The sequence below is a fragment of the Pseudomonas shirazica genome, from assembly GCF_015168335.1.
Classification (GTDB): Bacteria; Pseudomonadota; Gammaproteobacteria; order Pseudomonadales; family Pseudomonadaceae; genus Aquipseudomonas; species Aquipseudomonas asiatica.
In genome coordinates, this window is sequence record NZ_CP063456.1 from 2,043,133 (window position 1) to 2,157,387 (window position 114,255).

At 64.7% G+C, this 114,255-nt stretch carries 101 protein-coding genes and 2 pseudogenes (2 of these 103 cut by a window edge); 58 read left to right on the plus strand and 45 right to left on the minus strand.

Annotated elements, in window-relative coordinates; translation table 11 throughout:
• The 5 genes from IMX18_RS09400 to IMX18_RS09420 form a co-directional block, all read left to right on the plus strand.
• Window positions 1-360: the 3' end of a sensor histidine kinase gene (locus tag IMX18_RS09400; protein WP_217190128.1), read on the plus strand. It extends 1,047 nt beyond the left edge of the window; 360 of the gene's 1,407 nt are visible here — the last part of the coding sequence; its start codon lies beyond the left edge, outside the window; its stop codon occupies window positions 358-360.
• Window positions 361-366: 6 nt separating this feature from the next.
• Window positions 367-1,002 (plus strand): response regulator transcription factor, encoded by a 636-nt coding sequence (locus tag IMX18_RS09405; protein WP_054573537.1) that lies wholly within the window; start codon window positions 367-369, stop codon window positions 1,000-1,002.
• A gap of 244 nt (window positions 1,003-1,246) precedes the next feature.
• Window positions 1,247-1,720, plus strand: coding sequence for a MarR family winged helix-turn-helix transcriptional regulator (locus IMX18_RS09410; protein ID WP_054573536.1), 474 nt, complete (start codon window positions 1,247-1,249; stop codon window positions 1,718-1,720).
• A 30-nt stretch (window positions 1,721-1,750) separates the two neighbouring features.
• Window positions 1,751-2,944 carry an HlyD/EmrA/EmrK family protein gene (locus IMX18_RS09415; RefSeq protein WP_039614211.1) on the plus strand — a complete coding sequence of 398 codons (1,194 nt, stop codon included), beginning with the start codon at window positions 1,751-1,753 and terminating at the stop codon, window positions 2,942-2,944.
• Window positions 2,941-4,476 (plus strand): DHA2 family efflux MFS transporter permease subunit, encoded by a 1,536-nt coding sequence (locus IMX18_RS09420; RefSeq protein WP_013972942.1) that lies wholly within the window; start codon window positions 2,941-2,943, stop codon window positions 4,474-4,476. Before IMX18_RS09415 ends, IMX18_RS09420 begins: the two co-directional genes overlap by 4 nt.
• Before the next feature lie 42 nt (window positions 4,477-4,518).
• Here IMX18_RS09420 and IMX18_RS09425 read toward each other — a convergent pair whose 3' ends face one another.
• Both IMX18_RS09425 and rsxC read right to left on the minus strand, forming a co-directional pair.
• Window positions 4,519-5,469, minus strand: coding sequence for an RnfABCDGE type electron transport complex subunit D (locus IMX18_RS09425; protein WP_015270657.1), 951 nt, complete (start codon window positions 5,467-5,469; stop codon window positions 4,519-4,521).
• Window positions 5,466-6,866 (minus strand): electron transport complex subunit RsxC, encoded by a 1,401-nt coding sequence (gene rsxC, locus IMX18_RS09430; RefSeq protein ID WP_015270656.1) that lies wholly within the window; start codon window positions 6,864-6,866, stop codon window positions 5,466-5,468. Before rsxC ends, IMX18_RS09425 begins: the two co-directional genes overlap by 4 nt.
• A gap of 250 nt (window positions 6,867-7,116) precedes the next feature.
• On the opposite strand from rsxC, the gene IMX18_RS09435 reads away from it, so the two are divergent.
• Window positions 7,117-8,133, plus strand: a complete 1,017-nt coding sequence (locus IMX18_RS09435; protein ID WP_043935679.1) for an FAD:protein FMN transferase — start codon at window positions 7,117-7,119, stop codon at window positions 8,131-8,133.
• Window positions 8,134-8,209: 76 nt separating this feature from the next.
• Window positions 8,210-8,956 carry an SDR family oxidoreductase gene (locus IMX18_RS09440; RefSeq protein ID WP_024087260.1) on the plus strand — a complete coding sequence of 249 codons (747 nt, stop codon included), beginning with the start codon at window positions 8,210-8,212 and terminating at the stop codon, window positions 8,954-8,956.
• A gap of 9 nt (window positions 8,957-8,965) precedes the next feature.
• Here IMX18_RS09440 and IMX18_RS09445 read toward each other — a convergent pair whose 3' ends face one another.
• The 5 genes from IMX18_RS09445 to IMX18_RS09465 form a co-directional block, all read right to left on the minus strand.
• Window positions 8,966-10,660 carry a response regulator gene (locus tag IMX18_RS09445; protein WP_085720670.1) on the minus strand — a complete coding sequence of 565 codons (1,695 nt, stop codon included), beginning with the start codon at window positions 10,658-10,660 and terminating at the stop codon, window positions 8,966-8,968.
• Window positions 10,661-10,723: 63 nt separating this feature from the next.
• Window positions 10,724-12,379, minus strand: coding sequence for a PAS domain-containing sensor histidine kinase (locus IMX18_RS09450; protein WP_031324575.1), 1,656 nt, complete (start codon window positions 12,377-12,379; stop codon window positions 10,724-10,726).
• 57 nt (window positions 12,380-12,436) lie between these two features.
• A complete protein-coding gene (gene mapR, locus IMX18_RS09455; RefSeq protein ID WP_013972935.1) occupies window positions 12,437-13,846 on the minus strand; it encodes a GntR family transcriptional regulator MpaR in 1,410 nt (469 codons plus the stop codon).
• Between the two features lie 50 nt (window positions 13,847-13,896).
• Entirely contained in the window at window positions 13,897-15,300 is a 1,404-nt protein-coding gene (gene ccoG / locus IMX18_RS09460; protein ID WP_100413548.1) for a cytochrome c oxidase accessory protein CcoG, read from the minus strand.
• 121 nt (window positions 15,301-15,421) lie between these two features.
• A complete protein-coding gene (locus IMX18_RS09465; protein WP_013972933.1) occupies window positions 15,422-15,661 on the minus strand; it encodes a DUF3203 family protein in 240 nt (79 codons plus the stop codon).
• Window positions 15,662-15,897: 236 nt separating this feature from the next.
• Here IMX18_RS09465 and IMX18_RS09470 point away from each other — a divergent pair, with 236 nt between their 5' ends.
• Window positions 15,898-16,416 (plus strand): MgtC/SapB family protein, encoded by a 519-nt coding sequence (locus IMX18_RS09470; protein WP_015270650.1) that lies wholly within the window; start codon window positions 15,898-15,900, stop codon window positions 16,414-16,416.
• 532 nt (window positions 16,417-16,948) lie between these two features.
• Here the strand turns inward: IMX18_RS09470 and IMX18_RS09475 are convergent.
• The 3 genes from IMX18_RS09475 to IMX18_RS09485 form a co-directional block, all read right to left on the minus strand.
• Window positions 16,949-17,848, minus strand: a complete 900-nt coding sequence (locus IMX18_RS09475) for a hydroxymethylglutaryl-CoA lyase (RefSeq protein WP_191472582.1) — start codon at window positions 17,846-17,848, stop codon at window positions 16,949-16,951.
• 19 nt (window positions 17,849-17,867) lie between these two features.
• Window positions 17,868-18,266, minus strand: coding sequence for a MerR family transcriptional regulator (locus IMX18_RS09480; protein ID WP_013972930.1), 399 nt, complete (start codon window positions 18,264-18,266; stop codon window positions 17,868-17,870).
• A 199-nt stretch (window positions 18,267-18,465) separates the two neighbouring features.
• Window positions 18,466-19,344, minus strand: coding sequence for a helix-turn-helix domain-containing protein (locus tag IMX18_RS09485; protein ID WP_191472583.1), 879 nt, complete (start codon window positions 19,342-19,344; stop codon window positions 18,466-18,468).
• Window positions 19,345-19,516: 172 nt separating this feature from the next.
• On the opposite strand from IMX18_RS09485, the gene pobA reads away from it, so the two are divergent.
• On the plus strand, window positions 19,517-20,704 hold the full coding sequence (gene pobA, locus IMX18_RS09490) for a 4-hydroxybenzoate 3-monooxygenase (protein WP_054573531.1): 1,188 nt from the start codon (window positions 19,517-19,519) through the stop codon (window positions 20,702-20,704).
• A gap of 139 nt (window positions 20,705-20,843) precedes the next feature.
• On the opposite strand, the gene IMX18_RS09495 is transcribed toward pobA, so the two are convergent.
• Complete coding sequence (locus IMX18_RS09495; RefSeq protein ID WP_137137549.1) at window positions 20,844-21,494, minus strand: ankyrin repeat domain-containing protein; 651 nt, start codon at window positions 21,492-21,494, stop codon at window positions 20,844-20,846.
• 117 nt (window positions 21,495-21,611) lie between these two features.
• Here IMX18_RS09495 and ggt point away from each other — a divergent pair, with 117 nt between their 5' ends.
• Both ggt and IMX18_RS09505 read left to right on the plus strand, forming a co-directional pair.
• The gene (ggt, locus tag IMX18_RS09500; protein ID WP_217190127.1) at window positions 21,612-23,402 is read left to right on the plus strand and encodes a gamma-glutamyltransferase; all 1,791 of its coding nucleotides are present in this window, start codon (window positions 21,612-21,614) and stop codon (window positions 23,400-23,402) included.
• Window positions 23,403-23,472: 70 nt separating this feature from the next.
• A complete protein-coding gene (locus IMX18_RS09505; RefSeq protein ID WP_015270644.1) occupies window positions 23,473-24,354 on the plus strand; it encodes a LysR substrate-binding domain-containing protein in 882 nt (293 codons plus the stop codon).
• A 188-nt stretch (window positions 24,355-24,542) separates the two neighbouring features.
• Here the strand turns inward: IMX18_RS09505 and IMX18_RS09510 are convergent, their stop codons facing one another.
• The 4 genes from IMX18_RS09510 to IMX18_RS09525 form a co-directional block, all read right to left on the minus strand.
• Window positions 24,543-25,142 (minus strand): START domain-containing protein, encoded by a 600-nt coding sequence (locus IMX18_RS09510; RefSeq protein ID WP_054573529.1) that lies wholly within the window; start codon window positions 25,140-25,142, stop codon window positions 24,543-24,545.
• 160 nt (window positions 25,143-25,302) lie between these two features.
• A complete protein-coding gene (locus IMX18_RS09515) occupies window positions 25,303-26,139 on the minus strand; it encodes a bifunctional allantoicase/(S)-ureidoglycine aminohydrolase (protein ID WP_013972924.1) in 837 nt (278 codons plus the stop codon).
• A gap of 106 nt (window positions 26,140-26,245) precedes the next feature.
• Window positions 26,246-27,637 (minus strand): LLM class flavin-dependent oxidoreductase, encoded by a 1,392-nt coding sequence (locus IMX18_RS09520; RefSeq protein ID WP_015270642.1) that lies wholly within the window; start codon window positions 27,635-27,637, stop codon window positions 26,246-26,248.
• Between the two features lie 16 nt (window positions 27,638-27,653).
• Window positions 27,654-28,634, minus strand: coding sequence for an aliphatic sulfonate ABC transporter substrate-binding protein (locus tag IMX18_RS09525; protein ID WP_039614223.1), 981 nt, complete (start codon window positions 28,632-28,634; stop codon window positions 27,654-27,656).
• A gap of 370 nt (window positions 28,635-29,004) precedes the next feature.
• On the opposite strand from IMX18_RS09525, the gene IMX18_RS09530 reads away from it, so the two are divergent.
• Window positions 29,005-29,688 carry a TetR/AcrR family transcriptional regulator gene (locus IMX18_RS09530; protein WP_015270640.1) on the plus strand — a complete coding sequence of 228 codons (684 nt, stop codon included), beginning with the start codon at window positions 29,005-29,007 and terminating at the stop codon, window positions 29,686-29,688.
• Between the two features lie 99 nt (window positions 29,689-29,787).
• Here the strand turns inward: IMX18_RS09530 and xthA are convergent, their stop codons facing one another.
• Window positions 29,788-30,600 (minus strand): exodeoxyribonuclease III, encoded by an 813-nt coding sequence (gene xthA, locus IMX18_RS09535; protein WP_013972920.1) that lies wholly within the window; start codon window positions 30,598-30,600, stop codon window positions 29,788-29,790.
• A 133-nt stretch (window positions 30,601-30,733) separates the two neighbouring features.
• On the opposite strand from xthA, the gene IMX18_RS09540 reads away from it, so the two are divergent.
• From IMX18_RS09540 to IMX18_RS09550, 3 genes are read left to right on the plus strand one after another with little or no spacing between them, the layout of a single operon-like run.
• Window positions 30,734-31,384 carry a GNAT family N-acetyltransferase gene (locus IMX18_RS09540; protein ID WP_013972919.1) on the plus strand — a complete coding sequence of 217 codons (651 nt, stop codon included), beginning with the start codon at window positions 30,734-30,736 and terminating at the stop codon, window positions 31,382-31,384.
• Window positions 31,385-31,436: 52 nt separating this feature from the next.
• Window positions 31,437-33,179, plus strand: coding sequence for an autotransporter assembly complex protein TamA (locus IMX18_RS09545; protein ID WP_217190126.1), 1,743 nt, complete (start codon window positions 31,437-31,439; stop codon window positions 33,177-33,179).
• Window positions 33,176-36,850, plus strand: coding sequence for a translocation/assembly module TamB domain-containing protein (locus IMX18_RS09550; protein ID WP_054573527.1), 3,675 nt, complete (start codon window positions 33,176-33,178; stop codon window positions 36,848-36,850). The genes IMX18_RS09545 and IMX18_RS09550 overlap by 4 nt, the downstream gene beginning before the upstream one ends.
• Window positions 36,851-36,868: 18 nt before the next feature.
• Here the strand turns inward: IMX18_RS09550 and IMX18_RS09555 are convergent, their stop codons facing one another.
• The 4 genes from IMX18_RS09555 to IMX18_RS09570 all read right to left on the minus strand — a co-directional run bounded on the left by IMX18_RS09555 (window position 36,869) and on the right by IMX18_RS09570 (window position 39,314).
• A complete protein-coding gene (locus IMX18_RS09555; RefSeq protein WP_054573526.1) occupies window positions 36,869-37,423 on the minus strand; it encodes a DUF2589 domain-containing protein in 555 nt (184 codons plus the stop codon).
• A gap of 75 nt (window positions 37,424-37,498) precedes the next feature.
• Window positions 37,499-38,158, minus strand: coding sequence for a DUF2589 domain-containing protein (locus IMX18_RS09560; RefSeq protein ID WP_015270636.1), 660 nt, complete (start codon window positions 38,156-38,158; stop codon window positions 37,499-37,501).
• A gap of 65 nt (window positions 38,159-38,223) precedes the next feature.
• Complete coding sequence (locus tag IMX18_RS09565; RefSeq protein ID WP_015270635.1) at window positions 38,224-38,604, minus strand: Mor transcription activator family protein; 381 nt, start codon at window positions 38,602-38,604, stop codon at window positions 38,224-38,226.
• 251 nt (window positions 38,605-38,855) lie between these two features.
• On the minus strand, window positions 38,856-39,314 hold the full coding sequence (locus tag IMX18_RS09570; protein WP_015270634.1) for a hypothetical protein: 459 nt from the start codon (window positions 39,312-39,314) through the stop codon (window positions 38,856-38,858).
• A 151-nt stretch (window positions 39,315-39,465) separates the two neighbouring features.
• On the opposite strand from IMX18_RS09570, the gene IMX18_RS09575 reads away from it, so the two are divergent.
• Window positions 39,466-39,654, plus strand: a complete 189-nt coding sequence (locus IMX18_RS09575; protein ID WP_003248064.1) for a hypothetical protein — start codon at window positions 39,466-39,468, stop codon at window positions 39,652-39,654.
• A 36-nt stretch (window positions 39,655-39,690) separates the two neighbouring features.
• Here IMX18_RS09575 and IMX18_RS09580 read toward each other — a convergent pair whose 3' ends face one another.
• A complete protein-coding gene (locus IMX18_RS09580) occupies window positions 39,691-40,065 on the minus strand; it encodes a fe2+ zn2+ uptake regulation protein (protein ID WP_023661040.1) in 375 nt (124 codons plus the stop codon).
• Between the two features lie 194 nt (window positions 40,066-40,259).
• Here IMX18_RS09580 and pvdQ point away from each other — a divergent pair, with 194 nt between their 5' ends.
• Complete coding sequence (gene pvdQ, locus IMX18_RS09585) at window positions 40,260-42,572, plus strand: bifunctional acylase PvdQ (RefSeq protein ID WP_217190125.1); 2,313 nt, start codon at window positions 40,260-40,262, stop codon at window positions 42,570-42,572.
• A gap of 113 nt (window positions 42,573-42,685) precedes the next feature.
• Here the strand turns inward: pvdQ and IMX18_RS09590 are convergent, their stop codons facing one another.
• A complete protein-coding gene (locus IMX18_RS09590; protein ID WP_217190124.1) occupies window positions 42,686-43,408 on the minus strand; it encodes a UDP-2,3-diacylglucosamine diphosphatase in 723 nt (240 codons plus the stop codon).
• Window positions 43,405-43,905: a peptidylprolyl isomerase gene (locus IMX18_RS09595; protein ID WP_003259195.1), complete on the minus strand. Its 501-nt coding sequence runs from the start codon at window positions 43,903-43,905 to the stop codon at window positions 43,405-43,407. Before IMX18_RS09595 ends, IMX18_RS09590 begins: the two co-directional genes overlap by 4 nt.
• Window positions 43,906-44,152: 247 nt before the next feature.
• On the opposite strand from IMX18_RS09595, the gene IMX18_RS09600 reads away from it, so the two are divergent.
• Together IMX18_RS09600 and cysS are read left to right on the plus strand one after the other, a co-directional pair.
• Window positions 44,153-45,856, plus strand: coding sequence for a glutamine--tRNA ligase/YqeY domain fusion protein (locus IMX18_RS09600; protein ID WP_013972908.1), 1,704 nt, complete (start codon window positions 44,153-44,155; stop codon window positions 45,854-45,856).
• Between the two features lie 9 nt (window positions 45,857-45,865).
• Window positions 45,866-47,248 carry a cysteine--tRNA ligase gene (gene cysS / locus IMX18_RS09605; protein ID WP_039614231.1) on the plus strand — a complete coding sequence of 461 codons (1,383 nt, stop codon included), beginning with the start codon at window positions 45,866-45,868 and terminating at the stop codon, window positions 47,246-47,248.
• 134 nt (window positions 47,249-47,382) lie between these two features.
• On the opposite strand, the gene IMX18_RS09610 is transcribed toward cysS, so the two are convergent.
• The 3 genes from IMX18_RS09610 to csiR form a co-directional block, all read right to left on the minus strand.
• The gene (locus tag IMX18_RS09610; protein WP_217190123.1) at window positions 47,383-48,774 is read right to left on the minus strand and encodes a sensor histidine kinase; all 1,392 of its coding nucleotides are present in this window, start codon (window positions 48,772-48,774) and stop codon (window positions 47,383-47,385) included.
• Window positions 48,752-49,432 carry a response regulator transcription factor gene (locus tag IMX18_RS09615; RefSeq protein WP_013972905.1) on the minus strand — a complete coding sequence of 227 codons (681 nt, stop codon included), beginning with the start codon at window positions 49,430-49,432 and terminating at the stop codon, window positions 48,752-48,754. Before IMX18_RS09615 ends, IMX18_RS09610 begins: the two co-directional genes overlap by 23 nt.
• A gap of 211 nt (window positions 49,433-49,643) precedes the next feature.
• The gene (csiR, locus tag IMX18_RS09620) at window positions 49,644-50,339 is read right to left on the minus strand and encodes a DNA-binding transcriptional regulator CsiR (RefSeq protein WP_015270630.1); all 696 of its coding nucleotides are present in this window, start codon (window positions 50,337-50,339) and stop codon (window positions 49,644-49,646) included.
• A gap of 195 nt (window positions 50,340-50,534) precedes the next feature.
• Between csiR and glaH the strand changes: the two genes are divergently transcribed.
• The 6 genes from glaH (at window position 50,535) to proP (ending at window position 58,330) form a co-directional block, all read left to right on the plus strand.
• On the plus strand, window positions 50,535-51,512 hold the full coding sequence (gene glaH / locus IMX18_RS09625) for a glutarate dioxygenase GlaH (protein ID WP_015270629.1): 978 nt from the start codon (window positions 50,535-50,537) through the stop codon (window positions 51,510-51,512).
• 114 nt (window positions 51,513-51,626) lie between these two features.
• Complete coding sequence (gene lhgO / locus IMX18_RS09630; RefSeq protein WP_003260140.1) at window positions 51,627-52,889, plus strand: L-2-hydroxyglutarate oxidase; 1,263 nt, start codon at window positions 51,627-51,629, stop codon at window positions 52,887-52,889.
• A 151-nt stretch (window positions 52,890-53,040) separates the two neighbouring features.
• A complete protein-coding gene (gene gabP / locus IMX18_RS09635; RefSeq protein WP_023661037.1) occupies window positions 53,041-54,432 on the plus strand; it encodes a GABA permease in 1,392 nt (463 codons plus the stop codon).
• A gap of 87 nt (window positions 54,433-54,519) precedes the next feature.
• Window positions 54,520-55,413: a PA4780 family RIO1-like protein kinase gene (locus IMX18_RS09640; protein ID WP_015270627.1), complete on the plus strand. Its 894-nt coding sequence runs from the start codon at window positions 54,520-54,522 to the stop codon at window positions 55,411-55,413.
• Window positions 55,414-55,693: 280 nt separating this feature from the next.
• The gene (gene hemB, locus IMX18_RS09645) at window positions 55,694-56,668 is read left to right on the plus strand and encodes a porphobilinogen synthase (protein WP_013972900.1); all 975 of its coding nucleotides are present in this window, start codon (window positions 55,694-55,696) and stop codon (window positions 56,666-56,668) included.
• 159 nt (window positions 56,669-56,827) lie between these two features.
• Window positions 56,828-58,330 carry a glycine betaine/L-proline transporter ProP gene (gene proP, locus IMX18_RS09650; protein ID WP_217190122.1) on the plus strand — a complete coding sequence of 501 codons (1,503 nt, stop codon included), beginning with the start codon at window positions 56,828-56,830 and terminating at the stop codon, window positions 58,328-58,330.
• On the opposite strand, the gene IMX18_RS09655 is transcribed toward proP, so the two are convergent.
• The 5 genes from IMX18_RS09655 to IMX18_RS09675 all read right to left on the minus strand — a co-directional run bounded on the left by IMX18_RS09655 (window position 58,331) and on the right by IMX18_RS09675 (window position 64,087).
• Window positions 58,331-59,032, minus strand: coding sequence for a YoaK family protein (locus IMX18_RS09655; RefSeq protein WP_013972898.1), 702 nt, complete (start codon window positions 59,030-59,032; stop codon window positions 58,331-58,333).
• Window positions 59,033-59,042: 10 nt separating this feature from the next.
• Entirely contained in the window at window positions 59,043-59,669 is a 627-nt protein-coding gene (locus tag IMX18_RS09660) for a riboflavin synthase (protein ID WP_015270625.1), read from the minus strand.
• 156 nt (window positions 59,670-59,825) lie between these two features.
• Window positions 59,826-61,892 (minus strand): maltose alpha-D-glucosyltransferase, encoded by a 2,067-nt coding sequence (gene treS, locus IMX18_RS09665; protein WP_015270624.1) that lies wholly within the window; start codon window positions 61,890-61,892, stop codon window positions 59,826-59,828.
• Window positions 61,893-62,033: 141 nt separating this feature from the next.
• Entirely contained in the window at window positions 62,034-62,876 is an 843-nt protein-coding gene (locus IMX18_RS09670; RefSeq protein WP_013972895.1) for a TIGR03915 family putative DNA repair protein, read from the minus strand.
• A complete protein-coding gene (locus tag IMX18_RS09675; RefSeq protein WP_013972894.1) occupies window positions 62,867-64,087 on the minus strand; it encodes a putative DNA modification/repair radical SAM protein in 1,221 nt (406 codons plus the stop codon). Before IMX18_RS09675 ends, IMX18_RS09670 begins: the two co-directional genes overlap by 10 nt.
• A 144-nt stretch (window positions 64,088-64,231) precedes the next feature.
• Between IMX18_RS09675 and mqo the strand changes: the two genes are divergently transcribed.
• On the plus strand, window positions 64,232-65,809 hold the full coding sequence (mqo, locus tag IMX18_RS09680; RefSeq protein ID WP_023660582.1) for a malate dehydrogenase (quinone): 1,578 nt from the start codon (window positions 64,232-64,234) through the stop codon (window positions 65,807-65,809).
• A gap of 16 nt (window positions 65,810-65,825) precedes the next feature.
• Here mqo and IMX18_RS09685 read toward each other — a convergent pair.
• From IMX18_RS09685 to IMX18_RS09695, 3 genes and pseudogenes are all read right to left on the minus strand, one after another.
• Window positions 65,826-65,909 (minus strand): annotated as a pseudogene (locus tag IMX18_RS09685) (NAD-dependent epimerase/dehydratase family protein); the annotation flags it as partial.
• A complete protein-coding gene (locus IMX18_RS09690; protein ID WP_100413557.1) occupies window positions 65,897-67,234 on the minus strand; it encodes a UDP-glucose dehydrogenase family protein in 1,338 nt (445 codons plus the stop codon). The gene IMX18_RS09690 and the pseudogene IMX18_RS09685, both read right to left, overlap by 13 nt.
• A 48-nt stretch (window positions 67,235-67,282) precedes the next feature.
• On the minus strand, window positions 67,283-68,218 hold the full coding sequence (locus IMX18_RS09695; RefSeq protein WP_217190121.1) for a LysR family transcriptional regulator: 936 nt from the start codon (window positions 68,216-68,218) through the stop codon (window positions 67,283-67,285).
• Between the two features lie 119 nt (window positions 68,219-68,337).
• Here IMX18_RS09695 and IMX18_RS09700 point away from each other — a divergent pair, with 119 nt between their 5' ends.
• Window positions 68,338-69,201 (plus strand): type 1 glutamine amidotransferase domain-containing protein, encoded by an 864-nt coding sequence (locus IMX18_RS09700; protein ID WP_061304585.1) that lies wholly within the window; start codon window positions 68,338-68,340, stop codon window positions 69,199-69,201.
• 62 nt (window positions 69,202-69,263) lie between these two features.
• Here the strand turns inward: IMX18_RS09700 and IMX18_RS09705 are convergent, their stop codons facing one another.
• From IMX18_RS09705 to IMX18_RS09735, 7 genes are all read right to left on the minus strand, one after another.
• A complete protein-coding gene (locus IMX18_RS09705; RefSeq protein WP_003248123.1) occupies window positions 69,264-70,508 on the minus strand; it encodes a saccharopine dehydrogenase family protein in 1,245 nt (414 codons plus the stop codon).
• A 31-nt stretch (window positions 70,509-70,539) separates the two neighbouring features.
• On the minus strand, window positions 70,540-71,637 hold the full coding sequence (gene nspC, locus IMX18_RS09710) for a carboxynorspermidine decarboxylase (RefSeq protein WP_013972889.1): 1,098 nt from the start codon (window positions 71,635-71,637) through the stop codon (window positions 70,540-70,542).
• 333 nt (window positions 71,638-71,970) lie between these two features.
• Complete coding sequence (locus tag IMX18_RS09715) at window positions 71,971-72,888, minus strand: pyridoxal-phosphate dependent enzyme (RefSeq protein ID WP_217190120.1); 918 nt, start codon at window positions 72,886-72,888, stop codon at window positions 71,971-71,973.
• Window positions 72,885-73,559 carry a helix-turn-helix transcriptional regulator gene (locus IMX18_RS09720; protein WP_015270616.1) on the minus strand — a complete coding sequence of 225 codons (675 nt, stop codon included), beginning with the start codon at window positions 73,557-73,559 and terminating at the stop codon, window positions 72,885-72,887. Before IMX18_RS09720 ends, IMX18_RS09715 begins: the two co-directional genes overlap by 4 nt.
• 245 nt (window positions 73,560-73,804) lie before the next feature.
• Window positions 73,805-75,508: an amidase gene (locus tag IMX18_RS09725; RefSeq protein WP_217190119.1), complete on the minus strand. Its 1,704-nt coding sequence runs from the start codon at window positions 75,506-75,508 to the stop codon at window positions 73,805-73,807.
• 196 nt (window positions 75,509-75,704) lie between these two features.
• Window positions 75,705-77,705 (minus strand): peptidase U32 family protein, encoded by a 2,001-nt coding sequence (locus IMX18_RS09730; RefSeq protein ID WP_015270614.1) that lies wholly within the window; start codon window positions 77,703-77,705, stop codon window positions 75,705-75,707.
• Between the two features lie 215 nt (window positions 77,706-77,920).
• A complete protein-coding gene (locus IMX18_RS09735; RefSeq protein ID WP_015270613.1) occupies window positions 77,921-78,301 on the minus strand; it encodes a RidA family protein in 381 nt (126 codons plus the stop codon).
• A 136-nt stretch (window positions 78,302-78,437) separates the two neighbouring features.
• Between IMX18_RS09735 and IMX18_RS09740 the strand changes: the two genes are divergently transcribed.
• Window positions 78,438-79,130, plus strand: a complete 693-nt coding sequence (locus IMX18_RS09740; protein WP_015270612.1) for a tRNA (adenine(22)-N(1))-methyltransferase — start codon at window positions 78,438-78,440, stop codon at window positions 79,128-79,130.
• Window position 79,131: 1 nt separating this feature from the next.
• On the opposite strand, the gene IMX18_RS09745 is transcribed toward IMX18_RS09740, so the two are convergent.
• The gene (locus IMX18_RS09745; RefSeq protein ID WP_217190118.1) at window positions 79,132-79,395 is read right to left on the minus strand and encodes a DUF2790 domain-containing protein; all 264 of its coding nucleotides are present in this window, start codon (window positions 79,393-79,395) and stop codon (window positions 79,132-79,134) included.
• A gap of 123 nt (window positions 79,396-79,518) precedes the next feature.
• Between IMX18_RS09745 and IMX18_RS09750 the strand changes: the two genes are divergently transcribed.
• Window positions 79,519-80,451: a LysR family transcriptional regulator gene (locus IMX18_RS09750; protein ID WP_217190117.1), complete on the plus strand. Its 933-nt coding sequence runs from the start codon at window positions 79,519-79,521 to the stop codon at window positions 80,449-80,451.
• Window positions 80,452-80,613: 162 nt separating this feature from the next.
• Here the strand turns inward: IMX18_RS09750 and IMX18_RS09755 are convergent, their stop codons facing one another.
• Together IMX18_RS09755 and IMX18_RS09760 are read right to left on the minus strand one after the other, a co-directional pair.
• Entirely contained in the window at window positions 80,614-81,765 is a 1,152-nt protein-coding gene (locus tag IMX18_RS09755) for an acyl-CoA dehydrogenase family protein (protein WP_003258582.1), read from the minus strand.
• A gap of 16 nt (window positions 81,766-81,781) precedes the next feature.
• Window positions 81,782-82,852 (minus strand): enoyl-CoA hydratase/isomerase family protein, encoded by a 1,071-nt coding sequence (locus tag IMX18_RS09760; RefSeq protein WP_139657767.1) that lies wholly within the window; start codon window positions 82,850-82,852, stop codon window positions 81,782-81,784.
• Window positions 82,853-83,246: 394 nt separating this feature from the next.
• Here IMX18_RS09760 and mdcA point away from each other — a divergent pair, with 394 nt between their 5' ends.
• From mdcA to madM, 9 genes are all read left to right on the plus strand, one after another.
• Window positions 83,247-84,908, plus strand: coding sequence for a malonate decarboxylase subunit alpha (mdcA, locus tag IMX18_RS09765; protein ID WP_015270609.1), 1,662 nt, complete (start codon window positions 83,247-83,249; stop codon window positions 84,906-84,908).
• Entirely contained in the window at window positions 84,908-85,852 is a 945-nt protein-coding gene (locus IMX18_RS09770; RefSeq protein ID WP_043935669.1) for a triphosphoribosyl-dephospho-CoA synthase, read from the plus strand. Before mdcA ends, IMX18_RS09770 begins: the two co-directional genes overlap by 1 nt.
• Window position 85,853: 1 nt before the next feature.
• Window positions 85,854-86,153: a malonate decarboxylase subunit delta gene (locus IMX18_RS09775; protein ID WP_015270607.1), complete on the plus strand. Its 300-nt coding sequence runs from the start codon at window positions 85,854-85,856 to the stop codon at window positions 86,151-86,153.
• Window positions 86,146-86,994, plus strand: a complete 849-nt coding sequence (locus IMX18_RS09780) for a biotin-independent malonate decarboxylase subunit beta (RefSeq protein WP_061305338.1) — start codon at window positions 86,146-86,148, stop codon at window positions 86,992-86,994. Before IMX18_RS09775 ends, IMX18_RS09780 begins: the two co-directional genes overlap by 8 nt.
• Window positions 86,991-87,782, plus strand: coding sequence for a biotin-independent malonate decarboxylase subunit gamma (gene mdcE / locus IMX18_RS09785; protein WP_137137538.1), 792 nt, complete (start codon window positions 86,991-86,993; stop codon window positions 87,780-87,782). The genes IMX18_RS09780 and mdcE overlap by 4 nt, the downstream gene beginning before the upstream one ends.
• Window position 87,783: 1 nt before the next feature.
• Window positions 87,784-88,398: a malonate decarboxylase holo-ACP synthase gene (locus IMX18_RS09790; RefSeq protein WP_015270604.1), complete on the plus strand. Its 615-nt coding sequence runs from the start codon at window positions 87,784-87,786 to the stop codon at window positions 88,396-88,398.
• Window positions 88,395-89,315, plus strand: a complete 921-nt coding sequence (gene mdcH / locus IMX18_RS09795; RefSeq protein ID WP_015270603.1) for a malonate decarboxylase subunit epsilon — start codon at window positions 88,395-88,397, stop codon at window positions 89,313-89,315. The genes IMX18_RS09790 and mdcH overlap by 4 nt, the downstream gene beginning before the upstream one ends.
• 192 nt (window positions 89,316-89,507) lie before the next feature.
• On the plus strand, window positions 89,508-89,930 hold the full coding sequence (gene madL, locus IMX18_RS09800; RefSeq protein WP_003258591.1) for a malonate transporter subunit MadL: 423 nt from the start codon (window positions 89,508-89,510) through the stop codon (window positions 89,928-89,930).
• Between the two features lie 2 nt (window positions 89,931-89,932).
• On the plus strand, window positions 89,933-90,697 hold the full coding sequence (madM, locus tag IMX18_RS09805; RefSeq protein WP_015270602.1) for a malonate transporter subunit MadM: 765 nt from the start codon (window positions 89,933-89,935) through the stop codon (window positions 90,695-90,697).
• A 226-nt stretch (window positions 90,698-90,923) separates the two neighbouring features.
• On the opposite strand, the gene IMX18_RS09810 is transcribed toward madM, so the two are convergent.
• Window positions 90,924-91,196, minus strand: coding sequence for a DUF3077 domain-containing protein (locus IMX18_RS09810; protein WP_015270601.1), 273 nt, complete (start codon window positions 91,194-91,196; stop codon window positions 90,924-90,926).
• Window positions 91,197-92,014: 818 nt separating this feature from the next.
• On the opposite strand from IMX18_RS09810, the gene mnxG reads away from it, so the two are divergent.
• The 20 genes and pseudogenes from mnxG to IMX18_RS28270 form a co-directional block, all read left to right on the plus strand.
• A complete protein-coding gene (gene mnxG, locus IMX18_RS09815) occupies window positions 92,015-97,864 on the plus strand; it encodes a manganese-oxidizing multicopper oxidase MnxG (RefSeq protein ID WP_100413564.1) in 5,850 nt (1,949 codons plus the stop codon).
• A gap of 20 nt (window positions 97,865-97,884) precedes the next feature.
• Window positions 97,885-99,861 (plus strand): YncE family protein, encoded by a 1,977-nt coding sequence (locus IMX18_RS09820; protein ID WP_015270599.1) that lies wholly within the window; start codon window positions 97,885-97,887, stop codon window positions 99,859-99,861.
• A complete protein-coding gene (locus IMX18_RS09825; RefSeq protein WP_015270598.1) occupies window positions 99,858-100,514 on the plus strand; it encodes an SCO family protein in 657 nt (218 codons plus the stop codon). Before IMX18_RS09820 ends, IMX18_RS09825 begins: the two co-directional genes overlap by 4 nt.
• Complete coding sequence (locus tag IMX18_RS09830; protein ID WP_015270597.1) at window positions 100,511-101,176, plus strand: SCO family protein; 666 nt, start codon at window positions 100,511-100,513, stop codon at window positions 101,174-101,176. The genes IMX18_RS09825 and IMX18_RS09830 overlap by 4 nt, the downstream gene beginning before the upstream one ends.
• A gap of 257 nt (window positions 101,177-101,433) precedes the next feature.
• The gene (locus IMX18_RS09835) at window positions 101,434-102,918 is read left to right on the plus strand and encodes a cytochrome c/ABC transporter substrate-binding protein (RefSeq protein ID WP_224765912.1); all 1,485 of its coding nucleotides are present in this window, start codon (window positions 101,434-101,436) and stop codon (window positions 102,916-102,918) included.
• Between the two features lie 12 nt (window positions 102,919-102,930).
• Window positions 102,931-103,572, plus strand: a complete 642-nt coding sequence (locus IMX18_RS09840) for a SurA N-terminal domain-containing protein (RefSeq protein WP_013972866.1) — start codon at window positions 102,931-102,933, stop codon at window positions 103,570-103,572.
• A gap of 249 nt (window positions 103,573-103,821) precedes the next feature.
• Window positions 103,822-104,355, plus strand: coding sequence for a response regulator (locus IMX18_RS09845; protein ID WP_031325917.1), 534 nt, complete (start codon window positions 103,822-103,824; stop codon window positions 104,353-104,355).
• Between the two features lie 165 nt (window positions 104,356-104,520).
• Window positions 104,521-106,194 (plus strand): GspE/PulE family protein, encoded by a 1,674-nt coding sequence (locus tag IMX18_RS09850; RefSeq protein WP_015270595.1) that lies wholly within the window; start codon window positions 104,521-104,523, stop codon window positions 106,192-106,194.
• Window positions 106,148-106,969: a hypothetical protein gene (locus IMX18_RS09855; protein WP_233467751.1), complete on the plus strand. Its 822-nt coding sequence runs from the start codon at window positions 106,148-106,150 to the stop codon at window positions 106,967-106,969. The genes IMX18_RS09850 and IMX18_RS09855 overlap by 47 nt, the downstream gene beginning before the upstream one ends.
• Window position 106,970: 1 nt before the next feature.
• Entirely contained in the window at window positions 106,971-107,513 is a 543-nt protein-coding gene (locus IMX18_RS09860; RefSeq protein WP_054572753.1) for a PilN domain-containing protein, read from the plus strand.
• Window positions 107,500-108,063 (plus strand): GspMb/PilO family protein, encoded by a 564-nt coding sequence (locus IMX18_RS09865; RefSeq protein ID WP_054572752.1) that lies wholly within the window; start codon window positions 107,500-107,502, stop codon window positions 108,061-108,063. The genes IMX18_RS09860 and IMX18_RS09865 overlap by 14 nt, the downstream gene beginning before the upstream one ends.
• Window positions 108,063-108,572 carry a hypothetical protein gene (locus tag IMX18_RS09870; protein ID WP_043936184.1) on the plus strand — a complete coding sequence of 170 codons (510 nt, stop codon included), beginning with the start codon at window positions 108,063-108,065 and terminating at the stop codon, window positions 108,570-108,572. The genes IMX18_RS09865 and IMX18_RS09870 overlap by 1 nt, the downstream gene beginning before the upstream one ends.
• A complete protein-coding gene (locus tag IMX18_RS09875; protein WP_015270590.1) occupies window positions 108,569-110,434 on the plus strand; it encodes a secretin N-terminal domain-containing protein in 1,866 nt (621 codons plus the stop codon). The genes IMX18_RS09870 and IMX18_RS09875 overlap by 4 nt, the downstream gene beginning before the upstream one ends.
• Window positions 110,431-110,910 carry a type II secretion system protein gene (locus IMX18_RS09880; protein WP_217190116.1) on the plus strand — a complete coding sequence of 160 codons (480 nt, stop codon included), beginning with the start codon at window positions 110,431-110,433 and terminating at the stop codon, window positions 110,908-110,910. Before IMX18_RS09875 ends, IMX18_RS09880 begins: the two co-directional genes overlap by 4 nt.
• 5 nt (window positions 110,911-110,915) lie before the next feature.
• Complete coding sequence (locus IMX18_RS09885; RefSeq protein WP_015270588.1) at window positions 110,916-111,290, plus strand: type II secretion system protein; 375 nt, start codon at window positions 110,916-110,918, stop codon at window positions 111,288-111,290.
• Entirely contained in the window at window positions 111,265-111,792 is a 528-nt protein-coding gene (locus tag IMX18_RS09890) for a type II secretion system protein (protein ID WP_013972856.1), read from the plus strand. The genes IMX18_RS09885 and IMX18_RS09890 overlap by 26 nt, the downstream gene beginning before the upstream one ends.
• Window positions 111,789-112,190, plus strand: a complete 402-nt coding sequence (csgE, locus tag IMX18_RS09895; protein WP_013972855.1) for a curli production assembly/transport protein CsgE — start codon at window positions 111,789-111,791, stop codon at window positions 112,188-112,190. Before IMX18_RS09890 ends, csgE begins: the two co-directional genes overlap by 4 nt.
• The gene (locus IMX18_RS09900) at window positions 112,187-112,600 is read left to right on the plus strand and encodes a curli assembly protein CsgF (protein WP_013972854.1); all 414 of its coding nucleotides are present in this window, start codon (window positions 112,187-112,189) and stop codon (window positions 112,598-112,600) included. The genes csgE and IMX18_RS09900 overlap by 4 nt, the downstream gene beginning before the upstream one ends.
• A 34-nt stretch (window positions 112,601-112,634) precedes the next feature.
• Entirely contained in the window at window positions 112,635-113,483 is an 849-nt protein-coding gene (locus IMX18_RS09905) for a CsgG/HfaB family protein (protein ID WP_015270587.1), read from the plus strand.
• Window positions 113,484-114,077: 594 nt separating this feature from the next.
• Window positions 114,078-114,255: pseudogene (locus IMX18_RS28270) on the plus strand (hypothetical protein); it runs 60 nt beyond the window's last position.

Consider the following 114,255-nt stretch of genomic DNA (forward strand, 5'->3'; position numbering starts at 1 on the left):
CAGCTGCCCTTGGTGTATGCCGACCGGGTACTGCTGGAGCAGGTGCTGTTGAACCTGTTGCGCAACGCCATCGATGCCAACCGCGAGCAGCATGGCGAGCGGCCGTCACGTATCCTGCTGGGCGCTGCGCGCGATGGTGATGGCGTGCTGGTCGAGGTGGCGGACCAGGGCCCGGGCGTGGCGCCCGAGCGCCTGGATGAAATCTTCACGCCGTTCACCACCAGCAAGGCCGACGGCCTGGGCCTTGGCCTGAGCATGAGCCGTAGCCTGATCGAAGGTTTTGGCGGCAGCCTGTGGGCGCGAGCCGGTGACAATGGCGGTCTGGTACTGTGCTGCCGCCTGGCGGTCAGCAGGGGGTAAGGGGAGATGGCGGTGCAAGCGAAGGTGTATGTGGTCGATGACGACCAGGGTATGCGCGACTCGACGGTGTGGTTGTTGCAGTCGGTGGGTTTGCAGGCCTTGCCGTTCGCCGGCGGGCAGGCGTTTCTCGACGCCTGCGTCGACGATGGGCCGGCCTGTGTGCTGCTGGATGTGCGCATGCCGGGGCTGGGCGGGTTGGCGGTGCAGCAGGCGATGCGCGAGCGTGGCCTGGGTTTGCCGGTGATATTCGTCAGCGGGCATGCCGATGTGCCGATCGTGGTGCGGGCATTCAAGGCCGGCGCCTGCGACTTCATCGAGAAACCCTACAACGACCAGTTGCTGCTCGACAGCGTGCAGGCCGCGTTGGAAAGCGCCGGGCGGGCACGCCAGGACGACCAGGCGCTGGCCCGGGTGCAGGCGCGCATCGATGGCCTGACCCCGCGCGAGCGCGACGTGTTCGTGCCGTTGGCCCAAGGGTTGAACAACCGCGAGATTGCCGAACGGCTGGGCGTCAGCGTGAAGACGGTGGACCTGTACCGGGGGCGGGTGATGAAGCGGTTGCAGGCCGATAGCCTGGCGGAGTTGGTGGGCATGGCCATTGCCTGCGGGGCGGTGGAGGCACTGGGCCTGCGAACACCGTAGCAGGCCTTGACGCATGGCCCTGTAGGAGCGGCCTTGTGTCGCGATGGGGCGCGAAGCGGCCCCAGGTTTTGTGCCCCAACAGAAATTGCGGGGCCGCTTTGCGGCCCATCGCGACACAAGGCCGCTCCTACAGGGGGGGCGCAAGGGGCAGAAATCATGAAATTTTCCATAGTAACCTAATCAAAGCTTTGACATTCACTGCCTAGGCAGTAATATTTCCACACAATTACCCGAGCAGTCTCCGATGGCCCATTTCTCTCCCGAAAACTTCCAGACCTGCGCCATCGGCATGCTGCTTGGCCGGGCGGCGATCCTGAAGGACCGCATTCTCGACTGGCACCTCGAATCCGAAGGCGTCACCGCCGCGCAGTTCAAGGTGCTGATCATCGTCACCCAGTACCAGGTGGACACCCCGGCCGAGCTGTGCCGGTACCTGGGCCTGGACAGCGGATCGATGACCCGCATGCTCGACCGCCTCGAGCAGAAGGAACTGATCGTGCGCAACCGTTGCGCCGACGACCGTCGCCAGGTGCGCCTGGCGCTTACCGCCGATGGCCAGCGCCTGGCTGACCGCCTGCCGGAAATCGGCGCGGCGGCCATGAACGAGCTGTGCGGCGCGCTGGCACCCGAAGAGCTCGAGACCCTGGAAGGCCTGCTGGCCAAGGTCCTGCTCGCTGCCGGCGACCCGTTGACGATCCGCCGCTTCGGCGATCGTTGATCCCTGTCACGAATTATCCAAGGTATTGCCATGGCCACTCCCGCAGACACCCCGACTCCCTCCGCCGCGCCCGAACCGTCGCGCAAGCGCAAGGCCTGGCTGCTTGGCCTGGTGTTGCTGCTGATTCTTGCCGGCGTCGGAGCCTGGGCCTGGTACAGCCTGGTCGGGCGCTGGCACGAAAGCACCGACGATGCCTACGTCAACGGCAACGTGGTAGAGATCACCCCGCTGGTCACCGGCACTGTCACCAGCATCGGTGCCGATGACGGCGACCTGGTCCACGCCGGCCAGGTATTGCTGCAATTCGACCCGGCCGACAGCCAGGTGGCCTTGCAGGCCGCCGAAGCCAGGCTGGCGCGCAGCGTGCGCCAGGTGCGCGGGTTGTACAGCAACGTCGACGCGCTCAAGGCCCAGCTGGAAACCCGCCAGGCCGAGCTGCGCAAGGCCCGCCAGGACTTCAACCGGCGCAAGGTACTGGCCGACAGCGGCGCGATAGCTGCGGAAGAATTGTCCCATGCCCGCGACGACCTGAGCGTGGCCGAGGCCGCCGTCAACAGTGCACGCCAGCAGCTCAGCACCAGCAGCGCACTGGTCGACGACACCGTGGTGTCCTCGCACCCCGAGGTGATGGCCGCCGCCGCCGACCTGCGCCAGGCCTACCTCGACCATGCCCGCACCACCCTGGTGGCACCGGTAACCGGCTACGTTGCCAAGCGTACCGTGCAGCTGGGCCAGCGCCTGCAACCGGGTACCGCGACCATGGCGGTGATCCCGCTGGACCAGGTGTGGATCGATGCCAACTTCAAGGAAACCCAGCTGCGCGACATGCGTATCGGCCAGCCGGTGCAGATCAGCGCCGACCTGTACGGCAGCGAGGTCAGGTACAGCGGCACGGTCGACAGCCTTGGCGCTGGCACCGGCAGCGCCTTCGCCCTGTTGCCGGCGCAGAATGCCACCGGTAACTGGATCAAGATCGTCCAGCGCGTGCCGGTACGCATCCACCTCAGCCCCGACCAGCTCAAGGACCACCCGCTGCGTATCGGGCTGTCCACCGTGGTCGAGGTCGACCTGCACGACCAGAGCGGCCCGACCTTGGCCCAGCAGCCACCGCAGCAGGCCAGCTATACCACCCAGGTGTATGACCGCCAGCTGGTCGAAGCTGACAACCTGATCGCCCGGCTGATCCACGAAAACAGCGCAACCGGCAAGACGGCCCAGCGATGAGCAACAACGCTGCTGCCCAGTTCACGCCGCCGAGCCTGCTGCTGACCACCATCGGCCTGTCGCTGGCGACGTTCATGCAGGTGCTCGACACCACCATCGCCAACGTGGCCTTGCCGACCATTTCCGGCAACCTGGGGGTGAGCTACGAGCAGGGCACCTGGGTCATCACCTCGTTCGCGGTGAGCAACGCCATTGCCTTGCCGCTCACCGGCTGGCTCAGCCGACGGTTTGGCGAGGTGAAGCTGTTCATCTGGGCCACGCTGCTGTTCGTGCTGGCCTCGTTCCTGTGCGGTATTGCCCAGTCGATGCCGGAGCTGGTCGGTTTTCGCGTGTTGCAGGGTGTGGTGGCCGGGCCGTTGTACCCGATGACCCAGACTTTGCTGATCGCCGTCTATCCCCCGGCCAAGCGCGGCATGGCCCTGGCGCTGCTGGCGATGGTCACGGTGGTGGCGCCGATTGCCGGACCGATTCTCGGCGGCTGGATAACCGACAGCTACAGCTGGCCGTGGATCTTCTTCATCAACGTGCCCATCGGCCTGTTCGCCGCCGCCGTGGTCCGCCAGCAGATGCGCACCCGGCCGGTGGTCACCAGTCGCCAGCCGATGGACTACATCGGCCTGCTGACGCTGATCATCGGCGTTGGCGCCTTGCAGGTGGTGCTGGACAAAGGCAACGATCTGGACTGGTTCGAATCGTCGTTCATCATTGCCGGAAGCCTGGTCTCGCTGGTGTTCCTGGCGGTGTTCGTGATCTGGGAACTGACCGACCGTCACCCGGTGGTCAACCTGCGCCTGTTCGCGCACCGCAACTTCCGCGTGGGCACCATCGTGCTGGTAGGGGGCTATGCCGGGTTCTTCGGCATCAACCTGATCCTGCCGCAGTGGCTACAGACGCAGATGGGCTATACCGCTACCTGGGCCGGCCTGGCGGTGGCGCCGATCGGCCTGTTGCCGGTGCTGATGTCGCCGTTCGTGGGCAAGTACGCGCACCGCTTCGACCTGCGTGTGCTGGCCGGGCTGGCGTTCCTGGCGATCGGCAGCAGCTGCTACATGCGTGCCGGGTTCACCAGCGAGGTGGACTTCCAGCATGTGGCGCTGGTGCAGTTGTTCATGGGTATTGGCGTTGCGCTGTTCTTCATGCCGACCTTGAGCATCCTGCTGTCCGACCTGCCACCGCAGCAGATCGCCGATGGCTCGGGCCTGGCGACCTTCCTGCGTACCTTGGGCGGCAGTTTCGCGGCGTCGCTGACCACCTGGATCTGGATTCGCCGGGCGGACCAGCACCATGCCTACCTGAGCGAGCACATCAGCCAGTTCGACCCGGCCACGCGGCATACCCTGGAGCAGCTGGGCGGGGCCAGCCCGCAGAGCTATGCGCAGCTGGAGCAGATACTCAACGGGCAGGCGTACATGATGTCGACGGTGGACTACTTCACCCTGATGACCTGGGTGTTTGCCGGGTTGATCCTGCTGGTGTGGTTCGCCAAACCGCCCTTTACCGCCAAGGCGGGGCCGGCGTCGGCAGGGCACTGAGCCGGGCCAGAACAAGGCCCAGGCTCTTTGCCAAATGCCATGTCAGGCACTCGCTGCTGCGTACCAGGGCCGCTGCATGCGCAGCACCAACCGGTCGATTTGCGGCACCAGCAGGTTGCCGGCCAGCACGGCGAAGCAGAGGCCATCGGCGTAAAGGCCGAACTCGCGAATCAGCTCGGTCAGCGTGCCGACGGTCACGCCGAAGAGGATGCGACCGGCGCGGGTATCGGGGCTGGTGACCGGATCGGTGGCGATGAAGAAGGCGGTGAAGAGATAGCCGCCGAGGCTGAGGTTGTAAACGGCTTCCTGCAGGCTGTGGCCGGCAGCCATGCACAGCAATACTGTGCTCGCGATCATCGCCAGCGGAATCTCGATACGGATCACCCGCAGCGAAGCCAGCAGCAAACCGCCGGCAATGTAGCCGAACCCCGAAAGATTGTGGGTGATATGGGTGAACTCGTTCTGCGCCAGTTGAGTGGCGCCGGCGAACGCATCGAGCTCCAGGCGTGGCACCAACTGTAGCTGTTGCAGCAGAACCGCCTTGGCGTCCAGGGTTGCGGTCCAGGGGGCATGGTTCGATGGCGCGGGGTACAACTGCTGATAGAAGCAGATGGCAACCACCCCCAGGCCAACCATGGCAGGGTTGAGACGGTTGCGACCAAGGCCTCCACTGGCGTGCTTGCACAGTGCCAGAGCAGCAAAACTGGCCAGGGCGATCATCCACAACGGCACCATCAGCGGCAATGCCCGAGCCAGTATCAGGCCCAGCACCAGCCAGCTGAGGTCGCTCAAACCCTTGCGTACGTCATGCCCGCGCAGGCGCAGCAGGGCGGCTTCGAAGCCCAGGGCGAACAGCACGCACCAGAACACCTGCAACCAGACCACGACGCCGAATTGCCAGGCATACAGGGCGGTGCCCGGCAGCAGGCACAGGACGACCAGCAGCATCACCGTGCGCAGCCGTTGCGGGATGGGGTGGCGTATCAGGCTCATGCGCGGACCTCCGTCTTGCTTTGGCGGAAGCGTTCGCGCAGCGGGATATTGCTTGGGCAGATGCTGCTGCAGCTGCCGCATTCGATGCAGGCGTCCAGGCGCAGTTCCTGCAGGCTGGCCTTGTCCAGGCGCTCGGCGGCAGCGTAGAGGTCCAGCGGCCGCAGCGACATCGGGCAGACATCCACACAGCGCGTGCAGCGAATGCAACTGCTGGCGGGGCGAGCAGCCGGCAGGTAGCGCTCGGCGCCGAAAATCAGGCAACTGCTGGTCTTGCTGACGAAGGCGTTGGCGTCCGGTAGCGGCTGCCCCATCATCGGGCCTCCGACCTGGGTCAACTGCCCTGTGGGGGACGCGCCAGCAATCGCGCGCAGTTCGCTGACCGGGTAACCCACCGGCACCCGCACATTGCCGGGGCGCTCGCAGTCACCGGTCAGTGTCAGCACGCGGCTGGTCAGTGGTTCGTCCTGGAAGACGGCCCGGCCCAGCGCGTAGAGCGTTGCGACATTCAGGGCGAGGACGCCGATATCGGCGGGGCGGCTCCCCGGGGCCAGGTTGCGGCCACTGAGGCTCTTGATCATCAACGGCTGCCCACCTGCTGGGTAACGCTCCGGAAGTGGACAAATCTCGACCCGGGTGCGCGCCTGGCGTGCGGCGGCACGTAACGTGGCCATCGCCTCCGGTTTGTTGGTTTCGATGCCGAAACGGGTTGCCGTTATTCCCAGCAGCGCGGCGACATAGTCGGCGGCCTCGATCAACGCTTCGGCATTTTCACGCATGAGGCGGTCATCGCAGGTAAGGAAGGGCTCGCATTCGGCACCGTTGATCAGCAGCAGGTCGGGCTGCTGTGCGCCGGCCAGCTTGAGGGCCGTGGGGAAACCCGCACCACCAAGGCCGACTATGCCCATCTGCAATGCGTGCTCGACCAGCGCCTCTGGCGTTTGCGGCAGGCCCGGTGCCGGGCGTTCGAGCCACTCGTCCAGGCCATCTGCGTTCAGGATGACGGCCATGACTGGTTCGGCCGAGTCGGCCGCGAAGACGTGATCGATCCGGTCCACGATGCCGGAGGTACTGGCATGCACCCAAGCGGTGGTGTTGTCGCCAATACCGATCACTTCGCCCTTGCGCACATGCTGCCCCGGCTGCACGCAAGGCTGGACAAACCGCCGACCCCGCCCGAGCGGAATCGCCAGCTGGATTTTACCGACCACGACCGGGGCAACCGTCGTGGCGTTGGATAGTTCCTTGTATCCCCTGAGCTCGATCCCTCCGTGCCAACTACGCTGAGAGGATGAGGCGATGGCCAGCAGACGGCGCCAGAAAGGTTTCTGTTGCGGCTGACGCTGGGCGCGGATGCGGCTCTGCAGGCGTTCGACGCTCTGCAACGAATGGCTAGACATGTAATGTCCTCCAATTTTTGGGCAAAGAACGCCCCTGTGCGCTTATGCACATGGTTGTTTTATTGCTTCCGGGACGTTAAGCGGAAAGGGAGGGGGATGAATGATCACCCGCGCAGATCAGAGTGTTCGAAGAGGAGTTTGTTCGGTTTTTGACCAGGTTTGCTGATGAACGGTAGGCCAATTGCCATCTCGCAACTCTGGTGAAATAGCCTGCGCCGCGAACGGGCGGCCAGAGTCTGCGAGGTGTCCAATGATGCGCGCAAGCCTGCTGGTGATGCTGGTGACGTTGCTGTATGGCTGCGGCGACAGGATTGAACGCTTTGGCGGGCCGACCATGGGGAGTACGTATTCGATCCAGTACGTACCCACTGCACAGACGCCCGATTCGCGGCAGGTAAAGGCCGAAGTCGAGCTTGTTCTCCAGGCCCTCGACAAGCAGTTCTCCAACTGGCGCGGCGATTCCGTGGTTTCCCGCTTCAACAACCTGCCGGCCGGCGCCTGTCAGGCAGTGCCGCAAGAGATGCAGCAATTGCTGGCGTACGGTGTTTCTCTGTTCCGCCAGAGTGGCGGGGCTTTCGACCTGACGGTTTTGCCCTTGATGAACCTCTGGGGCTTCGGCCCACAGTCACGCGGCAGACAGGTGCCGGATGCCAGCACGCTGGCGCGGGAGCAGGCACGGGTAGGCCTGCAGCACTTGCACCTGGATGGAGAAAAGCTGTGCAAGGATGTGGCGGCGCAGCTGGATTTCGACAGCATGCTCGCCGGTTATGCAGTGGATCGGGTGGGTGACAGGCTTGCGGCCCTGGGTATCCAGGCCTATCTGGTCGAGATCACCGGCGAACTGAAGGGGGTTGGCCGCAAACCGGATGGCTCGCCCTGGCGCATCGCCCTCGAGGTACCGAGTGGTGGGGGCGAACAGCAAGTGGAGCGCGCCATCGCCCTGGATGGCTACGGCGTTGCCACCGCCGGCGATTACCGCAACTATTTCGAGGAAGGTGGCCAGCGTTATTCGCACACCTTCGATCCCCGTGTCGGCAGGCCGGTCAAGCACGCGCTGGCGGCAGTGTCGGTGGTCGACCCTTCGGTGTTGCGTGCCGATGCCCTGGACACACTGTTGATGGTGCTGGGCCCGGAGGAAGGCTATGCCTTCGCCGAGCGGAATGAAATCGCTGCCTACTTCATCATGCACCAGGGGCTGGGGTTCGTTGCGCGGGCGACGCCGCGGTTCGAGACGTTGTTTCCCGGGCAAGGCAAACCCACGCAGTAGCAGAAGGAAAGGTCATTCCCACGCGCTGCCTTTTCCCCTATTGTCGATGCTCCCTTTCCAAACGATTGGCAGACCCATGGAGCAAGTCATAGTCATCACCGGTGCCAGCCGCGGCATCGGCGCCGCCACGGCGCTGCTGGCCGCCCGTCAGGGCTACCGCATCTGCATCAACTACCACGCCGACGACCAGGCCGCCGAGGACATCCTCGGCCAGGTCCGAGCCCTGGGCGCCAAGGCCATCACCGTGCGCGCCGACGCCAGTGTCGAGGATGAGGTCATCCAGCTGTTCCAGCGCGTTGACGAAGAACTCGGCCCGGTCACCGCGCTGGTCAACAACGCAGGCACCATTGGCCAGCAAAGCCGGGTCGAGGACATGTCCGAGTTCCGCCTGCTCAAGGTCATGAAGACCAACGTCGTCGGCCCCATGCTCTGCGCCAAGCACGCACTGAAGCGCATGGCACGCCGGCACGGCGGGCCGGGCGGGGCCATCGTCAACGTGTCGTCGGTGGCCGCCCGCCTGGGCTCGCCCAACGAATACGTGGACTATGCCGCTTCCAAGGGCGCCCTCGACACCTTCACCATTGGCCTGGCAAAGGAAGTGGCAGGCGAGGGCGTGCGGGTAAATGGTGTGCGGCCAGGCTACATCCATACCGGGTTCCACGCGCTGTCGGGCGACCCCGACCGGGTCAGCAAGCTCGAGCCCGGCTTGCCCATGGGCCGCGGCGGGCGCCCGGAGGAAGTGGCCGAGGCCATCCTCTGGCTGCTCTCGGACAAAGCCTCGTACTCCACCGGCAGCTTCATCGACCTGGGCGGCGGGCGCTGAACGCGCCGGTCAATCCTCCAACAGCGTGCGTACCCGTTCGGCCAGCACTGCCAGCTCGAACGGCTTGGTCAGCACCTCAGTGCCTTGCAACAACTGGCCGTCACTGAGCGCCGCGCTTTCGTCGTAGCCGGTGATGAACAGTACCTTGAGGTCGGGGTGGCGCTCGCGGCAACGTTCAGCCAACTGGCGGCCATTCAGGCCGCCGGGCAGGCCGATATCGCTCAACAGCAGGTCTGGCCGCTCGCCAGCTTGCAGGTGGGCGAGGGCGGCTGGGCCGTTCTCGAATGCATCGACCCGATAACCCAGTTCTTCCAGCACCTCGCAGACGACCACGCGCAAGGCGGCCTGGTCTTCAACCAGCAGGATACGCTGCGTGGCGCTGCTGCTTTTTTCCAGCAGTGTGCGCGGTGGCCTGGGTGCCGGGGCTTCGGGGTGCTGGTGGTGGCGGGGAAGCAGCAGCTCGATGCGGGTGCCTTCGCCCAGTGTCGACAACACCCGTAGCTGCCCGCCCGACTGGCGCACGAAACCATAGGTCATCGACAAGCCCAGCCCAGTGCCCTGGCCCATGGGCTTGGTGGTGAAGAACGGGTCGACGGCGCGCTCGGCCACCTCCGCCGACATGCCCTTGCCGTTGTCGCTGATGCTCAGCCGTACGTATTCGCCAGCTGGCAGTTCCAGTGCACGGGCTTGCTGGTCGTCGAGCAGGAGGTTGTCACCGAGGATATCGATCACGCCGCCGGCAGGCATGGCATCGCGGGCATTGATGCACACGTTGAGCAGGGCGCTTTCCAGTTGCGGCGGGTCGATGAAGGTCGGCCACAGCTGGCAGGGGAATTGGCTGGTCAGGGTGATGGAGGGGCCGATGGTGCGGCGCAGCAGCTCTTCCATGCCGCCCACCAGCGTGGCTACCTGCGTGGAGCAGGGCTGCAGGGTCTGCTGACGGGAAAATGCCAGCAGCCGGTGTACCAGCGAAGAGGCCCGCTGCGCCGAGCCGTTGGACAGCTTCAGCAATGGCTCCAGGGCGTCGAAACGGGATTGCTCCAGGCGCTGGCGCATCAGCTCCTGGGCACTGAGGATGCCGCCCAGCAGGTTGTTGAAGTCGTGGGCGATGCCGCCACTGAGCTGGCCGACCGCTTCCATCTTCTGTGCCTGGCGCAGGGCTTCCTCGGCCTTGGCCTGTTCTGCCAGTGCCGCATTCACCCGTTGTTCCAGTTCCTCGTTCAGGCGCTGCAGGGCCTGCTCTGCCCGTCGGCGTGCAGTGACGTCCTTGAACAGTACCGCCACCTGGCGCTTTTCGGCAGGCTCTACGCGGAAGGTGGTCACCGACAACACATGGCCGGTGGCGACCAGTTCCTGCTCGAAATGCAGCGGCTCGCCCGTGCGCAGCACCGCGCCATAACGGGCGACCCAATCGTCGGCCTCATCGGGCACCATCTCGCGCAGTTTCTGCCCGACCACGTTGGGGATGCCGGCATGCTTGGCATAGGCCGCATTGGCCAGCACATGCACATAGTCGCTCAGTGGGCCGTGCGGGCCGTCGAAGAACTCGATGATGCAGAAGCCTTCGTCCATGGTGTCGAAGAGCGAGCGGTAGAAGTCCTGATCGTGTTGCTGATGGCTTGCCAGGCGGGCTTCCAGCAGCGCGTTCTGTTGCTGCAGGGCTTCGACTTGTTGGCGCAGTGAAAGCAGGTCGCGGGAGGGCATGCCGACGTCCGACAGTGGATGAAGCCCAGACTTTAGCGTGTTCGGCAACAGGCGAATAGCCAGTCAACGCGGGTGTGACGCAATGCCCAACAGGCGCTCGATCCGTTCGCCGAGGGTGTTCAGGTCGAGGGGTTTGTGCAGCAGTTCGGTGCGCCTGCCGGGCCGGGCACAGTGCACCGTTTCGGCAGTTTCGTAGCCGGTAATCAGCAATACCGGGGCATCCGCCACAAGGTCCTGGCAGGCCTCTGCAAGCTGGTAACCGTCGAGTCGCCCAGGCAGGCCGACATCGGTGATCAGCAGGTCCGGTGGCGGCCCTTTCTGCAACGATTCCAGAGCCCGGTGGCCACTCTCGAAAGCCTGCACCTGATAGCCCAGTTCCGTCAGCACTTCGACCAGTACCAGGCGCAGGGCCGGTTGGTCCGCCACCAGCATGATCCGGTGCATCCGCGGCTGCAACGTCGCGGTGGCGGATGTGGCTGGCTCGCCGTGGCCGGTTGCGCAAGCGCTCTGGTCACGGGGCAGGTACAGGTGAACGCAAGTGCCTTGCCCGGTGACGCTGTCGATCAGCAACTGCCCCCCGGACTGGCGAACAAAACCATAGGCCATGGACAATCCCAAGCCAGTGCCCTGGCCCAGCGGCTTGGTGGTGAAGAAGGGCTCGAAAGCGTGTTGCAGCACCTCACTGGGCATGCCCACGCCGGTGTCCTCGACACGAATGTGCAGATAGTGCCCCGTCGGCAGGTCCAGGCGCTTGGCCTCGGCCGCTGCGAGATCGGCGTTTTCACAACCGATGCGCAAGGTGCCGCCCAGCGGCATGGCGTCACGGGCATTGATGCACAGGTTGAGCAGAGCGTTCTCCAGCTGCTGCGGATCGATGCGGATCGACCATTGCGCGGCCAGCGTGCGGTCCTGGAAGTCAATGTGCGGGCCGGTCGAGCTGCGGATCAGGTCATGCATGTCGGCGACCAGGCGGTGCACATCCACCGCTTGTGGCATCAGCGTCTGTTGGCGCGAAAAGGCCAGCAACCGCTGCACCAGGGCTGCGGCGCGCATTGCGTTGCTGCGGCCGAGCCCGAGCATGCGGGCGGTGTCGGCAAGGCGTTGCTCGCCCAGGCGCTGCTCTGCAAGCTCCAGCGCGCCAAGCAGGCTACCCAGCAAGTTGTTGAAGTCGTGGGCGATGCCGCCGGTCAACTGGCCGACCGCCTCCATTTTCTGCGACTGGCGCAGGGCCTCTTCGGCCTGGCGCAGGCGTTCCTGCTCGGCCATGCGCTCGGTGATGTCATAGGCGAACAGGTACCCGCCCTGGACTTGCTGTTGTGCATCGAGCAATGGGTGATAGCGGATTTCGTAATGGCGGGGGGCATCGGAGGGGCCGAGTGAGATAGTGTCGATGAAGGCTTCGCCGGCCAGCACGCGTGGCCACACCGGTGCCAGGCGGCCCATGATGTCAGGGTGGTTGAGCAGAATTTGTGGCACGTAATCGCCGATCTGCGGCACGAAGCCCCGGTAATGCTCGAAGGTTTCCCGGGCCGTGCGGTTGATCGCGACCAGGCGCATCTCGCTGTCGGCGGCAAACACGTTGGCCCGGCTGTTGTCGAGCAGTTCGCCCAGTAGCTGGATGTGGGCCTGTGCAGTGTCGTCGCGCTCTGCCAGGCGAGCTTCCAGTTCTGCGACACGCGCTTGCAGTTGTGCCAATGACGGGAGCGAGTCTGCTTGCATGGCGAGGGCCCGGTGAGCGGATCAAGCAACTATAGCCGCCTGCCGGGGCGCCAGTCATCAGAACGAGCGGATGATCCGCCCCAGGGTTTCCATGGCCCGTTCGGCATCCTCATGCCAGGGGCTGCCGTAGTTCAGGCGGATGCAGTTGCCGAAGCGCCGGGTGGGCGAGAAGATCGGCCCGGGGGCGATGCTGATGCCTTGGGCCAAGGCCATGTGGAACAGCTTGAGGGCGTCCATCTGTTCGGGCAGCTCCAGCCACAGGAAGTAGCCGCCGGATGGTTGGCTGACCCGCGTCTGCGCCGGAAAGTGCCGGGCGATGGCCGCCAGCATGTTGGCCTGCTGGCCTTCCAGGGCATAGCGCAGCTTGCGCAGGTGGCGGTCGTAGCCGCCGTGCTGCAGGTAGTCGGCGATGGCCGCCTGGGCCGGCATCGAGGCGCACAGCGAGGTCATCAGCTTGAGCCGCTCGATCTTTTGTGCAAAGCGCCCGGCTGCCACCCAGCCAATGCGGTAGCCAGGTGCCAGGCTCTTGGCGAACGAGCCGCAGTGCATCACCAGCCCCTGGGTGTCGAACGCCTTGGCCGGTTTGGGTGCCTGTTGCGCGTAGTACAGTTCGGCGTACACGTCGTCTTCGATCAATGGCACCTGATGACGCGCCAGCAGCTCCACCAGTGCCTGCTTTTTCGCCTCCGGCATGCTGGCGCCCACCGGGTTCTGGAAGTTGGTCATGCACCACACGGCCTTGACCGGGTGTTTCTCCAGCGTTTGCGCCAGCACGCCCAGGTCCATGCCTTCGCGCGGGTGCACAGGAATTTCCACGGCCTTTAGCTTGAGACGCTCCAGTACCTGCAGGCAGGCATAGAACGCGGGGGCTTCGATGGCCACCAGGTCACCGGGCTGGGTGACGGCCTGCAGGCACAGGTTCAGGGCTTCCAGCGCGCCGTTGGTGATCAGCAGCTCCTCCATCGGCAGCATCAGCCCGCCAACCATGTAGCGCAGGGCAATCTGCCGGCGCAGCTGCGGGTTGCCGGGTGACAGGTCGGTCACCACCATGCGCGGGTCCATGCTGCGGCTGGCGCTGGCCAGCGAGCGCGACAGGCGTTGCAGCGGAAACAGCTCGGGGCTGGGGAAGGCCGAGCCGAACGGCACGGTGTTGGGGTCCTTGATCGAGTCGAGGATCGAGAACACCAGCGCGCTGACGTCTACGTCGGTGGATTCGCTTACCGGCTGCAATGCCTGCGGCTCGCTGAACTGGCGCGGGGCGTGGGCGTTGACGAAATAGCCCGAGCGCGGCCGGGCACGGATCAGCCCGCGCCGCTCCAGCAGGTAGTAGGCCTGGAACACGGTGGACGGGCTGACCCCGTGGGTCTGGCTGGCATAGCGCACCGAGGGTACGCGCTGGCCGGGGCCCAGCACCCCGGAGCGGATCAGTTCGGCGATGTCGTCGGCAAAGCGTTCGTAGCGTTTCATTCTGGCCTTCTGTCGAAGCCTGGCAGGCAAGGTGGACTCAGTGTAAGGGATCAGCGGTTCATCGGCGCGACGAAGCGGCTGTGGGCCACGCTGCGGATGGCGGGGTCGTCGCGCTCGCTGATTTCGAAGCTCAGCGTCTGCGAGCTGCTGGCCGGGCGCTCGGCGAGCATCGCCACCGACACCGGCAGTTCACTCATTTCACCGGCCGGGATCACGAAGGAGGTCTTGCCCTGCAAGCTGAAGCCGTCGGCGTCCAGCAGGCGCAGCTCATAGTGCCGGGTGCTTTCGGTCTTGTTGATGACCTTGAGCAGGTAGATGTTCTCGATCTGGCCCTGGGCATTCTCGCGGAACAGGCCGCGGTCCTTGATCACGTCCAGCGACACCATCGGGCGCAGCTGCAAGGCCACCACCAGTGCCGCGATCATCACCCCAAGCGCGGCGGCGTAGCCCAGCAGGCGCGGTCGCAGCCAATGGGTGGTGCCACCTTGCAGGCTGCGTTCGGACTTGTAGCCGATCAGGCCACGGGCGTAGCCCATCTTGTCCATTACCCCGTCACAGGCATCGATGCACGCCGCACAACCGATGCACGCCATTTGCAGGCCGTCGCGGATATCGATGCCGGTGGGGCACACCTGCACGCACAAGGTGCAGTCGATGCAGTCGCCCAGGCCCTGGGCGCGGAGGTCACTGCCTTTCTTGCGCGGGCCACGGGCTTCGCCGCGACGCGGGTCATAGGCGACCGCCAGGGTGTCCTTGTCGAACATCACGCTCTGGAAGCGTGCATAGGGGCACATGTGCAGGCACACCGCTTCGCGCAGCAGGCCGGCATTGATGTAGGTGGCGGCGGTAAAGAACAGCACCCAGAACAGCGCCACGCCGCCCAGTTGCAAGGTGAACAGTTCCGCGGCCAGTGGGCGGATCGGGGTGAAGTAGCCGACGAAGGTCAGCCCGGTGAGCACGCCAATGGCCAGCCACAGGCTGTGCTTCAGCATGCGCCGGGCCAGTTTGTTCAGGCTCCAGGGCGCGGCGGCCAGCTTGATGCGCTGGTTGCGGTCGCCCTCGGTGACCTTTTCGCACCACATGAACAGCCAGGTCCAGGTGCTTTGCGGGCAGCTGTAGCCGCACCACACGCGGCCGGCATACACGGTGATGGCGAACAGGCCGAAGGCGCAGATGATCAGCAGCGCCGACAGCAGGATGAAGTCCTGCGGCCAGAAGGTGGCGCCGAAGATGTGGAATTTGCTGTTGCTCAGGTCCCACAGCACGGCCTGGCGGCCGTTCCAGTTCAGCCAGGCGGTGCCGAAGAACAGCACGAACAGGGCGCCGGCGAAGCCGATGCGCAGGTTGCGGTACAGCCCGGTGAAGCTGCGGGTATGGATGCCATTGTCGGCGCGGCGTGGCTGGGGGCTGGCTGGGGCGGTGGCGATCTCTGTGAAAGGGATTCTATCGTTCATGGCTCGGTGCTCATCAGGCCTCGATCAGGCATGAGCACTATGGCCCTGAGACTGTTATCAGCACAGGCTCAGATTTTGCGATAAAAACCGTATCAGATTTCCCGGCAGGCCCCGCCAGGCCTCAGATTACCGAGCCTGGCGTGCTGGCCTTCAGATGCCTGCGGCTATCCACCGCACCCGCCACGGTCAGTGCATCGGCCTCGGCTTCGGTGATGGGCACACGCTGGCCGGCGAGCAGGGCCACGGACATGCGCAGCTGTTCGTCGGTGACGATTTCGATGGACGGGCCATCACCCTCGATGCGCAGGTCTTCGGCGATCAGGGTGCAGCGGCGGGTGGTTTCGTCGATTTCAATGGGCATGGAGTAGTCCTCCTGGGGGTGGTTACAGGGTGGACCGTGCTGAGGGGAAGGTTGCTGCATCAGCAGGCTGAACGGCACTTTGTCATTTGTTCGGGGGTCAACCCTTGCAGATGGCAGGCCTGGCCTCTTCGCGGGCACGCCCGCTCCCACAGGTGTTTCTCAGATCCCTGTGGGAGCGGGCGTGCCCGCGAACGGGCCGGGCCTGACAACACAATGCTCCACATGGGAAGAAAGCAATGGACCTCATCTGGCAAGCAATCCAGGCCGAATTCGCCGATATCACCGACGAGCGCGAGGTCACGCAAATCCTCGTACGCCTGCTGATGGCAGCCCTGCTTGGCGCTGTGCTGGGCTTCGAGCGCGAGCACAAGGGCAAGGCCGCCGGGGTGCGTACGCATATGCTGGTTTCGCTGGGCGCCGCGCTGTTCGTGCTGACACCGAGCATGGCCGGGGCCGACGAGCAAGCGCTGAGCCGGGTGATCCAGGGCATTGTCGCCGGTATCGGTTTTCTGGGTGCGGGCACCATTCTCAAGGGCAACGGCCAGGACGCCAGCCATGTGAAGGGCCTGACCACTGCTGCCGGGTTGTGGATGACCGCCGCCATCGGTACGGCAGCCGGCATGGGCCGCGAAGCCACGGCGTTGATCAGCACGATACTGGCCCTGCTGGTGCTGGGCACGATGCCGTTGCTGGTGGACAAGCTCGAAGGGCAGGATGAGGGAAAGCAGGAGGAGGAAGAGGGCAGGAAGCACTGAGGGGAGCCGAAGCTCCCCTCAAAGCGTTGTTGCCTGCTCTTTTTTTATTATTGGGACCGGCCTGTTTTTGTTTTTGTCAGCCTGTCCTGGTGTTGCGGGCGACCCCCATGCGGGGTCAAGAGCAAACGTATTTTTTTGAGCGCTGACCTGCTTTCATCATTGCTGATCCGAACCTGGCTGCCGCTACCTGGAGGTAGTTTTATTGTTCTGTGCCAGACCGCGGGGCGTACCCCTGAAAAGCGTGTCGACTCCAAAAAAATCTGCTTGCTACGCCTCTGCCGTGTTGTTCTTGTTATGTCAGAGCCGTTACCTGTTGTTTTTATTGGGTGTCACATTTTTTTTGTTGTTGTACCAGAGATATAGCAGGGTGCGTGCCAACTTTTGCAAACCCTTTAAAATCAAGCGCTTGGCGATTTCAGTCGAAATCGACTGGCCTGAAATTCTGCCGATTTGTTTCCCTGTTACCCGATTTTTTGCTGCAAAACGTGGGGGCGGTAACACTTCACCCACACCAATGTGACACCCGTATGACTTATTGCGCGCTGCGCGCCCGTGCTACCCGCGACCCGTTGTCGCGGCCCAGCACGCTGCTGATGCGGCGGCCGGCGGCGATCAGTCGGTCCAGGTCGATGCCGGTTTCAATGCCCAGCCCCTGCAGCAGGTACACCACGTCTTCACTGGCGATATTGCCGGTAGCGCCTTTGGCATAGGGGCAGCCGCCCAGCCCGGCCACCGAGCTGTCGAACACGCTGATGCCTTCGAGCAGGCTGGCATACACGTTGGCCAGGGCCTGGCCATAGGTATCGTGGAAGTGCCCGGCCAGTTGCTCGCGCGGTACCTGTGCCGCGATCACCTCGAACAGGCGCCGGGTTTCGCCGGCGGTACCGGTGCCGATGGTGTCACCCAGCGATACCTCGTAGCAGCCCATGTCGTGCAGGGCACGGGCCACCGGGGCGACCTGCTCGGCGCTGACCTTGCCTTCATAGGGGCAGCCGAGCACGCACGACACATAGCCGCGCACGCGCACACCGTGGTTGCGCGCGGCTTCCATGATCGGCTCGAAGCGCTTGAGGCTGTCGCTGATCGAGCAATTGATGTTGCGTTGCGAGAAGGCTTCGGAGGCGGCGGCGAACACCGCCACTTCCCTCACGCCGGCGGCCAGGGCGTCCTCGAAACCGCGCAGGTTGGGGGCAAGCGCCGCATAGGTGACACCCGGGCGCTGGTGGATGCCGGCGAACACTTCGGCGGAGCCCGCCATTTGCGGCACCCACTTGGGCGAGACGAAACTGCCCACTTCGATATAGGCCAGGCCCGCTTCGGTGAGGTCGTCCACCAGGCGCACCTTGTCGGCGACGCTGATGGGCTGGGCTTCGTTCTGCAGGCCGTCGCGGGGGCCTACTTCGACCAGGCGGACGTGTTTGGGCAAGGACATGGCGGGTTTCCTGTGGCGTTCAGCGGTTGTCTTTGTTGTTCAGGGTGGCGGCCAGGGCTTGTTCGCAGCGCTCCTGGGCGGTGTCCAGCTCCAGCTGCATCTGGTGGATGTCGAGCATCTGCTGTTCCAGCTGGGCGCGGCGCTCGGCGATTTTCGCCAGCATGCTGTTGAGCTGCTTTAGGTTGCCGCTGGAGGGGTCGTACAGTTCGATCAGCTCGCGGCATTCGGCCAGCGAAAAGCCGATGCGCTTGCCGCGCAGGATGAGTTTCAAACTGACTTTGTCACGCGCCGAATAGATACGCTCCAGGCCACGGCGCTCGGGGCTCAGCAGGCCCTGTTCCTCATAGAAGCGGATGGCGCGGGTGGTGATGTCCAGTTCGCGGGACAGGTCGGAAATGCTGTAGGTCTGGGTGCTCATGCTGGGGCTCGGCGTGGGGTATGCGGGTATCCTGAGGGCAGGTTGACGTATACGTCAAGCAGGGGCGCGGAATGTGTGTTGCCTGTACCGGCCTCTTCGCGGGCTTGCCCGCTCCCACAGGGACAGCGGTGCCCTCTAGGTCAATGCAATACCTGTGGGAGCGGGCAAGCCCGCGAAGAGGCCAGCACAGGCGAAAAAATTACTCAGACAACCCCGACCTGCGATACCCATTCGGTGTCTGCCCACTCAACCGCTTGAACCACCGGGCAAAATACGTCGGGTCGGTAAACCCCAGGCTATCCGACAACTGCCCGATGCTCATCCGCGTATAGATCAGGTTGCGCCGAGCCTCCAGCAGCAACCGCTGGTGCACCACCTGCAGCGCGGTCTGCCCACTCAGTGCCCGGCACAGCTGGTTCAACTGCAGACTCGGAATATTCAACCGCGCGGCAAAATCCTCCACCGACAGGTGCTCACGGTAATGCGCCTCGACCAGGCGCAGGTACTGCCCCAGCAAGTGGCGGTCACGTTCATCGCGGTTGCGCGGTGCCTGCACCAGCTGCTGGCGGCGGCTGATCCACACCATCAGCGCCGTCACCAGTGCTTCGAGCAAGGCCGCCCGCGCCGGGGCGTTGCCCTGGTACTCCTGCTGCAGGGTGTCGATCAGGCTGCGCAGATGCACCCGGTCCCGGCCCAGCGGGTAACACGCCGCCTTCGCCAGTACCGCCAGCGGCGCGCCCAGGCGCTGCTCCAGGTTGGCCACCAGTGCCGTGCCAAAGGTCAGCACATGCCCCTGGATATCGGCGCTGAAGCGAAACCCGTGCACGGTCATCGGCGGTACCACCTGGATTGCCGCTTCGCTGATGGCGCTGCGCACCCCCTCGATCTCCACTTCGGCCCGGCCGCGTTGCACATACAGCAACTGGAACAGCTCGGCGTGCTGGTGCGGTTTGATTTCCCAGTGATGCAAACGGCTACGTGCCGGGATCGACTCGCAGTGCAGCAGGTCGGTGCCGGGCCAGGCCTGGTTTTCGCCGTACAACTTGAACAAGGGGACACCAGGGAGGGTGGATTTCATGCGTGCAGGCCTGTCCGTTAATCGAACGTTTTTTGTAAAAGTGCAGGTTATGCATGGGATATCACACTTCAATGGCTGTTTTTGCCAGTAAAAATGCAAGGGCAAACCCTAACAGCAGATGCCGCCCCACTGCCAGTCCAGGGCCGGCATCGTCCGCACAGAGACAACAACAATGAAAACTCAGGTCGCAATTATTGGTGCAGGTCCGTCTGGCCTGCTGCTGGGCCAACTGCTGCACAAGGCCGGTATCGATACCGTCATCGTCGAACGCCAGACGCCCGAATACGTGCTTGGCCGCATCCGTGCCGGGGTGCTGGAGCAAGGCACGGTCGACCTGCTGCGTGAAGCCGGTGTGGCCGAGCGCATGGACCGTGAAGGCCTGGTACACGAGGGTGTCGAACTGCTGGTCGGCGGGCGCCGCCAACGCCTGGACCTCAAGGCCCTGACCGGTGGCAAGACGGTGATGGTATACGGCCAGACCGAAGTCACCCGTGACCTGATGCAGGCACGTGAAGCCAGCGGTGCGCCGATCATCTATTCGGCAGGCAATGTCCAGCCGCACGAACTCAAGGGCGAACGGCCCTACCTGACCTACGAAAAAGACGGCCAGATGCACCGCGTGGACTGCGACTACATTGCCGGCTGTGACGGCTTCCACGGTGTCTCGCGTCAGAGCATCCCCGAGGGCATCCTCAAGCAGTACGAGCGGGTCTACCCGTTTGGCTGGCTGGGCATGCTGTCAGACACGCCACCGGTCAACCACGAACTGATCTACGCCCACCACGAACGCGGTTTCGTGCTGTGCAGCCAGCGTTCGCACACCCGTAGCCGCTACTACCTGCAGGTGCCGCTGGACGAGCAGGTGGAGGCGTGGCCCGACGAGCGCTTCTGGGAGGAGCTGAAGGCACGCTTGCCCGAAGATGTGGCTGCGCGCCTTGTCACCGGCCCGGCCCTGGAGAAGAGCATCGCGCCGCTGCGCAGCCTGGTGGTCGAGCCGATGCAGTATGGCCACCTGTTCCTGGTCGGGGATGCTGCGCATATCGTCCCGCCGACCGGCGCCAAGGGCCTGAACCTGGCGGCATCGGATGTCAACTACCTGTACCGGATCCTGGTCAAGGTGTACCGCGAAGGGCGCACCGACCTGTTGCAGCAGTATTCTCCGCTGGCCCTGCGCCGGGTGTGGAAAGGCGAGCGCTTCAGCTGGTTCATGACCCAGCTCCTGCATGACTTCGGCAGCCACAAGGACGCCTGGGACCAGAAGATGCAGGAAGCCGACCGCGAGTACTTCCTGACCTCGCCGGCGGGGCTGGTGAACATTGCCGAGAACTATGTAGGGCTGCCGTTCGAAGAAGTAGCCTGAGGTCCTGTGCTGCTTGTCCTGGCCTCATCGCCGGCAAGCCAGCTCCCACAGGGACCGCGTATGGCTTGGAGTCGATGCGGTCCTGGTGGGAGCTGGCTTGCCGGCGATCACGGGCGAAGCCCGTGCCATGCAACCTTGCCTAGCGGGCCAGTAACGCCTCCATCTCCCGATACCCCCGCTGCCGCGCATGCTCCAGCGCGGTCACCCCATCTTTGTCGGCAATCTGCCGATCCGCCCCGGCCGCCAGTAGCCGGCGCACGATCTCCACATGCCGCGGCCCGCCGTCACCGAGGATCACCGCCTCCAGCAGCGCAGTCCAGTGCAGGCGGTTGAGATGGTTCACGTCCACCCCGGCATCGATCAGCAACTGCACGGTCTCGACATGCCCGCGTTCGGCGGCGGGTATCAGCGCAGTGCCTCCATACCGGTTGGTGCTCTTGAGGTCGGCACCGTGGCTCAAGGTCAGCCTCAGGATGTCGTTCAGGCCACGAGCCCCGGCATACAGGTACGGGCTGTCGTCGATGTTGTCCTTGGCATTCACATTGGCACCGGCCTCGATCAGCGCTTTCGCGGCCGCAATGTGGTTGCCGTGGGTGGCCACCAGCAGGGCAGTGCGCCCTTGCTCGTCACGGCTCTCCAGCTGCGCACCTTGTGCCAGCAGTTGGTGCAGGGTGCCCACATCATCGTGACGGGCAGCGTTGTGCAGGCGGTTGTCCATGGCAGTGCTCTCGGCGTGGGCGGCAAGGCTGGTGCACAGGGCGAACAGCATCGCAGCAAGTAGTGAACGCATGGGGCAGGCTCCTCGATGACCTGCCCGCATCCTAGAAAAAACACGCCAGGGCTTGAAGTTAAGTTTGCGCATGAAAGACAGTGCCGTGCTGAATAGGTAATGGCAGGAAGCACAACGATGAAATTCTCCACCCCTCTGATGGGCGCCTTGTGCCTGGTAGCTGCCAGTGGCTGGGCCTGTGCCGACCAGGTGCTGCCCGCGCCACCGGAACTGGCCTCTGGCTACCGCACTGGCCTGCAGCCGGTGCATGCCAGCCGGCACATGGCCGCAGCTGCCAACCCGCTGGCCAGCGAAGCGGGGCGGGCGATGCTGCGTGCCGGTGGCAGCGCCATCGACGCGGCCATCGCCATGCAGATGGTGCTGACCCTGGTCGAACCGCAATCCAGTGGCATTGGCGGCGGGGCGTTCATCCTCTACTGGGACGGCCAGCGCGTGCAGGCCTTCGATGGCCGCGAGGCAGCCCCGGCGACGGTAACGGAAAACCTGTTCCTGCAAGCCGATGGTTCACCGATGCCATTCAGGGCAGCGCAGATAGGCGGGCGTTCGGTGGGCGTACCAGGGGTTCTGCGTGCCCTGAAGCTGGCCCATGAGCAGCACGGCAAGCTGCCCTGGCGCGACCTGTTTGCCCCTGCCATCGCGCTGGCACGCAACGGTTTCGCGGTTTCCGAACGCCTTCACACCCTGGTGGCGGGCGACCCGTTCATTGCCCGTTCACCCGCCATGGCCCGCTACTTCCTGGATGAACAGGGCAAGCCACTGGCGGTGGGGACTACCTTGCGCAACCCCGAGCTTGCGCAAACCTTCGAGCAGATTGCCGAGCAGGGCCCCGAGTTGTTCTACAGCGGCGAGATCGCCGAAGCCATCGTCGCGCAGGTGCGCAGCCATGCCAATGCCGGCTACCTGTCGCTGCAGGATATGCAGCAGTACCGAGCCAAAGTGCGCGAGCCGCTGTGTGGCCCTTACAAGGCCTGGCGCATCTGTGGCATGCCACCGCCATCGTCGGGCGGGGTGACGGTGCTGCAGACCCTGGGCATCTTGGAGGCACTGCAGCGGGCTTCGCCACAGCGCGACCTTGCCGCCATGCGGCCGCTGCGCACTTCGACCGTTGCCGGGCTGGAAGCCCCGCCGCTGGCCGTGCACCTGGTTGCCGAGGCCGAGCGCCTGGCTTATGCCGACCGCGCCCAGTACCTGGCCGACAGCGATTACGTGCCGGTGCCGCTCAAGGCCCTGACCGACTCCACATACCTGGCCAGCCGCGCCGCGCAGGTCGGCGAGTACAGCATGAAACGCGCCCGCCCGGGCCAGCCGCAGGGGGCCGATCTGGCCCTGGCGCCTGACCGCTCGCCGCTGCGCATTTCCACCTCGCACCTCAGCGCGGTGGATGACCGCGGCCAGGCCCTGGCCATGACCACTTCGGTGGAAGCAGCGTTCGGCTCGCACCTGATGGTCAAGGGCTTCTTGCTCAACAACCACCTGACCGACTTCTCGTTCATCCCCCGGGAACAAGGCAAGCCCGTGGCCAACCGGGTGCAACCGGGCAAGCGGCCGCTGTCGGCCATGGCGCCGACCCTGGTGTTCTCGCAAGCTTCCGGCGAGCTGGTGGCCAGCCTGGGCTCGCCCGGCGGCTCGCAGATCATCGGCTACGTGAACAAGGCGCTGATCGGCCTGCTGGATTGGCAGCTCGACCCGCAGCAGGCCGCCGGCCTGCCCAACTTCGGCAGCCGCAATGCCGGCACCGAAGTAGAGGCGGGTTTGGCCAGCCCGGCACTGATCCGGCAGTTGGCAGCCTGGGGGCATGAGGTGACGCCGATGATCATGACCAGTGGCATGCAGATCATCCAGCGCAGTGGCGAGGGTTGGTCGGGTGGTGCCGACCCTCGGCGCGAAGGCGTGGCAGTCGGCGACTAGCGGTGCGCGTTGCGGTGCAGCAGGTGGCGTGATAGAAGTCAGTCTTGCCATTCAAAAGTTGAATACCAAGATGTCCATCAGCGTGAAATCGAATAGGGCCCTGTTCGACCTCGACCTGTTGCGTGCCATTGTCGTGGTGGCCGATTGCGGCAGCTTCACCACGGCTGCTGCGCGCCTGCACTCCACCCAATCGACCATCAGCCAGAAGGTGCGCCGCCTGGAGGATATGGTTGGCCACCGTCTGCTGGTGCGTGGCAATCGCGACGTGCTGCCGACCGACGCCGGGCAGACCCTGCTCGGCTATGCCCGGCACATGCTGGCCCTCAACGACCAGATGCTCGAAGCCTTGGCCGGGGCGATGGTTGGCATGACCGTGCGCCTTGGCGTGCCCGAGGACTTCGTGGGCGGGCGTACCACCAATGCGCTGTCGGCGTTCAGCCGGCTGCACCCGCAGGTGAAGCTGGAAGTGACCAGCGGCCTGTGCCGCGACCTCAGCCAGGCCTACGACAACGGTGAGCTCGACCTGGTGTTGCTCAAGCAGCGGCGCAACAGCCGCGAAGGCGTGGCCTGCTGGCCCGAGCGCCTGCAGTGGATCGACAGCGCGCGCACGCCCGCCTTCGAACTGGACCCGATCCCGCTGGTGACCTTCCCGCCCCGCGGCCTGTACCGCGACGACATGATTACCGCCATCGAAGGCATGGGCCGGCGTTGGCGCATCAGCTTCACCAGTTCCAGCCTCAGCGGCATCCAGGCAGCGGTCGCCGATGGCATGGGCATCAGCCTGCTGCCGCCACGGGCGGCGACCGGCGAGCATCGGGTGCTCGGTGCGGAGCAGGGGCTACCTGAGGTCGACAGCTATGAAATCGTCATCGTCCACCGGCCGACGGCGGATGTGATGGTCAAGGCGCTGGCCGAGGTGATGACGCAATTGCTTGCGGGTGGCGGGATCTGACAGGGTTGGGGCCGCTTTGCGGCCCATCGCCGGCAAGCCAGCTCCCACAGGGTTTGCGTATGGCTTGAGGCCAATGCGGTCGAGGTGGGAGCCAGCTCCCACAGGGTTTGCGTATGGCTTGAGGCCAATGCGGTCGAGGTGGGAGCTGGCTTGCCGGCGATGAGGCCGGTGCAGGTTTTCAATACCCTCTAGGGCTGGCGCTCGGCCACCGCTCGCAGGGTCCGCAACGTCACCACTGGCGCATCCACCACAAACCGGTTGGCCAGCCACCCCGGCACATCCCCGGCAGGGTCGGCCTGCAGTTGGTAGGTCACCTCGGTCCTGCGCTCACCCAGCGGTTTCATCCGCCACTCGCCGTTGAGCTGCTGCACACGGATCAGCCCATCTACCTTGGGGATCCTGTCTGGCTCGGCGCTCAGGTGGCGCAGCAACGTGCCGTCGTCCAGGCGTTCGGTGGTGACCTTCAGCACGATGTCCCGCGGCATCGTCGGCCACGGCAGGTTGGTGGTCAGGTACACCCAGGTGTTTTCGCCTTGCACATCCAGCAAGCGCATCTCGGCGCAGGCGTACAGCCACTTGCAGGCCACCCGCAGGTTCTCCTGCAGGTCGGTGAGCGTGCGAACGCTGGCTTTCATGGTGCTGACACCACGGAATTGCTGGTAGGGCGAGTCGGGGGCGGCGTTCAGGTAAACGCGGATGCCTTCGCGGTCGTAGGCCAGGTTCCAGTCGTCGGCGGCTGGGGCGGGGGTGCAGAACAGCAGGGCGGTGAGCAGCAGGCAGCGGTTCATGGCTGGTACCGCGCGGGGGCAGGATTTTCAGTATGCGGCTACTGGGGCTGCCTTGCAGCCCTTTCGCGACACAAGGCCGCTCCCACAGGGTTCGGGGTACACCGTACTTTTGTGGGAGCGGCCTTGTGTCGCGAAAGGGGCGCAGAGCGCCCCCAATGCATCAACGCTTAGGGTTGAGCGTCAGGTGCACGTGACGGTTCACGTCCTTGTACAGCAGGTAGCTGAACTTGCCTGGGCCACCGGCGTAGCAGGCTTGCGGGCAGAAGGCGCGCAGCCACATGAAGTCGCCGGCTTCCACTTCGACCCAGTCCTGGTTCAGGCGGTACACCGCCTTGCCTTCCAGCACGTACAGGCCGTGTTCCATTACGTGGGTCTCGGCGAACGGGATCACGCCGCCCGGCTGGAAGGTGACGATGTTCACGTGCATGTCGTGGCGCATGTCGGCCATGTCGACGAAGCGGGTGGTGACCCAGCGGCCTTCGGTGCCCGGCATCTCGATGACGGTGGCGTTGTCACGGTGGGTGACGAACGACTCGGGAACGTCCAGGCCTTCGACCTTCTGGTAGTGCTTGCGCAGCCAGTGGAAGGTCACGTTGGACTTGCTGTTGTTGCGCAGGCTCCACTCGGCGCCCGGGGCCAGGAAGGCGTAGCCGCCCGGTACCAGGGTGTGGTGCTTGCCTTCGACGGTGATGTCCAGTTCGCCTTCGACGATGAACACCACGGCTTCGGCGTTCGGGTCCAGCTCAGGGCGTTCGCTGCCGCCTTCCGGGGCCACTTCGACGATGTACTGGGAGAAGGTTTCGGCAAAACCGGTCAGCGGGCGGGCGATGACCCACATGCGCATCTTGTCCCAGAACGGCAGGTGGCTGGTGACGATGTCACGCATCACGCCCTTGGGGATGACGGCATAGGCTTCGGTGAACATGGCACGGTCAGTCAGCAGCTCGGTCTGAGCCGGGTGCCCACCGTGGGGGGCGAAGTACGAATGGTTCGACATGGACGATCTCGACTTGTTGTTCTCTCCCCATGCCGTGAACCGCACCGGCCGGTGCGGCGCAGGGGATGTGGCGACAGAATAGGGTCGAGTGCGTGCCATCCACAAATTAAATGTTGGAATACCCGGTATTTGCCGGCTGAATGCGAACCTGCCGGCCAGCGTGCCCTTCCGGCAAGCGGTCGCCCTGGCCGAACAGCTTGTGGCGCAAGGTGCCTTCGGCATAACTCAGCGGGTAGCGGCCACGGCGTTGCAACTCCGGCACCAGCAGCTCGACCACATTTGCAAGGTCGTCTGGTTGCACTGCGTAGGTCAGGTTGAAGCCATCGATGCCGGTCTGGTCCAGCCAGCTTTCCAGCTGGTCGGCCACCTCGCTGGCAGCCCCCACCAGCACCGGGCCACGGCCGCCCAGGCCGACGAACTCGGCAGCCTCGCGCACGGTCCAGCGGCGGTTCGGGTCGGCGGCGGTGAAGGCGGCCAGGGCTGCGCGGCCGGCATCGTTCTCGACGTATTCGATGGGCGCATCGGGGTCGAGGCCGGCAAAGTCGATGCCGGTCCAGCCCGACAGCAGTGCCAGGGCGGCGTCCAGGTCGACATAACGGCGGTATTCGGCGAAGCGCGCTTCGGCCTCCTCCCGCGTGGGGGCGACGATCAACAGCGCCTGGGCGTAGATCAGCACCTCGTCCCGGCCACGCCCGGCCACCTCGCTGGCCTGGCGGATGCCGTCGGCGTAGCGGCGCAGTACCGTGGGCGTCGGCCCGCTGATGAACACGCATTCGGCGTGCCGCGCCGCGAACTGCTGGCCGCGTGCCGAAGCACCGGCCTGGAACAGCACCGGCGTGCGTTGCGGCGAAGGTTGGCACAGGTGCATGCCCGGCACCTGGAAGTGCTCGCCCACATGGTTGATGGGGTGCACCCGGGCGGGTTCGATATAGCGCCCGCTGTCACGCTCCAGCAGCACCGCATCGTCGTCCCAGCTTTTCTCCCATAGCTTGTACAGCACCTGCAGGTATTCCTCGGCCAGGTCGTAGCGCTGGTCGTGGCCCAACTGGCGCGCCAGGCCCAGGTTACGCGCGGCGCTGTCGAGGTAGCCGGTGACGATGTTCCAGCCGACCCGGCCATTGCTCAGGTGGTCGAGCGTCGACATGCGCCGGGCGAACGGGTAGGGGTGTTCGTAGGTGAGCGAGAAGGTGACGCCGAAGCCCAGGTGCTCGGTAACCCCGGCCATGGCCGGCACCAGCAGCAGCGGGTCGTTGACCGGCACCTGCACGCCACCGCGCAGGGCGGCTTCGGGGCCGCCCTGGTAGACGTCGTAGATGCCCAGCACATCGGCGATGAACAGGGCATCGAACAAGCCGCGTTCGAGCAGGCGGGCCAGGTCGGTCCAGTAGCCCAGGCAATTGAAGGCCACGCTGGTGTTGCGCGGGTGGCGCCACAGGCCGGGGGACTGGTGGCTGGCGGCATTCATGCTGAAGGCGTTGAAGCGAATCGGGCGGGGCATGGTGGGCGCGCTCCGCTCAAGGCAACACGGAAGCCGGGTAGACCGCGTCGGCCACCTGCAGCTTGCGTGGAATCAGGCCCAGGCCCTGGAATGTGTCGGCCAGCTTTTGTTGCTCGGCAACGATCTCTGGGGTGATGGCCACGGCATTGTAGTTGCGCCGCTCGCTGGCCGCTTGCAGCACGTTGGCGTTGATCCCGAGTTGTGGGGCCAGCAGTGCGGCGACTTCCGCAGGCTTGGCGTTGGCCCATTGGCTGACCTTGGCCAGCTCGGCGAAGAAGGTCTTCAGCAATGCGCGATGCTGGTCGGCGAAGCTGGCGGTGGACAGGTAGAAGGTGCGGTTGTTGGACAGGCCGCTGCCGTCGCGCAGGTTCTTCAGGCCCGGCTGGCTTTCTGCCGCGGCGAGGAACGGGTCCCACAGGGTCACGGCCTGGACACTGCCCGATTGCAGGGCAGCCACGGCATCGGCGGCGTTGTTGACGTAGGCCGGGGTGATGTCCTGGTAGCTGAGGCCGGCCTGTTCCAGGGCAACGGCCAGCAGATACTGGGCGTTCCAGCCGCGGCCGGTGGCCACGCGCTTGCCCTTGAGGTCTTGCACGCTGGCCAGGTGGTCCTGCTCACGTACCACCAGGCCGATGCCACGTGGGTAGGGCTGCTCGGCGGCCAGGTACACCACCGGCTTGCCTGCGGCCTGGGCGAACACCGAGGGGGCGTCGGCGGCATGGCCGAGGTCGATGGCGCCGGTGCTCAAGGCTTCGAGCAACTGCGGGCCGGCGGCGAACTCGTGCCAGCTGACTTTCACGCCTTGCGGCGCCAGGGCCTTCTCCAGGGCACCGCTGCCCTTGAGGATGTTGATGCTGTTGAACTTCTGGTAACCGATACGCAGGGTCCTGGCCTCGTCGGCCAGGGCTTGGGACCAGGGCAACAGGGTACTGGCGACACTGGCCAGCAAGCCGCCGATCAACAGGCGGCGCAGGGGGGAAAAGGCACGGGCGGGCATGGGCATTGCTCCTTGAACGGGGAGGGAAGCGATGCGCCCAGACTAGGGAGGTGGCGTTTGGCATTCAATTTTTATATCTCTTTTTGTTAGATTGTTTTGTTATTTTTATATCCTTTTGTTTTGTGACGTCTGGTCCATTTCACATTCACTTGCCAGGCTCCCGGCAGGCCATTCGATGACGAGAGCGTGCAGGGCCTTCGCACTCCGAGGTGCCTGCTCTGCGACCAGCGTGGCCCTTGGCCAGTGCAGGCAGCGTTTGCGGGTAGGCAGCAGCCGTGGGGTGGTGGCTACCCGACCAACAGCGCGCTTCCCTGCATGGCCGCGCTCGCGGATAATCCCCCTCATTCCAATAAACAGCCTGTGAGTGGGTATGAGTGATTCCGTAGTCAGCCTCGGCCAGCCTGAAACCGAAGGGGGGCGCAAGACGCGCAAGAACAACCCCGAGAAAACCCGCGAGGACATCCTCCAGGCCGCCATCAACGAGTTCGTCCAGCAAGGGCTGGCTGGTGCCCGCGTCGACGCCATCGCCGAGCGCACCGCCACCTCCAAGCGCATGATCTACTACTACTTCGGCAGCAAGGAGCAGCTGTACTGCGAGTGCCTGATCAAGCTGTACGGCGACATCCGCAAGACCGAACAAAGCCTGGACCTTGAGTCGCTGCCGGCCGAGCAGGCGATCCGCCGGCTGGTGGAGTTCACCTTCGATCACCACGACCGCAACGTCGATTTCGTGCGGATCATCTGCACCGAAAACATCCACTATGGCGAGTACGTCAAGCAGTCGCCGGCGATTCGCGAAATGAGCAGCCTGGTGCTCGAGGCTCTGGGCAATACCTTGCGCCGTGGGGTGCAGGAAGGTGTGTTCCGCACCGGCATCGAGGTCATCGACCTGCACATGCTGATGAGCTCGTTCTGCTTCTACCGGGTTTCGAACCGCCACACCTTTGGCGAGATCTTCCAGATCGACCTGTCCGATGAGCAGGTCAAGCTGCGTCACAAGGCCATGATCTGTGATGCTGTGTTGCGGTATATCCAGACCGAGCACCGCCCCTGAAAATTCTCCAGTGGCTGGGCCGGCTCCTTTGCCGGCAAGCCAGCCCACGGGTGCAAGAACTGGCTTGCCGGCGATGGACTGCGTAGCAGCCCCCGGCGATCAGCTCAATTCCAGCCAGATCGGCGCATGGTCCGACGGCTTTTCCATCCCGCGCAGTTCGTAGTCCACACCTGCATCCTTGATCCGCGGCACCAGGTGCTGGGAGGCCATGATCAGGTCGATGCGCAGGCCGCGTTTGGGCTCGTCCTCGAAACCGCGGCTGCGGTAGTCGAACCAGCTGAAGCGGTCGGCCACTTCCGGGTAAAGGTGGCGGAAACTGTCCACCAGGCCCCAGCCCTTCAAGCGCTCCATCCACTCGCGCTCTTCCGGCAGGAAACTGCACTTGCCAGTCTTGAGCCAGCGCTTGGCATTGTCCGGGCCGATGCCGATGTCGCAGTCCTGCGGCGAGATATTCATGTCGCCCATCACCAGCAGTGGCTGGTCGTTGCGGAACTGGCCCTCCAGCAGCGCCTGCAGGTCGCTGTAGAAGCGCTGCTTGGCCGGGAACTTGGTGGGGTGGTCGCGGCTTTCACCCTGAGGGAAATAGCCGTTCATGATGGTGATCGGGTTGCCATCGGCATCGGCGAAGGTGCCCCAGATGAAGCGGCGCTGAGCGTCTTCCTCATCGCTGGCAAAACCCTTGTGAAGGCTCAGCGGTGCCTGGCGGGACAGCAGGGCCACGCCATAGTGGCCTTTCTGGCCGTGGTAATGCACGTGGTAGCCCAGCGCCTGCACGTCGGCCAGCGGGAACTGATCGTCGCTGACCTTGGTTTCCTGCAGGCCGATCACGTCCGGCTGGTGCTTTTCGATCAGCGCCGCCAGCTGGTGCGGGCGGGCCCGCAGGCCGTTGATGTTGAAACAGACGATCTTCATGGAAAGATGATCCCGGTAAAAGGCGCGATGCTAGCCGACATCGCTTGCCATCACCAGCATGGCGGCTTCGGCAGCCTGCTGCTAACGTCCTTTCCAAGGCACCCATGAGCCCATTCCAGGAGGACTGCCCGCAATGCCCGAAACCACTGCCGCTCCGGCCCGTGTCTGCCTGCTCGATGACGGCTACAGTCGTGAGGCGCGTTCGCTTCTGTATAACGCCTACCGTCACGAACCTACCTTCGCCTATATCTTCGAGGCCCAGCGCCCAGGCTACGAGCGGCGTCTGCGGGTGATGGTGCGCGAGTGGGTACGCCAGCACTTCTACCTGCAACTGCCCGCCATCGGCCTGCTGGTGGAAGACCGCCTGATCGCCATGGCCCTGATCGTGCCGCCGATGCGCCGGCTGGGCGTAGCCGACAGCTGGGCCTGGCGCCTGCGCATGATAATGGGCACCGGCCTGCGCTGTACGCGCCGCTACATGGACTACCAGGCCGCCCTGGCCACCTGCCTGCCCACCGACGAGGTGCATGTGCTGCCGCTGCTGGGCGTGCACCCGCAGTTCCAGGGCAAGCACTACGGCGAGCAATTGTTACAAGCTGTGCATGACTGGTGTGCAGACGACCCTGGTACGCAGGGAGTGGTGCTGGACACCGGCAACGAGCACTACCTGGCCTTTTACCAGCGCCAGGGCTATGAGGAAATTGGCGAGGTGGCTGTAGGACCAATCCGTGAGAGGGTGTTCTTCCATCCCAACCCGGTCTCTTCCAATTCTGCTTTTGCCTGAGCGAACCGCGCGACGGCTCCCTTGAGCGCCCGGCTCTGGTAGCATGCGCCGCATGACGTATTCAGGAAGATTGACCTGGGGCCTGGTTATCTGGGTCGCCAGTTTCGCAGCATGGGGCCAGAGTGAGTTGCTGGTGAAGGTCAAACCGGCCAACAAGGCGCTCAAGGCCAATGTCGAAGGCTATATCGGTAACCTTGGCGACCGCGATGAAGAAGCGCTGCTGCGCTTCAGTCGCGGCGCCCAGGAGCAGGCGCGCAAAGCCGCGCAGGCACTTGGCTACTACCAGGCGCAGATCGACACAGAGGTCAAGCCCGCCAGCGAGGCTGACCGTTCCCCGCAACTGATCATCACCATCGACCCTGGCGAGCCGATTCGCCTGCGCAACGTGACCATACGCATCGAAGGCCCCGCCAGTGAGATGAAGGCTTTCCGCGTGCCCGACAGCAAGGCCCTGCGCACGGGTGAACAACTCAACCACGGCCATTACGAAGATGCCAAGCGGCTGATCCAGAACCAGGCATCGCGCTACGGCTTCTTCAGTGGGTGCTTCAGCCGCCAGCGCCTGGCGGTAGACCCCCAGGCCGGTGTGGCCGATATCGAACTGGTCTACCAGAGCGGCCCGCGCTATCACCTGGGCGCGGTCACCTTCGGTGGCGACACACCGCTGGACGACGACCTGCTGCAGCGTATGGTCTCGTTCAAGCCGGGTACACCTTACGACTCGGAACTGATCGCCGAGCTGAACAATGACCTGCAATCGAGCGGCTACTTCGAAGGCGTGCGCGTGGATGCGGCGCCCACCGCCGCCGTGGGCGAAGAAATCCCCGTGGATGTCCGCCTGCAAACCCGCAAACCGCGCACCTTGGGCCTGGGCCTGGGCTTCTCGACCGACGTCGGGCCCCGCGGCAAGGCCAACTGGACCCGCCACTGGGTCAACCCGCAAGGCCATAGCTACGGCTGGGAAACCGAACTGTCGGCACCCCGGCAGAACGTCGGCCTTTGGTACGACATCCCCCTCGACCCGCCGCTGACCGACAAGTTGCGCTTTGCCGGCGGCTACCAGAACGAAGAGATTGCCGGCACCGACACCCTCAGCAAACTGCTGACGGTGGGCCCCGAGTGGCACAGCAAGCTGCCAAGCGGCTGGCAGCGGGTGATTTCCCTCAAGTACCAGCGCGAGGAGTACCGTCTGGGTGATGACTCCGGGCTGAGCAACCTGTTGATGCCGGGGGTGAGTTACTCCTTCCTGCGCAGTGACAACCGCATCGACCCGCATAACGGCTACCGCCTGCAGTTCGATGTACAGGTAGCCAAGGAAGGGCTGGTCTCGGACACCAACCTGCTGCATGGCAACGTGCTGCTCAAGGGCCTGACCACGCTTGGCCATGACCATCGCTTGCTCGGCCGGGTGCAGTTCGGTGGCAGCGCGACCAATGGCTTCAAGAACAACATCCCGCCGTCGCTGCGCTTCTTCGCCGGTGGCGACCAGAGCGTGCGTGGCTATGACTACCAGACCTTGTCGCCGAAGAACAGCGACGGCGACCGCATTGGTGGGCGCTACCTGGTCGCCGGCAGCGTCGAGTACCAGTATTCACTGACCGAGAAGTGGCGGCTGGCAACCTTCGTCGACCAGGGCAACTCGTTCAACGACCTGGAACTGCCAAGCCTCAAGACCGGTGTCGGTTTTGGCGTGCGCTGGGTGTCGCCGGTCGGGCCGCTGCGCCTGGACCTGGCCAAGGCGCTGGATGATGAAGGGGGAATTCGCCTGCACTTTTCCATGGGGCCTGAGCTGTGAAACGCGTGATCAAGTACATTCTGGCGGGCCTGCTGGGGGTAACCGCAAGCCTGGGCCTGGTACTCGGCCTGTTGCTGGGGACCGAAGCCGGCAGCCGCTGGGTGCTGGGCAAGGTGCCCGGGCTTGAGGTGGCTGATTTCCAGGGCCGCCTGGCCGGTAGCTGGCAAGCCAGCCGGCTTATCTGGGCCGATGCCGGCAGCACGGTAGATTTGCAGGCACCGCTGCTGGCCTGGTCGCCGGCATGCCTGCTGCGCTCTACCTTGTGCATTGACCAGTTGCAGGCGCAACGTATCGACATGGCCTTTGCGCCCAGCGCCGAATCGGCCGACAGTGGCCCGCTGCAGTTGCCGGCCCTGCGCTTGCCGCTGGCCATCGAACTGGGTGAGGTCAAGGTTGGCCAGTTGCGGCTGGATGGCAATGACCTGCTTGGCGACTTGCAACTGGCGGCGCACTGGACCAATGCCGGGCTGCGCGTCGACAGCCTGCAGCTGAAGCGTGACGACCTGCAATTGAACCTGCAAGGCAATCTGCAGCCCGAAGCTGACTGGCCGGTACAACTCCAGGCGCAGCTGCAACTGCCAACGGTAGACGGCAAACCCTGGCAGTTGGCGCTGACTGCCACCGGCGAGTTGCAGAAAACCCTGAAACTCGCCGGCACCAGCAGCGGTTACCTCGACGCCACGCTGAACGGGCAATTGCAGGCGTTGGCCGAGCACCTGCCGGCGACTTTGCAGATCCGCTCCGAGGCATTCAAGCCGGCCGCCTCGTTGCCCGACACCGTGCAGTTCAACCAGCTCAAGCTCGACGCCCGCGGCGACCTGCTCAAGGGCTATCAACTGTCGGGGTCGGCCAGCCTGCCAGCCGAGCAGTCGCCGATCGCCTTGCTGTTGTCCGGGCTGGTCGACAGCAAAGGCGCCAGGCTTGATGCCCTGGACCTGAGCGCCAGCGATACCCAGCGGGTCAAGATGCAAGCCACGGCTGACTGGCAGCAAGGCCTGGTCGCCGACGCCCAGTTGGACTGGCAGGACTTTCCGTGGCTGCGCCTGTATCCGCTGGAGACGCCCCCTGAGGTCACCCTCAAGCGGCTCATGGCCCAGGTGCATTATCGCGATGGCAACTACCAGGGCACCTTCAATGGCGACCTGGATGGCCCGGCTGGCGCGTTCAGCCTGGCCAGCCCCTTCGAAGGTGACCTGAGCCAGGTGAAGCTGCCGCAGTTGGCGCTGACCGCCGGGCAAGGCAAGGCTGCCGGCAGTGTCGCCGTGCGCTTTGCCGACACCTTGGCATGGGATGTCGACCTGCAGTTGTCGGCGCTCGACCCAGCCTATTGGCTGGCCGAGCTGCCGGGTACCCTGGCGGGGCCGCTGCGCAGCAAAGGCGAGATGAAAGGCGACGCCTTGAGCCTCGATGCCCAGCTAGACCTGAAAGGCCGCCTGCGCGGCCAGCCGGCAGTGCTCAAGGTCGAGGCCCAGGGGGCAGGGCAGAGCTGGACCTTGGGTACCCTGGCAGTCCAGCTGGGGGATAACCGCATCAATGGCAGTGGCAGCCTGCAGCAACGCCTGGCCGGGCGGCTCGACCTCGACCTGCCGCGCCTGGGCCAGTTGTGGCCAAGGTTGCAGGGCCAGGTCAAGGGCCGGCTTGACGTCGCCGGCACCTTGCAGGCCCCGCAAGGTACGCTGGCCCTGCAGGGCCAGCGGCTGGCCCAGGCGGAAAACCGCGTGCAGCAGCTGGACTTGGACGCCCGCCTGGACAACGCCCAGCGTGGCGTGATCGAACTGAAGGCCAGCGGCATTCACCTGGGTGACACGGCATTGGGCACCTTGCAGGCCAACGGCAAAGGCGACATTCGCCAGCAAGCCTTGACCCTGGCGCTGGACGGCCCGCAGCTCAAACTCGACCTCGGCCTGGATGGCCAGTTGAACAAGGGTGACTGGCGCGGGCGCCTGGCCAGTGGGCGGATCCAGGCCGGCGGCCAGGACTGGCGGCTGCAGGCACCGGCGCGCCTGCAGCGGCTGGCCAGCGGCCAGCTGGACTTTGCTGCGCACTGCTGGCGCTCCGGCCAGGCCAGCTTGTGCGGCGACGACCAGCGTCTGGCCCCCGAGCCACGCTTGCGCTACCACCTCAAGCAGTTCCCGCTGGACAGCCTGGCCCAGTGGCTGCCGAAGGACTTCGCCTGGCAGGGCCTGCTCAATGCCGACATCAATCTGGACATCCCGGCCAGCGGCCCCAAGGGCAACATCGTCGTCGACGCCAGTGGCGGTACCCTGCGCGTGCGCGACAAGGACCGCTGGGTCGACTTCCCGTACCAGGCCCTGCGCCTGGACAGCACGCTGGCGCCAAGGCGCATCGATACCCGCCTGGCGTTCCGCGGCGAGCGCCTGGGCGAGCTGAACGTCAACACCCGCCTGGATCCACTGGGCAGCAACAAACCGCTGTCGGGTGATTTCCAGCTGGCAGGCCTCGACCTTTCGGTGGCGCGCCCGTTCGTGCCGATGGTCGAGCGTCTGGCCGGGCAGCTCAATGGCAGTGGCAGGTTGTCGGGCACCTTGCTGGCGCCGCAGGTCAACGGCAACCTGATGCTCAGTGGCGGCGAAGTCAGTGGTGCCGAGCTGCCGGTCAGCCTCGAGGACCTGTCATTGCAGGCGTTGATTGCCGGCGAGCAGGTACAGCTCAACGGCGGCTGGCGCAGTGGCGAGGCGGGGCGTGGCCAGCTCAATGGCAACCTGACCTGGGGCCAGGCACTGGGCATGGACCTGCGTCTGCAGGGCCAGCAACTGCCCGTCACGGTCGAGCCCTATGCGACGCTGGAGGTCGCCCCAGACCTGACCTTGCGCCTGATCGACGACAAGCTGGCGGTGACCGGCAAGGTACAGGTGCCCAAGGGTGCGATCACTGTGCGCGAGCTGCCACCGTCCACCGTCAAGGTCTCGGATGACACGGTGATCGTCGGCCACCAGACCGAAGAGGGCAAACCGCCCATGGCGATGGCCATGGACATCGATGTCGAAGTGGGCCGCGACAAGCTTTCGTTCAGCGGCTTTGGTCTCACGGCCAACCTGCTCGGCCATGTGCACATCGGCGACAACCTCGACACCCGTGGCGAGCTGAACCTGGCCGATGGCCGCTACCGCGCCTACGGCCAGCGCCTGACCATCCGCCGTGCGCGGTTGTTGTTCGCAGGCCCGATCGACCAGCCATACCTGGACATTGAAGCGATCCGCAAGGTCGACGATGTGATTGCCGGTATCCGCCTGAGCGGCAGTGCCGAGCAGCCCACAAGCAAGGTGTTCTCGGAACCGGCCATGAGCCAGGAGCAGGCGCTGTCGTACCTGGTACTGGGGCGGCCGCTGGGCACGTCCGGTGAAGACAACAACATGCTCGCCGAGGCTGCCTTGGGCCTGGGCCTGGCGGGTAGCGCCGGCATCACCGGCAGCCTGGCCTCGAGCCTGGGCATCGACGACTTCCAGCTGGACACCGAAGGTTCGGGCAATACCACCAGCGTGGTCGCCAGCGGCAACCTCACCGAGAAACTGAGCCTGCGCTACGGGGTGGGGGTGTTCGAGCCCGCCAACACCATTGCATTGCGCTACAAGCTGAGCAAGAAGGTGTACCTCGAAGCTGCCAGCGGGCTGGCCAGTTCACTGGACATCTTCTACAAGCGCGACTTCTGAGCTGGCGCAGGGCGGCCGTCAACGGACAGTAGCCGCTTCGATGAACTCATTGGTATCGGGCGATGGCGGCGGGCTGGGGGCGCGTACCGGGATGATCAGGCTGGTGTATTCCTCGATCAACCGGTTGAGGGCTTCCGGCGGTTCGCTGGCCTGGAACTGCATGCGGATCTGCACTTCATCGGGGTCACGGCTGTCGCCCTGACGGCTTTGGCCGCCGATGGTGACCTTGAAGCTGGCCGCCTTGTTTTCACCTGCAGTCAGCAGTGCCTGCTGTGCTTCGGTGCCTTTGACCCTTACCGAAAGGTCGACCTGCATGCGCTCGAGGGCCAGGCCTTTTGGCGACACCAGCGCGAACAGCGGTACGCGCATGATGTGCTGGCCGTCCATGGCCACTTCGACCATTTTGGCTTTCATGGGCGCGCCCAACGCTTCGGTGTCGCATTCGAAGAACTGGTCGAACAGGTTGATGTACTGCTGCGCGATCAGGCTGTTGGTAGCACTGGCGGCTTCCTGCAGGCCACGGGTGATTTCGCGCAGGTCGATGGAAGTCATGGGGGCGGGGGATTTATCCAATGCTTCGACTCCTCAGGCCAGGTGGTGCCCCCCTGTTGCTGGTCAGGGGGGCTGTTCGGGGCAGGGAGGTGCGTCTCAAGAGGTGGCGGCGGCGAGGGCCGAAGCGCCGTCGGCGGCAGGGTTCTTCAAGGTATCGGCCTGGGAAATCAAGTCCTGGCTTTCCAGTGTGGCGGTTTTGACCACGGTCGGCTTTGTCGCGGCGTCGGTCAGGAAGTCGATCACCCGCATCATCGCTTCAGGCGGGTCCTGGCGCTTCAAGGTCGTGTTGAAGGCGTAGCGGGCGCGGGTGTCAGTCTTGCGGGTTTGCGTGGACTTGTGGCTGACGCTGCCTTTCACGTTGAGCCTGAACGGCCCCCAACCCAGCGAACCGCTTGCCTCGGCGCTCATGTCCTTGCTGGAAACGTCTTCCGACATCTGGTTGATGACCAGCTCGAACTCGACGTTGCCTTCTTCGATGGAGATGTTCGGGTGGGTGATGGCTGCCACCAGCGGCACTTTCATGGTCTTGCTGACCACGCCCTTGTACTCGCCTTGTTCGTCGACGATGGTTTCGTCGTAGTCGAACTGGATGGCCACGGCCTTGCCGTCCTGGACGCACACCTGCATCAGGAAGTCGGCGTAGGATTTGCTGGCGGTGACCTGGGCCTGGACCATGGCCTGCAGGGGGCCTGCGATCATGCGGTCCATCGGCAAGGCATTGATTACGGAACCGATGAGGCTGTTATCTATCGACATTGCTGGGTTCTCTTCTGGTTGGGTTCAAAACGTGGCCGTCAATGGTGGTGACGATGCCGGGGGCTTCAGCGCGCGCAAGGTTCTTGCCGGCGGATGTTGCCAATCTGGCGCAGGCTCAGGCCGTACTTGTCAGCGAGCAGGCTGCGTGACAGGCCGCTGGCGCTTTCCTTCTGGATCTGCAGGTTGCGCAACTGGCGCATGAAATGGTCAGCCTTGGGGATTTCCAGGGCGACACCGGCAAAGCGCTTGATCAGCGCGTCGAGCGCTTCGGGCGGCAGCACGTCGGCAAGCTTGGTGCGCTCGCGGTGCTTGGGGATGTACTTGGGCCTGCCGCCGTAGGCGCAGGTCAGCTGGTAGGCGTTGTCGATGCCGATGCAGTCGATCAGGGCCTGCAGCGAGTGGGGCAGTTGGCTGATATCGATGTGGCTCAAGTCTGGCATTTGCATATGGCGCTCCTTCGGGACGGATGGGCTGTGCTACCCGATCACCAGCGGCGTTATGTCGAAGGTGTGACTGGATTTTCTGTGACAGCCGAGGCATGTCGCTAGGCGGCATATGGGTTGGGGGTTGTAGCTTCCGCGAACAGGTTTTGCAGGCAGCGATATCCGGCGTTGTAGGACATGGCTTCAACATCTGGCTGTAGCGGGTGATTTCCCATCAGCTCACTCCTTGTGTTGCGCGCAGGGTGTGATAACCATCAATCACACGGATAGCTGCTCAACAGGCTGGCGCTGCGCAGGTAGGCCTGAGGGGAGTCGCGCATGCCTTGTGGCAGCGTGCGCCAATCGACCAGCAGGCACAGGGCATGCAGCGGCTGCCCGTCACGCTGGCCGATGACCTGGTCGGCAAAGCGGCGGCGATACAGTGCCTGGGTCTGCTGTTGCGCTTGTACCCGGTCGGCCTGGGCCAGGGTTTGCCGGGCCAGCTCTGGCAGTTGCGCCTGGGGGGCAGTGAAATGCACCGACGCACCTTTTGCCTGCAGGTAACCGGCCTGGCGCACGCGCTGCCACAGTTGTTGCCATTGGCTGGCGCCAGCTTGGGCAGCCAGTTCGCGGCCCAGTTCGAGCAGTTGCTCGGCCGAGGTCTGGCGGGTGTCCAGCGCATGAAGGGAAAAGGGGGTCAGCAATAGCGACGCGAACAGAAGGGGTTTGTACATGGTGCCTCCGGCGTGGGTGCTTGGGAGCCCCATGCTTTCAGGCAGGCGCCGACCCACCCAGCAGGAAATGCAGCGCCGGGGCCGGTGGCCGTTGTATCATTGCCGCGGCTCGTTGCGAGCCATTTGCCCCTGATGTTGCAAGGAACCTTCGATGACACACGTGCAGCGCCTCAAATACTCCCTTCTGATCATCCTGGTGGTACTGGGCCTGATGCTGGGCCTGTCCCACCTGCAGAAGCAGGGCACGATCAGTGAGCAGACCTTCCAGATGCTGGCCATCGCCATCGCCGTGGTGGTCGTGGTGATCAACGGCATCCTGCGGCGCAAGGTCAAACCCTGACTTTGGCTGGCCGGCCAGGTATGGCCGGCCATGCGCTCAGCGCAAAGGCGTTCGTTCCAGCACGGCGCGCGCCTGGGGGTCGAGGCTGTAGCATTTGTCGCTGCCCAGCTGGATGACGCCCTCGCTGCACAGCCGCTTGAGCACTTCGCGCACGCTGAGGAACGACAGCGGGATATCCAGCTGTTCCAGCTGCGCGTGCACGCCGCGCACGCCAATGCTGCGGCCATTGCGGTCGGCGGCGTGCAAGGCATCGATGACCTTGAGGCGGATCAGGCTGGTACGCAGGCCGAAACTGCGCAACAGCTCGCGGATCTGTTCGTTGCCGATGCGTTCGTCAGCAAAAACGTCCTGTTCCCTGGGCGCTTTGCCTGGGACGCGCCCAGCCTGGATCGAGGGTTGCGGGTTGTACATGTGAATGCTCCTTTTCGTGGACGAACCCGAAATTTGGGTGCCTCACTTACTAGGACGAATGAGAACGGAAAAACTGCAGCCCACTCGCAAAAAAAATCTGGTTCTGTTCAAGACGTTCCATTGCCTTGTAATACGTAAAATTTTCATTTGGCCATTCGTCTGATCGGGATGATCCCCGAAGCCGAGGAGTGCCTGTGTTTCCACTTTCCCGTCCCATGACTTGCGCTGGCCTGGCCGCCGCCCTGGTAGCCTTCAGCGTTGGCGCAGTGCCGGTGCAGTCCGCCGCAGCCGATGCCAGTGCGCAGATTCGCCGAACCACTTACGGTGTGCCGCACATCGTGGCCAAGGACGAGCGCGGCCTGGGTTATGGCATCGGCTACGCCTACGCCCAGGACAACTTGTGCCTGCTGGCCAATGAAGTGCTGACCGTGAGTGGCGAGCGCTCACGCTACTTCGGTGCCAAGGGCAAGACCCTTGAGCAGCGTGACAACCTGGCCAGCGACGTATTCTTCACCTGGCTCAACACTCCGGCGGCAGTCGATGCGTTCTTGCAGGCGCAGCCGGCGCCGGTACGGGCGCTGCTGGCAGGCTATGCCAGCGGGTTCAACCGGGCGCTGGCCGAGCGCCGCAGCCAGGGGTTGCCCGCCGAATGTGGCACCGGCGAGTGGCTGCGGCCGATCAGCAGCGAGGACCTGGTCAGGCTGACCCGTCGGCTGCTCGCCGAAGGCGGTGTCGGGCAGTTCGTCGAAGCGCTGGCCGGGGCGCAACCGCCAACGCAGGCCAGCCAGCCGGCGCCGGCAGGGTTTGCCGCGGCGCTGGCCAGGCAACAGCGTTTTGCCACGGAGCGCGGTAGCAATGCGGTGGCTGTCGGGGCCCGGCGTTCGGCCAATGGCCGCGGTCTGTTGCTGGCCAACCCGCACTTCCCGTGGATGGGCGGCATGCGTTTCTACCAGATGCAACTGACCATTCCCGGCCAGCTCGATGTCATGGGGGCGGCATTGCCGGGCCTGCCGGTGGTCAACATCGGCTTCAACCAGCATCTGGCCTGGACGCACACCGTCGATACGTCGAATCACTTCACCCTGTACCGCCTGCAACTCGACCCCAAGGACCCGACCCGCTACCTGCTCGATGGCAAGTCGCTGCCGTTGGCCCGGCAAACCGTCAGTGTTGCGGTAAAGGCCGAGGATGGCAGCCTGAGCCAGGTGCAGCGCCAGGTCTACAGCTCGCAATTCGGCCCGGTGGTGCAATGGCCGGGGCGCCTGGACTGGGATGCACATGCTGCCTACAGCCTGCGCGACGCCAACCTCGAGAACACCCGGGTGTTGCAGCAGTGGTACCAGATCAACCGTGCCGACAGCCTGGCTACGTTGAAAGGCTCGATCGAACAGCTGCAGGGTATTCCCTGGGTCAACACGCTGGCGGTAGACCCGGCAGGCAAGGCCTTGTACCTGAACCAGTCAGTGGTGCCTTATGTGGATCAGCAACTGCTGAGTGCGTGCAGCAACCCGCAGGCGCAGGGGCGCCTGGTGGTACTGGATGGCTCACGCAGCGCGTGCCAGTGGAAGGTCGATGCGCAGGCCGCACAGCCTGGGATCTTCCCTGCGCGGCTGCTGCCGAGCCTGGAGCGCGAGGATTTCGTGCAGAACTCCAACGACCCGGCCTGGATGGCCAACCCGGCGCAGCCGCTGACCGGTTATTCGCCGCTGGTCAGCCGCAGTGACCAGCCGCTGGGCATGCGTGGCCGCTTTGCCCTGCAACGCCTGCAGGGTACGGCCCGCCTGGGCGCTGACGACCTGCAGCGCATGGTGACCGATGACGAGGTCTACCTGGCCAGCCTGCTACTGCCTGACCTGCTGCAGTGGTGCAAGGGCGCCGATGCGGATGTGCGGGCGGTATGCAGCAGCCTGGCGGCCTGGAACGGCAAGGCTGACCTGGACAGCGGCATTGGCCTGGTGCATTTCCAGAACCTGTTCGACGCCCTGGCCGAGCACCCGCAAAGCTGGCGGGTGGCCTTTGACCCTGCCGATCCGCAGCACACCCCGCGCGGGTTGGCGGTCGAGCAGGCGGCCGTGCGCAAGCTGTTGCATCAGGCCGCATTGGCGTCGCTCGAGCAGGTGCGTGACAGCGGTATGGCAGGGGAGGTGCGCTGGGGGCAGGTGCAACAGGCGGGCGATGGTACGCCGGTGCCGGGTGGCCCGCAGGCGTTGGGCGTGTACAACGCGATCTACAGTGTGCCGCATGGGCAGGGCAAGCGGTTGGTGGTCAGTGGTACCAGCTACCTGCAACTGGTCAGTTTTACCGACCAAGGGCCAGAGGCCCGTGGGCTGCTGGCGTTTTCCCAGTCCAGTGAAGCGGCTTCGGTGCATGCCGGTGATCAGACCAAGGCGTTTGCAGCCGGGCAACTGGCGGTGATTCCGTTTACCGAGGCGCAGATCAAGGCTGACCCGGAGTACCGGGAAGTGGTGATCAGTGAGGGGGACAAGGGGGCGGTGGTCCAGCAGTAGGGCATACCGGCCTCATCGCGGGCTCGCCCGCTCCCACAGGTACCGCACCGCTTGCAGCCTTGGTGCAGTACCTGTGGGAGCGGGCATGCCCGCGAAGAAGGTGCCTCGGTCGGTCAGGAAAACTCGAACGGCGCCAGCTGAAACCCTTGCTCGTCAACCTGCAAGGCCCAGCCACGGCGGTCCCAGTCGCCCAGCACGATACGCCGTGCCGGTTGCCCGTCGACCACCAGCTTGTGTATCGCCGGCCGATGGGTATGCCCATGCACCAAGGTACGTACACCATGCGCCGCCATTACCTTCGGCACTTCCTCTGGCGTGACATCGACGATCTCGGTGGACTTCATCCGCGTTTGCGAGCGGCTTTCGCTGCGTAGCTTGCGTGCCAGCTTGTAGCGGGCCGAAAGCGGCAGATGCCGCAACACCCACAGGCTCAGCGGGTTGCGCAGCAAGCGGCGCATTTTCATGTAGGCCAGGTCGAGGGTGCACAAGGTATCGCCATGCATCAGCAGCACCTGCTCGCCACCCAGCTCGATCACGCTGGGGTCGTGCAGCAACGTGCAGCCCGCAGCGTCGCAGAAGGCTTGGCCGATCAGGAAATCACGGTTGCCATGCATCAGATAGATGGCCGTGCCGCTGTCGCTCAGCCGACGCATGGCCTGGCAGACCGACTGCTGGAAAGGCGTCATGGCATCGTCGCCGATCCAGGCTTCGAAAAAGTCGCCAAGGATGTACAACGCCTTGGCGTGGCGGGCACGGCCATCGAGCAGATCAAGAAACGCCCGGGTAATGTCCGGGCGTTCTTCTTGCAGGTGCAGATCGGAGATCAGCAGGATCACTCAACGATCTCGGCTTTCTCGATGATCACGTCGTCCTTCGGCACGTCCTGGTGGCCAGCCTTGGAACCGGTGGCGACCTTTTCGATGGCGTCGACGATTTCACGGCCTTCGATCACTTCGCCGAATACCGCGTAGCCCCAGCCCTGCACGTTCTTGCCGCTGTGGTTGAGGAAGTCGTTGTCGGACGAGTTGATGAAGAACTGCGCCGAGGCGGAGTGCGGCTCCATGGTACGGGCCATGGCGATGCTGTACTTCTTGTTCTTCAGGCCGTTGTCGGCTTCGTTCTGGATGCTGGCGCGGGTCTTCTTCTGGCTCATGCCAGGCTCGAAGCCGCCGCCCTGGATCATGAAGCCCTTGATCACGCGGTGGAACACGGTGCCATTGTAGTGGCCGTCCTTGACGTACTGAACGAAGTTTTCGGTAGTCAGCGGCGCTTTCTCGGCGTCCAGTTGCAGGACGATGTCGCCGTGGTTGGTGCTCAGTTTGACTTTGGACATGCTGAAACTCGCTCTTTCAAGGCAATCGGAATTAGGGTGCGCAGGGCGCGGGTCATCACCTGACGCAGGATCAGGCGATCGCGACACATGGCGCGCACTGGCCATTTTGCCAGGCTGCGGCAAAAAGCCGTGATAAATCACGCCAGTTTGTCCGGGCCCGACTGTCAGCAGCTTGACTGCTTCGGCTATGATAGGCCCTTTGATTCAATCGGCCTACCCAGGCCGGACACGTGCATTCAAGGATCCTATGAGCAAGCCCACTGCCGACAACGCGCCCAACGCCGCTGCCAAAGGCGCCCCCGCTGTCCCTGCGAATTTCCTGCGGCCGATCATCCAGGCCGACCTGGACTCGGGCAAGCACAGCAGCATCGTCACCCGTTTCCCGCCGGAGCCCAATGGCTACCTGCACATCGGTCACGCCAAGTCGATCTGCGTCAACTTCGGCCTGGCCAAGGAATTCGGGGGCGTCTGCCACCTGCGTTTCGACGATACCAACCCGGCCAAGGAAGACCAGGAGTACATCGACGCCATCCAGAGCGATGTCAAGTGGCTGGGCTTCGACTGGGCCGGCGATGTGCGCTACGCCTCCGACTACTTTGACCAGCTGCACGACTGGGCGGTCGAGCTGATCAAGCGTGGCAAGGCCTACGTCTGCGACCTTACCCCCGAGCAGGCCAAGGAATACCGTGGCAACCTCAAGGAGCCGGGCAAGAACAGCCCGTTCCGCGAGCGCAGCGTTGACGAGAACCTCGACCTGTTCGCGCGCATGAAGGCCGGCGAGTTCAAGGATGGCGAGCGCGTGCTGCGGGCCAAGATCGACATGGCCTCGCCGAACATGAACCTGCGCGACCCGATCCTGTACCGTATTCGCCATGCCCACCACCACCAGACCGGTGACAAGTGGTGCATCTACCCGAACTACGACTTCACCCACGGCCAGTCGGACGCCATCGAGGGCATCACCCATTCGATCTGCACCCTGGAGTTCGAAGGCCATCGTCCGCTGTACGACTGGTTCCTCGACAACCTGCCGGTGCCGGCGCACCCGCGCCAGTACGAGTTCAGCCGCCTGAACCTGAACTACACCATCACGTCCAAGCGCAAGCTCAAGCAACTGGTCGACGAAAAGCACGTCGAAGGCTGGGACGACCCACGCATGTCGACCCTGTCCGGCTTCCGTCGCCGTGGCTACACCCCGGCTTCGATCCGCAACTTCTGCGAAATGATCGGCACCAACCGTTCCGACGGCGTGGTCGACATGTCGATGCTCGAGTTCAGCATCCGTGACGACCTGGACCGCACCGCACCGCGCGCCATGTGCGTGCTGCGCCCGCTGAAGGTGGTCATCACCAACTATCCGGAAGGCCAGGTCGAGCAGCTCGAACTGCCGCGCCACCCGAAGGAAGACATGGGCGTGCGCGTGCTGCCGTTCTCCCGCGAGCTGTACATCGACCGTGACGACTTCATGGAAGAGCCGCCGAAGGGCTACAAGCGCCTGGAACCGGCCGGTGAAGTGCGCCTGCGCGGCAGCTACGTGATCCGCGCCGACGAGGCGATTAAGGATGCCGACGGCAACATCGTCGAGCTGCGCTGCTCGTACGACCCGGACACCCTGGGCAAGAACCCGGAAGGCCGCAAGGTCAAGGGCGTGATCCACTGGGTACCGGCCGAGGGCAGCGTCGAGTGCGAAGTGCGCCTGTACGACCGCCTGTTCCGCTCGCCGAACCCGGAAAAGACCGAGGAGGGCGGCAGCTTCCTGGACAACATCAACCCAGGCTCGCTGCAGGTGCTCAGCGGCTGCCGCGCCGAGCCGTCGCTGGCCCAGGCGCAGCCCGAGGACCGTTTCCAGTTTGAACGCGAAGGCTACTTCTGCGCCGACCTGAAGGACAGCCAGCCGGGCCGCCCGGTGTTCAACCGCACTGTCACCCTGCGTGACTCCTGGGGCAGCTGAGGAACCGCCGTGCTTACCATCTACAACACGCTGAGCAAAACGAAGGAAACCTTCAAGCCGCTGGATGGCAACAAGGTGCGCATGTACGTGTGCGGCATGACCGTGTACGACTACTGCCACCTGGGCCATGGCCGCAGCATGGTGGCCTTCGACCTGGTCACCCGCTGGCTGCGCAAGAGCGGCTACGAGCTGACCTACGTGCGCAACATCACCGACATCGATGACAAGATCATCAACCGGGCCAACGAGAACGGCGAAAGCTTCGATGCCCTGACCGCCCGCATGATCGACGCGATGCACGAAGACGAGCGCCGCCTGAACATCCTGCCGCCGGACCAGGAGCCGCGTGCCACCGACCATATCGCCGGCATGCACGCGATGATCCAGACCCTGATCGACAAGGGTTATGCCTATGCCCCAGGCAATGGTGACGTGTACTACCGCGTCGGCAAGTTCGTCGGCTACGGCAAGCTGTCGCGCAAGAAGATCGAAGACCTGCGCATCGGTGCCCGTATCGAGGTCGACGAAGCCAAGCAGGACCCGCTGGACTTCGTGCTGTGGAAGGGCGTCAAGCCGGGCGAGCCGAGCTGGGAGTCGCCATGGGGCCCGGGGCGTCCGGGCTGGCACATCGAGTGCTCGGTGATGTCCACCTGCTGCCTGGGTGAAAGCTTCGACATCCACGGCGGCGGTAGCGACCTGGAGTTCCCGCACCACGAGAACGAGATCGCCCAGAGCGAGGCGGCCACCGGCAAGCAGTACGCAAACGCCTGGATGCACTGCGGCATGATTCGTATCAATGGCGAGAAGATGTCCAAGTCGTTGAACAACTTCTTCACCATTCGCGACGTGCTCGAGAAGTATCACCCGGAAGTGGTGCGCTACCTGCTGGTGGCCAGCCACTACCGCAGCGCGATCAACTACTCGGAAGACAGCCTGCGCGACGCCAAGGGCGCGCTGGAGCGCTTCTACCACGCCCTGCGTGGCTTGCCACGGGTGGCGGCCAAGGGTGGCGAAGAGTTTGTCGAGCGCTTCAGCGTGGCCATGAACGACGACTTCGGCACCCCCGAAGCCTGCGCCGTGCTGTTCGACCTGGTGCGCGAGATCAACCGCCTGCGCGAAAGCGACGTGGAGGCTGCTGCCGGCCTGGCAGGTCGCCTGCGCGAGCTGGGTGACGTGCTGGGTGTGCTGCAGCTGGAAGCCGATGACTTCCTGCGTGCAGGGGCCGAAGGCAAGGTGGATGCCGCTGAGGTCGAGGGCTTGATCCAGGCGCGCCTGCAGGCGCGTGCGGACAAGAACTGGGCCGAGTCCGACCGCATTCGCGACCAGCTGACCGCCATGGGTGTGGTGCTGGAAGACAGCAAGGGTGGGACTACCTGGCGTCTGGCCGACTGATCGATGTCATTGGGGCTGCTGCGCAGCCCATCGCCGGCAAGCCAGCTCCCACAGGAACCGCGCAATACTGAAGAACTGCGCAGTCCCTGTGGGAGCTGGCTTGCCGGCGATGGGCCGCATAGCGGCCCCAGCTTCTATTTGGCTAGCCCGGCGAGCGGGCAGTGCAGTACCAGCCTCGCCCCACCCAGCTCGCTTTCCCCCACTTCCAGCCCGAACCCATGCAGGTCGACGATCGCCGCAACGATCGACAACCCCAGCCCGAACCCCGCATGGCGGTGGCCTTCATCGCTACGGTAGAAGCGCTTCAGCACTGCCGCACGTTCCTCTTCCGGAATACCCGGCCCGCTGTCCTCGATGGCCAGGTGCAGCCCTTTGTCGTCCTGCGTCGCCGCTATCCGCACCAGCCCACCCTCGGGCGTGAACTTGATGCCGTTGCCCACCAGGTTGGCCAGTGCCTCGAACAGCAGTTCGCGGTCACCATGCAATGCCGGCAGTTCGGCCGGCTGCTGCAGTTCCAGGCGGATGCCGCCATCTTCTGCCAACGGCAGGTAGAAGTCGTGCAGCTCGACCAGCAACTCGTGCGGGTCAAGCTGGACGAAACCGGCCCGCCGCTGGCGGTCTTCCAGTTCGCTGATGCGCAACAACCCGCGAAAACGCGCCATCAGGGTGTCGGTTTCGCTAATGGCCTGGTCCAGTGCCTCGGCCTGGGTGGAGTCAGCGTCACTTTGCTGGCGAATGCGGTACAGCTGGGCGCGCAGGCGCGTGAGCGGGGTGCGCAGGTCGTGGGCGATGTTGTCACACACGCCCTTGACCTCGTGCATCAGCCGCTCGATGCGGTCGAGCATGGCGTTGACGATGGCTGCCAGCATGTCCAGCTCGTCGCGCCGGGCCGACAGCGGCAGGCGGTGGGTAAGGTCACCGGCGACGATCAGTTCGGCCTGGGCCTGGATCGCGCGGATGCGCTTGAGTGGGCGGCGCCTCAGCAGGTACCAGCCGGCAAAGCCCGGGATCAGGGTCAGCGAGATCCCCCAAAGCAGGGCATGCAGGATGATCCGGGTGACCACGAACAGCGAGCCGTTGTCGCGCACCAGCACCAGCCAGCGGCCATCTTGCACCTTGATCGCCACCGCGTCGCAGCTGTCACGCGGCATGTGCGGGTCGTCGGCGTCCAGGCAGCGCTTGAGTTCGTGAACCTTGCCGTCCAGCCCCAGCTCTGGCGGGATGGCGCGAATGCGCCCGCCGATCGGATTGAGCTGGTTGTCGAACAGGCCGTAGGCGTCGAAGCTGCGTTCCTCGAAGGCCTGGCTGGCGACCAGGGCGTCGTCCAGCTGTTTGCCGCTCATGTGCGCGAACAGGTGCTGGCGCTGCAGCATCGAATGGCGGGTGAGTTTGTTCAGGTAGCTGGACACCTCGAAGTACAGCTCCCCCATGAGGATGCTGCTCCAGGCCACGAACAGAAAGCTGTACAGCGCCAGCAGGCGGCTGGTCGAGGAGCTCCAGCCCTTAGACGGGTTCAGCAATGGCATAGCCGGAGCCCCGTACCGTACGGATCAGCGGCGACTGGCCGGGCGAGTCGATTTTCTTGCGCAGGCGACCGATGTGTACGTCGATCAGGTTGGTGCCCGGGTCGAAGTGGTAGCCCCAGACTTCCTCGAAAATCATCATCCGCGTGATCACCTGGCCGCTATGGCGCATCAGGTACTCCAGCAGCTTGTATTCGGTGGGCAGCAGGTTGAGGGTCTGTTCGCCACGGCGGGCTTCGTGGCTGATCAGGTCCAGTTGCAGGTCGGCGACCTGAAGGCGGGTCTGGGTCATGGGTACGCTGTTGCGGCGCAGCAGCACTTCGACCCGCGCGGCCATCTCGTCGGAGGCGAACGGTTTGGTCAGGTAGTCGTCACCCCCGGCACGCAGGCCGCGCACCCGCTCGTCGACGTCGGAGAGGGCGCTGATCATCAGGATCGGCGTGGCAATCTTGAGGTTGCGCAGCGTGGTGACGATGGTCAGGCCATCGACCTCGGGCAGCATGCGGTCCAGGGTGATCAGGTCGTAGCCGCCGGCAATGGCCTTGGCCAGGCCTTCACGGCCATTGTCGGCCCAATCCACCTCAAGGCCGTGGCTGGTAAGTTCGGCGACGATTTCCTGGCCGGTGACGGCGTCGTCTTCGATAGTCAGTACGCGAGGCATGCTGGTTCCCGGGCATCTATTGGAGACTTGATTGTGCCAAAGAATAGCCAAACGGCGATTTAAGAAAAATTCATCTGGCGCGTTTTGCCTGCCCTGGCCCTATCGCCGGCAAGCCAGCTCCCACAGAGACCCCACAGGCCCCGAAGGCAGCGCAGTACCTGTGGGAGCTGGCTTGCCGGCGATAGGGCCCTGAGGGATACAAAGCAACCCTCTAGCGTGCGCCGATACCCTCGGCATGCATGATCTGCGCAATGATCGGCACCGGGGTCATCAGGTGCGAGCGCATCATGGCACTGGCGCGCTTGGCGTCCCGGGCCAGAATCACTTCCACCAGAGCCGCATGCTCCTGGCGCTTGAGCTCCAGGGCCTGTTCGGAAAACACCGTCTGGGTCAGCCACAGGTGCCGGTAGCGCTCGGCCTGGTCGAACAGGTAAGTGCGCGCCTGCAGCAGGTGCTTGGAGCCGCAGCCCGAGGCAATGGCCGTGTGGAACGCCTTGTGCCGTTCGTCCCACACATCCAGGCGCTGCTCGCGGGTCTTCACTTCCACCACCTTGGCCAGGGTATGCGAGTGGGCCAGTACCGACGCCTCCCAGGCGTCGTCGCCACGCTCGATGGCCAGGGTGATGATCATCGCCTCCAGGTTGGCGCGGGCATCGTAGATGTCGTTCATCTCGTCCAGCGACATGGGCGCCACACGGTAGCCCTTCTGGCTGATCGCGTTGACCAGGTGCTCGGCCACCAACTGCGACAGTGCTTCGCGCAGCGGGCCCACGCCCAGGTCGTAGCGCTCCTTCAGGGTGCTCATCAGCAGCTTTTCGCCGGGTTTGAACACGCCGCGGATGATGTCCTTCTTGAGCCTCTCATACCCGCTGAATGCTGAGTTTTGTCGGGGGGCGAGCGCTTCCAAGGTCCTGTTCCTCAAACGGTTTTGACGATCATACCGAAAGCGTTCGCCGGCGAAAAACAATGGACAAAAATACATTCTGTCTTTGAAAAATAAAAATGTAGACATTTTGCGTTTATGGCGATAATTTTAGCTCGCCCGCACTGATCCAGGTCATGCCCGGACGGCGCTACTCATTTTTTCTGCCAGGACACTGCCATGAACGCTTTTACGCAGATCGACGAACTTGTGATGCCACTGCCGCTCGAGCCGCGTGGTTACACCATCGCCCCTTCGAAACAGTCGCCGCGCCTGCTTGAGCTCACCTTTGCCCGCGAAACGGTCGAAGCGTTCGTCCAGGCTGTTGCCCAGTGGCCGGTGCAGGCGCTGGAGTACAAGTCGTTCCTGCGCTTCCGGGTTGGCGAGATCCTCGACGAGCTGTGCCAGGGCACCCTGCGGCCGGTGCTGCTCAATACCATCCTCAACCGCGCCAGCGGCGGCATGCTGATCACCCCGGTCGGCCTGGATGACGTGAGCCAGGCCGAGGACATGGTCAAGTTCACCACCGCCTGCGCACACCTGATCGGCCGCTCCAACTACGACGCCATGAGCGGCCAGTTCTATGCCCGCTTCGTGGTGGTCAACACCGACAACTCCGACAGCTACCTGCGCCAGCCGCACCGGGTCATGGAGCTGCACAACGACGGCACCTTCGTCAACCAGATCACCGACTACGTGCTGATGCTGAAGATTGACGAAAAGAACATGGAAGGCGGCAACTCGCTGCTGCTGCACCTGGACGACTGGGAGCAGTGCGACGAATTCTTCCGCCACCCGCTGGCCCGTCGCCAAATGCGCTGGACCGCACCGCCGAGCAAGAAGGTGTCCGAAGATGTGTTCCACTCGGTATTCGACACCGATGCCGAAGGCCGCCCGACCATGCGCTACATCGACCAGTTCGTGCAGCCGGAAAACTACGAGGAGGGCATCTGGCTGAACGCCTTGTCCGAATCGCTGGAAGGCAGCGAGAAGAAGCTTTCGGTACCGGTCGGTGTGGGTAGCTTCCTGCTGATCAACAACCTGTTCTGGCTGCATGGCCGCGACCGCTTCACGCCGCATGAAGGCCTGCGCCGCGAGCTGATGCGCCAGCGCGGTTACGTGGCCTTCCCCAAACCGCTGTACCAGCGCGGGCAATAATGACAGGGCGCGGGGCGGGCGCCCGCCCTCGCGTCTTTGCACAAAACGATGCCACCAGGGCCCGCGCGGGCCTTGGTGAGCCAGTCAGGCAATGCCTGCGTGTGAGGTAAGGCTGTGTACGATTTCATCATCATTGGCGGTGGCATTGTGGGCATGTCCACGGCCATGCACCTGATCAAGGTCTACCCGGATGCGAAGATTCTCCTGCTGGAGAAAGAGTCCGGCCCGGCCCGCCACCAGACCGGCCACAACAGCGGCGTGATCCACGCCGGCGTGTATTACACCCCCGGCAGCCTCAAGGCGCGCTTCTGCCTGGAAGGCAACAAGGCCACCAAGGCTTTCTGCACCCAGCACGGTATCCGCTTCGATGAATGCGGCAAGCTGCTGGTGGCTACCAACGACCTGGAAATGCAGCGCATGAAGGCGCTGTGGGAGCGCACCGCGGCCAATGGCCTGGAGCGCTACTGGCTGTCGGCGGCCGAACTGCGCGAGCGCGAGCCCAATATCGTTGGCATGGGCGGCATCTTCGTGCCCTCCAGCGGTATCGTCAATTACGCTGAAGTGACTGCGGCCATGGGCGCCGAGTTCCAGCGCGCCGGCGGTGAGATCCGCTATGGCGCCGAGGTGGTTGGCCTGCAGGAGCTGGCCAGCGAAGTGGTCGTGCGCACGCGTGGTGACCATCATGACGATGAGTTGCGCAGCCGTTTCCTGGTGACCTGCTCGGGCCTGATGGCCGACCGCGTGGTGAGCATGCTGGGCCTGCGGACCGAGTTCGTCATCTGCCCGTTCCGTGGCGAGTACTACCTGCTGCCCAAGCAGCACAACCAGATCGTCAACCACCTGATCTACCCGATTCCCGACCCGTCCATGCCGTTCCTGGGGGTGCACCTGACTCGCATGATCGACGGCACCGTGACCGTTGGCCCCAACGCCGTGCTGGCAATGAAGCGCGAGGGTTACCGCAAGCGTGATGTCAGCCCAGCCGACCTGTTCCAGACCCTGACCACCCCCGGCATCCTCAAGGTGCTGGCGAAGAACTTCCGCCCAGGCCTGATCGAGATGAAGAACTCGCTGTTCAAGGGTGGCTACCTCAAGCAGGTCCAGAAATACTGCCCGAGCATCACCAAGGCCGACCTCACGCCTTATCCGGCCGGCGTGCGTGCCCAGGCCGTATCGCGTGACGGCAAGCTGATCGACGACTTCCTGTTCGTCAACACCGCTCGCAGCGTCAACGTGTGCAACGCACCGTCGCCGGCCGCTACCTCCGCCATCCCGATCGGCGCGTACATCGTCGACAAGGTATGCGAGCAGGTTGGCCGCCAGGGCGGCAGTTTCCCCAAGGCCGACCTGGCGCCTCGTCAGCGGGCTGCCGGCTGACCTACCCGTAATACGCCCTGCGGTTTCGTTTTCCTCAACCCGTACTGCCCCACTCACCATCTGGGGCAGGGCGGGCTTTTTCGCGCCTGCGTCGGTGACGTGCAAGCCGGCGGCCCCAGCGTGGGCATGACAAAAACAACAAGGTAGCGCCATGCAAACCCACAAGAACAATTTGAGTCATGGATTGAAATCCCGGCATGTCACCATGCTGTCCATTGCCGGCGTGATCGGTGCCGGCCTGTTCGTCGGCTCCGGCCGTGCGATTGCCGAGGCAGGGCCCGCCACCATCCTGGCCTATATCCTGGCCGGCGCGCTGGTGGTGCTGGTGATGCGCATGCTGGCCGAAATGGCCGTTGCTTCACCGGACACCGGTTCGTTCTCTACCTATGCCGACCTCGCCATCGGCAAATGGGCCGGCTACACAATCGGCTGGCTGTATTGGTGGTTCTGGGTACTGATCATCCCCATCGAAGCCAATATCGCCGCCACCATCATCAATTCCTGGGTCCCGCAGCTGGAGATCTGGGTCTTGTCGTTGGTGATTACCCTGTTGCTGACCGCCACCAACCTGTTCAGCGTGAAGAACTACGGTGAGTTCGAGTTCTGGCTGGCGTTGGTCAAGGTGGTGGCCATTGTCGGCTTCATCGCGCTGGGGGTATGCGCCATCTTCGGCCTGCTGCCAGGCTCCGGTGTCAGCGGCGTGTCGCGCCTGTGGGACAGTGGCGGCTTCATGCCCAACGGTTTTGGTGCGGTGCTGAGCGCCATGCTGATTACCATGTTCTCGTTCCTCGGCGCCGAAGTGGTGACCATTGCCGCAGCCGAATCGGATGAAGCGGGCAAGCATATTTCCAAGGCCACCAACTCGGTGATCTGGCGGATCACGCTGTTCTATATCCTGTCGATCTTCATCGTCATCGCGCTGGTGCCGTGGACTGACCCGCGCCTGGCCACCGAAGGGTCCTATGTCACGGTGCTGGACACCCTGGGCGTGCCGAATGCCAAGGCGATCATCGACTTCGTGGTGCTGACGTCGGTGACCAGTTGCCTCAACTCGTCGCTGTATACCGCTTCGCGCATGGTCTACTCGCTGAGCCGCCGCGGTGATGCGCCGGCCTGCGCCCAGGTGACCAGCCGCAGCGGCACCCCCGTGGTGGCTGTACTGCTGTCCACAGGCGCAGCTTTCCTGGCGGTGATTGCCAATTACCTGGTCCCGGCCAAGGTGTTCGGCTTCCTCATGGCAAGCTCCGGCGCCATTGCCCTGCTGGTGTACCTGGTGATCGCCGTTTCCCAGCTGCGCCTGCGTCAGCGCCTGACTGCACAGGGCAAGACGTTGGGCTACCGCATGTGGCTGTTCCCATGGCTGACCTGGGGCGTGATCCTGTTCATCAGCGGCGTGCTGGTACTGATGCTGTTCCGCCCGGATCACCGTCTGGAAGTAGTATCGACCATGGTGCTGGCGGTACTGGTGGTGTGTTCGGGCCTTCTGGTCACACGACGCCGGGCGCGCGAGGCGGTGGTTGGCAGCGTAGGGCAGGGCGCTTGAGTCGCTCGGCCTGAAGACAGACGAGCAAGTCGCATCAGGCTGTGAGAGGATGTCCGCCATCACAGCCAGGACCCCGAACGCAGCCTGATGAAGACACCCAAAAGAATCGAACCCCTGATCGAAGACGGCCTGGTCGACGAAGTACTACGGCCGTTGATGAGTGGCAAGGAAGCCGCCGTGTATGTCGTGCGCTGTGGCAGCCAGGTGCGCTGCGCCAAGGTTTATAAAGAAGCCAACAAGCGCAGTTTCCGCCAGGCTGCCGAGTACCAGGAAGGCCGCAAGGTTCGCAACAGCCGTCAGGCCCGGGCCATGGCCAAGGGCAGCAAGTACGGCCGCAAGGAAGCCGAAGACGCCTGGCAGAACGCCGAAGTGGCGGCGCTGTTCCGCCTGGCCGGCGCTGGCGTGAGGGTTCCCAGGCCCTACGATTTCCAGGACGGCGTGCTGTTGATGGAGCTGGTGACCGATGCCGACGGTGACGCGGCCCCGCGCCTGAACGACGTACACCTCGAAGCCGAGGAAGCCCGGGCGTACCATGCCTTTGTCATTCGCCAGATCGTGCTGATGCTGTGTGCCGGGCTGGTGCACGGCGACCTGTCGGAGTTCAACGTGCTGCTTGGCCCGGACGGGCCGGTGATCATCGACTTGCCGCAAGCGGTGGATGCAGCGGCCAACAACCATGCCTTCAGCATGCTGCAGCGCGATGTGGCCAACATGGCCCATTATTTCGGGCGCTTTGCGCCGGAGCTGAAAAGTACCCGGTATGCGCAGGAAATGTGGGCCTTGTACGAGGCGGGCGAACTGCGCCCGGACAGCCCACTGACGGGGTTGTTCGAGGATGACGAGCAGGCGGCTGACGTGGCCGGGGTGATGCGCGAGATCGATGCGGCCCGGCTGGATGATGCGCGCCGGCGAGCCGCGCGGGCCGAGGCTGAGCATGGGGCGGCCAGGGCAGAGGAGCCTGCGCCGCCCTGGCTTCAGTAAAATGTTGCCTTGAGGGCTGCACAGTTCTCTGTAGGAGCAGCCTTGTGCTGCGAAGAGGCCTGCAAGGTAACACATCACCTTCGGCTTTAATGGCCCCTTCGCAGCACAAGGCTGCTCCTACAGGACCTGCGCATGCCTTGAAGGCAAGGCCAGGGCTTGCCAGCGATAGGGCCATTGCAGGCTTGTTGCTGTTGACGCAAGACAATATCTCGTCATCCGGCCTTTTCACTGGCGCGCGACAGGCATAAGGTATACGCCGTTCAAATTCCCTGGAGCTGTCATGTCCAACCAATTCCCGTCCGTTCGTCCACGCCGCCTGCGCCAGAACGAGTCCCTGCGCACGATCTTCCAGGAAACCGAGTTCCGCCTTGAAGACCTGATCCTGCCGATCTTCGTCGAAGAGGGTATCGATGACTTCGTGCCGATCACCAGCATGCCGGGCGTCAACCGCATTCCCGAGAAGCTGCTGGCCCAGGAAATCGAGCGCTATGCCCGCGCTGGTATCAAGTCGGTGATGACCTTTGGCGTTTCGCACAACCTGGACGCCGTCGGCAGCGACACCTGGAACGAAAACGGCCTGGTCGCGCGCATGTCACGCATCTGCAAGGACACCGTGCCGGAAATGGTGGTGATGTCCGACACCTGCTTCTGCGAATACACCAGCCATGGCCACTGCGGCGTGCTGCACGACCACGGCGTGGACAACGACGCCACCCTGGCCAACCTGGGCAAGCAGGCGGTCATCGCCGCTGCTGCCGGTGCCGACTTCATTGCCCCGTCGGCGGCGATGGACGGCCAGGTCCAGGCCATCCGCAGCGCGCTGGATGGTGCCGGCTTCCACGACACCGCGATCATGGCCTATTCCACCAAGTTCGCCTCGTCGCTGTATGGCCCGTTCCGTGAAGCCGGTGGTACCGCGCTGAAGGGCGACCGCAAGAGCTACCAGATGAACCCGATGAACCGCCGCGAAGCCGTGCGCGAGTCGCTGCTCGACGAGCAGGAAGGCGCCGATGTACTGATGGTCAAGCCGGCCGGTGCCTACCTCGACGTGATCGCCGATATCCGTGCCGCCTCGCGCCTGCCGCTGGCGGCGTACCAGGTGAGCGGCGAGTACGCGATGATCAAGTTCGGTGGCCTGGCTGGCGCCATCGATGAAGGCCGGGTGGTGCGTGAAAGCATTGGCGCGATCAAGCGTGCCGGTGCCGACCTGATCCTCACCTACTTCGCCATGGACCTGGCCCGCGAAGGCATCTGACCGCGAGCCGTTGCCCATGCAAGCCGCTGCCATCGCAGCGGCTTTTCTTTACCTGCGCCGCAACCGGTGAGGAAAAACACAAAAAAACCGTAAGCGCTGAATTATTTAGTGTCCCGTTGTATCTCATCCCTTAGAGCATTCATCGACAGGGATACGGACATGAAACCTCGCAAGAAAAGCATCCAGCCAATCGGCCTGAAGGACATCACCATCGTCGACGACGGCAAGATGCGCAAGGCAATCACCGCGGCGGCACTGGGCAATGCCATGGAGTGGTTCGACTTCGGCGTCTACGGCTTCGTCGCCTACGCCCTGGGCAAGGTTTTCTTCCCCAATGCCGACCCAAGCGTGCAGATGATCGCGGCGTTGGCCACGTTCTCGGTGCCGTTTCTGATCAGGCCTCTGGGCGGGCTGTTCTTCGGTGCCTTGGGCGACCGGTTCGGGCGGCAGAAAATCCTCGCTGCGACCATCGTGATCATGTCGCTCAGCACCTTTGCCATCGGCCTGATACCGTCCTATGCCAGCATCGGTATCTGGGCGCCGATCCTGTTGCTGCTGGCCAAGATGGCCCAGGGCTTCTCGGTGGGGGGCGAGTACACCGGCGCGTCGATCTTCGTCGCCGAATATGCCCCGGACCGAAAACGGGGGGTTCTCGGCAGTTGGCTGGACTTCGGCTCGATTGCCGGGTTCGTGCTGGGTGCCGGTGTGGTGGTGTTGATCTCTACGGTGCTGGGTGAGGACAAGTTCCTCGAATGGGGTTGGCGCCTGCCGTTCTTCCTCGCCTTGCCGCTGGGCATCATCGGCCTGTACCTGCGCCATGCCCTGGAGGAAACGCCGGCTTTCCAGCAGCATGTCGACAAACTGGAGCAGGGCGACCGCGAAGGCCTGGCGTCCGGGCCCAAGGTGTCCTTCAAGGAGGTCGCCACCCAACACTGGCGCAGCCTGGTGACCTGTATCGGTGTGGTAATCGCCACCAACGTCACCTACTACATGCTGCTCACGTACATGCCCAGCTACCTGTCGCACAACCTGCACTACAGCGAAGACCATGGCGTGCTGATCATCATCGCGATCATGGTCGGCATGCTGTTCGTGCAGCCGATGATCGGGCTGCTCAGCGACAAGTTCGGCCGCCGACCGTTCATCATCGTCGGCAGCGTCGGCCTGTTCGCGCTGGCTATTCCGGCATTCATGCTCATCAACAGCGGCGTACTGGGGGTGATCTTTGCCGGGCTGCTGATCATTGCCGTGCTGCTGAACTTCTTCATCGGCGTGATGGCCTCGACGCTACCGGCAATGTTCCCCACGCATATCCGCTACAGCGCCCTCGCCAGCGCCTTCAACATCTCGGTGCTGATCGCCGGCCTCACCCCGACCATCGCCGCCTGGCTGGTGGAGAGTACTGGCAACCTGTACATGCCGGCCTATTACCTGATGGTGATCGCCGCCGTGGGGCTGGTCACCGGCCTGACCATGAAGGAAACCGCCAACAAGCCGCTGCGCGGCGCGGCACCGGCAGCATCGGATATCGAGGAAGCGCGTGAGCTGCTGCAGGAGCACCACGACAACATCGAACAAAGGATAGAGGACATCGATGCGCAGATTGCCGAACTGGAGGCCAAGCGCAAGTTGCTGGTGCAGCAGCACCCGCGCATCGAGTGATCAGTGTGGCATGTAGCCACGCTGCCATGTTCGTGGAATGAACCGCGAGACCAGGGCCAGCACGCAGGCCAGCGAGCAGCTGCCGGCTAGCGCCTGCAGGCCCAGGTGGTGCTGCAGCCAGGCACCCAGCGCGGCGCCCAGCAGCATGCCGGCCCAAGGCACCAGTTGCACCCGCCAGCCATTGCGCCGCTCGCCCAGCAGCCAGCGCCCCAGCCCACGACCGAAGCGTGACAGGGCGCCGGTGACGTAGGTCAGGCCGATGGGCAGGCCGTTCACCTGTTCGACCACGGCGTTGATCATGCCCATGGCCAGTGTGGCGGCGAGCAGCGCGGGCAAGGTCGCTGCCAAGGGCCATGCGGCTGCAAAGCCCAGCAGGGCGGCGACCACCAGCAGCACCGGCCAGGCCCGACGACGGAACGCGCGCGCCAGCAGCACGCCCAGGGCGTTGCCGATGACGAAGCTCAGCACTGCAGCACTCAGGCGCAGCACCAGGGCCAGGTCCGCATCGCTGATGGCGACGGCCAGACGCGTGGTGTTGCCACTCATGAATGACACGAAGTCGCCCAGCGCCAGCAGGCCGATGGCATCGGTCATGCCGGCCAGTACGGACAGGCCGGCGACCAGGCCGAGGCCGACACGACCACGCAGAATCTGCAGGCGCAGCCGCTTGGCAGTGCGCGCGGGGAGGGTGTTGGGCAGCATCCTCGGGAACTCAGCGAGGCATTTCGCGGGCCAGGGTGCTCTTGATCGTGCGCTCCACCACATCGACCAGCACCATTGTCTGGTGGTCCACTTCGATGTTGAGCAGTTCGCCGGCCTTGTAGCTGGGGAAGGTGGTCTGGCGCAGGGTTTCCGGGATCAGGTTGATGGTGATCACGTTGTCCTCGGCATCGGCTACGGTCAGGCTGCAGCCGTTGACCCCGATGAAGCCGCGCGGGAACACGTACTTGCCCCATTCCGCTGGCATGCGGAACTTGATGAAGGCGCCGGTTTCCTTGATCGACAGCTCGACGATTTCGGCGGTGGTGGCGATGTGGCCGGCCATCAGGTGGCCGCCGACTTCGGCGTTCATCTTCGCCGAGCGTTCGATGTTGACGCCCTGGCCGGCCTTGAAGTTGCGCAGGTTGGTGCGCTCGAGGGTGGCGGTCATGGCGTCGAACCTGACCTGGGTGCCGTTGATTTCGGTGACCGACAGGCAGGTGCCTTCGACACTGACGCTGGCGCCGATCTTCAGCTCGTCGAGCAATTCCGGGGTGAGGTCTATGGTGAACTGGTTGTGGCCCGGGTAGGTGGTCACATCAAGCAGAGGGCGGACGGCCTGGACGATGCCGGTGTACATGGAGTTGCTCCTGGGCACGGAAAAGAAAACTTCCGAACGCTATGCCCGTGGAGCGGTAAAAGCAAGCCAGCCATTGGTCAGGATACTGGAAACCCACAGGAGTCGCGTGGCTGCCGTTCAGAGCTTCACCGGCGAAGGCAATGGGGCAAATCCAACTCAGACATGCCCACTGCTGTTGACGATCCGCAGGCACAGCGCCTCATACGGGTCCAGGTTCACCATCAGCCGCCCATCCTCGGTCAAATCCCCTTCGACCGTTTCATTGATCATGTCCACCACCGGCCCCGGCGTGAACCCGGTCAGTTGCAGCTCCTCGGCAATCACTTCCTGGCCAAAGTTCAGCGCAGTGATCTGGATGCCACGCCCGGCCGGCAGCTCATGCACCATCACCAGCAAGCCGGGGCTGCTGACTTCGGGCACCAGCACCTGGCGGCTGGTGGCAATGCCATAGGCCTGGCGCACCGCCAGCAGCTTCTTCACCTTGCAGGCAAACGAATCGCCGTTCTCCAGCTGGCTGTCCAGGCTGCCATACAGCGCCCGGGCTCGGGGCATGCCACGCACAGACGTCTGGGCCTGCGGCTCCAGCCCGGCCAGGTCGTAGCCGCCGCGGTGAATCCAGCGGGTATCGCCATCCAGCATCCGCTGGGCGACCGCTTCGGCTGGCAAGGGCAGGGCGCCTACCAGGTCCCAGCCGGACAGCGCCACCACACCCGGCTGCATGGCGTTGTACATGACCAGCAGCAGGTGCACCTTCTGGATCAGCTCGATTTCTGCCACCCCGATCTGCCCAAGGTCGCGGATACCCAGCGCGGCAGCGATCAGGCTGGCCGTGGTACAGGCTATGCCATTGGTGACGAAGCGCAGGTTGTATGGTGCATGCTCGCCCGACAGCCGTTCGTAGATCTCTTCGCGGATGTGCTCGCGCAGGATGCCGCCGGGCAAGGTCTGGCCTTTGTACAGGTACATGTCGTGGGCATGCAGGGTCCAGAAATGCACCAGCTCCACGGTCAGCTCGTCGTGGTTCTGCAAGGCATGGATCAGCGAGGCCGGGTCGATGCCGAAAGCATGCATCTCCTTGAGCATCAGGCGCAGGAACTCGGTGTCGCCAGTCAGCAGCGCATGCTGGTAGGCCGGCCGGGTAATGAAATCGTAGGACAGGTCGGCACCGCCCCTGGACATCTGCGCGATGTCGTCGAGGGTCAGGTTCAGTTCCTGGAAGCTGAAACCGCCGGCCTTGCGGATCATGCCGCCGATCAGTTGGTTGCCGACGATCGACAGCGGGTGGCTTTCCGACCAGGCAGTGCCGCTGGCGCGGGTCTCCACACCGAGAAAACCGTTGGCATCCAGGCGCAGGCCACGTGCACCCAGGCAGTCCAGGGCGTGCAGGGCATCGCCAATGATCATCTGCTGGGCGGCGAAGGTCGGGTCCAGCCAGTTCAGCGATGGCTGGCCTTCCTTGAAGTAGTGCAGGTACACCCAGCGCCGGGTCTTGCCATCTACACCGGTCACCGGCGGCGTGGCGCTCCAGTCGGTTTCCTTCACACCTGGTTCGAAGAAGATAACCCGTTGCAGCTGGCCGACGATGTAATGGCGGGCCTTGAGCTCGTCGCACTGGGCCGGCAGCAGGTTGACCGCGTCGCGCCCGGCAGGCACTTCGGGCAGCAGCGGCCAGTCTTCCTCGCGGATTTCGACCATGTGGTACAGCCCCGGATAGGGACCGTAGGCCAGCTCGGCCAGGCGAAAGTCGGCGCCCTTGCCCGTGTGCGAGGGGATCAGGTCGTCGATGGTCACGGCGTTGTGCGCGGCGGCCATGCGGCTCATCTGGATCAGCTCCTGCTCGCTGCCGTACAGCGGATCGATGTCGAAACTGATGCGGTCGAAGTTGCCGTCCACGCTGGGGGTGAGTTCACGGCCACGAATGCCGCCGGATAACTTGATCGGGCCGGTGTGCAGGCCCTGAATGCCGATCTCCGACAAACGCTTCCACAGCGCCTCGTGGCCCAAGGCGCCAAGCACCGAACAACCTTCGGGGGCGATGATGGCATCGGGGTAGACGGTCAGCCAGACCGAAGCGATTTCAGTGGCGCGGCGGGGCTGCGCTTCGGCGTAGGGCTGTTGCCACAGGCGCGACTGGCCCGAGTACAGGTGGGTGCGTTGCTGGGAGGCCTTGAGCATGGCGCGGTCTTCGAGCCATTTGACGTATGACGGGTCGGGTTGGGTCATTTCGCGTCCTCTTTGCGTGTCGGCAGCGGCTCAGGTTATGACGGCTGTGGCGGCTGATCGTTCGGCTTGAGATTGCTTTTGGCTGTTTCGCGGGCGCGCCCGCGAAGAAATTCCCACTGATCAAGGTTTGCGAATACGCAACTACCGTATGGGCTTGCTGATTTGTTTGCCAGCCTGAGAGGCGACCTCCAGTGCTTGGCCGTCCCGTTGCTTGCCTTGCCGAGCCAGGCCTTCGAGCTGCGGAATCAGCATGCCCTCCGGCAAATGACGCCAGAACCGCCCGGGCATGTGCAAGCGCAAGGCGTCGGGGTTGAGGCGGGCGGGGTTGAAGGTATGACGATAGTAGGTGCGCCATAATTCGGCACCAGGGTCTTCGGCGTTGCGGGCCCATTGGCGCCAGGGTTCGGGGCACTGTCGCTGGTAGTCGAATGCCTGGCCATCGAAGCGTATGCCGTCGTGGGCCGTGGCAATCATCCAGCGCAAACGCCCCAGGCGGTCGGCGAAATGCCCACTGGCGCTTTCGAGAATGTCATGCGCCGGCTCGTGATAGGCCACCAGGTCGAGTTGCAGCTGTTCAGCCAATACTTCGGGTAGTGGTACGAAGCGTACAAACGCATGCAGGTGGTGTGCTTCGCGATTGACCTGCTTGATCCGTCTATGCAGCTCACTGCCCAATCGGTCACCCGGCAGCATTGCAGTGCGGTCGCCATGGGCCACCCGCCACAGTACCTCGTAAAGCAGGTTCCAGCGGTGCTCGCCACGGTAGCGGGCCGCCTGTTCCAGCTGGCCGAGCAGCGCCGCAGGCACTTTGGCGCGAAAGGGACCGGAGCCTTCCGGCAGCGCTGTCGGTACGGCCAGCAAATCAGCCACCGGCCCTTGCGCCCAGGTGACCTCCGACGGGTCGATGCCATGCCCCAACAACACCCGGGCCTGGTCACGCCAGGTGGCGAACAGGCCGTCGCAATCGAGCGCGATCATCCCCACAAACCCATCTGCACCGGGGCCTGCGGCTCACGCAAGCGCGCCCTCAGCAGGCCGCTGCGCAGTTCGGCCTGGGGCGGGCGGTAGTCGCTGGTGACAATGAATGGCCGCGCCTTGTCCAGCACGCAGCGCAACTGGATCAGGTCATCGTACCGAATGCGCCGTTCGCGTCGCAGGGCTACCAGGCGCTGCACGCTGCGCAGGCCGATGCCGGGGATGCGCGCCAGTAGCGCCGGCTCGGCACGGTTCACATCCAGCGGGAACACGTCGCGGTTGGCCAGCGCCCAGGCCAGCTTGGGGTCGATGTCCAGTGCCAGGTTGCCGCTCTGGCCCAGCAGCTCGCCGGCCTTGTAGCCATAGCCACGCAACAGGAAGTCAGCCTGGTACAGACGGTGCTCGCGCAGCAGCGGTGGTGCGGCCAGGGGGACGCTGCCGGGGCTGTCAGGGATGGGGCTGAAGGCGGAGTAGTACACACGCTTGAGGCCGTAGCCTTGGTACAGCGATTCGGCATTGCGCAGCAGTGTGCTGTCGTCGGTGCTGTCGGCCCCGACGATCACCTGGGTGCTTTGCCCGGCCGGGGTAAAGCGCGGCGCCTTGGGTTCGTGGGCCACAGCTTGCTGGCCCTGGTGGATCACGCCCATGGCCTGGCGAATCGTGTGCGCCTGTTTTTCCGGTGCCAGGCGTTTCAGGCTGGCGTCGGTCGGCAGCTCGATGTTGACGCTGAGCCGGTCTGCCAGGCGCCCTGCCTCCTCGATCAGCAACGGGTCGGCATCGGGGATGGTCTTGAGGTGGATGTAGCCACGGAAGTCGTGCTCTTCGCGCAACAGCCGCGCCACACGGACCAGCTGCTCCATGGTGTAGTCCGCCGAACGGATGATGCCGGAGCTGAGGAACAGGCCGCTTATGCAGTTGCGCCGGTAGAAGTCCAGGGTCAGCCGGACCACTTCCTCGGGGCTGAAGCGTGCGCGTGGCACGTTGCTGGATCGGCGGTTGACGCAGTACTGGCAGTCGTAGAGGCAAAAGTTGGTCAGCAGCACCTTGAGCAGCGATACGCAGCGCCCATCAGGGGTGTAGCTGTGACAGATGCCCATGCCATTGGTAGCACCCAGCCCATCAGCCCCGCGCGAGTTGCGTTTGGGCGCGCCGCTGCTGGCGCAGGATGCGTCGTACTTGGCAGCATCGGCAAGGATGCCGAGTTTGGCGATGAGTTGCATGGGTCTGACCTGTGATACTGAATATTCATACAGTATTTTGAGACGTGACGGATTGCAAGTGATTGTGCACTAGCCACGCCCGACCAAATCCGTCATCTAAGCTTGTGGCTGACTTACGGATAGCAACGAGGCAAGGGGGAGGTTATGAGGATCACCATCAAGCCGGTACTGGCGCTGACCGGGCTGGCCTTGGCATTCGGCATGCTCGATGCCCAGGCCGCGGAAACCAGAAGGGTCGATGTCATGCTGGTGGGCGGCGGCATCATGAGTTCAACCCTGGCCGTCTGGCTCAATGAGCTGGAGCCGGGTTGGTCGATGGAAATGGTCGAGCGCCTGGACAAGGTCGCCGAAGAAAGCTCCAACGGCTGGAACAACGCTGGTACCGGCCACTCGGCCCTGGCCGAACTGAACTACACCCCGGAGAAGGACGGCAAGGTCGATATCAGCAAGGCGGTGGAGATCAACGAGTCGTTCCAGGTCACCCGTCAGTTCCTCGCCTGGCAGGTCAAGCAGGGCGTGCTGAAGAACCCGCATTCCTTCATCAACACTACCCCGCACATGAGCTTCGTCTGGGGCGACGACAACATTCGCTTCCTGAAGAAGCGCTACGAGGCGCTGCAGGCCAGTCCGTTGTTCAAGCCCATGCAGTACTCCGAGGACCACGAGCAGATCCGCAAGTGGGTACCGTTGATGATGGAGGGCCGCGACCCCAACCAGAAACTGGCCGTGACCTGGACGCCGATCGGCACCGACGTCAACTTTGGCGAGATCACCCGGCAATACGTGGGCTATCTGCAGACCCGGCCGAACTTCGACCTCAAGCTGTCGACCGAAGTGCAGGCGATCACCCGCAACGACGACGGCTCCTGGCATGTCGAATACAAGAACCTCAAGGACGGCAGCAATGCGGCCACCGACGCCAGGTTCCTGTTCATCGGCGCAGGTGGTGCAGCGCTGCCACTGCTGCAGAAGTCGGGTATCGAGGAGGCCAAGGACTATGCCGGTTTCCCGGTCGGTGGTTCGTTCCTGGTCACCGACAACCCGGCCATCGCCCAGCGTCACATGGCCAAGGCCTACGGTATCGCCGCCACCGGCGCACCACCGATGTCGGTGCCGCACCTGGACACCCGTGTGCTCGATGGCAAGCGCATGATCCTGTTCGGGCCGTTCGCCACCTTCTCGACCAAGTTCCTCAAGCAGGGCTCGCTGCTTGACCTGTTCGCCAGCGCCAGTGTGCACAATGCCTGGCCGATGGTAAGGGTTGGGGTGCGCGAGTTCGACCTGGTGCAGTACCTGATCGGCCAGGTGCTGCAATCTGACGATGACCGTTTCGAAGCGTTGCGCACCTACTTCCCCGAGGCGAAGAAGGAGGACTGGCGGCTGTGGCAGGCGGGCCAGCGGGTGCAGATCATCAAGAAGGACGAAGCATTGGGTGGTGTGCTCAAGCTCGGCACTGAAGTGGTGACGTCCAAGGATGGCAGCATTGCAGGATTGCTGGGTGCTTCGCCTGGCGCCTCGACCGCGCCGCCGATCATGCTCGATGTGCTGAGCAAGGTGTTCAAGGACAAGATGGCATCGCCGCAGTGGCAGGCGAAGATCAGGCAGATCATCCCGTCCTACGGCATCCGCCTTAACGACCACCCGGACCAGGTGCAGAAGGAGTGGGCATACACCAACGAGGTGTTGCAACTGAATCCTCCCGAGGGCGCCGTTACGCCGTAGCAAAGTACCATGCGGCGACCACCTCGATGCCTGCTTCGCACAGGCGCCGTGCAATGTGGTCGCCGATGAAGCCGGCCACACCGGTAATCAGTACGGGCATGCTGGCTGCACCTGGCCGCGGCCGATGCCGTAGTAAGTCAGGCCGGCGGCGGCCATGTGCTCGGGTTCGAACAGGTTGCGCCCGTCGAACACCACCCGGTCGGCCAGTTGTTGCGGCACCTTGTCCAGGTTGAGCACGCGATATTCCTGCCATTCGGTGACGATCACCAGGGCATCGGCGCCGCGCAGCGCGTCGTCCTTGCACGGTACCAGTTGCAGGTCGGCGCGGGCGCCATAGTGCCGCTGGATTTCCTCCATGGCCTGCGGGTCATGGGCCTGCACCCGCGCGCCGGCGGCCCACAGCGCTTCCAGCAAGACTCGGCTGGAGGCCTCGCGAATGTCGTTGGTATTGGGCTTGAACGACAACCCCCACACGGCGAAGACCTTGCCTCGCAGGCCGCGTGGGTAGTGGCGTTGGATCTTGCCGAACAGCCGGTTCTTTTGCTGCTCGTTGACCGATTCCACCGCACGCAGCAACTGTGGTTCGAAGCCCTCGGCCTCGGCGCTGCGGCGCAGGGCTTGCAGGTCCTTGGGGAAGCATGAGCCGCCAAAGCCGCAGCCGGCATAGATGAAGTCGTAGCCGATGCGCGGGTCCGAGCCGATGCCGCGGCGCACCAGTTCGATGTCGGCGCCCAGATGCTCGGCCAGGTTGGCGATTTCGTTGATGAACGAGATCTTGGTCGCCAGCATGCAGTTGGCCGCGTACTTGGTCAGCTCGGCGCTGCGCGCGTCCATCACCATCAGTTTTTCGCGGTTGCGGCTGAACGGCAGGTACAGCTCGCGCAGCAGCTCTACTTCGGCGGGTTCCGCGCCACCGATGATGATGCGCTCCGGGCGCATGCAGTCATCGACCGCCGAGCCCTCCTTGAGGAACTCGGGGTTGCTGACGACGCGGAAGCGGCTGGTATCGGCCACGGCCTGGGCGATGCGCGCCTTGATGCGGTGCACCGTACCAACCGGCGCGGTGGATTTGTTGACGATCAACTTGGGGCCATCGGCATGTTCGAGGATGCTGTCGACCACGGCGAACACGTGCTTCAGGTCGGCGCTGCCATCGGCCTGAGGCGGGGTGCCGACGGCAATGAACTGCACCTTTGCGTAGTTGGCCGCTTCGCTGGCGTCGGTGGTGAAGCGAAGGCGACCGCACGCCAGGTTCTTCTCCAGCATCGGCGCAAGGCCGGGCTCGAAGATCGGGCAATGGCCTGCATTGAGGCTGGCGACCCGCTCGGCGTCGACATCCATGCACAACACCGAATGGCCCACCTGGGCCAGGCACACTGCCTGGGTGAGGCCGACATAGCCGGTACCGAAAACCGTGACCTTCATCTGACAGCTCCTTGGCGAGAAAGCTGAAAAAAAATGTCACATCGTTGTTTAGAAATTGTTACTCGCGCAGGCGGCTGCCTCTTGGGCGACGTTCCACAGCTGTTGGCGAAACCAGCGGCGCAGGGGGTCGGCGTGGGTGCGTTCGTGCCAGATCTGCATCACCTCGATCGCTGGCAATGTCAGCGGCAGCGGGTACATGAGCAGGTCGTCGTCACGTTCGACGGCTTCGGTGGCCAGTGAGCGCAGGCAGGTGAGCAGCAGATCGGTGCCGCGCAGCAGGCGCATGGGAGCCAGGAAACTCGACAGGCCAGCCACGACCCGCCGTTGCATGCCCTGGCTGCGCAAGGCGCGGTCGACCAGGCCATCGAGGTCGCCGGTGAGGGTGGTAAGCAGGTGGTCGCTGGCAAGGAAGGTATCGAGGTCCAGGCCGTTTTCCAGGCCTGGATGGCTGCGCGAGGCCAGCACTACCAAGGGTTCACTGAGCAGGCGCTGTTGGTGGAAGGTTTCCGGCAGGTCGGTGTAGAACCCGGCAACGGCCAGGTCACAGGTGCCTTTCTCCAGTTCTTCGCGAGGCAGCAGACCGCGGGTGTTGCAGGTGACCAGCGTCAGGTTCGGTGCCTGGCTACGCAGGATCGGCAGCAGCCTGGGCAACAGGGTCTGCTCCACATAATCGGTGCTGTACAGGTGCAGTCGGGCAGGGCGGGCGAGGAAGTCCTGCCCTTCGCAGCGCTCATAAAAACCTTCCAGGCCCACGACCAGGCGTTCTACCTCAGGCGCCAGTTCGTGGGCGCGTGGCGTCGGGGTCAGGCCCCTGGGCGCGCGCACGAACAGCGGGTCGCCAAACTGATGGCGCAGCTTGTTGAGTTTGTGGCTTAGGGCCGGCTGGCTCAGCGCCATGCGCTGGGCGGCGAAGGTGGCGTTGCGTTCCTGGTACAGCACATGGAACAGGTACAGCAGGTTGAAGTCCTTGTTGGAGATATTCATTTTCTGGATCACAGGCATGAGAGCTTTCGAATTATCGAATCATAGCCTTGCCGTTAGCATGAACGCATCCCCGCCAACATGAGCGGACAGCTCTATTTGCCTGATCAGGAGATTGTTGCATGACCAAGATGTCCCGGCTTGCCCTGGCTGTTGCCAGCACCCTGCTTGCCACCGGCGCCCACGCTGCGGCAAAGGGAGAGGTGCTGGTGCTGTTGTCCAGCGAGCACCAGTTGCCCCTGCAGGACGGCAAGCGCTACGCCACCGGCTACTACCTGAACGAATTCGGCGTGCCTGCCGACCAGTTACTCAAGGCTGGCTACAAGCTGGTGCTGGTTACCCCCAAGGGTAATGCCCCGAGTGTCGACCAGCGTTCGATCGACCCGAGCTACTTTGCCGGCGATGCGGTGGAGATGCGCCGGATCGAGAAGGTCGTGCAAGGCTTGCCGGGCATTGACGATACCCTGTCGGTGAAAGAAGTACTGGCAGGTGACCTGGGCCGCTATGCCGGGCTGTTCATCCCCGGCGGCCATGCGCCGTTGATCGACCTGGCCAACAACCCGGACGTGGGCGCCTTGCTGCGGCATTTCCATCAAGCCGGCAAGCCTACAGCCGCGATCTGCCACGGCCCCATCGCCTTGCTCTCGGCCCAGCAGGACCCGGCCAGCTACCAGTCGGCGCTGGCGCGTGGTGAAAAGCCGGCAGCCACCGACTGGTTGTACAAGGGCTACAAGATGACCATTTTCTCCGACCCGGAGGAGCAGGTATTCGAAGGTTCGCTCAAGGACCAGCGGCTGCTGTTCTACCCGGCCAACGCCATGGCAATGGCAGGGGGCGACATGGGCTACGCCAAGGCCTGGCAACCCAATGTGGTGGTGGACCGCGAACTCATCACCGGGCAGAACCCGTTCTCGGACAAGGCGCTGGCCAAGGTATTGCTGGAAAAGCTGGCTCAGCAGGCAAAGGCCTCTGGCCAGGGCATCTAGACTTACACGTGGCCTGCAAAAGCAGAGGGGGCGCCTTGATGGCGCCCCCTCTGCTTTGCTGCTTAGGCTTCAGCGTCCCAAGGACGATCGCCTTTTTCATCCTTGACGCGGGTCGGCAGGCCCATGACGTCCAGTGCCTTGAGGAACGGCTCGGCTGGCAGCTCCTCGACGTTGACCATGCGCTTGGCATCCCACTCGCCACGGGCGACCAGCAGGGCGGCAGCCACTGGCGGTACACCGGCGGTGTAGGAAATACCCTGGCTGTCGGTCTCGGCGTAGGCTTCTTCGTGGTCGGCCACGTTGTAGATGAACACTTCGCGCGGCTGGCCATCCTTGGTGCCCTTGACCAGGTCACCGATGCAGGTCTTGCCGGTGTAGCCCGGGGCCAGAGAGGCGGGGTCCGGCAGCACGGCCTTGACCACTTTCAGCGGTACCACTTCCAGGCCTTCGGCGGTTTTCACCGGTTGCTCGGAGAGCAGGCCCAGGTTCTTCAGCACGGTGAACACGTTGATGTAGTGCTCGCCGAAGCTCATCCAGAAACGCACGTTCGGCACGTTGAGGTTCTTCGAAATCGAGTGAACCTCATCGTGGCCGGTCAGGTACAGGTTCTGCGAACCCACCACCGGCAGGTCGTCGGTACGCTTGACCTCGAACATGGTGTTGCTGGTCCACTGGCTGTTCTGCCAGCTCCACACTTGCCCGGTGAATTCACGGAAGTTGATTTCCGGGTCGAAGTTGGTGGCGAAGTACTTGCCATGCGAACCGGCATTGACGTCGAGGATGTCGATCGAGTCAATGCTGTCGAAATACTGTTGCTGCGCCAGCTTGGCGTAGCTGTTCACCACACCCGGGTCGAAACCGACGCCGAGAATGGCGGTAATGTTCTTTGCCTGGCACTCTTCGAGGTGTTTCCACTCGTAGTTGCCGTACCACGGCGGGGTCTCGCAGATCTTGCCCGGCTCTTCGTGGATGGCGGTGTCCAGATAGGCGACACCGGTATCGATGCAGGCACGCAGCACCGACATGTTGAGGAAGGCGGAACCAACGTTGATCACGATCTGCGATTCGGTCTCGCGGATCAGCGCCTTGGTAGCCTCGACATCGAGGGCATTGAGCGAGAAGGCCTGGATGTCGGCGGGTACCTTGAGGCTACCCTTGGCCTTGACGCTGTCGATGATGGCCTGGCATTTGGAGATGTTCCGTGACGCGATGGCGATACGACCCAGTTCGTCGTTATGCTGCGCGCACTTGTGGGCCACCACCTTGGCGACACCTCCTGCACCAATGATAAGAACGTTCTTCTTCAATTTATCCCTTGCTCCTTACTGAAAGCCGGTCTTACGACAGGCTGGAAACGTAGTCTTCGAAACCGAACTCGCGCACCACTTCGACGCTGCCGTCGAGTTGCTTGACCACGATGGATGGCATTTTCAGACCGTTGAACCAGTTTTTCTTGACCATGGTGTAACCCGCCGCGTCGACGAACGACAGGCGATCACCGATGGCCAGCGGACGATCGAATTGGTATTCGCCGAAGATGTCACCGGCCAGGCACGACTTGCCGCAGACCATGTAGGTGTGCGCGCCGTCGTTGGGGGCCATCTTGGCGTTGAGGCGGTAGATCAGCAGGTCGAGCATGTGCGCTTCGATCGAGCTGTCGACTACGGCCAGGTGCTTGCCGTTGTACAGGGTGTCGAGCACGGTCACTTCCAGCGAGGCGCTGTTGGTGATGGCCGCTTCGCCCGGCTCCAGGTACACCTGCACGCCGTACTTTTCCGAGAAGGCTTTCAGGCGCGCGCAGAAGGCGTCCAGCGCGTAGTCTTCACCGGTGAAATGGATGCCGCCACCGAGGCTGACCCACTCGACCTTGTGCAGCAGGTGGCCGAAGCGCTCTTCGATGTGCGTGAGCATCTTGTCGAACAGGCCGAAGTCGCCGTTCTCGCAGTTGTTGTGGAACATGAAGCCGGAAATCTGCTCGATCACCTGTTCGACCTTGGCCGGGTCCCATTCGCCCAGGCGGCTGAACGGGCGGGCAGGGTCTGCCAGCAGGTAGTCGGAGCTGCTGACCTGCGGGTTGACGCGCAGGCCACGGACCTTGCCTTCGGACTGTTCGGCGAAGCGCTGTAGCTGGCCGATCGAGTTGAAGATGATCTTGTCGCAGTTCTCGAGCATTTCCTCGACCTCGTCGTCGGCCCAGGCCACGCTGTAGGCGTGGGTTTCGCCGGCGAACTTCTGGCGGCCGAGCTTGAGCTCGTACAGCGACGAAGAGGTGGTGCCGTCCATGTACTGTTGCATCAGGTCGAAGACTGACCAGGTGGCAAAGCACTTGAGGGCGAGCAGTGCCTTGGCGCCGGAGTGTTCGCGCACGTAGGCGATCTTCTCCATGTTGCCCAGCAGCTTGGTTTTATCGATGAGGTAGTACGGCGTCTTGATCATTTAAAGGCCCCCGGCCAGGCCGGCCAAAAAAAGGACACGCATTGTGCCTTCACTTGCCGCAGACCGAAAGGGTGGGTTACGCATTTCGTCGTGGTTGACGCTGTTGCGAGAGGATTTTTCCGGTTGCGGCGGGCTCAGTAGAACAGCGGCATGTGACTATCGTAATCAGCAACCGGGTGCCGCAAGGAGAATCCGATGAGTGTTGTATTGGATGGCACCGGCTCCGCCGGTGTTCGCGGGTGAACCCGCTCCCACAGGTTTAGCGCGAGGCTCAGAAAATGCGCGGTTCCTGTGGGAGCGGGCAAGCCCGCGAAGAGGCCGGTACAGGCAACCTCAATCAACCTGCTGCAACCATGCCTGGATCTGCTCCAGCGTGGCGGTAGCCCCGCCACAAACCACCACCAGCACATTCTGGTACTGCGCCAGGGCGCCCGGTGCATAGGCCAACGCCAAAGCCGCCCCACATGCAGGCTCCACCAGCACGCGATGGTCCAGCAGGAACCGCTCGCACGCCTCCAGCGCAGCGCGGTCAGTGACCAGGTGGCTGTGCACCGGATGCTGCTGCACGCACACCAGCGCCTGGTCAGCCACACGCTTGGCCCCCAGCGAGGTCGCCACCGAGGCAATATGTTCCAGCTCCACCGAATGCCCCGCCTGCATGGCCGCATGCAGCGATGCCGCGCCCTCGGTTTCCACCGCCAGCACCGGCACATCGCCCCAGCCGTTACGCTGTAGCCCCTCGACCACACCACTGAGCAAACCACCACCGCCTACCGACAACACCACGGCATCCGGTTTCACGCCGGCCTCGGCGACTTCATTCACCAGGCTGGCATGCCCGGCCCACAGCAGCGGGTCGTCGAATGGGTGGATGAAAGCGTCATCCGGGCCGACCAAGGTCTGCGCCAGGGCGTTGGCCTCTTGCCAGGAGCTGCCATGCACCACCACCTTGGCGCCCTCCAGGCGCAGCAGGTCCTTGGCCCGCTCGGTGGTGGTCTCGGGCACTACCACGGTCACCGGCACGCCCAGCTTGCGCCCGGCATAGGCCACTGCCAGGCCGGCGTTGCCGCCCGAGGAAGACACGAAATGCCGAGCGCCACGGGCATGGTGCACCTCGCAGGCATGGCCCACGCCGCGCAGCTTGAACGAGCCGCAGGGCTGCAGGGCATCGAGCTTGAGCCAGACGTTGCTGTCCGCGGCCAGCGACAGCGGGCGGGACTCGATCAGGGGGGTATGGATATGCAAGGTCATTGGCTGGCTCCGCGCAATTGCTCGAGGTAGTTGTAAACGGTGTAGCGGGTCACACCCAGGGCGCTGGCGGCCTTTTCCACGCCGCCCTTGACGATGAACAGGCCACGCTCCTGCATCACGCGCACGGCCTCGACCTTGGCCTGCTTGTTCATCCGCCCTTGGCCGCTGCGCTGCAGGGATGCCTGGATTATCTCGCTCATCAGCAGTTCCATGTCGGCGGGTTCACTGACGGCAGGTATGGCCCCCAGCGGCTGGAACTGCTGAAGAAAGTTCATGGCGGCGTCCAGGCCGGTGACGTCGGTGTTGACGCAAAGGCTGGCGAAGGGGTGCCCGCTGCTGTCACGGAAGATGGCCGTGGCGCTGCGCAGTGTGCGGCCCTTCAGCGTGGTGGGGTAGTCGGGCAGCACCACCGGCTCGCAGCCGTGCTGATCGGCCGAGGCCTGCATCAGCGCCTTGAAACCCTGGTCCTGTTCCGGGGCGGCGAGGATTGGGCTACCGACGCTGCGCCCGGAAAGATGGCCGTTGACGATCGCCACCACGGAGTGTTCCGGGTGGTCGAGGTCGTGCAGGAGGATTTCCATGTTGCGCGCGGCAACGCTGCCCAGGGCCTGGATGGCGGCCTTGAGGACGGTGAGGGTGAGCTGGCGTTCTTCGCTTGGGGTGATAGGCATGGCAGATCGCAAAATCAACGTTTTGTGTATTTTTACACATAAAGTTGAATTTTGCGATCTGTTGTGGACTGCACAGCCCTGTAGGAGCGGCCTTGTGTCGCGATAGGGCTGCGAAGCAGCCCCAGGTTTTCAGCGTACATGCACAGATTGTTGGGGCTGCTTCGCAGCCCTATCGCGACACAAGGCCGCTCCTACAGGAATTGCGCACGGATCGAGGTAGATAGGCGGCGATGCAGCCCCAGTACTCAGCCCAGGGGCGGGGTACGCGGCGGGATCATTCGACGCGACCCGGTCGCCTCGAAGGCTGCACCAAAGCTGAGCAGCGCATTGTCGCTGTAAGCCCGGCCAGCAAAGGTCAGCCCCACCGGCATGCCGATATCGGCCATCACGCCCATTGGCACGGTCACGGTAGGCACGCCCAGGTGACGGATTGCCAGGTTGCCGTTGGCCACCCAGATACCGTTGCTCCAGGCGATGTCCGCCGACGCCGGGTTGACGTCGGCATCCGCCGGGCCCACGTCGGCCACGGTGGGGAACAGCACCGCGTCCAGGCCCAGGTTGTCCATCCAGTCTTCCAGGTCGATCTTGCGGGTCTGCTCCAGGCCGCGCAGGCCGTCGGGCAGGGTCTCGATCTGGTCCCAGGTCTTCAGGCCACGCTTGGCCATGTTGACGTACTCGTCCATGCCAGCGGCCAGGTCGTCCTCACGGTTGGGCAGGGTGCCCGGGTCGTGGGGGAAGATCTGCGGCCCGTCGACATCGGCCAGGCGGTTGAGCCTGGGGTCATCGTTGGCGCGCAGGAAGTCGTCGAAGGCCCAGCCCGACAGCTCCCACAGCTCGTCATGCAGGAATTCCTTGCTGACGATGCCGCGGTTGTACACGGTCGGTGCCCCCGGGCGGTCGCCTTCGCAGTTGGACACCAGCGGGAAGTCCACTTCCAGTACTTCGGCACCAGCCGCCTCCAGTGCCTGGCGGGCCTGCTGCCACAGGTCGATCACCGTGGCGCGGGTGTGGATGCGCTGGCCAGTCGGGCCGCCGATGCCTGGCTTCTCGGAAGTACCGGCTTCGGCATCGGCATTGATGTACATGCGTGGCACGCCAAAGCGCTTGCCCTTGAGCGCGCTGGCATCCATGGCCAGGTCCAGATACGAAGCCGGGCGCACCGTAGAAGCGGCCGGGATTGGCACCCAGGGTTGCAGGCGCCACAGGTCGCCGCGCTTGTCAGCGTCGTCGGCTACGACTACGTCGAGGATTTCCAGCAGGTCGGCCATGGTACGGGCATAGGGAACCACCACGTCCATGGTCGGTGTGAGCGGCCAGTTGCCACGCACCGAAATCACCCCACGCGACGGGGTATAGGCGCACAGGCCATTGTTGGATGCCGGGCCACGGCCGCTGGACCAGGTTTCTTCGGCCAGGCCGAAGGCACTGAAACTGGCGGCAGTGGCGGTGCCGGCACCGTTGGACGAGCCCGAGGCGAACGGTGCGGTCAGGTAGTTGGCGTTGTACGGGCTTTCGGCGCGGCCATACACGCCGCGCTGCATGCCGCCGTTGGCCATGGGCGGCATGTTGGTCTTGCCCAGGCACACGGCGCCGGCGGCGCGCAGGCGTTCGATGGTGAAGGCGTCGCGCTGGGCCACCAGGTCCTTGAAGGCAGGGCTGCCGGAGGCAGCGGTCAGGCCTTTGACCAGGTAGCTGTCCTTGGCGGTGTAGGGGATGCCGTCCAGCGGGCTCAGGACCTGGCCTTTAGCGCGACGGGCGTCGGAGGCTGCGGCCTCATTCAGCGCCTCGGGGTTGCGTACCACAACGGCGTTCAGGGCGGTGGCGGTGTCGGCGCCATCGTAGGCGTCGATGCGCGCCAGGTAGGCCTGGACCAGCTCGACCGCCGTCGTGCGGCCCGACTCGAGCGCATCGCGCAGCTCGGCAATGGAAACCTCGGTTACCTCGATCATGCGTTCACCAAAAAATGTGCAGGTGGGGGCTAATGCGAGGAGTGTACAAGAAGGGCTTGGCGGGCGCAGGTTTGCGCAGGGGCAAACGGTTTTTTGCAGGCGAGCATTGTCGGGTCTTCCCGAGTCGTCCCACCACCCCTTCGAGTATCACCATGCAGGCGGCTTTAGCCGCGAAAGGGCCCTTACAGGCTACCGATCAATGCGGCCCGCGCGGAATGGTCTTCAGCAAGTCTTCCGGGCTGATGTGCCCAACCACCTGGGCCACCGCGCTGCCCGGGGTCGGCAGGTCGATGATGTGGCTTTTCATCTTGCCGATCACGTGCATTTCGCACGGCTTGCAGTCGAACTTCAGGGTCAGCACTTCATCACCCTGGATCAGCTGCATCGGCGCCACCTTGGTGCGCACGCCGGTCACGCCCTTGGCCTGCTTGGGGCACAGGTTGAAGGAGAAGCGCAGGCAGTGCTTGGTAATCATCACCGGAACTTCGCCGTGCTCTTCATGGGCCTCGTAGGCTGCGTCGATCAGCTGCACGCCGTGGCGGTGGTAGAAGTCGCGGGCCTTCTGGTTGTACACGTTGGCCAGGAACGACAGGTGCGACTCTGGGTAAACCGGCGGTGGCGTGGTCTCGGCCTTGCGCCCGCCACGCGGGTGCGCCTGCACCCGTGCTGCAGTCAGCGCCTCGATGGCTTCGCGGCGCAGGGCCTTGAGCTGCGAGTTGGGGATGAAGTAAGCCTGCGGGGCGTCCAGCTCGATGCTGTCGGCGTGGTACATGGTGGTGCCCAGCTGGCCGAGCAGGTCGTGCAGCTGGTCCAGCGCCTGCTGCGGCTTGTTGGCCGGGCCGAACGGGCCTTCCAGTGCCACTTGCGTGCTCACGCCTTCCTCGCTGGTGACTGTCAGCACCAGGCGTTGCTCGCGCAGTACCGCGTGCCATTGCACGCCGACGCGGCGCTCGGCCGAGGTGCGTTGCAGGGCCTGCTGCCAGTTGTGGTCGAGGTTGCGCGACAGCGGGTGGTTGGGCCGCAGCTTGTGCAGGCCTTCAGGCATTTCGTTGGGCTCGACGCGGTAGCGGTAGCGCTTCTCGCCGTCTTCCTCGAATTCGCCACGCGGTTCGGCGATGTTGGCACGGAAGCCCACCACCTCACGCTTCACCAGCACATTGAGGCCGTCACCGTTGGTCAGCGGCACCTCGGTGACCACCTGCATGTCACGCTTGCCGACCTTTTCCACCACGCCCACCGGCAGGCCGGTGAAGGTTGGCGAGTCGAAGGCGCCGATGTCGACCTTGCGGTCGGTGACGAAGTAGTCGGTGCTGCCGCGGTGGAAGGTCTTGTCCGGGTCGGGCACGAAGAAGTGCTGGGTGCGGCCGCTGGAGGCACGGGCCAGCTCAGGGCGGCCTTCGAGGATGGCGTCGAGTTCCTTGCGGTAGTGGGCGGTGATGTTCTTCACATAGGCCACGTCCTTGTAGCGGCCTTCGATCTTGAACGAGCGCACGCCGGCGTCGACCAGGTCAGCCAGGTTGGCGGTCTGGTTGTTGTCCTTCATCGACAGCAGGTGCTTCTCGAACGCGACCACGCGGCCCTGGTCATCCTTCAGGGTGTAGGGCAGGCGGCAGGCTTGCGAGCAGTCGCCGCGGTTGGCGCTGCGGCCGGTCTGCGCATGGGAGATGTTGCACTGGCCGGAGAAGGCCACGCACAGCGCACCGTGGATGAAGAATTCGATGGCGGCGTCGGTTTCGGCGGCGATGGCGCGGATCTGCTGCAGGTTCAGCTCACGCGCCAGCACCAGCTGGGAGAAGCCGGCCTGGTCGAGGAACCTGGCCCGTTCCAGGGTGCGGATGTCGGTCTGGGTGCTGGCGTGCAGCTCGATCGGCGGGATGTCCAGCTCCATCACCCCGAGGTCCTGCACGATCAGTGCGTCGACACCAGCGTCGTACAGCTGGTGGATCAGCTTGCGCGCGGGCTCCAGCTCGTTGTCGTGGAGGATGGTGTTGATGGTGGTGAACACGCGTGCATGGTAGCGATGGGCGAACTCGACCAGTTCGGCGATATCGCTGACTTCGTTGCAGGCGTTATGGCGCGCGCCGAAGCTAGGGCCACCGATGTAGATGGCGTCTGCGCCGTGCAGGATCGCTTCGCGGGCGATGGCCACGTCACGGGCAGGGCTGAGCAGTTCCAGGTGATTCTTTGGAAGGGACATGTCGTTATAGGTTCGGGCTGTCACGGTTTAGGCGGGCATTGTAGCGGCGAAACGGGCTGGCGGCATCATCGGGGTGCTTGTAGGAGCGGCCTTGTGTCGCGAAGGGCCGCAACGCGGCCCCGGCAATATATGCTGCGGAGCTGAGAATCTGGGGGTGCTTTGCACCCCATCGCGACACAAGGCCGCTCCTACAAGGATCGTGCCTCAGGCAAAAGTCAGCGCTTGGCAGCCATTGCGGTCACTTCCACGCGCATGCCTTCGAACGCCAGTGCAGCCACGCCCACGGCGGCGCGTACCGGCCAGGGCTTGCTGAAGAAGCGCTGGTACACCTCGTTGAATGCCGCGCGGTCGGCCATGTCGGTGAGGTAGATGGTCAGGTGCAGCACGCGGTCCATGCCGCTGCCGGCCTTCTCCAGCGCCACCTTCAGTGCCTGCAGGGTGCACTCGCTCTGCTCGACGATGCCGCCGAGCTCCAGGCTGCCATCAGCGTGGGTCGGGATCTGCGTGGTGACCAGCACGCCGTTGTATTCGGCAACGTCGGAAGAAATCGACTCGGCGTCCGGGTCCGGGGTGTAGATGATGTCTGCTTGTGCCATGGTGTGTTTTGCCTTGCTACGGAAGGAAAGCGGCAAGCCTACGCGAGCGCGCCGGCCCGGTCGAGGGCGCCCCGGTGTTTGAAATGCGTGGCGTTCGCCGTCAGAATCGCGGCCGATTGCAAAGCAGGGGTTTACGTTGAACGAACAGACATTGTCCAGGCGCCTGGAGCGCGTGGCTGCACAAGTACCGCAAGGCGCGCGCCTGGCCGACATCGGCTCGGACCATGGTTACCTGCCGGTGGCCCTGATGCTGCGCGGCATACTGGACGCGGCGGTAGCGGGCGAGGTGGCGCAGACGCCGTTCGCCTCGGCCCAGCGCAACGTGCGCAGGAACGGCCTGGAAGGGCGGGTCTGCGTGCGCCTGGCCGATGGCCTGGCAGCGGTCGAGCCGGAAGATCGCATCTCGGTGATCAGCATCTGCGGCATGGGTGGCGACACCATGTGCGAGATCCTCGAGGCCGGCAAGCAGCGCCTGGGTGGCGTCACGCGCCTGGTGCTGCAGCCCAATGGCGCCGAGCGCGAACTGCGCCAGTGGCTGATGGGCAATGGTTACCGGATCGTCAGCGAAGAACTGCTGCGGGAGAACCGCTTCGACTACGAGATCATCGTCGCCGAGCCAGGCGGGGCGGCGTACACCGCTGAACAGCTGTACTTCGGCCCGGTGCTGGTGCAGGAGAAAAGCGAGGCGTTTCTGGTCAAGTGGCGGCGCATGCTGCGGCAGAAGCAGCAGACCCTGGCAAACTTCGAGCGGGCCCGCGGTGCGGTGCCTCAGGCGAAAATCGACGACTTCAGGCAACAGGTCGGCTGGATCACCGAGGTGCTGGCCTGACTCACTGCTGCGAGCAGTTGCCCATTTCCCGGTAGTCGATTTCGCGCTTCTGGCCCTGGTGGTCGACATACACCATGTGCGCGGTACCAACCTGGCAGTCGGCGGCGTTGCTGGGCGGGGTGATGGAGATGACCTTGGCCACGTCCAGCGGCATGCCGTATTCGTAGTTGCTGCTGCTGACCGGCTGGTTGCTGCCGGTGTCGGCAAGGGCACCGAACGAGGCGAGGGCAGCGGTAACAGCAAGGACAGCGATCGAACTTTTCATGGCAGGCTCCTTTTTTCAATGTATGACTAATGATCCATTCATTGGTCATCCACAATAAATGGGCTAACCCGTGATAGATTCCTGCCTGTAACGCAAGAATAAGACCGAACAAGGAGCACCTTCATGGACATGCTGCATGCCATGCGTACCTTCGCCCGTGTGGTGGAATGCGGCAGCTTCGCTGCGGCCGCCAATGCCCTGGATATTTCCGCGGCGCAGGTTTCGCGTATCGTTGCCGAGCTGGAAAACCAGCTGCAGACCCGCCTGCTGCACCGCACCACGCGGCGTTTGCGCATGAGCGAGGCGGGCGAGCGGTTTCTCGAGCGCGCGCGGCAGATCATGTTGCTGACCGAAGAGGCGGTGGGTGAAGCCCGTGGCGCGCACCTCACGCCCCGCGGCCGCCTGCGCTTGCACTGCCCGCACGGCCTGGGCCTGCTGCTGATGCCGCTGGTGGCCGGCTACAACGCATTGTGCCCGGAGGTGGTGATCGAACTGACCCTGTCCCAGCGCAACCCCGACCCGCTGGCCGAAGGGCATGACGTGGTGATTACCGTGGACGGTGCGTTGCCGGATTCGCAGCTGATCGCTGTGCCGCTGGGCAACATTTTCAGCATCCCCTGCGCGGCGCCGAGCTACCTGTTGGCCCACGGCGTGCCAGAGCGCCCGGAAGACCTGCACCAGCACCGTTGCCTGCGCATGGCTTATCCGATGTACGAAGGTGACTGGGTGTTCCCGCAAGGGGTGGACCAGTGCGTGATCGCGCCGAACGACAGTTTTTCCACCAACGTCGCCGACGCCATGCTGGTGGCCAGCGAGCTGGGCATGGGCATTGGCCTGCTGCCGTTCTACACCGCCAGCCAGGCGATCGAGCAGGGGCGGTTGTGCCGTTTGCTGGCGCCGTATCGCCTGCGCGAGAGCGCGCTGTATGCGATTTACCCGTCACGGCATTACCTGGATGCCAAGGTGCGCACCTGGATCGACTACCTCAAGGAGCAGTTGCCGGCACTGTTCGAGGGGCATGCCAGGGTGGTGGATGATTCGCGCTATTGGCGATAGCCGAGTGCGGGGCGGTTAACGCTGGCCCTTGTAGGAGCGGCCTTGTGTCGCGAAAGGGCCGCAAAGCGGCCCCAGGATGTCAGCTTCGATGCACAAATTGCTGGGGCCGCCATGCGGCCCTATCGCGACACAAGGCCGCTCCTACAGGGATCGCGCAAGGTTTTAAAGCGGGTAGTGCTTCAACTCCCGCGCAATCAGCATCCGCTGGATCTCGCTAGACCCTTCATAGATCTGCGTGATCCGCGCATCGCGGTAGTAGCGCTCGACCGGGTAATCCTCCAGGTAGCCATACCCGCCATGCACCTGGATCGCCATCGAACACACCCGCTCGGCCATCTCCGAGGCGAACAGCTTGGCCTGCGAAGCTTCCGACAGGCACGGCTTGCCGGCGCTGCGCAGGCGCGCGGCATGCAGGATCAGCAAGCGCGCGGCATTCACCTGCACCTGCATGTCGGCCAGCAGGTTGGCGATGCTCTGGTGTTCGTTGATCGGCTTGCCGAACTGCACCCGATCACGCGAGTAGGCCAACGCCGCCTCGAATGCGGCGCGGGCAATGCCCAGTGCCTGGGCAGCAATGCCGATACGGCCACCCTCGAGGTTGGACAGGGCGATGGCCAGGCCCTTGCCACGCTCACCGAGGATGTTGGCGGCAGGGATGCGGCAGTTGTCGAAGGTGACCGCGCAGGTGTCGGAAGCGCGGATGCCCATCTTGTGCTCGCTGCGATCGACCTTGAAGCCCGGGTTGTCGGTGGGCACCAGGAACGCCGACAGGCCCTTTTTGCCCAGCTCCGGGTCGGTCACCGCGAAGACGATGGCCAGGCCGGCGCGGCGAGCGTTGCTGACGAACTGCTTGGCACCGTTGATCACCCACTGGCCATCCACCAGTTCGGCGCGGGTGCGCAGGTTGTGCGCCTCGGAACCGGCCTGTGGCTCGGTCAGACAGAAGCAGCCGATCACCTCGCCGGTGGCCAGGCGTGGCAGCCACTGCTGTTGCTGTTCGGCCGTGCCATAGGCCAGCAGCGGGCCGCAGCCCACCGAGTTGTGGATGCTCATCATCGCTCCGGTGGCGCCGCAGCCGGCGGCGATCTCTTCCACCGCCAGGGCATAGGCGACATAGTCGGTGTAGCTGCCGCCGAAGTCTTCCGGCACCACCATGCCCAGCAGGCCCAGTTCGCCCATCTTGCGTACCACGCCATCGTCGATCCAGCCGGCCTTTTCCCAGGCCTGGGCATGCGGGGCGATCTCGCCACGGGCAAAGTCCCGGGCCATGTCGCGGATCATGATCTGTTCTTCGCTCAGTTCCAGGTCTTGCATCTGTGTACTCCCGGGCTCACAGGCCTTCGAAGAATTGGTCGACCCGCTGGCGGTGCAGTGCGGCCAGGGTCGGAGGGTTCCAGCGTGGCTGCTTGTCCTTGTCGATGATCAGCGCGCGCACGCCTTCGATGATGTCGCCGTGCTGGAACCACTGGCGGTCCAGGTGCAGCTCCATGGCAAAGCAGTCGTCAAGGCTCAGGTGGCGACCCCGGCGCAGCATCTCCAGAGTAACCGCCATGGCCAGCGGCGAGCGGCTTTCCAGCTGGTCGGCGGTGGCTACCGCCCAGGCGTGGCTGTCGCCAATGCTCACGGCACGCAGTTGCTCGACCATGGCAGGCACGTCGGGCAGGGCGAAGAAGTGGTCGATGACCGGGCGCAGTTTTTCCAGCGGCGCATCGTCGAGCACCTGGGTGCCGAGCTTGGCCAGCAGGTTCTGCAGGTCCTTGAGTGGCTGGTCGCCGAAGTGCAGCTGGTCCAGGCCCTGGTCGAGGGCTGCCAGCTGGTCGCTGGCCAGGTACCAGTCGGCCAGGCCGCAGTACAGTGCATCGGCTGCCTGGATCTGGCTGCCACTGACCCCCAGGTAGGTGCCCAGCTCGCCAGGGATGCGCGACAGGAAGTAGCTGCCACCCACATCCGGGAAGTAGCCGATTGCCACTTCGGGCATGCCCAGGCGGCTGCGTTCGGTGACCACGCGCAGGTCGCAGCCCTGGGCCAGGCCCATGCCGCCACCGAGGGTGAAGCCGTCCATCAGCACCAGCACCGGCTTGCGGTAGCGGTGGATGGCCAGGTCGAGGGCGTATTCCTCGACGAAGAAGGTTTCATGCAGCGTTTCGCCGGCCTTGAAACTGTCGTGCAGCGAGCGGATATCGCCACCGGCGCAGAACCCTTTCGGGCCTTCGCCACGCAGTACCACGGCGTGCACGTGCGGGTCTTCGGCCCACTGGTCGAGGTGCTGGCGCAGGCTGCGGACCATGTCCAGGGTCAAGGCATTGAGGCCGGCGGGGCGGTTCAGGGTCAGATGGCCGATCTGGTTGCGGACCTCGGCCAGCACATGGTCGGTTGCCGAGGTATGAGCGTGCGCAGTCATTGCGTTCTCCCTGCTTTGTTATTGATTTTCCAAGTGAAGTCTGGAGTTCGCTGGAGGATCGCAGGATCCTGTCATGCGAATTTGCCTTGCACAATCGACAAATCTGCAGGGGGATTCTGCATTTTTGTCTTGTGTGGCGATAACGCCACTCTAGCAAGGTTTCAGGTTGGCCGGGCTGGCCCTATCGCCGGCAAGCCAGCTCCCACAGGTACCGCACAACTTTCAAGGCCTGCGCTGTACCTGTGGGAGCTGGCTTGCCTGCGATAGGGCCATGAGCGACAGCGCATATGCTAAATCGTTACCCTGACCGTAACGATCAGTGCCTGAGCTTGATTGATGCGTAACCACCCCAGCCCTAAGGTGGCCCCCACGACAGCGAACCCGTGGAGTCACCATGACAACAACCAAGAATCCACCGCCGCAATGGTCGCGGCGGCGCGCCGAAAAGCAGCGCCGCCTTGACCGGGTCCGCCACCTCGCCGACGGCGTGGTGCTGCCCACCGAGCGTATCGTCGAAGCCCTGGAACTGCTGCTGGCCCCCGGCGACCGGGTAGTGCTCGAAGGCAACAACCAGAAGCAGGCCGACTTCCTTTCCCGCGCGCTGGCCAAGGTCGACCCTGGCCGCCTGCACGACCTGCACATGATCATGCCCAGCGTCAGCCGGGCCGAGCACCTGGACCTGTTCGAGCGTGGCATCGCCCGCAAGCTCGACTTCTCGTTCGCCGGCCCGCAGAGCCTGCGCATTGGCCAACTGCTGGAAGACGGCCTGCTCGAAGTCGGTGCCATCCACACCTATATCGAGCTGTACTCGCGGCTGCTGGTCGACCTGATCCCCAACGTCACCCTGGTGGCTGGCTTCATGGCCGATCGCGACGGCAACCTGTTCACCGGCCCCAGCACCGAAGACACCCCGGCCTTGGTGGAGCCGGCTGCGTTCAGCGACGGCATCGTCATTGCCCAGGTCAACCAGCTGGTGGACCGCGTGGATGACCTGCCACGGGTCGATATCCCGGCATCCTGGGTCGATTTCGTGGTGGTTGCCGACCAGCCTTTCTATATAGAGCCGCTGTTCACCCGCGACCCGCGCCATATCAAGCCGGTGCATGTGCTGATGGCGATGATGGCCATTCGCGGCATCTACGAAAAGCACCAGGTGCAGTCGCTGAACCATGGCATTGGCTTCAACACCGCCGCCATCGAGCTGATCCTGCCCACCTATGGCGAATCCCTGGGCCTGAAGGGCAAGATCTGCCGCAACTGGACACTCAACCCGCACCCGACACTGATCCCGGCCATCGAGACCGGCTGGGTGGAAAGCGTGCACTGCTTCGGCACCGAGCTGGGCATGGAGGACTACATCGCCCAGCGCCCGGACGTGTTCTTCACCGGCCGTGATGGTTCGCTGCGTTCCAACCGCATGATGTGCCAGCTGGCCGGGCAGTACGCCGTCGACCTGTTCATTGGCGCCACCCTGCAGGTGGATGGCGATGGCCATTCCTCGACCGTGACCCGCGGCCGCCTGGCCGGCTTCGGCGGTGCCCCGAACATGGGCCACGACCCCCGTGGCCGGCGCCATGCGACCCCGGCCTGGCTCGACATGACCGTGCCGGAAACAATGCTCGAACGCGGTCGCAAGCTGGTGGTGCAGATGGTCGAGACCTACCAGGAAGGCGGCAAGCCCACCTTCGTGGAAACCCTCGATGCCGTGGAAGTGGCCAGGAAAGCCGGCATGCCGCTGGCGCCGGTGATGATCTACGGCGACGACGTTACCCACCTGCTGACCGAGGAGGGCATTGCCTACCTGTACAAGGCCCGCAGCCTGGAAGAGCGCCAGCAGATGATCGCCGCCGTGGCCGGGGTTACCGCCATCGGCCTGCGGCACGACCCCAAGGACACTCAGCGCCTGCGCCAGCAAGGCCTGGTCGCCTTGCCCGAAGACCTCGGCATCCGCCGCACCGACGCCAGCCGCGAACTGCTGGCCGCGCGCAGCATCGCCGACCTGGTCGAATGGTCCGGCGGCCTCTACAACCCGCCTGCACGGTTCAGGAGCTGGTGATGAAAGCACTCGACTTGCAACCGCGTGGGATTCTTCGCGAGCACAGGAATAGTGATCCATTTGAAGATTGCGCGGTCCCTGTGGGAGCGGGCGTGCCCGCGAAGAGGCCAGCACAGGCAACCGAATTACCCCTGGCCGACCACCTGGCCGACCTGGCCGTGGAAGCCCTGATCGACGAAGCCGACCTGTCCCCCAAACCCGGCCTGGTCGACCGCCGTGGCAATGGCGCCCACCACGACATGACCCTGGCCCTGATGCATGCCTCGGCCCTGGCCCTGTGGCCATGCTTGCGCAACATGGCCGAAGCCGCCCAGGCCATCGGCACCCTCGGCCAGCCCCTGCGCGCCACCTTGGGCCAGCTCGGCCGCGAAGGCGAGGCGGCGATGCTGGCCGCGACCGGTGGGGTCAACACCCACCGCGGCGCAATCTGGGCCCTCGGCCTGCTGGTAGCATCCAAGGCCCTCGACACCCAGGCCGATACCAACACCCTGGCTGCCCGTGCCGGGCGCATCGCACTGTTCGACGACCCCGCCATGACCACCCAGGACAGCCATGGCCTGCAGGTACGCCGCCGCTATGGCACTGGCGGCGCCCGCGAACAGGCGCAACAAGGCTTCCCGGCGGTTATCGGTCACGGCCTGCCACAGCTGCAGCGCAGCCGCGCCGCAGGTGCCAGCGAGCCCCACGCCCGGCTCGACGCGCTGCTGGCGATCATGGCCGTGCTCAACGATACCTGCGTGCTCTGGCGCAGCGGCCCGACCGGGCTGGCTGCCGTCCAGCACGGCGCCCGTACCGTGCTGAGCGAAGGCGGCAGCGCCACGCTGGCCGGGCGGCGGCAGCTGCGCCGGCTGGACCAGCACCTGCTTCAGCTGAATGCCTCACCGGGCGGCGCCGCCGATCTGCTGGCCGCCTGCCTGTTCCTCGACAAAGCCGGGAGCCTGTGACATGGAAACCCTGACCTTTCAATTCCCCGCCGCCGCCCCTGGGCGTGGCCGCACGCTGGTGGGCTGCGTCAGCTCCGGCGACCTTGAAGTGCTGATCGAGCCCGGCACCGCCGGCAGCCTGCAAATCAAGGTGGTGACTTCGGTCAACGGCAGCGCTGCCCGCTGGGCGCAGCTGTTCCAGCGCCTGTTCGAAGGCCGCACCTGGCCGGCCGTCAACATCGACATCCATGATTTTGGTGCCACCCCAGGCGTGGTGCGCTTGCGCCTGGAGCAAGGCTTCGAGGAGATCGCCCATGACTGATATCGCACGCCTGCTGCACAGCCGCAGCTTTGTCGAACTGGGTGCCCGCCAGCGCGCCCGCGCCGTGCTCGACCCGGGCAGCTTCCGTGAGCTGCTGGGCCCGTTCGACCGGTTGATGTCACCGTGGCTGCCGCGCCAGGGCATCGTGCCGCAGGCCGATGATGGCGTGGTCATCGCCAAGGGCCTGCTGAACGGGCGAAACGCTGTGGTCGCTGCCATCGAAGGCAGTTTCCAGGGCGGCAGCATGGGCGAGGTGGGTGGTGCCAAGATCGCCGGTGCGCTGGAGCTGGCCATCGAAGACAACCGCAACGGCATCCCCACCTGCGCCGTGCTGCTGCTGGAAACCGGCGGAGTACGCCTGCAGGAAGCCAACTTGGGTCTGGCGGCGATTGCCGAAATACAGGCGGCGATTGTCGAGCTGTGCGCCTGGCAGCCGGTGGTCGGCCTGGTCGCAGGTTCGGTCGGCTGTTTCGGCGGCATGTCCATCGCCGCCGGCCTGTGCAGCCACTTGCTGGTCACCCGCGAAGCCCGCGTGGGCCTCAACGGCCCGCAGGTAATCGAGCAGGAAGCGGGCATCGGTGAATACGATGCCAAGGACCGTCCCTTTATCTGGAGCTTGACCGGCGGCGAGCAGCGCCACGCCAGCGGCCTGGTCGATGCCTGTGTGGCCGATGACATCGAGGTTTTGCGCGAACGCTTGCTGCAATTGCTCGACGAGCCTTCAAGGGATCGCGCCGGTCAACACGCCTGGTTCCTCGAACGCCTGGCCCGGCTGGGCGATGGCTGCCCGCAACTGGATGCCGCTGCCGTGCGTGACTTTTACCAAGGAGAAGCCAAATGAACCGTGCCTTGAACTGGCTGCCGGGCCTGGCCGGCGGGCAAGCCTTGCCCGGCTACCCCGCGTCGTTGCGGGTAGTCGATGGCGAACTGGACAACCGCCTGGCGCGTTTCATCGCCGTGGTGCCGGACGCCGACAACCCGTTCCCCCGGGCGCGCTCTGGCGAAGTCGGCCTGCTGGAAGGCTGGGGGCTGGCCAAGGCCGTGAGCGAAGCGGTCGAGGCTGACCGCCATGGCCAGAAGCGCGCCATCGTCGCGGTGATCGACGTGCCCAGCCAGGCCTATGGCCGCCGTGAGGAGGCGTTGGGTATTCACCAGGCTTTGGCCGCTGCGGTACAGGCCTATGCCCAGGCGCGGCTGGCCGGGCACCCGGTGATCGGCCTGCTGGTCGGCAAGGCCATGTCTGGTGCCTTCCTGGCCCACGGTTACCAGGCCCAGCGCCTGATAGCCCTGGACGATGCCGGGGTCATGGTGCACGCCATGGGCAAGGCGGCGGCGGCGCGCATCACCCTGCGCAGCGTCGAGCAACTGGAAGCCCTGGCCGCCGAGGTGCCGCCGATGGCCTATGACCTGGCCAGCTACGCCTCGCTGGGCCTGCTGTGGCGCCGCCTGACGGTGGGCAGCGCCGAGACTCCGAGCAGTGCCGACATCGCCCAGGTACGTGCCTGCCTGGCAGATGCAGTGCGCGACATCGGCAGCTCGAGCGACCTGTCGTCGCGGCTGGGGGGCGAAAACCGCAGCGCCTCGCGCCAGGTGCGCGAACATCTGCGCCGCCAGTGGCAGGGCGCTTGAGATGAACGCGCCAAGGCCGCACGACCTGCTCTGGGGCATGCCCGTATCGTGCCTGCCTGCTGATGCGCCGCGGTGGGCGCAGGATGTGCTGCTGAGCGGCCAGCCGGTGGTGGTGCGCCGTGCCACTTGTGCGGACGGCTGGGTGGCGGTGGGGCTGCGTGGCCAGGGCAGGGCGCAGCGGTCGGGTGTACTGATGCGGCTGGCCGATATCCAGTGTCAGCAAGGCCCCGAAGCGCTGCGCTGGCAAGCTGAAAGCCCTTGGCCTGCATTGCAGGCCCTGGCCTCGGTCGCCCCGGTACTGGATGCCAGCGGCCTGGCCTGGGGGCCGACAGGTGGGGTGGGGTACCAGATCGCGACCGGTATGGAGGTGGTACACGCCGACAGCGACCTGGACTTGCTGCTGCGTACGCCACAACCGCTGGGCAGGGCGCAGGCGCGTGAGCTGCTGGATATCCTCGATTGCGCGCCTTGTCGTATCGACCTGCAGCTGGAAACCCCGGCGGGTGCTGTCGCTCTGCGTGAGTGGGCCGGCTTCGCCCGCCGCGTGCTGCTCAAGTCGGCCCATGGCCCACGCCTGGTCAGCGACCCATGGGCAGCGATGGAGCGTGCAGCATGAGCAGCCTGTTCGCCTTCCCCGGCCAGGGCGCCCAGCAGGTGGGCATGCTGCAGCGCCTGCCTGAGGGTGCCGGGCAATTGCTGGAAGAGGCCAGTGACACCCTCGGCGAGCAGGCCCTGGCGCTGGACAGCCAGCAGGCCCTGCAGACGACCCGTGCCGTGCAGCTGTGCCTGCTGCTGGCTGGCGTGGCCTGGGCGCGCTGGCTGATGCAGCGCAGCCCCGCGCCGGATTACGTGGCGGGCTTGTCGATTGGCGCCTACCCGGCGGCGGTCACGGCGGGCGCCCTGGGCTTTGCCGATGCCGTGCGCCTGGTTGCCCTGCGTGGCGAACTGATGCAGCGCGCCTATCCGCAAGGCTACGGCATGACCGCACTCAGCGGCCTGGACCTGGCCTGTGTCGAACGCTTGCTGAGCGATGCGGGCGGCGAGGTGTATGTCGCCAACCTCAACAGCGACAACCAGATCGTCATCGCCGGTAGCGATGGCGCGATGGCTGCGGTTGCCGCCAAGGCACGCCGGCTGGGCCAGGGCGTGGCCCGGCGCCTGGCGGTCAGCGTGCCGTCGCATTGCCCGTTGCTGGATGGCCCGGCGGCCGAACTGGCCAGTGCCTTCGCCACGGTCGAGCTGCAGCGACCGCGTATCACCTACCTCAGCGGCAGCAGCGCTCGGCCGATATTCGACCCCCAGCGTCTGCGCGACGACCTGGCCGGCAACATGGCGCGGGTGGTCGACTGGCGTGCTACGTTGCGCAACGCCTATGAGCGTGGTGTGCGCCTGCACCTGGAACTGCCGCCCGGCAACGTGCTCGGCGGGCTGGCCCGGCCGGTGTTCGAACAGGGCAGGGTGGTTGCTGTTGAAGGCACCCGCTGGGACACCCTGGATGCGCTGCTGCGCCAGGAGGTGGCCGACGAACGATGATGGCAACACCGCGGAGGATGGTGATCCCAGTGGGAGCGGGCGTGCCCGCGAAGCAGGCACCTCGGTGAGTGGCACGGGCTTTGCCCGTGTTCGCGGGCACGCCCGCTCCCACAATGACCGCGAAAGCTGCACAAAAGTGTGTTTACGAAGAACAACAACAAGCAACTTCGACACTACCTGAGGACAACAACAATGATCATCTATGGTGTGGCACTGCTGGCGGTCTGCACGCTTGCCGGCGTCATCGTCGGCGACTTCCTGGGCGTGCTGCTGGGCGTCAAATCCAATGTGGGCGGGGTCGGCATCGCCATGATCCTGCTGATCTGCGCACGCCTGTACATGCACCGCAACGGCGGCATGAGCAAGGAATGCGAGTTCGGCGTGGGCTTCTGGGGCGCCATGTATATCCCCGTGGTGGTGGCCATGGCCGCCCAGCAGAACGTGGTCACCGCCCTGCACGGCGGGCCGGTGGCGCTGCTGGCGGCAGTGGGTGCGGTACTGGTGTGCGGTGCGACCATTGCCCTGATCAGCCGCAGCCACCGCGGCGAACCCCTGCCGGCAGTGGAGGCCGGCCCCGAAAGCAATGTGCAGGCCGCCCCTGCAGGAGGGCGTTGATCATGTGGCCGATCATTGACAATGCCCTGGAACATAACGGTTTGATCACTGCCTTTGCGGTGGTGGGCGCGATCATGTGGTTGTCGGTGGTGCTGTCGAAGTACCTGACCTTCGGCCGCGTGCACGGCTCGGCCATCGCCATCGTCATCGGCCTGGTGCTGGCCTGGGTCGGCGGCACCATTACCGGTGGCCAGAAAGGCCTGGCCGACATGACGCTGTTCTCCGGCATCGGCCTGATGGGCGGGGCCATGCTACGCGACTTCGCCATTGTCGCCACGGCCTTCGAAGTGCAGGCCACCGAGGCGCGCAGGGCCGGGATGATCGGCGCGGTGGCGCTGCTGCTCGGCACGGTGCTGCCGTTCATTGTCGGCGCTGCGGTGGCCTACGCCTTCGGTTACCGTGATGCGGTGAGCATGACCACCATCGGTGCGGGTGCGGTGACCTATATCGTCGGGCCGGTGACCGGGGCGGCGCTGGGGGCCAGCTCGGACGTGATGGCGCTGTCGATTGCTACCGGGCTGATCAAGGCGATCCTGGTGATGGTGTTTACCCCGGTATCAGCGCGCCTGCTGGCGCTGGACAACCCACGTTCGGCGATGGTGTTCGGCGGGTTGGCGGGGACGGTGTCGGGGGTGACGGCCGGGCTGGCGGCGACCGACCGGCGCCTGGTGCCGTACGGGGCACTGACAGCCACCTTCCATACCGGGTTGGGCTGCCTGATGGGCCCGTCGATCCTGTACTTCTGCGTACGCGCCCTGGTTGGGTGACATCAATCTCCTGGACTGCGCAGACCCCTTGTAGGAGCGGCCTTGTGTCGCGATCGGGCCGCGGCCCCAGCGATATCCGCACCGCAGCCAAGATCCTGGGGCCGCTGCGCGCCCCATCGCGACACAAGGCCGCTCCTACAGGTACAGCGACAACCTCGAGAGCAATGCTGTACCTGTGGGAGCTGGCTTGCCGGCGATGAGGCCAGTACAGGCAGAACCCTGAGCTTTAGCGCAAGGTATTCTTGGTCAGCTCAACTTCGTTCATCAAGGCCTTGGCCAAGGCCGTGAGATAATCGGCGGCGCCCAGGAACTTGTGGTCGTCCTCCATATCGCCTTCGCGCAGCAGGTGCTTGATATAGCTCAGCAGGATCGACACTTGCTCGTAGGCATCATCAATAGGAATGCCGGGCTGGACCCGCAGCAGATTGATCGGCGGGTTGCCGACCTCGAGAAAGGTCTCGGCGCCGATGGTGAGGATAACCTTGGGTTCGTCTTTCATGTTTTCAGGGTTCCAGTTCTCTAATAAGGGAACTGCCACCAGAATCTTTCTCACGGATTGAAGGTGGCAGCCATACGTGGGGTGAGAAACCGAGGAGAATTGGTAAAGACTCGGCCAGGCAAAAGCCTGCCCACGTACGGCCACCATGACGGTGATACCAAATCTACCCGTCGGGTTCTCACACCCGGTCGCCGGAGCGACCCGAAAACGTTATCCGTGAGGTGTTTCCCCGACAACAGCGATAGTTCGGCAGCGCGCGTAGGATAATTCCCAAGCGGGTCGTTTCTGAAGTATTTGGTTTCATGTTCAGAAATGTCTTACAGGTGATGGCTTTGTTGGCTGTGGGGTGTAGGGCGAGAGGTTGGGGTCAGGGCTGCCATGTGTCCGGCACTGCATTTTCAGCGCCTGTGAGATCGAGCGCCGCCCGCGCGGCGCTTCGCAGCACAAGGCTGCTCCTACATCTGTTTCTGGCCAGTAACGCCTGTGCCAACGCGCGCGACCGCCTTGTTTGTCCGGCACGATATCGAAGTGGACGCCAAGGGGCCGCGCGCCTTTGCCTCAGGAATAATTGGCCCGAAACAGATGTAGGAGCAGCCTTGTGCTGCGAAGCGCCGCGCGGGCGGCGCTCGATCTCCCAGGCACTGAAAACCTCGTGACGAACACCCGCAACCCACCCCCCGTTTCGGGGAAAACCGCTGGGGAATCCTCCCCAATCTGTTTCGTTTGCCGCTGCAACCAACTGAAAATTAAAGCAATCCGCTCCTGGCATACACCTTGCTCCAGCTCCACGCAGAGATCTTGTGTCCCGGAGGTGCAGCATGTCCATGCCACTCAAAGGCCCCATCCTGTCATCACTCGTTCTGGCCTTGCTCGGCTGGGAGTCGACCAGCGAAGCCGCCGTGCAGTGCCAGCGCACCCTGGTCGCCAACGTTGTGGCGCTGGACCAGCCACTGATGTTCAACCGCCTTGGCGCGCAAAACGCCAACGGCATGATGTTCGCCCTGCGCGAGGATGTGGTGGACGACAAGATGGTCCCCCTCAGCAGCGGCGGGGCGGCGGTACCGGGCAAGGTCACCCTGCGCCCGGACAAGCGCCCGCGGCCCATCGTGCTGCGGGTGGCCGCCGGTGAATGCCTTACCGTCAACCTGACCAACCTGCTCGACTACAAGGCCAACCCCAACAAGGACGGCATCGAGGCCGAAGAGCCTGAGGGCGAAGAGGAGGGGCCGGAGCTCGAAAATGAAGCCGCCGAAGGCTTCGTCGCCGATGAACAGGTGGCCGAACGCATGGTCGGCTTCCAGGTCAACGGCATGCAGGCGGTCAACAGCATCGCCGACATTTCTGCCTACACCGGGCGTAATGGCAACTTCTTCGTCAGCCCCGGCAGCACCCGCAGCTATACCTTGTACGCCGAACGCGAAGGCGCTTTCGCCGCCACCAGCAAAGCCGCCACCTTCGGCGGCGAGGGCACTGCGGGCAATGTTGCCAACGGCCTGTTCGGCCAGGTAGTGGTAGTGCCCAAACTCGGCCGCGCCTACCGCAATACCCTCACCGAAGAAGAAATGCGCCTGGCCACCACCGGCCGTACCGCCACCGGCCAGCCGGTGATCGACTACGAAGCCCGCTACCCGCAAATGCAACCCTGGATCGCCGAAGGCAAGGCCGGCAAGCCGATCATTGCCATGGTCGACGGCAACCAGATCATCAACAGCGAAACCGATGCCATCGTCATGGGCCCCAACCCCGATGGCAGCTTCCCCAAATCCACCTACCCGCTGGAAAGCCTGGGCAAGCGCAACCCGGCGCTGCCCAACCGCCTGGAGGCGTTCCGTGACTTCGCCTCGCAGTTCGCCGACGAGGTCGCCGGCACCCAGGCGTTCCCTGGCTACTGGGCGGACCCGGTGATGGGCCACGTACTGGAACCCACCCGCGACTCGTTCATGATCAACTACGGTTCCGGTGGCATGGGCGCCGAAGTGGTGGCCAACCGCCTGGGCGTGGGGCCGATGCACGACTGCCTGTCGTGCGCCTATGAGGAGTTCTTCCTCAGTGCGCACACTGTCGGTGACGTCGGTACGCTGGTGGACGTGCCGGCCAACGTCGGCCTGGAGCACATCCGCCCTGGCGAGGTACCACCGGCCAGCGCAATCGGGGTCAAGGCCAGCATGGCCCTGTTCCCGGCGGAACCGGCCAACGTGCACCACAGCTACATCGGTGACTTCACCAAGTTCCGCAACACCCACAACGGCCATGAGCAGCACATCTTCCACCTGCACGGCCACCAGTGGCTGTTCAACCCCAATGACGACAATTCCGACTACATCGATGCCCAGGGCATCGGCGCGGGGGTCGGTTACACCTACGAAATCGCCAACGGCGGTTCGGGCAACCGCAACCGGGTGGCGGGCGATGCCATCTACCATTGCCACTTCTACCCGCACTTCGCCCAGGGCATGTGGGCCATGTGGCGGGTGCACGACGTGTTCGAGGAAGGCACCCGCCTCGAGGTAAGCGGGCAGGGCGAGAACGGCTTCCACAGCACCCCGTTCGCCCTGCGCAGCGGCAAGCCGGCGGTTGGCGCCCGGGCCCTGCCCGATGGCGAGATCGTTGCCGGCACGCCGATCCCGGCCATCGTGCCGCTGCCCGGCAAGGCCATGGCGCCGATGCCAGGCAAGGTGGTGGTGGTACCGAAGCTGTCCGAAGCGCTGGTTGCCGCCAATGATGACGACGACGAGCCCGAGGAAGAAGAGGATGAGGAGCCAGCCAACCAGGCGCCGGTTCGCAAGGCCATCGGCTCGCTGGCGCTGGTCGACCGCAGCGACGCCAACCGCAACGCCGACGGCACCTTGAAGAACCCTGGCTATCCGTTCTGGATCGGCGGCATGGAAAGCAGTGTGGGCAACCGCCCACCAACCCCGCCACTGGACATGCTCGACCCGGCCATGGCACGCCAGCTCAAGGAAAGCGGCAAGGCGCTGTGGGCCAACCTTGACCCGAACCAGGTCGATGGCTGGGATGGTGGCCTGGGGCGCCACGCGCTGGACGGCGTATCTGCCGGCGGCGAGGCCGAAACCACCACCACCAAGCTCGATTTCACCAAGGTGGTACACAAGGCCAAGCCGATCTACCTGCCGGAAGAGGGCACCGATGTCGAGCAGGCGGCCATGCAGTTCCATGCCCAGGCCGAACACCAAAGCTTTGCCCTGATCCCCGGCAGCCAGCCGGTGGCCAAGGCGTTCCGCACCAACGGCGCCTTGCCGACTGCCGGCGCGCCGTTCTACGAGCCATGCATGGATGACCGGGGCAAACGCCTGACCCAATCTTCCGGGGTAGGCGAGTACTTCAGCGGCGAAAGCCTTTCGGGCCTGAACTTCCGGGGCTCCTCGGCCTTCACCGCCGACCACCCACGCATCTACAAGGGCGCCAACATCCAGTTCGACGCGGTGTACAACAAGGTCGGCTACCACTTCCCGCAGGCCCGCATCATCGCCCTGTGGGAGGACGCCTGGCCGGTGATTACCAAGCAGCGCCCGCCAGAGCCACTGGTGATGCGCATGAACACCTTCGACTGCACCATGTACCAGCACACCAACCTGATCCCGAACATCTATGAGATGGACGACTACCAGGTGCGCACCCCGACCGACGTGATCGGCCAGCACATCCACCTGCCCAAGTGGGACCTGACCGCCGCCGACGGCTCGGCCAACGGCTGGAACTACGAAGACGGCATCCTCTCGCCCGGCAGCGTGGTCGAGCGGGTGCAGGCCATTCGTGCCTACAACGGCTGCACCCAGGGCGATAGCCGCGACGGCACCGCCGCCTGCCCGCAAGCCCGGCAGCACCCGTACTTCGGCCGCTTCGGCCGGGCCGACTGGCTGGGCGCACGCACGGCCATGCAGCGCTGGTTCGCCGACCCACTGGTGAACGTGTACAACGTCGACCGTGGCCTGGGCACCATCTTCACCCACGACCACCTCGGCCCATCGACCCACCAGCAGCTTGGGCTGTATGCCACCGTATTGGCCGAGCCGGCCAACTCCACCTGGTACCACGCCGAAACCGGCGAGAAGCTGTACAACCCGGCCACGCGCCAGGACGGTGGCCCGACCTCGTGGCAGGCGGTGATCCAGACCGGTGACCACGATGGCGACGGCAAGAACGACAGCTACCGCGAGTTCTTCCTGGAATACAGCGACTTCCAGCACGCCTACGAGGCCGGTGTGTACGTCGGCGCCGGGCCGGACGGCATCCCCAATGCCCAGTCGTACCCGGCCACCGCCGACAGCTTCCGCTACGCCATCAACCCGCCGGTGCGCGGCAAGGCGTCGAACCTGCTGGAGGCCATCGTCGAGGAACGCGGCGGCATCAACCCGGGCTGCCCAAGCCGGCCCTGCCCGCAGGCAATCTCGGTGGATGACCCGGGCATGTTCGTCGTCAACTACCGCAACGAGCCCCTGGCCCTGCGTGTGTACGACCCGAACAAGGTCGGCCCGGACGGCAAGCGTGGCATGCAGGCCGACGGCCTGGCCGGCGACCTCAGCTATGCCTTGCAAACCCGTACCGACCGGGCGATTCCGGCCATGAACCTGGCTCCGTCGGCGATTACTTCGGCCGTGGGCCCCACCGGCGGCACCACGCTGTTCCCGCCGCACATCAACGCGGCCGGCAGCGAACCGGGCGACCCGTTTACCCCGATGCTGCGCACCTACTCCGGTGACAACGTACGCCTGCGCATGCACGCCGGTGGCCATGAAGAGGAGCACAACGTCACCTTGCATGGCGTGAAGTGGCTGCAGAACGGCACCGGCTACGGCAACAGCTCCAACTCGGGCTGGAAGTCATCGCAGATGATCGGTATTTCCGAGCAATTGGGCTTCATGGCGCCGGTGTCGATGATCTCCAGTTCGGCGGCCACCAACGGTGACTACCTGTATTCCCTGGATGCGGCCCTGGAGGGCTACTGGAACGGCATCTGGGGCATCATGCGCAACTACACCGCGCAGCGTGCCGACCTGTTCCCGCTGCCCAACAACCCGCAGCCGGTGGCCATGCGCAACACCGTCAACTTCGACGGCATCTGCCCGAAAACCACGGCCAACCCCAATGGCATCGGCAGCCGTCCCACGGTCAAGCGCAGCTACGAAATCGTCGCGGCACTGGCCAACGACATTCTCGAGAACCGCAACGGCGTCAGCATCAATGACCCGGCCGGTGTCGGCCAGCATGTCGGCGGCCCGCTCAAGGCCAATGGCGGCACCCTGGTGTTCAACAGCCGCAAGACCACCATTCCGCTGGTCAGTGGGGTAGACCCCGAAGATGGGGAACCCTTCACCATCGGTGGCCACAGCGCGCCGCTGCACGACCCGACCGCGATCCTGTACGTGCGCAAGGCCGACCTGGACGCCACCACCGGCAAGCTCAAGGCGGGCGTGCCCGTGGAGCCACTGGTGCTGCGCGCCAATGCCGGCGAGTGCATCAGCATCACCCTGGAAAACCGCCTGCCGCTGGTGATGCCGGACCTGCCCAGCACTGCGGTGATGCACAACGTGGTCAAGCGTGACCGCTTCGACAGCGAGGGTGCCACCGCCTTTGCCAACAACCTGATGCGGCCGTCCAGCCACGTGGGCCTGCATGCCCAGCTGCTGGCCTACGACATCACCAAGTCCGATGGCGCCAACGTCGGCCTCAACCCGGTGCAGACCGTAGCCCCGCGTGCCGGCACCAGTGGCGCCTGGCCGACCCGTACCTACCAGTACTATGCCGGCCACCTGGAGCGTGAAGGCAAGCCGGTGTCGCAGCTGGGCCGCACGGTGGACAACATCAACACCACGGCCATCGAGTTCGGCGGCCTCAACCTGACCCCGTCGGACTTCATCAAGCAGCCGCAGAAAGGCCTGGTGGGTGCCATGAGCATCCTGCCACAGACCGCCACCTGGACCGAGGACACCGCAACACGGGCCCAGGCCACGGTCAAGGTCACCGGCCAGCCCGACTACCGCGACTTCGTCACGGTCTGGCAGCGTGCGCTGAACATGCGCTGGGCCGACGGCCGCCCGGTGGAGGGCATCAATACCGAAGGCAACGGCGCCGCCGGCGACCCGCAGGACAACGGCAACATGGCGGTCAACTACAAGACCGAACCCCTGTGGCTGCGCTTCGGCATGGCCCCCGACTCCCCCTTCGGCCGCGCCGGTGGCCTGGGCTTTGGCGATGTGCCCAATGCCCACATGGCCTACGCCAACGCCCTGGTCGGTGGCGACCCGCAAACCCCGGTGCTGTACGCCAAGCCCGGCCAGCCGGTGCGCAACCATATCGTGATGCCCAGTGGTGGCAGCCGCGGCATGGTCTACCAGCTGGATGGCCACTTGTGGCCGCTGCACAACTACCAGGCCGAGAAGAACGACGTGGACGGCTACCCGCTGAGCCTGCCTGGCATCGGCTCGGTGCGCTTCGGCTACAACCCGATGGCCATGTACATCGGTGCCCAGGAAAGCGTGCTGCCGGCTGCGCACTTCAGCTTCATGCTGCCCAGTGCCGGCGGCGCCAACGCGGTGGCGGGTGACTACCTGTTCCGCGACTACGCCGCCTACGGCAACCTCTCGGGGCTGTGGGGGATCTTGCGGGTGACCAATGAAGCGCCGCCGGCAACGGCACCGGCGCAGTGACGGTAAATGGGGGCGCGAAAATGAACAAGAAGACCCGCCTTGCATGCATGGGGGTAGCACTGGGGGCAGCGCTGATCGGTCTGGGCGTGGCCTATGAAAGCCTGTGGTGCGATCCGCGCGAGTATTTGCAGGGCTCTGCCGACCCGCAGGCCCCGCACCGGCTCAGCCGCGACGGTGTGACCGTGGAGTTCGAGGCCCGGCCGCTGGCGGGGGATCAGCTGCAGGAGGGCAGCTTCGCCAACATCCGTTTCAAGGTCAGCGACCAGGCCAGTGGCCAACCGCTGTCGGGCATGGCCCCGGGGGCGTGGCTCGACCCGACGCAGTCGGCCCCGGAGGGCGACCGCGACCAGAGCTGCAAGGCCCGTGTCGCGCTGTTCCTCAAAAGCAGCATTGGCGCGCGGCCTTTGCTCGACCTGAACAGTTACTTCCTGTTGATGATGAACAAGGACGCCAGCCTGACGGTGATCGACCCGACCGTATCGGTGGGCGGCGTGACCAGCACCATGGCCCGCATCGACCTGCCTGGGCGGCCCATGGACTGGGTAGCCACCGCTGACGACAGGCAGGTGTTCGTGTCCATTCCCGAGCGCGGCAAGGTCTCGGTGATCGACACCGAGACCTTCACCCGCGTGGCCGACCTGGACGCTGGCGACCAACCGCTGCGCGTGGCCCTGCAACCGGACCAGCACCGGCTTTGGGTAGGCAACAACAGCAGCGACCCGGCCAAGGGCGGGGTAACGGTGATAGACGTACCGGGGCGCAACACCCTGAAAACCTTCAACACCGGCGGCGGCCACCACGAAATCGCCTTCAGTGGTGACTCCCGCTACGCCTATGTCAGCAACCGCGACAGCGGCACCCTGAGCGTGATCGACATCCCGGAAATGCGCCTGGCCAAGACCATCAAGGTTGGCCCGCACCCGCTGTCGGTCAGCTATTCGGCGTTGTCCCAGGCGGTGTACGTGGTCGATGGCGAGGAGGGCAGCGTGCGCGTGTTTGATGCCCGCAACCACCAGCTACGCCACACGGTCCAGGCCGAGCAGGGCCTGGGGCCAATGCGTTTCAGCAGCGATGGCCGCTATGGCATCGTGCTCAACACCCTGGAGAACCAGGCCCTGGTGATCGACGCCAGTACCGACAAGCTGATCCACCGGATCCCGGTGGCGGCCGAACCGTATCAGCTGACTTTCACCAAGGGCTATGCCTACGTGCGCGGCCTGGCTTCACCGAAGGTGAGCATGATCAACCTGGCCAGCCTGGGCGAAGGGCGTTCGCCGATCATCCAGGGCTTCGAGGCCGGCCCGGCGGCGCCACGCCAGGCTGGCGACCTGCCGCTGGCTCAGGGGCTGTCGGTGTCGCGCGATGACAATTCGGTGTTCGTGGTCAACCCGGTGGACAACACCACCTACTTCTACGCCGAAGGCATGAACGCACCGATGTCCGGCTACAACAACCGTGGCCACCAGGCCCGTGCCGCCATCGTCGTCGACCGCAGCCTGCGCGAACTGGCGCCGGGCGTGTATGGCTCGACGGTGAAGATGCCCGCCGCTGGCAAGTTCGACGTGGCCTTTTTGCTCAACCAGCCGCAGATCATCCACTGCTTCAGCACCGATGTGGTCGCAGCGCCGAATGCCGGCAAGCGCAAGGGTGCGCATGCCGAGTTCATCGGCCTGGACCGGCCGTTGTCGCAGCACAGCGCTGTGACCGCACGGGTGCGCATCGTCGGCGACGACGGCCTGCCGCGCCTGGGCCTGAGCGACCTGAGCCTGCGCTACTTCCTGGCGCCTTCGTCGATGCCACGCAACCTGCAGCTGGAGGAGGTGGGCGAGGGCATCTATCAGGCAGCGCTGAGCCTGCCCGAAGCTGGTGCCTGGTACCTGCACGTGCAGTCGCCGTCGCTGGGGCGCAAGTTCGCCGAAGAAAACTACACCAGCCTGCGCGTGCTGCCGGCCGCAACGTCCACCGTTTCCGATAATGACGTGAGGAATCTGCGATGAACGCCAAGCATGCTTGCACATTGTTGGCCCTGAGCCTGGCTTTTGCCGGCAACCTGGCCCTGGCCCATGGCGGCCACGACCACAACGGCCACGCCGAACAGCCGCCGGCGGCGCGCCAGGAAAAGGCCAGTGTGCGCTTTGCCGATGTCTCGCTGCTGAACCAGGACGGCATGCCGGTACGCCTGGAAAAAGACCTGGTTGGCGACCACCTGGTGGTCATGGGCTTTATCTACACCAGCTGCACCACGGTGTGCCCGGTGGTGTCGTCGATCATGGGCAAGGTCCAGCAGCAACTGGGTGGCCGGGTAGGGCAAGACATTCACCTGGTATCGATCAGCGTCGACCCGCAACGTGACGACGCCAAGCGCCTGCAGGATTACGCCAAGGCTTTCCAGAAGGGGCCGGGCTGGAGCTGGCTGACCGGCACGCCATATGCCATCAGCGAAACCCTCAAGGGCCTGGGCAGCTTCAGCGCCGACCTCAGCCAGCACCCGCCACTGATCCTGGTGGGGGACGGGCGCACCGGCCACTGGACGCGCTACTACGGCTTCACCGACCCGGCAGTGCTGATCGACGAAATCAACCGCCTCGGCGCCCGCCGGGTGCATGCCAAGAGCACGGCGATTGCCGACCATCACGAGGTGCAACCATGAGCCTGGTAAGCTCCCGCCGCGCAGGCATGCGCGGTTTTGACTGGCTGATGCTGGGTGGCTGCCTGTGGATCCTCGCCTCGGTGGCGTTCGCCCATGAAGGCCATGCCCCGCAGGCGCCAGCACCGCAGCCGGCACCGCAGGCGATGACCAGTGGCGGCGGTACCCGCGATGCCCAGGCCTGGTTCACCGACACTGTGCTCAAGGACCAGAATGGCCGCGAGCTGCGCTTCTACAGCGATGTGCTCAAGGACAAGGTGGTGATGCTCAACGTGATCTTCACCCATTGCACCGACGCCTGCCCGCTGATTACCCGCAAGTTGCGCGAAGTGCGCGAGACCATGGGGCCGCAGCTGGCCAGCCAGGTGACCTTCGTGTCGATCAGCAGCGACCCGCTCAATGACACCCCCGAAGTGCTCAAGGCGTTTGCCGGGAAGCAGGGCGTGGATGGGCCCAACTGGTTGTTCCTGACCGGTGACAAGGCCAATGTCGATTTGGTGCTCGGCCGCATCGGCCAGTTCCTGCCCAGCCCCGAGCAGCATTCGACACAGCTGATTGCCGGCGATGTGGCCGGCAAGCGCTGGAGCAAGATCCGCCCGGATGCACCGCCGGCGGCGATTGCCCAGCGCATGCAGCTGCTGGCACTGCCTTTGGCAGGGCGGTGAGTATCATGCGCAGTACTTCGCCAATGCCCACGCCAAATTTGGCGCGAATCCCGGCGCGAATCCCTGTAGGAGCGGCCTTGTGTCGCGATCGGGCGCGCAGCGGCCGTAAAACCGGCATACCCGGAGTACCTGATGAAACACATTCGCCGGTCCTGCGGCCGCTGCGCGCCCGATCGCGACACAAGGCCGCTCCTACAGGGATTCGCGTCCGTATTGAAGCAGTGCTGCGCTATCTGGCATTCGCATTAGGCATTGCCATGTGCAGCGGTGCACTCGCCCTGGACCTGACCGAACATGAACAAGCCGGCAAACACCTCTACCGCCAGGGCGTCTCCAGCAGCAACGCACAGCTGCAAGCCCGTGTCGGCGCCAGCGACATGACTGTCCCCGCCAGCGTGCTGCCCTGCGCCAGCTGCCACGGCAACGATGGCCGCGGCCGTGCCGAAGGGGGCGTACGCCCGCCCAGCCTCGACTGGCAGCGCCTGGCGCAAGGCCAGGGCGAACGCGAGGTCAACGGCCGCCGCTATCCGGCCTACACCGACAGCAGCCTGGCCCGGGCGATTCGGCACGGCGTCGACCCGGCAGGCAATCGCCTGGACCCGGCCATGCCGCGCTTCGAACTCACCTTGGCCGACCAGCGCAACCTCACGGCCTACCTCAAGCGCCTGGCCCAGGAGCGCGACCCCGGCGTGGAGGAGGGCGTGCTGCGCCTGGGGACCTTGCTGCCGGCATCCGGCCCGCTGACCGAGGCCGGGCAGGTGGTGCGTGCGGTGCTGGAAGACGGCCTGACGCAACTCAACCAGCAGGGTGGCATCCACGGGCGACGCCTGGAGCTGGTGGTGCTCGACCCGGGATCCGACCCGGCCAGCGCCGAACGGGCGCTGAAGCAGTTGCTGGAGCAGGAGCAGGTGTTCGCCCTGATCGCGCCATTGGCACCCATGCTCGACCAGCGCCTGGCAACCTTGCTGGCGCCCCACAATGTACCGCTGATCGGCAGTACCCCACGCAGCGGCGGCAGCCCACAGATTTTCGACCCGTTGCCCGGCTTGCCCGCGCAATTGCTGAGCCTGGCCGGCCACGCCCGCGCGGCACTGGGGCTGGCTGCCAACGACCTGCGTGTGGTGTATGCCGGCAATGAACAAGCGGCGTTGGCCGAACAGGTGCGCGAACGCCTTCAGCAGCAGGGCTGGTCACCACCTGCGGCCCAGGCCTTTGCTGGCCAGGCCGTGGACGGGCAGGGCATTGTCTTCCTCGGCCGTGCCCAGGCCTTTGCCGAACTGGCTTCGGCGCTGCAGTCAGCCGGCCGCCAGCCATACCTGTTTGCCGCCTCCAGCCAGGTGACCGGCGCCGTGGCGCGCTTGCCCGAGTTTTGGTCGCAACGGGTGTTCCTGGCTTATCCCTACGTGCCTGGGGACTGGACCGAACAGGGCCAGGCGATTCTGGCCGGCCTGCAGCAGCGTCAGGGCCTCGACCCTCGCCAGGCGTCGTTGCAGGTCAACACCCTGTGCGCGCTGCGCCTGCTGAGTGAAGCGTTGAAGCAGACAGGCCGCGACACCAGCCGCGAGCAGCTGATTGCCGCGCTGGAAGGCCTGCATGATGTGTCCACCGGCCTGACCCCGGCCCTGGGCTTCGGCCCCGGTCGCCGCCAGGGCATGGCCGGTGCCCATGTGGTGGCGGTGGCCCTGCCCGGGCCGCGCTTCACCGCGGTCACCCCATACCGGCCACTGCCGGACAGCCCTTGAGCGGAGGTTGCCATGCGCGTTCTGTTGTTGTGCCTGTTGCAGGTGTTGGCCAAGGCAAGCTGGGCCGATATGCCGGCGGCGCGGGTCAATGGTGTGGAGATCGAAACGATGCGCCTGGAGCGCTATTTCAGCGAATACCTGGATGCCCAGGGCCGCGCGGTGGCCAGCATCCGCAACCCGAACCTGTACCAGCGCCTGCGCGACCAGGCACTGAATGAACTGATCGACAAGGAGTTGTTGTGGCAGGAGGCCCAGCGCCGCGGCATAGCCATCAGCGACGAGCAGGTGTCGGCGCATGTGGGCGAGGTCGAGGCCGCGCTTGGCAGCCCGGCAATCTTTGAACGGCGGCTGGCGGAAGCGGGCTTCGATAGGGCACAGTACAATGAGTACACCCGGCGCGAGCTGGCCGCGCAGCAGGTGTATGCCCAGCTCAGCGCTGTCGCCGCGCCCAGCCAGGCCGAAGTGGAGGCATTCTACGATGCCAGCCTGGAAACCCTGCAAGGAGTGCAGAAACAAAATGACGAACCTTCGGTCATACGCGAACAGGGACTGGTTCAAGCCAGGGCCACGCTCATCGGGCAGCGGGAGGCGCAGGCGCGCCAGTCCGTGCGCCAACGTTTGCGTGCGTCCGCTATCGTGGAGATTGCCGACTGAGGTGACTGATGGCGTTTCCCCAATCATGGGGAATAACGATCTGGCAGTGTGCCATCAGTTTCCCCGCATGTGGGGAACCAGGCCGGTGCGCCTGCCCGCTGCGTTACGGATGTTGATCGGTACCCCCTGGCGAATCAATGACTTACAGTGGTGCAGCATGATTTTTCACGCCTGGCACGAAGCCTGCTCAAGCCTGTACAGGGGCGCACTTCGCAGACCGGCTTACCGGGCAGTTCTTGGGAGTCGACCTTGGTGAACAGAGTATTGGTAGTCGATGACGAACAGACTCTTGCGCAGAACCTGCAAGCGTACCTGCAGGCGCAAGGCCTGGAAGTTCATGTTGCCCACGACGGTGCCAGTGGTATCGAGCAGGCTGCAAGCCTGGCACCGCAAGTGATCGTGCTGGATTACCGCTTGCCCGACATGGAGGGTTTTCAGGTTCTGGAGACCGTACGCAGGAACAGGCAGTGCCACTTCGTTCTGATTACCGCCCACCCCACCGTCGAGGTGCGTGAGCGGGCCGCCGAACTGGGTGTGAGCCATGTCCTGTTCAAGCCGTTCCCGTTGGTGGAACTGGCCCGTGCAGTCTTCGACCTGATGGGCATCGAGCGCCGGCGCAGGGCCACGGACAACCCGGCTGAAGGGTTTGTCGAACGACGCCAGAACAGGAACGAATCGTTCCCCCTGCAGTTGTACGATGGAAGCTGGGTATTGGCCGACCGCCGCCGCAACGGCGCCAAGCCCCCGGGGCCCGACGACGATCAACTGCTCACAGGGGAATAGCGGCGCCCGCACCCCTGGCCGAGCCAGCCTGCGACGCGCCCCTGAGCGGAGTCGCAGGCCATGCCAGAAGCATTCGATGCAACCGTTACGGCCTTATCGCCGGCAAGCCAGCTCCCACAGGATTCGCGTTGCCTTCAGGATTGCGCTGTGCCTGTGGGAGCGGGCATGCCCGCGAAGAATCCAGCACCATTCTCAGCCTACCCCCGCGACCTGCTGGCCCAGGCCCGCCTGCAAACCAGCGACGAACGCCTGCTCACCCGCCTGGAACAGCTGGCCTGCGACACCCCCGACACCTTCACCCAGCGCCTGGGCCTGACCCTGCATTACCCGGTGCTGGACAGCCACACCCTGCTGGCCAGCACCCCACGCTTCGACAAGGTCAGCCTGGCGATGTGCCTGAAGCGTGAATTCGTCCTGATCGAGCAGGGCGGCCAACTGCTGGGCGTGTTCGCCGACCCCTTCGACCACGCCCGCCTGGCCTGGATCGACGATGTGCTGCAAGGCGCACCGCTGTACCTGGCCCATGCCGCCGACCTTGCCACCTTCCTGGCCCGCCACGAAGAAAGCTTCCACGCCGTGGACGCCCTTGACCACGACGCCGAAACCAGCAGCGAAAGCGACCCGCTGCAGCGCCTGTCGCTGGCCAGCATCAGCGAAGACCAGAGCCGCGTGGTCAAGCTGGTCAACTCCACGCTGTACGACGCCCTCAAGCTGCACGCCAGCGACATCCACCTGGGCATGACCGGCCAGGGCCTGACCATAAAGTACCGCATCGACGGCGTGCTCAACGGCGCCGGCAAGGCCAGCGGCAGCGCCTTCGCCGACCAGGTGATCTCGCGCATCAAGGTGATGGCCGAGCTGGACATTGGCGAAAAGCGCGTGCCCCAGGACGGCCGTTTCAAGGTTGCCGTGGGCGACCGGCAGATCGACTTCCGGGTATCGATCATGCCCAGCATCTTCGGCGAAGACGCCGTGCTGCGGGTGCTCGACAAGCAGGACCTGTCCGACCGGGTCAGCGGCGTGCAGCTGCAGGCCCTGGGCTTTGCCGAGGAAACCCTGCGCGCCCTGCGCCGCCTGGCCGCCGAACCCTACGGCATGATCCTGGTCACCGGCCCCACCGGCAGCGGCAAGACCACCACCCTGTACGCCATGATCAGCGAGATCAACCACGGCGTGGACAAGATCATCACCATCGAGGACCCGGTCGAATACCAGCTGCCTGGCGTGTTGCAGATCCCGGTCAACGAGAAGAAGGGCCTGACGTTCGCCCGCGGCCTGCGCTCGATCCTGCGCCACGACCCGGACAAGATCCTGGTCGGTGAAATCCGCGATCCGGACACCGCGCAAATCGCAGTGCAGTCGGCGCTCACCGGCCACCTGGTGTTCACCACCATCCACGCCAACAACGTGTTCGATGTGATCGGCCGTTTCAGCCAGATGCAGGTCGACCCCTACAGCTTCGTCTCCGCGCTCAATGCGGTGCTGGCCCAGCGCCTGATCCGCCTGGCCTGCCCGCACTGCGCGACGCCGTGCGAAGTCGACGACGACACCCTGTACGGCGCGGGCCTGACCCGCGAGGGCGTGGCCGGCTGGAAATTCGTCCGCGCCCAGGGCTGCGGCCAGTGCCGTGGCAGTGGCTACCGCGGCCGCAGCGCCATCGCCGAACTGCTGCACCTGGACGACGACCTGCGGCAGATGATCGTCGAGCGTCGCCCTCTGTCGCAAATCAAGAACCTCGCCTGCCAGCGTGGCCTGCGCCTGCTGCGGGCCTCGGCCCTGGACCTGGTCCGGGATGGCCGTACCACACTCGAGGAGATCAACCGTGTCACATTCATTTGATCGTGGCGCTTACAGATACAGTGCCGTACTCGGTGCCGAAGGTGTGGGCCTGGGTAGCTGGCACGCCAATCACCACCAATGGCTGGGCAGCCGCGACTTTACCTGCGATGCCGCCCAGCCGGCCTGGGAGGCCGCCGTCGACGCCCTGGCCACGCTGCTGGCCGAGCATGCCGTGCGCGGTGCCCAGTTGCGGGTACTGCTGTCGGCCCGGTACAGCCGCTTCTGCCTGGTGCCCTGGAGTGATGCCATCAGCCACCCGCGCGAGCTGGACGCCTACGCCCGGGCCTGTTTCGAAAACCTCTACGGGCAGCCGCTGGACGACTGGCGCATCGTGCTGTCGCCCGAGCCGGCCGGTGCCGCGCGCATCGCCACGGCGTTGCCCGAAGCCCTGCTGCAGCGGCTGCAGGCGCTGGGCCGGGAAAGCCACCTGAGCCTGCGCTCGGTACAGCCGTACCTGATGGCCGCCTACAACCGCTGCTCGGCGCAGCTGGGGCAGGGCGACTTCCTGTTCGTCCTGGCCGAACCGCGCCGCAGCGTGCTGCTGCTGGCTGCCGGCGGGGCCTGGCAGCAAGTGCTGACGCAAGGCTGTGCCGACAGTGACCTGGCCCTGCAAGCACTGATCGAGCGTACCTGCGAGCTGTACGGCGAGCACCTGCCACGGGTCTACCTGCATGCCCCGGGCCGGGGTGACGTGCCGCAACTGGCGGCGGTGCAGCTGTGCCAGCCAGCCAGCGATGCCGACCCACTGTGCGCCATGTGGCGGGCGGTGGCCTGACATGCGCCGCCTCGACCTGGAATTCCAGCCCCGGCGCAACGGCCCGTTGGCCTGGTCGCTGCTGGCCGTGGCGAGCGCCACCGTTGCCGGCCTGGTGCTGCTGCAACAAAGCTTGCAGGCCGAGCAGGTCGAACGGGAGGCCAGCGTGCACAGCCTGGAGCAGCAACTGGGCCGTCGCCCGGCCACTGTCGCGCCGCTGAGCAGCGCCGCCAGCCGCGAACAGGCCGAGCGCCTGGCGCAGATGCAAAGCGTCTCGCAGCAACTGCAACGGCCTTGGCAGCAGCTGTTCGCCATGCTCGAAGCGCAGCCCCAGGACGACGTGGCGCTGCTAAGCCTGGCCCCCGACGCGCGCAAAGGCCAACTGCGCATCACCGCCGAGGCGCGCAACCTGGAAGCGATGCTGCAGTACCACCAGCGCCTGGAGGCCAGTGCCGAGCTCAGCGATGTGTCGTTGCTTAACCACGAAGTGCTGGCCGCGCAGCCCGAACACCCGGTGCGCTTCACCCTCACCGCTACCTGGGAGACTGGCCATGGGCGCCCGTGAATCGCTGAACAGCCTGATCCTCCAGGAGCGCCTGCGTCGCGTCGGCCCGGTCGGCCTGGCTGCGGTTGCGGTGGGCCTGCTGGCCGTGGGCGTGCTGTGCGCCGGGGTGTTGCCGCAATGGCAGAACCTGCGCGAGCTGCGCGCCACCGAAGCGGACGCCAGCGTGCAGGTCGAGCGGGTCAGGCGTGGCGAGCTGAAGATTGCCATCAAACCCGAGCAGCAGGCCCTCGACAGCCTGCGCCAGCAACTGCCGGGGCAGCCCCGGGCCAGTGAGCTGATCGAGCGCCTGTACCACCTGGCCAGCGCCGAGCATATCAGCCTGGCGCGTGGCGAATATGCCCTGGGCATCGACCCCAAGACGCAACTGGCGCGCTACCAGATCGTGCTGCCGGTACGCGGCAGCTACCCGCAGATTCGCGGTTTCCTCAAGGGCCTGCTCAAGCAGTTGCCGACCCTGGTGCTGGAAGACCTGGAGCTGCAACGCAAACGCATTGGCGACAGCGAGCTCAACGCCCGCCTGCGCATGACCCTTTACCTGTCGAGGTCATGATGAACACACAACGTGCTGTCATCTGGGTTGGCTTCCTCGGCGTGAGTGCGGCGCTGGCCTGGGCGCCGGGTCATTGGTTCGGCGAGGAAGACAGTGTTGCCCCCTTCGCGGGCGCGCCCGCTCCCACAAAATCGGCGGTATCCACGGTCCCTGTGGGAGCGGGTTTACCCGCGAAAGGGCCGGAACAAGCCTCCAGGGATCTCTTCCCAACCCAGCAATGGACCAAACCCAAGGCTCTGGCCACTGTCACCGAACAACCCGTGGTCACCGCACCCGCCGTAGTCGCAGCCCCGACTGCACCGGCCCTGCCATTCCAGTTCATTGGCCGCATCGGCGACCGCGACGACCTGCAGATCTTCCTGCAGAGCGGCGAAAAACTCTACGTCGTGCGCCAAGGCGACGTGATCGAAGACACCTACCGCCTCGAGCGGGTATCGGCCAGCGAGCTGCATCTGGTCTACCTGCCTTTGCATCAGTCGCAGACTTTGTCTGTAGGGAGCGCACCATGAAGTCGTCAAAGCTGTGCAAACCGGCTCCGTTCCTGCTAGTGGCGCTGTGCGTGGCCATTGCCGGCTGCGGCTCCAGTGCGGTACGCAAGGACAGCGAACAGCTGATGAAGGAGGGCCAGTACGAAGCCGGCATCGCCAGCCTGGAAGAAGCCCTGCGCGAGGACCCGCGTGACACCGAGCTGAACATCGCCCTGGCCCACAGCCGCCAGGCCGCGGTCGAGGCGCTGCTGACCCAGGCCGACGCCGACCGCATCCGCCACGACTTCGCCAGCGCCCGCATGGGCTATGGCCGGGTGCTGACCCTGGAGCCGAACAACCGCCGCGCCCAGGAAGGCATCCGCCAGCTGGAGCTGATCCGCACCCTCGACGAGCGCGTGGCGCTGGGCCAGGCGGCGCTGCGCCAGGGCGACCTGTTCGGTGCCGAGCGCTACATGCGCGAAGTGCTGCGCCTGGACCCGCAGAACCAGAAGGGCATTGCCCTGCGCAGCGACATCGAGAACGTGCAGGCGCGCACCGCGCAACCGTTCCCGCAACTGCGCAGCAAGCTGGAGCGGCCGGTGACCCTGGAGTTTCGCGATGCCAACCTGAAGACCATCTTCGAGGTGCTGTCCCAGGTCGCCGGCATCAACTTCATCTTCGACAAGGACATGCGCCCGGACATGAAGGCCACCATCTTCGTGCGCGAGTTGCGCATCGAGGACGCCGTGGCGCTGCTGCTGGAACAGAACCAGCTGCGGCAGAAGATCGTCAACGAGAACACCCTGATGATCTACCCCGACTCGCCGCAGAAGACCAAGGACTACCAGGAACTGGTCATGCGCACCTTCTACCTGACCAGCATCGACTCCAACACCGCGCTGAACATGGTCAAGACCATGCTCAAGACCCGCGACGTGTTCGTCGATGAGCGCCTCAACACCCTGACCATGCGCGACACCCCCGATGCCGTGCGCATGGCCGAAAAGCTGCTGCAGTCGCAGGACCAGTCCAACCCCGAGGTGGTGCTGGAAGTGGAGGTGATGGAAGTGGCCACTTCGCGCATCCTCGACCTCGGCCTGCAATGGCCCAACACCTTCGGCGTGCTGAGCTCCGACGGCCAGCCGGTAAGCGTGCTCGACCAGCTCAAGGGCATCGACTCCAGCCGCATCAGCATCGCGCCGGCACCGCAGGCCAAGATCAACGCGCAGGACAAGGACATCAACACCCTGGCCAGCCCGGTGATCCGCGTCAGCAACCGCGAGCAGGCGCGCATCCACATCGGCCAGCGGGTACCGATCATCAGCGCCACCTCGGTGCCGTCCACCCAGGGCCCGGTGATCACCGAAAGCGTCACCTACCTGGACGTGGGCCTGAAGCTTGAGGTGCAGCCCACCGTGCACCTGAACAACGAAGTGGCGATCAAGGTAGCCCTGGAGGTGAGTAACGCCACCCCGCTGGAAGCCACCCGCCAGGGCACCATTCCGGTCCAGGTCGACACCCGCAACGCCCAGACCACCCTGCGCCTGCACGATGGCGAAACCCAGGTGCTGGCCGGCCTGGTGCGCAACGATCACAACGCCAGCGGCAACAAGATCCCGGGCCTTGGCGACATCCCTGGCCTGGGCCGGCTGTTCGGCAGCAACAAGGACGACATGAGCAAGTCGGAGCTGGTGCTGGCGATCACCCCGCGCATCGTGCGCAACCTGCCGTACCAGAGCCCGTCGGACATGGAGTTCGCCACCGGCACCGAGTCGGCCATGCAGGTGCGGCAGATGGCGCCGTTGCCGCCGGCGGATGTGCCTGGCAATGCCCCGGCCACCGATGCCCCGGTGGTGGAAAGCCAGATGGCGATCGCCCCACCCAAAGGGAGCCCGCGGCCATGATCGCGCAGCGCCGCATGCAGGGCTTCAGCCTGATCGAGGTGGTGCTGACCCTGGCACTGCTCGGGCTGCTTGCCAGCATTGCCGCGCCGCTGACCGAAACCGTGGTGCGCCGCGGCAAGGAACAGCAGCTGCGCGAGGCGCTGTACCAGATTCGCGACGCCATCGACGCCTACAAGCGCGCGTTCGATGCCGGCTACATCGAGAAGCGCCTGGACGCCAGTGGCTACCCGCCGAACCTGCAGGTGCTGGTCGACGGCGTGCGCGATGTGCGCAGCGCCAAGGGCGCCAAGTTCTACTTCCTGCGGCGCATCCCGCACGACCCGCTGGTGGCGGCCAAGGGTGAGGACGAAGGCGGGTGGGGGCTGCGCGCCTATGACAGCAGCCCCGACAACCCGCGCGAAGGCGAAGACGTGTTCGACGTGTATTCCAAGGCCCGCGGCAAAGGCCTGAACAACATCCCCTACGGGCAATGGTGACAGCGATGAAACGCAGCCGGGGCTTCACCCTGATCGAACTGCTGGTGGTGCTGGCGATCATCGCCACGTTGATGACCATTGCCATGCCGCGCTACTTCAACAGCCTGGAAAGCTCCCGCGAAGCCACCCTGCGCCAGAGCCTGGCGGTGCTGCGCGAGGCGCTGGACCACTACTACGGCGACACCGGCCACTACCCGGACTCGCTGGAGCAATTGGTGGAACAGCGTTACCTGCGCAACACCCCGATAGACCCGATCACCGAGCGCAGCGATGCCTGGCAGCTGGTGCCACCGCCCGAAGGCGTGGCTGGCGGCGTGGCCGATATCAAGAGTGGTGCCACAGGGAGGGCGCGCGATGGCAGCCTGTTCGCGGAATGGTAAGGCCGACGCCGGCTTCACCTACCTGGGCGTGCTGCTGCTGATCGCGGTCAGCAGCGTGGCCCTGGCCGCCACCGGCACGCTCTGGGCCAGTGCTGCCCAGCGTGACCGCGAACGCCAGCTGTTGTGGGTAGGCAGCCAGTATGCCCAGGCCCTGCGCAGCTACTACCGCGCCTCGCCGGGGCTGGCCCAGTATCCGCAGGAACTGGCCGACCTGCTGCAGGACAACCGCTTCCCGCAGGCCAGGCGGCACATTCGCCGGTTGTACCCCGACCCCATCACCAACAGCGACGATTGGGGCCTGCTGCGCTCGATCGATGGCCGGATCACCGGCGTGCACAGCCGCTCGGACGCCACCCCGTTCAAGCGCAGTGGCTTCAGCGCCGAATGGAGCGGTTTCGACGGGCTGGAACATTACAGCGACTGGCAGTTCGTCGCCGAACAGGCCTTTACCGAAAGTGCCGGTGGCGTGCAGACCCATGCCGGCCCGGGAGACACGCCATGAGCCGCCTGGCCGCGTTGTGCCTGGGCCTGCTGCTGGTGGCAGTGCTGGCCACCTCGGCCAGGGCCGGGGACGAGGACGAGATGCAAGGCTTCATCGTCGACAACACCATCTCGCACATCGGCCACGACTTTTACTACTACTTCGCCGACCGCCTGCGCGCCACCAGCCGGCTTGATTTCAACCTGGTGGTGCGCGAACGCCCGGATGCCCGCTGGGGCAGCCTGGTCACCGTGGAGTTCGAGCGTGAGGTGGTGTACCGCCGCTTCCTGCCGCCGAACACCACCGAGCTCAAGGACGAGGCCGTTGCAGCAGCCGACCTGGTCAAGCAGCAAATCATCCAACGCAAGTTGCAACGCCTGCTGCAGGACACCACCGATCTGGAGAGGGACGAGCTATGAAGCACCACATACCCCGTTGCATCGCCGCCTGCCTGTTGGCCAGCGCGTGTGCCGCCCAGGCCACCGAGCTGGTGTACACCCCGGTCAACCCGGCCTTTGGCGGCAACCCGCTCAATGGCACCTGGTTGCTGAACAATGCGCAGGCGCAGAACGACTACGACGACCCCGACCTCAAGGACCGTTCCTCGGCCTTTGCCGGCACCACGGCCCTGGAGCGCTTCAGCAACCAGCTGGAGTCGCGGATGTTGTCGCAGTTGCTGGACAACATCAGTAACGGCAACACCGGCAGCATGGCGACCGATGCGTTTCTCATCGACGTCATCGACGATTCCGGGGCCCTGAGCATCAAGGTCACCGATCGCGCCACAGGAGAAATTTCGATCATTGAGGTCAGCGGCCTGAACCCTTGAGGGGGCAAGGCTATTTGTTTGGGGAGAGAACACCATGAAACGTTTGCTGAGCACGCTGCTGATCCTCACCGCCCTGGGTCTGCACGGTTGTGGCCTGCGCGAACCGATGCCCGCCGAACAGGATTCGGAAACCCCGACCCTGACCCCCCGTGCCTCGACCTACTACGACCTGATCAACATGCCACGGCCCAAGGGTCGGTTGATGGCGGTGGTGTACGGCTTCCGCGACCAGACCGGGCAGTACAAGCCGACCCCGGCCAGCTCGTTCTCCACCAGCGTCACCCAAGGCGCGGCAAGCATGCTGATGGACGCCCTGAACGCCAGCGGCTGGTTCGTGGTGCTGGAGCGTGAAGGCCTGCAGAACCTGCTGACCGAGCGCAAGATCATCCGTGCTTCGCAGAAAAAGCCCGACGTGCCGGAAAACATCATGGGCGAGCTGCCACCGCTGCAGGCCGCCAACCTGATGCTGGAGGGCGGGATCATCGCCTACGACACCAACGTGCGCAGCGGCGGCGAAGGTGCCCGCTACCTGGGGATAGACATCTCCCGCGAGTACCGCGTCGACCAGGTGACCGTGAACCTGCGCGCGGTGGACGTGCGCACCGGGCAGGTCCTGGCCAATGTGATGACCAGCAAGACCATCTATTCGGTTGGGCGCAGTGCGGGGGTGTTCAAGTTCATCGAGTTCAAGAAGCTGCTCGAGGCCGAGGTGGGGTACACCACCAATGAACCGGCGCAGCTGTGCGTGCTGTCGGCGATCGAGGCGGCGGTGGGGCACTTGCTGGCGCAGGGGATTGAACGGCGGCTGTGGCAGGTGGCGGGGGATGCGGGGGAGGGGCAGGCTACGGTGGACAAGTATTTGAGCCAGAATCAGCAGCCGTGATTGGCTACGGGGGCCTCTTCGCGGGTGAACCCGCTCCCACAGGTACAGCGTCAACTCGAAGCCCGCGCCGTCCCTGTGGGAGCGGGCGCGCCCGCGAAGCAGACGACGCGGTGGATGGCACCGGCTTTGCCGGTGTTCGCGGGCATGCCCGCTCCCACAGGTATCGCGTGATCTCAAGCGCGACGCCGTCCCTGTGGAGGCGGCAACGGAAGTGTTACTGCACATTCCCTTCGCTTGAAACGCTTCCCCGACACCGGTAGTCTTTGCCCGCTGCTGTAAGTCCAGCAGCCGGGTTTGGTAGCCCGCGATCAATCAAGGCGCACAAGCGCCCGCTCTGCGATACAGTTGGCGCTTTTTTGTGCCCGGCTGTTTCGTTTTATGGCGGCTGTGCGTAGGGCGCCTCCGTGCGCGCCGGTTTCCTTGATTCCCGGTCTACCAACCTGCGTACAGCCGTCACCATCTCGTTTGGTAGCGATTTGTGGCGGCTCCAGTGAATCAAGGAGCGACACAATGACAAAAGGCTTACCCGATCCTCCCGTACGCGCCACCACGGCGTCCTCCAGTTTCTCCACGTGCGAATGCAGCCATCCGCCGTTGTTTGCCGTGCGTTCGGGGGTGGACTACGAAGATGCGCTGGTGCATCTGTCCACGCTGCTCAAAGGCGCGTTTGCGACCAATCTCAAGGCACTGGAGCTGGGCCAAGGGGACCTGTCGTGATCTGTTGTTGAGCAACGACCATGGGCTGGATTCGGCCAAGGCGGTGGTGGAGGCG

Coding starts and splice junctions, on each gene's coding strand:
- IMX18_RS09510 (WP_054573529.1), bottom strand. CDS start 25,142: ATGAACCGCTGCCTGCTGCTCACCGCCCTGCTGTTCTGCACCCCCGCC.
- IMX18_RS09885 (WP_015270588.1), top strand. CDS start 110,916: ATGAAACGCAGCCGGGGCTTCACCCTGATCGAACTGCTGGTGGTGCTG.
- IMX18_RS09410 (WP_054573536.1), top strand. CDS start 1,247: ATGGCCCATTTCTCTCCCGAAAACTTCCAGACCTGCGCCATCGGCATG.
- hemB (WP_013972900.1), top strand. CDS start 55,694: ATGTCCAACCAATTCCCGTCCGTTCGTCCACGCCGCCTGCGCCAGAAC.
- IMX18_RS09770 (WP_043935669.1), top strand. CDS start 84,908: ATGAAAGCACTCGACTTGCAACCGCGTGGGATTCTTCGCGAGCACAGG.
- IMX18_RS09760 (WP_139657767.1), bottom strand. CDS start 82,852: ATGACTGCGCACGCTCATACCTCGGCAACCGACCATGTGCTGGCCGAG.
- IMX18_RS09450 (WP_031324575.1), bottom strand. CDS start 12,379: ATGCAAGCAGACTCGCTCCCGTCATTGGCACAACTGCAAGCGCGTGTC.
- IMX18_RS09435 (WP_043935679.1), top strand. CDS start 7,117: ATGATGCGCGCAAGCCTGCTGGTGATGCTGGTGACGTTGCTGTATGGC.
- IMX18_RS09415 (WP_039614211.1), top strand. CDS start 1,751: ATGGCCACTCCCGCAGACACCCCGACTCCCTCCGCCGCGCCCGAACCG.
- IMX18_RS09515 (WP_013972924.1), bottom strand. CDS start 26,139: ATGTCGAACCATTCGTACTTCGCCCCCCACGGTGGGCACCCGGCTCAG.
- IMX18_RS09575 (WP_003248064.1), top strand. CDS start 39,466: ATGACACACGTGCAGCGCCTCAAATACTCCCTTCTGATCATCCTGGTG.
- IMX18_RS09745 (WP_217190118.1), bottom strand. CDS start 79,395: ATGAAAAGTTCGATCGCTGTCCTTGCTGTTACCGCTGCCCTCGCCTCG.
- IMX18_RS09565 (WP_015270635.1), bottom strand. CDS start 38,604: ATGCAAATGCCAGACTTGAGCCACATCGATATCAGCCAACTGCCCCAC.
- IMX18_RS09660 (WP_015270625.1), bottom strand. CDS start 59,669: ATGTACACCGGCATCGTCCAGGCCGTCCGCCCTCTGCTTGATGTGACC.
- IMX18_RS09495 (WP_137137549.1), bottom strand. CDS start 21,494: ATGCGTTCACTACTTGCTGCGATGCTGTTCGCCCTGTGCACCAGCCTT.
- IMX18_RS09900 (WP_013972854.1), top strand. CDS start 112,187: ATGAAGCACCACATACCCCGTTGCATCGCCGCCTGCCTGTTGGCCAGC.
- IMX18_RS09715 (WP_217190120.1), bottom strand. CDS start 72,888: ATGACCTTGCATATCCATACCCCCCTGATCGAGTCCCGCCCGCTGTCG.
- IMX18_RS09700 (WP_061304585.1), top strand. CDS start 68,338: ATGACCAAGATGTCCCGGCTTGCCCTGGCTGTTGCCAGCACCCTGCTT.
- IMX18_RS09720 (WP_015270616.1), bottom strand. CDS start 73,559: ATGCCTATCACCCCAAGCGAAGAACGCCAGCTCACCCTCACCGTCCTC.
- IMX18_RS09835 (WP_224765912.1), top strand. CDS start 101,434: ATGTGCAGCGGTGCACTCGCCCTGGACCTGACCGAACATGAACAAGCC.
- IMX18_RS09595 (WP_003259195.1), bottom strand. CDS start 43,905: ATGTCCAAAGTCAAACTGAGCACCAACCACGGCGACATCGTCCTGCAA.
- IMX18_RS09475 (WP_191472582.1), bottom strand. CDS start 17,848: ATGTCCTTGCCCAAACACGTCCGCCTGGTCGAAGTAGGCCCCCGCGAC.
- IMX18_RS09790 (WP_015270604.1), top strand. CDS start 87,784: ATGAACGCGCCAAGGCCGCACGACCTGCTCTGGGGCATGCCCGTATCG.
- IMX18_RS09880 (WP_217190116.1), top strand. CDS start 110,431: ATGATCGCGCAGCGCCGCATGCAGGGCTTCAGCCTGATCGAGGTGGTG.
- IMX18_RS09600 (WP_013972908.1), top strand. CDS start 44,153: ATGAGCAAGCCCACTGCCGACAACGCGCCCAACGCCGCTGCCAAAGGC.
- pobA (WP_054573531.1), top strand. CDS start 19,517: ATGAAAACTCAGGTCGCAATTATTGGTGCAGGTCCGTCTGGCCTGCTG.
- IMX18_RS09830 (WP_015270597.1), top strand. CDS start 100,511: ATGAGCCTGGTAAGCTCCCGCCGCGCAGGCATGCGCGGTTTTGACTGG.
- IMX18_RS09485 (WP_191472583.1), bottom strand. CDS start 19,344: ATGAAATCCACCCTCCCTGGTGTCCCCTTGTTCAAGTTGTACGGCGAA.
- csgE (WP_013972855.1), top strand. CDS start 111,789: ATGAGCCGCCTGGCCGCGTTGTGCCTGGGCCTGCTGCTGGTGGCAGTG.
- IMX18_RS09445 (WP_085720670.1), bottom strand. CDS start 10,660: ATGCCCTCCCGCGACCTGCTTTCACTGCGCCAACAAGTCGAAGCCCTG.
- IMX18_RS09855 (WP_233467751.1), top strand. CDS start 106,148: ATGGCCGTACCACACTCGAGGAGATCAACCGTGTCACATTCATTTGAT.
- ccoG (WP_100413548.1), bottom strand. CDS start 15,300: ATGAACGATAGAATCCCTTTCACAGAGATCGCCACCGCCCCAGCCAGC.
- IMX18_RS09560 (WP_015270636.1), bottom strand. CDS start 38,158: ATGTCGATAGATAACAGCCTCATCGGTTCCGTAATCAATGCCTTGCCG.
- IMX18_RS09750 (WP_217190117.1), top strand. CDS start 79,519: ATGGACATGCTGCATGCCATGCGTACCTTCGCCCGTGTGGTGGAATGC.
- IMX18_RS09580 (WP_023661040.1), bottom strand. CDS start 40,065: ATGTACAACCCGCAACCCTCGATCCAGGCTGGGCGCGTCCCAGGCAAA.
- nspC (WP_013972889.1), bottom strand. CDS start 71,637: ATGATCAAGACGCCGTACTACCTCATCGATAAAACCAAGCTGCTGGGC.
- IMX18_RS09865 (WP_054572752.1), top strand. CDS start 107,500: ATGGGCGCCCGTGAATCGCTGAACAGCCTGATCCTCCAGGAGCGCCTG.
- proP (WP_217190122.1), top strand. CDS start 56,828: ATGAAACCTCGCAAGAAAAGCATCCAGCCAATCGGCCTGAAGGACATC.
- treS (WP_015270624.1), bottom strand. CDS start 61,892: ATGACCCAACCCGACCCGTCATACGTCAAATGGCTCGAAGACCGCGCC.
- IMX18_RS09735 (WP_015270613.1), bottom strand. CDS start 78,301: ATGGCACAAGCAGACATCATCTACACCCCGGACCCGGACGCCGAGTCG.
- IMX18_RS09545 (WP_217190126.1), top strand. CDS start 31,437: ATGACGTATTCAGGAAGATTGACCTGGGGCCTGGTTATCTGGGTCGCC.
- IMX18_RS09420 (WP_013972942.1), top strand. CDS start 2,941: ATGAGCAACAACGCTGCTGCCCAGTTCACGCCGCCGAGCCTGCTGCTG.
- IMX18_RS09860 (WP_054572753.1), top strand. CDS start 106,971: ATGCGCCGCCTCGACCTGGAATTCCAGCCCCGGCGCAACGGCCCGTTG.
- IMX18_RS09525 (WP_039614223.1), bottom strand. CDS start 28,634: ATGCCCGCCCGTGCCTTTTCCCCCCTGCGCCGCCTGTTGATCGGCGGC.
- IMX18_RS09465 (WP_013972933.1), bottom strand. CDS start 15,661: ATGCCCATTGAAATCGACGAAACCACCCGCCGCTGCACCCTGATCGCC.
- IMX18_RS09610 (WP_217190123.1), bottom strand. CDS start 48,774: ATGCCATTGCTGAACCCGTCTAAGGGCTGGAGCTCCTCGACCAGCCGC.
- IMX18_RS09820 (WP_015270599.1), top strand. CDS start 97,885: ATGAACAAGAAGACCCGCCTTGCATGCATGGGGGTAGCACTGGGGGCA.
- IMX18_RS09755 (WP_003258582.1), bottom strand. CDS start 81,765: ATGCAAGACCTGGAACTGAGCGAAGAACAGATCATGATCCGCGACATG.
- IMX18_RS09480 (WP_013972930.1), bottom strand. CDS start 18,266: ATGAGCACCCAGACCTACAGCATTTCCGACCTGTCCCGCGAACTGGAC.
- mnxG (WP_100413564.1), top strand. CDS start 92,015: ATGTCCATGCCACTCAAAGGCCCCATCCTGTCATCACTCGTTCTGGCC.
- IMX18_RS09840 (WP_013972866.1), top strand. CDS start 102,931: ATGCGCGTTCTGTTGTTGTGCCTGTTGCAGGTGTTGGCCAAGGCAAGC.
- IMX18_RS09440 (WP_024087260.1), top strand. CDS start 8,210: ATGGAGCAAGTCATAGTCATCACCGGTGCCAGCCGCGGCATCGGCGCC.
- IMX18_RS09675 (WP_013972894.1), bottom strand. CDS start 64,087: ATGCAACTCATCGCCAAACTCGGCATCCTTGCCGATGCTGCCAAGTAC.
- IMX18_RS09825 (WP_015270598.1), top strand. CDS start 99,858: ATGAACGCCAAGCATGCTTGCACATTGTTGGCCCTGAGCCTGGCTTTT.
- IMX18_RS09810 (WP_015270601.1), bottom strand. CDS start 91,196: ATGAAAGACGAACCCAAGGTTATCCTCACCATCGGCGCCGAGACCTTT.
- mapR (WP_013972935.1), bottom strand. CDS start 13,846: ATGAAACGCTACGAACGCTTTGCCGACGACATCGCCGAACTGATCCGC.
- ggt (WP_217190127.1), top strand. CDS start 21,612: ATGAAATTCTCCACCCCTCTGATGGGCGCCTTGTGCCTGGTAGCTGCC.
- xthA (WP_013972920.1), bottom strand. CDS start 30,600: ATGAAGATCGTCTGTTTCAACATCAACGGCCTGCGGGCCCGCCCGCAC.
- IMX18_RS09570 (WP_015270634.1), bottom strand. CDS start 39,314: ATGTACAAACCCCTTCTGTTCGCGTCGCTATTGCTGACCCCCTTTTCC.
- IMX18_RS09540 (WP_013972919.1), top strand. CDS start 30,734: ATGCCCGAAACCACTGCCGCTCCGGCCCGTGTCTGCCTGCTCGATGAC.
- IMX18_RS09640 (WP_015270627.1), top strand. CDS start 54,520: ATGAAGACACCCAAAAGAATCGAACCCCTGATCGAAGACGGCCTGGTC.
- IMX18_RS09695 (WP_217190121.1), bottom strand. CDS start 68,218: ATGAATATCTCCAACAAGGACTTCAACCTGCTGTACCTGTTCCATGTG.
- IMX18_RS09875 (WP_015270590.1), top strand. CDS start 108,569: ATGAAGTCGTCAAAGCTGTGCAAACCGGCTCCGTTCCTGCTAGTGGCG.
- IMX18_RS09850 (WP_015270595.1), top strand. CDS start 104,521: ATGCCCGCGAAGAATCCAGCACCATTCTCAGCCTACCCCCGCGACCTG.
- IMX18_RS09780 (WP_061305338.1), top strand. CDS start 86,146: ATGACTGATATCGCACGCCTGCTGCACAGCCGCAGCTTTGTCGAACTG.
- rsxC (WP_015270656.1), bottom strand. CDS start 6,866: ATGTCTAGCCATTCGTTGCAGAGCGTCGAACGCCTGCAGAGCCGCATC.
- IMX18_RS09405 (WP_054573537.1), top strand. CDS start 367: ATGGCGGTGCAAGCGAAGGTGTATGTGGTCGATGACGACCAGGGTATG.
- IMX18_RS09505 (WP_015270644.1), top strand. CDS start 23,473: ATGTCCATCAGCGTGAAATCGAATAGGGCCCTGTTCGACCTCGACCTG.
- mdcH (WP_015270603.1), top strand. CDS start 88,395: ATGAGCAGCCTGTTCGCCTTCCCCGGCCAGGGCGCCCAGCAGGTGGGC.
- IMX18_RS09655 (WP_013972898.1), bottom strand. CDS start 59,032: ATGCTGCCCAACACCCTCCCCGCGCGCACTGCCAAGCGGCTGCGCCTG.
- madM (WP_015270602.1), top strand. CDS start 89,933: ATGTGGCCGATCATTGACAATGCCCTGGAACATAACGGTTTGATCACT.
- IMX18_RS09530 (WP_015270640.1), top strand. CDS start 29,005: ATGAGTGATTCCGTAGTCAGCCTCGGCCAGCCTGAAACCGAAGGGGGG.
- IMX18_RS09520 (WP_015270642.1), bottom strand. CDS start 27,637: ATGCCCCGCCCGATTCGCTTCAACGCCTTCAGCATGAATGCCGCCAGC.
- gabP (WP_023661037.1), top strand. CDS start 53,041: ATGCAAACCCACAAGAACAATTTGAGTCATGGATTGAAATCCCGGCAT.
- IMX18_RS09730 (WP_015270614.1), bottom strand. CDS start 77,705: ATGTCCCTTCCAAAGAATCACCTGGAACTGCTCAGCCCTGCCCGTGAC.
- IMX18_RS09690 (WP_100413557.1), bottom strand. CDS start 67,234: ATGAAGGTCACGGTTTTCGGTACCGGCTATGTCGGCCTCACCCAGGCA.
- glaH (WP_015270629.1), top strand. CDS start 50,535: ATGAACGCTTTTACGCAGATCGACGAACTTGTGATGCCACTGCCGCTC.
- mqo (WP_023660582.1), top strand. CDS start 64,232: ATGAGGATCACCATCAAGCCGGTACTGGCGCTGACCGGGCTGGCCTTG.
- IMX18_RS09905 (WP_015270587.1), top strand. CDS start 112,635: ATGAAACGTTTGCTGAGCACGCTGCTGATCCTCACCGCCCTGGGTCTG.
- IMX18_RS09725 (WP_217190119.1), bottom strand. CDS start 75,508: ATGATCGAGGTAACCGAGGTTTCCATTGCCGAGCTGCGCGATGCGCTC.
- IMX18_RS09470 (WP_015270650.1), top strand. CDS start 15,898: ATGGACCTCATCTGGCAAGCAATCCAGGCCGAATTCGCCGATATCACC.
- IMX18_RS09870 (WP_043936184.1), top strand. CDS start 108,063: ATGAACACACAACGTGCTGTCATCTGGGTTGGCTTCCTCGGCGTGAGT.
- mdcA (WP_015270609.1), top strand. CDS start 83,247: ATGACAACAACCAAGAATCCACCGCCGCAATGGTCGCGGCGGCGCGCC.
- IMX18_RS09890 (WP_013972856.1), top strand. CDS start 111,265: ATGGCAGCCTGTTCGCGGAATGGTAAGGCCGACGCCGGCTTCACCTAC.
- mdcE (WP_137137538.1), top strand. CDS start 86,991: ATGAACCGTGCCTTGAACTGGCTGCCGGGCCTGGCCGGCGGGCAAGCC.
- madL (WP_003258591.1), top strand. CDS start 89,508: ATGATCATCTATGGTGTGGCACTGCTGGCGGTCTGCACGCTTGCCGGC.
- IMX18_RS09615 (WP_013972905.1), bottom strand. CDS start 49,432: ATGCCTCGCGTACTGACTATCGAAGACGACGCCGTCACCGGCCAGGAA.
- IMX18_RS09775 (WP_015270607.1), top strand. CDS start 85,854: ATGGAAACCCTGACCTTTCAATTCCCCGCCGCCGCCCCTGGGCGTGGC.
- IMX18_RS09425 (WP_015270657.1), bottom strand. CDS start 5,469: ATGAGCCTGATACGCCACCCCATCCCGCAACGGCTGCGCACGGTGATG.